General features: G+C 42.6%; 114 protein-coding genes. 79 read left to right on the top strand and 35 right to left on the bottom strand.

Features of this window, described 5'->3' with window-relative positions:
• The first annotated feature begins 194 nt into the window (after positions 1–194).
• Positions 195–1,259, top strand: a complete 1,065-nt coding sequence (gene hemE, locus VRK28_RS10815; RefSeq protein WP_130050295.1) for a uroporphyrinogen decarboxylase — start codon at positions 195–197, stop codon at positions 1,257–1,259.
• A gap of 58 nt (positions 1,260–1,317) precedes the next feature.
• Here hemE and sthA read toward each other — a convergent pair whose 3' ends face one another.
• Together sthA and VRK28_RS10805 are read right to left on the bottom strand one after the other, a co-directional pair.
• Positions 1,318–2,748, bottom strand: coding sequence for a Si-specific NAD(P)(+) transhydrogenase (gene sthA / locus VRK28_RS10810; protein ID WP_062564769.1), 1,431 nt, complete (start codon positions 2,746–2,748; stop codon positions 1,318–1,320).
• 13 nt (positions 2,749–2,761) lie between these two features.
• Positions 2,762–3,895, bottom strand: a complete 1,134-nt coding sequence (locus VRK28_RS10805; protein ID WP_058586121.1) for an acyl-CoA desaturase — start codon at positions 3,893–3,895, stop codon at positions 2,762–2,764.
• Positions 3,896–4,011: 116 nt separating this feature from the next.
• Between VRK28_RS10805 and fabR the strand changes: the two genes are divergently transcribed.
• The 6 genes from fabR (at position 4,012) to VRK28_RS10775 (ending at position 10,395) form a co-directional block, all read left to right on the top strand.
• Positions 4,012–4,641 (top strand): HTH-type transcriptional repressor FabR, encoded by a 630-nt coding sequence (gene fabR, locus VRK28_RS10800; RefSeq protein ID WP_054562898.1) that lies wholly within the window; start codon positions 4,012–4,014, stop codon positions 4,639–4,641.
• 357 nt (positions 4,642–4,998) lie between these two features.
• On the top strand, positions 4,999–6,546 hold the full coding sequence (gene leuA, locus VRK28_RS10795; RefSeq protein WP_332393913.1) for a 2-isopropylmalate synthase: 1,548 nt from the start codon (positions 4,999–5,001) through the stop codon (positions 6,544–6,546).
• Entirely contained in the window at positions 6,543–7,619 is a 1,077-nt protein-coding gene (gene leuB, locus VRK28_RS10790; protein ID WP_054554475.1) for a 3-isopropylmalate dehydrogenase, read from the top strand. Before leuA ends, leuB begins: the two co-directional genes overlap by 4 nt.
• A gap of 58 nt (positions 7,620–7,677) precedes the next feature.
• Positions 7,678–9,078, top strand: a complete 1,401-nt coding sequence (leuC, locus tag VRK28_RS10785) for a 3-isopropylmalate dehydratase large subunit (RefSeq protein ID WP_054554474.1) — start codon at positions 7,678–7,680, stop codon at positions 9,076–9,078.
• Positions 9,078–9,677, top strand: a complete 600-nt coding sequence (leuD, locus tag VRK28_RS10780; protein ID WP_054562894.1) for a 3-isopropylmalate dehydratase small subunit — start codon at positions 9,078–9,080, stop codon at positions 9,675–9,677. Before leuC ends, leuD begins: the two co-directional genes overlap by 1 nt.
• A 124-nt stretch (positions 9,678–9,801) precedes the next feature.
• Complete coding sequence (locus VRK28_RS10775; RefSeq protein ID WP_332393911.1) at positions 9,802–10,395, top strand: hypothetical protein; 594 nt, start codon at positions 9,802–9,804, stop codon at positions 10,393–10,395.
• Positions 10,396–10,397: 2 nt separating this feature from the next.
• Here VRK28_RS10775 and VRK28_RS10770 read toward each other — a convergent pair whose 3' ends face one another.
• Positions 10,398–10,763, bottom strand: coding sequence for a hypothetical protein (locus tag VRK28_RS10770; protein ID WP_055198597.1), 366 nt, complete (start codon positions 10,761–10,763; stop codon positions 10,398–10,400).
• Positions 10,764–10,890: 127 nt separating this feature from the next.
• Between VRK28_RS10770 and VRK28_RS10765 the strand changes: the two genes are divergently transcribed.
• Positions 10,891–11,337 carry a tellurite resistance TerB family protein gene (locus tag VRK28_RS10765; protein ID WP_058586124.1) on the top strand — a complete coding sequence of 149 codons (447 nt, stop codon included), beginning with the start codon at positions 10,891–10,893 and terminating at the stop codon, positions 11,335–11,337.
• Positions 11,338–11,353: 16 nt separating this feature from the next.
• Here VRK28_RS10765 and VRK28_RS10760 read toward each other — a convergent pair whose 3' ends face one another.
• Entirely contained in the window at positions 11,354–11,923 is a 570-nt protein-coding gene (locus tag VRK28_RS10760) for an NADPH-dependent FMN reductase (RefSeq protein WP_054562889.1), read from the bottom strand.
• A gap of 115 nt (positions 11,924–12,038) precedes the next feature.
• Between VRK28_RS10760 and VRK28_RS10755 the strand changes: the two genes are divergently transcribed.
• Complete coding sequence (locus VRK28_RS10755) at positions 12,039–12,932, top strand: LysR family transcriptional regulator (RefSeq protein WP_054562888.1); 894 nt, start codon at positions 12,039–12,041, stop codon at positions 12,930–12,932.
• On the opposite strand, the gene norR is transcribed toward VRK28_RS10755, so the two are convergent.
• Positions 12,929–14,491 carry a nitric oxide reductase transcriptional regulator NorR gene (norR, locus tag VRK28_RS10750; RefSeq protein ID WP_269407802.1) on the bottom strand — a complete coding sequence of 521 codons (1,563 nt, stop codon included), beginning with the start codon at positions 14,489–14,491 and terminating at the stop codon, positions 12,929–12,931. The genes VRK28_RS10755 and norR overlap by 4 nt on opposite strands.
• Before the next feature lie 156 nt (positions 14,492–14,647).
• Between norR and VRK28_RS10745 the strand changes: the two genes are divergently transcribed.
• Together VRK28_RS10745 and hmpA are read left to right on the top strand one after the other, a co-directional pair.
• Positions 14,648–15,880: an NnrS family protein gene (locus VRK28_RS10745; RefSeq protein ID WP_332393910.1), complete on the top strand. Its 1,233-nt coding sequence runs from the start codon at positions 14,648–14,650 to the stop codon at positions 15,878–15,880.
• 20 nt (positions 15,881–15,900) lie between these two features.
• Positions 15,901–17,064: an NO-inducible flavohemoprotein gene (gene hmpA / locus VRK28_RS10740; protein ID WP_332393909.1), complete on the top strand. Its 1,164-nt coding sequence runs from the start codon at positions 15,901–15,903 to the stop codon at positions 17,062–17,064.
• Between the two features lie 32 nt (positions 17,065–17,096).
• On the opposite strand, the gene VRK28_RS10735 is transcribed toward hmpA, so the two are convergent.
• The 3 genes from VRK28_RS10735 to VRK28_RS10725 all read right to left on the bottom strand — a co-directional run bounded on the left by VRK28_RS10735 (position 17,097) and on the right by VRK28_RS10725 (position 19,839).
• Complete coding sequence (locus tag VRK28_RS10735; RefSeq protein ID WP_062564780.1) at positions 17,097–17,471, bottom strand: hypothetical protein; 375 nt, start codon at positions 17,469–17,471, stop codon at positions 17,097–17,099.
• A complete protein-coding gene (locus tag VRK28_RS10730) occupies positions 17,464–19,086 on the bottom strand; it encodes a S41 family peptidase (RefSeq protein WP_332393908.1) in 1,623 nt (540 codons plus the stop codon). Before VRK28_RS10730 ends, VRK28_RS10735 begins: the two co-directional genes overlap by 8 nt.
• A gap of 99 nt (positions 19,087–19,185) precedes the next feature.
• A complete protein-coding gene (locus VRK28_RS10725; protein WP_332393907.1) occupies positions 19,186–19,839 on the bottom strand; it encodes an endonuclease in 654 nt (217 codons plus the stop codon).
• Between the two features lie 116 nt (positions 19,840–19,955).
• Between VRK28_RS10725 and VRK28_RS10720 the strand changes: the two genes are divergently transcribed.
• Positions 19,956–20,309, top strand: a complete 354-nt coding sequence (locus VRK28_RS10720) for a VOC family protein (protein ID WP_054562881.1) — start codon at positions 19,956–19,958, stop codon at positions 20,307–20,309.
• Here VRK28_RS10720 and VRK28_RS10715 read toward each other — a convergent pair.
• The gene (locus VRK28_RS10715) at positions 20,284–21,009 is read right to left on the bottom strand and encodes a hypothetical protein (RefSeq protein ID WP_062564783.1); all 726 of its coding nucleotides are present in this window, start codon (positions 21,007–21,009) and stop codon (positions 20,284–20,286) included. The genes VRK28_RS10720 and VRK28_RS10715 overlap by 26 nt on opposite strands.
• 158 nt (positions 21,010–21,167) lie before the next feature.
• Here VRK28_RS10715 and VRK28_RS10710 point away from each other — a divergent pair, with 158 nt between their 5' ends.
• Positions 21,168–21,548, top strand: coding sequence for a hypothetical protein (locus VRK28_RS10710; protein WP_054554459.1), 381 nt, complete (start codon positions 21,168–21,170; stop codon positions 21,546–21,548).
• A gap of 7 nt (positions 21,549–21,555) precedes the next feature.
• Here the strand turns inward: VRK28_RS10710 and VRK28_RS10705 are convergent, their stop codons facing one another.
• Positions 21,556–21,993 carry a PaaI family thioesterase gene (locus tag VRK28_RS10705; protein WP_332393906.1) on the bottom strand — a complete coding sequence of 146 codons (438 nt, stop codon included), beginning with the start codon at positions 21,991–21,993 and terminating at the stop codon, positions 21,556–21,558.
• A gap of 161 nt (positions 21,994–22,154) precedes the next feature.
• Between VRK28_RS10705 and lexA the strand changes: the two genes are divergently transcribed.
• The 5 genes from lexA to VRK28_RS10680 all read left to right on the top strand — a co-directional run bounded on the left by lexA (position 22,155) and on the right by VRK28_RS10680 (position 27,390).
• Positions 22,155–22,772, top strand: coding sequence for a transcriptional repressor LexA (lexA, locus tag VRK28_RS10700; RefSeq protein ID WP_054554457.1), 618 nt, complete (start codon positions 22,155–22,157; stop codon positions 22,770–22,772).
• A gap of 437 nt (positions 22,773–23,209) precedes the next feature.
• Positions 23,210–24,352 carry a cytochrome c oxidase subunit II gene (gene coxB / locus VRK28_RS10695; protein ID WP_054562878.1) on the top strand — a complete coding sequence of 381 codons (1,143 nt, stop codon included), beginning with the start codon at positions 23,210–23,212 and terminating at the stop codon, positions 24,350–24,352.
• Positions 24,352–25,947 (top strand): cytochrome c oxidase subunit I, encoded by a 1,596-nt coding sequence (gene ctaD, locus VRK28_RS10690; RefSeq protein ID WP_054554455.1) that lies wholly within the window; start codon positions 24,352–24,354, stop codon positions 25,945–25,947. The genes coxB and ctaD overlap by 1 nt, the downstream gene beginning before the upstream one ends.
• Positions 25,947–26,477: a cytochrome c oxidase assembly protein gene (locus VRK28_RS10685; protein ID WP_054554454.1), complete on the top strand. Its 531-nt coding sequence runs from the start codon at positions 25,947–25,949 to the stop codon at positions 26,475–26,477. Before ctaD ends, VRK28_RS10685 begins: the two co-directional genes overlap by 1 nt.
• 37 nt (positions 26,478–26,514) lie before the next feature.
• On the top strand, positions 26,515–27,390 hold the full coding sequence (locus VRK28_RS10680; protein WP_054562877.1) for a cytochrome c oxidase subunit 3: 876 nt from the start codon (positions 26,515–26,517) through the stop codon (positions 27,388–27,390).
• Here the strand turns inward: VRK28_RS10680 and VRK28_RS10675 are convergent.
• The gene (locus tag VRK28_RS10675; protein ID WP_082710866.1) at positions 27,290–27,601 is read right to left on the bottom strand and encodes a DUF2909 domain-containing protein; all 312 of its coding nucleotides are present in this window, start codon (positions 27,599–27,601) and stop codon (positions 27,290–27,292) included. The two genes, VRK28_RS10680 and VRK28_RS10675, sit on opposite strands and share 101 nt — an antisense overlap.
• Positions 27,602–27,615: 14 nt before the next feature.
• Here VRK28_RS10675 and VRK28_RS10670 point away from each other — a divergent pair, with 14 nt between their 5' ends.
• The 13 genes from VRK28_RS10670 (at position 27,616) to VRK28_RS10610 (ending at position 39,673) form a co-directional block, all read left to right on the top strand.
• Complete coding sequence (locus tag VRK28_RS10670; protein ID WP_332393905.1) at positions 27,616–28,365, top strand: SURF1 family protein; 750 nt, start codon at positions 27,616–27,618, stop codon at positions 28,363–28,365.
• Complete coding sequence (locus VRK28_RS10665; RefSeq protein WP_054562875.1) at positions 28,346–28,840, top strand: hypothetical protein; 495 nt, start codon at positions 28,346–28,348, stop codon at positions 28,838–28,840. The genes VRK28_RS10670 and VRK28_RS10665 overlap by 20 nt, the downstream gene beginning before the upstream one ends.
• A 20-nt stretch (positions 28,841–28,860) precedes the next feature.
• The gene (locus tag VRK28_RS10660) at positions 28,861–29,850 is read left to right on the top strand and encodes a COX15/CtaA family protein (protein ID WP_054562874.1); all 990 of its coding nucleotides are present in this window, start codon (positions 28,861–28,863) and stop codon (positions 29,848–29,850) included.
• A 9-nt stretch (positions 29,851–29,859) separates the two neighbouring features.
• Positions 29,860–30,768, top strand: coding sequence for a heme o synthase (gene cyoE, locus VRK28_RS10655; protein ID WP_054562873.1), 909 nt, complete (start codon positions 29,860–29,862; stop codon positions 30,766–30,768).
• Positions 30,765–31,382 carry an SCO family protein gene (locus tag VRK28_RS10650; RefSeq protein WP_062564785.1) on the top strand — a complete coding sequence of 206 codons (618 nt, stop codon included), beginning with the start codon at positions 30,765–30,767 and terminating at the stop codon, positions 31,380–31,382. Before cyoE ends, VRK28_RS10650 begins: the two co-directional genes overlap by 4 nt.
• Positions 31,383–31,551: 169 nt before the next feature.
• Positions 31,552–31,824 (top strand): STAS domain-containing protein, encoded by a 273-nt coding sequence (locus VRK28_RS10645; protein ID WP_054562871.1) that lies wholly within the window; start codon positions 31,552–31,554, stop codon positions 31,822–31,824.
• Between the two features lie 9 nt (positions 31,825–31,833).
• Positions 31,834–32,196: a response regulator gene (locus VRK28_RS10640; RefSeq protein ID WP_054562870.1), complete on the top strand. Its 363-nt coding sequence runs from the start codon at positions 31,834–31,836 to the stop codon at positions 32,194–32,196.
• 15 nt (positions 32,197–32,211) lie between these two features.
• Entirely contained in the window at positions 32,212–34,293 is a 2,082-nt protein-coding gene (locus VRK28_RS10635; protein WP_332393904.1) for a chemotaxis protein CheA, read from the top strand.
• Entirely contained in the window at positions 34,290–34,775 is a 486-nt protein-coding gene (locus tag VRK28_RS10630; protein WP_054562868.1) for a chemotaxis protein CheW, read from the top strand. The genes VRK28_RS10635 and VRK28_RS10630 overlap by 4 nt, the downstream gene beginning before the upstream one ends.
• Positions 34,776–34,804: 29 nt before the next feature.
• Positions 34,805–37,132 carry a methyl-accepting chemotaxis protein gene (locus VRK28_RS10625; protein WP_062564788.1) on the top strand — a complete coding sequence of 776 codons (2,328 nt, stop codon included), beginning with the start codon at positions 34,805–34,807 and terminating at the stop codon, positions 37,130–37,132.
• Positions 37,133–37,197: 65 nt separating this feature from the next.
• Positions 37,198–38,016 carry a CheR family methyltransferase gene (locus VRK28_RS10620; protein ID WP_062564789.1) on the top strand — a complete coding sequence of 273 codons (819 nt, stop codon included), beginning with the start codon at positions 37,198–37,200 and terminating at the stop codon, positions 38,014–38,016.
• Entirely contained in the window at positions 38,013–38,630 is a 618-nt protein-coding gene (cheD, locus tag VRK28_RS10615; RefSeq protein ID WP_054562865.1) for a chemoreceptor glutamine deamidase CheD, read from the top strand. Before VRK28_RS10620 ends, cheD begins: the two co-directional genes overlap by 4 nt.
• Before the next feature lie 8 nt (positions 38,631–38,638).
• Positions 38,639–39,673: a protein-glutamate methylesterase/protein-glutamine glutaminase gene (locus VRK28_RS10610; RefSeq protein WP_130167397.1), complete on the top strand. Its 1,035-nt coding sequence runs from the start codon at positions 38,639–38,641 to the stop codon at positions 39,671–39,673.
• On the opposite strand, the gene VRK28_RS10605 is transcribed toward VRK28_RS10610, so the two are convergent.
• Positions 39,660–40,691: a polysaccharide deacetylase family protein gene (locus VRK28_RS10605; protein ID WP_062564790.1), complete on the bottom strand. Its 1,032-nt coding sequence runs from the start codon at positions 40,689–40,691 to the stop codon at positions 39,660–39,662. The genes VRK28_RS10610 and VRK28_RS10605 overlap by 14 nt on opposite strands.
• On the opposite strand from VRK28_RS10605, the gene dinF reads away from it, so the two are divergent.
• Positions 40,668–42,002, top strand: coding sequence for an MATE family efflux transporter DinF (gene dinF / locus VRK28_RS10600; RefSeq protein WP_332393903.1), 1,335 nt, complete (start codon positions 40,668–40,670; stop codon positions 42,000–42,002). The two genes, VRK28_RS10605 and dinF, sit on opposite strands and share 24 nt — an antisense overlap.
• A 1-nt stretch (position 42,003) precedes the next feature.
• On the opposite strand, the gene VRK28_RS10595 is transcribed toward dinF, so the two are convergent.
• A complete protein-coding gene (locus VRK28_RS10595) occupies positions 42,004–42,273 on the bottom strand; it encodes a hypothetical protein (RefSeq protein WP_054562862.1) in 270 nt (89 codons plus the stop codon).
• 14 nt (positions 42,274–42,287) lie between these two features.
• Positions 42,288–42,863, bottom strand: coding sequence for a Fe-S biogenesis protein NfuA (gene nfuA / locus VRK28_RS10590; protein ID WP_054554437.1), 576 nt, complete (start codon positions 42,861–42,863; stop codon positions 42,288–42,290).
• Between the two features lie 144 nt (positions 42,864–43,007).
• On the opposite strand from nfuA, the gene VRK28_RS10585 reads away from it, so the two are divergent.
• Entirely contained in the window at positions 43,008–45,560 is a 2,553-nt protein-coding gene (locus tag VRK28_RS10585) for a M14 metallopeptidase family protein (RefSeq protein WP_332393902.1), read from the top strand.
• Positions 45,561–45,566: 6 nt separating this feature from the next.
• Here the strand turns inward: VRK28_RS10585 and VRK28_RS10580 are convergent, their stop codons facing one another.
• Positions 45,567–46,283, bottom strand: a complete 717-nt coding sequence (locus VRK28_RS10580; protein ID WP_063528313.1) for a ComF family protein — start codon at positions 46,281–46,283, stop codon at positions 45,567–45,569.
• Between the two features lie 58 nt (positions 46,284–46,341).
• Between VRK28_RS10580 and bioH the strand changes: the two genes are divergently transcribed.
• From bioH to VRK28_RS10555, 5 genes are all read left to right on the top strand, one after another.
• Positions 46,342–47,079, top strand: coding sequence for a pimeloyl-ACP methyl ester esterase BioH (gene bioH, locus VRK28_RS10575; RefSeq protein WP_332393901.1), 738 nt, complete (start codon positions 46,342–46,344; stop codon positions 47,077–47,079).
• 101 nt (positions 47,080–47,180) lie between these two features.
• Positions 47,181–47,489 (top strand): hypothetical protein, encoded by a 309-nt coding sequence (locus VRK28_RS10570; RefSeq protein ID WP_054554434.1) that lies wholly within the window; start codon positions 47,181–47,183, stop codon positions 47,487–47,489.
• Between the two features lie 5 nt (positions 47,490–47,494).
• Positions 47,495–48,361 (top strand): putative metalloprotease CJM1_0395 family protein, encoded by an 867-nt coding sequence (locus VRK28_RS10565; protein WP_332393900.1) that lies wholly within the window; start codon positions 47,495–47,497, stop codon positions 48,359–48,361.
• 208 nt (positions 48,362–48,569) lie between these two features.
• The gene (locus VRK28_RS10560; protein WP_332393899.1) at positions 48,570–49,301 is read left to right on the top strand and encodes an outer membrane beta-barrel protein; all 732 of its coding nucleotides are present in this window, start codon (positions 48,570–48,572) and stop codon (positions 49,299–49,301) included.
• A gap of 279 nt (positions 49,302–49,580) precedes the next feature.
• A complete protein-coding gene (locus tag VRK28_RS10555) occupies positions 49,581–54,611 on the top strand; it encodes a S8 family serine peptidase (RefSeq protein ID WP_332393898.1) in 5,031 nt (1,676 codons plus the stop codon).
• Positions 54,612–54,733: 122 nt separating this feature from the next.
• Here the strand turns inward: VRK28_RS10555 and VRK28_RS10550 are convergent, their stop codons facing one another.
• From VRK28_RS10550 to greB, 4 genes are all read right to left on the bottom strand, one after another.
• Positions 54,734–57,049, bottom strand: a complete 2,316-nt coding sequence (locus VRK28_RS10550; protein ID WP_304636975.1) for a Tex family protein — start codon at positions 57,047–57,049, stop codon at positions 54,734–54,736.
• Between the two features lie 135 nt (positions 57,050–57,184).
• A complete protein-coding gene (locus VRK28_RS10545) occupies positions 57,185–57,766 on the bottom strand; it encodes a CBS domain-containing protein (RefSeq protein ID WP_058586152.1) in 582 nt (193 codons plus the stop codon).
• Positions 57,767–57,815: 49 nt separating this feature from the next.
• Entirely contained in the window at positions 57,816–58,121 is a 306-nt protein-coding gene (locus VRK28_RS10540; RefSeq protein ID WP_332393897.1) for a hypothetical protein, read from the bottom strand.
• A gap of 114 nt (positions 58,122–58,235) precedes the next feature.
• Entirely contained in the window at positions 58,236–58,718 is a 483-nt protein-coding gene (gene greB, locus VRK28_RS10535; protein WP_332393896.1) for a transcription elongation factor GreB, read from the bottom strand.
• 166 nt (positions 58,719–58,884) lie between these two features.
• On the opposite strand from greB, the gene ompR reads away from it, so the two are divergent.
• Together ompR and envZ are read left to right on the top strand one after the other, a co-directional pair.
• A complete protein-coding gene (ompR, locus tag VRK28_RS10530) occupies positions 58,885–59,604 on the top strand; it encodes an osmolarity response regulator transcription factor OmpR (protein ID WP_054554428.1) in 720 nt (239 codons plus the stop codon).
• A 5-nt stretch (positions 59,605–59,609) separates the two neighbouring features.
• On the top strand, positions 59,610–60,905 hold the full coding sequence (envZ, locus tag VRK28_RS10525; RefSeq protein WP_054562852.1) for a two-component system sensor histidine kinase EnvZ: 1,296 nt from the start codon (positions 59,610–59,612) through the stop codon (positions 60,903–60,905).
• Positions 60,906–61,050: 145 nt separating this feature from the next.
• Here envZ and VRK28_RS10520 read toward each other — a convergent pair whose 3' ends face one another.
• Entirely contained in the window at positions 61,051–63,093 is a 2,043-nt protein-coding gene (locus VRK28_RS10520; RefSeq protein ID WP_332393895.1) for a glycoside hydrolase family 97 protein, read from the bottom strand.
• Between the two features lie 160 nt (positions 63,094–63,253).
• Here VRK28_RS10520 and VRK28_RS10515 point away from each other — a divergent pair, with 160 nt between their 5' ends.
• The 3 genes from VRK28_RS10515 to VRK28_RS10505 all read left to right on the top strand — a co-directional run bounded on the left by VRK28_RS10515 (position 63,254) and on the right by VRK28_RS10505 (position 66,763).
• A complete protein-coding gene (locus VRK28_RS10515; RefSeq protein WP_332393894.1) occupies positions 63,254–63,871 on the top strand; it encodes a methylamine utilization protein in 618 nt (205 codons plus the stop codon).
• Positions 63,858–65,087, top strand: coding sequence for a hypothetical protein (locus VRK28_RS10510; protein ID WP_332393893.1), 1,230 nt, complete (start codon positions 63,858–63,860; stop codon positions 65,085–65,087). The genes VRK28_RS10515 and VRK28_RS10510 overlap by 14 nt, the downstream gene beginning before the upstream one ends.
• Positions 65,088–65,161: 74 nt before the next feature.
• On the top strand, positions 65,162–66,763 hold the full coding sequence (locus tag VRK28_RS10505; protein WP_063527417.1) for a methyl-accepting chemotaxis protein: 1,602 nt from the start codon (positions 65,162–65,164) through the stop codon (positions 66,761–66,763).
• A gap of 56 nt (positions 66,764–66,819) precedes the next feature.
• On the opposite strand, the gene speE is transcribed toward VRK28_RS10505, so the two are convergent.
• Complete coding sequence (gene speE / locus VRK28_RS10500; RefSeq protein ID WP_062564803.1) at positions 66,820–67,683, bottom strand: polyamine aminopropyltransferase; 864 nt, start codon at positions 67,681–67,683, stop codon at positions 66,820–66,822.
• A 198-nt stretch (positions 67,684–67,881) separates the two neighbouring features.
• Between speE and speA the strand changes: the two genes are divergently transcribed.
• The 4 genes from speA to VRK28_RS10480 are packed head-to-tail and all read left to right on the top strand — an operon-like array spanning position 67,882 to position 72,861.
• The gene (gene speA / locus VRK28_RS10495; RefSeq protein WP_332393892.1) at positions 67,882–69,762 is read left to right on the top strand and encodes a biosynthetic arginine decarboxylase; all 1,881 of its coding nucleotides are present in this window, start codon (positions 67,882–67,884) and stop codon (positions 69,760–69,762) included.
• 21 nt (positions 69,763–69,783) lie between these two features.
• Positions 69,784–70,662 carry an acyltransferase gene (locus VRK28_RS10490; RefSeq protein WP_332393891.1) on the top strand — a complete coding sequence of 293 codons (879 nt, stop codon included), beginning with the start codon at positions 69,784–69,786 and terminating at the stop codon, positions 70,660–70,662.
• A gap of 28 nt (positions 70,663–70,690) precedes the next feature.
• A complete protein-coding gene (locus VRK28_RS10485; protein WP_332393890.1) occupies positions 70,691–71,614 on the top strand; it encodes an acetyltransferase in 924 nt (307 codons plus the stop codon).
• The gene (locus VRK28_RS10480; protein WP_058586162.1) at positions 71,611–72,861 is read left to right on the top strand and encodes a mechanosensitive ion channel family protein; all 1,251 of its coding nucleotides are present in this window, start codon (positions 71,611–71,613) and stop codon (positions 72,859–72,861) included. Before VRK28_RS10485 ends, VRK28_RS10480 begins: the two co-directional genes overlap by 4 nt.
• Here VRK28_RS10480 and chrA read toward each other — a convergent pair.
• Positions 72,858–73,994 (bottom strand): chromate efflux transporter, encoded by a 1,137-nt coding sequence (chrA, locus tag VRK28_RS10475; protein WP_332393889.1) that lies wholly within the window; start codon positions 73,992–73,994, stop codon positions 72,858–72,860. The genes VRK28_RS10480 and chrA overlap by 4 nt on opposite strands.
• Before the next feature lie 123 nt (positions 73,995–74,117).
• On the opposite strand from chrA, the gene VRK28_RS10470 reads away from it, so the two are divergent.
• The gene (locus VRK28_RS10470; protein ID WP_332393888.1) at positions 74,118–74,897 is read left to right on the top strand and encodes a substrate-binding periplasmic protein; all 780 of its coding nucleotides are present in this window, start codon (positions 74,118–74,120) and stop codon (positions 74,895–74,897) included.
• Positions 74,898–74,977: 80 nt separating this feature from the next.
• Positions 74,978–75,610, top strand: coding sequence for an OmpA family protein (locus VRK28_RS10465; protein ID WP_054562840.1), 633 nt, complete (start codon positions 74,978–74,980; stop codon positions 75,608–75,610).
• A 61-nt stretch (positions 75,611–75,671) separates the two neighbouring features.
• Here the strand turns inward: VRK28_RS10465 and VRK28_RS10460 are convergent, their stop codons facing one another.
• On the bottom strand, positions 75,672–77,444 hold the full coding sequence (locus VRK28_RS10460; protein WP_332393887.1) for an ABC transporter transmembrane domain-containing protein: 1,773 nt from the start codon (positions 77,442–77,444) through the stop codon (positions 75,672–75,674).
• A 77-nt stretch (positions 77,445–77,521) separates the two neighbouring features.
• Between VRK28_RS10460 and VRK28_RS10455 the strand changes: the two genes are divergently transcribed.
• From VRK28_RS10455 to VRK28_RS10430, 6 genes are all read left to right on the top strand, one after another.
• Positions 77,522–77,926 carry a DUF3224 domain-containing protein gene (locus VRK28_RS10455; RefSeq protein ID WP_332393886.1) on the top strand — a complete coding sequence of 135 codons (405 nt, stop codon included), beginning with the start codon at positions 77,522–77,524 and terminating at the stop codon, positions 77,924–77,926.
• 1 nt (position 77,927) lies between these two features.
• Complete coding sequence (locus VRK28_RS10450) at positions 77,928–78,107, top strand: DUF4177 domain-containing protein (protein WP_054554414.1); 180 nt, start codon at positions 77,928–77,930, stop codon at positions 78,105–78,107.
• Complete coding sequence (locus VRK28_RS10445; RefSeq protein WP_062564810.1) at positions 78,107–78,724, top strand: LysE family translocator; 618 nt, start codon at positions 78,107–78,109, stop codon at positions 78,722–78,724. Before VRK28_RS10450 ends, VRK28_RS10445 begins: the two co-directional genes overlap by 1 nt.
• A 187-nt stretch (positions 78,725–78,911) precedes the next feature.
• On the top strand, positions 78,912–81,806 hold the full coding sequence (locus tag VRK28_RS10440) for a TonB-dependent receptor (protein ID WP_062564811.1): 2,895 nt from the start codon (positions 78,912–78,914) through the stop codon (positions 81,804–81,806).
• Between the two features lie 22 nt (positions 81,807–81,828).
• Positions 81,829–86,145: an alpha-1,6-glucosidase domain-containing protein gene (locus VRK28_RS10435; protein ID WP_332393885.1), complete on the top strand. Its 4,317-nt coding sequence runs from the start codon at positions 81,829–81,831 to the stop codon at positions 86,143–86,145.
• 99 nt (positions 86,146–86,244) lie between these two features.
• Positions 86,245–86,787: a PH domain-containing protein gene (locus VRK28_RS10430; RefSeq protein ID WP_062564813.1), complete on the top strand. Its 543-nt coding sequence runs from the start codon at positions 86,245–86,247 to the stop codon at positions 86,785–86,787.
• On the opposite strand, the gene VRK28_RS10425 is transcribed toward VRK28_RS10430, so the two are convergent.
• The 3 genes from VRK28_RS10425 to VRK28_RS10415 all read right to left on the bottom strand — a co-directional run bounded on the left by VRK28_RS10425 (position 86,784) and on the right by VRK28_RS10415 (position 89,171).
• A complete protein-coding gene (locus VRK28_RS10425; protein WP_062564814.1) occupies positions 86,784–88,574 on the bottom strand; it encodes an alkaline phosphatase D family protein in 1,791 nt (596 codons plus the stop codon). The two genes, VRK28_RS10430 and VRK28_RS10425, sit on opposite strands and share 4 nt — an antisense overlap.
• A 62-nt stretch (positions 88,575–88,636) precedes the next feature.
• Entirely contained in the window at positions 88,637–88,981 is a 345-nt protein-coding gene (locus VRK28_RS10420) for a rhodanese-like domain-containing protein (protein WP_054562833.1), read from the bottom strand.
• Between the two features lies 1 nt (position 88,982).
• Entirely contained in the window at positions 88,983–89,171 is a 189-nt protein-coding gene (locus tag VRK28_RS10415) for a YgaP family membrane protein (RefSeq protein ID WP_054562832.1), read from the bottom strand.
• A gap of 133 nt (positions 89,172–89,304) precedes the next feature.
• On the opposite strand from VRK28_RS10415, the gene VRK28_RS10410 reads away from it, so the two are divergent.
• The 3 genes from VRK28_RS10410 to VRK28_RS10400 are packed head-to-tail and all read left to right on the top strand — an operon-like array spanning position 89,305 to position 93,953.
• Positions 89,305–89,607, top strand: a complete 303-nt coding sequence (locus tag VRK28_RS10410) for an ArsR/SmtB family transcription factor (protein ID WP_062564815.1) — start codon at positions 89,305–89,307, stop codon at positions 89,605–89,607.
• Between the two features lie 7 nt (positions 89,608–89,614).
• Positions 89,615–92,902 carry an efflux RND transporter permease subunit gene (locus tag VRK28_RS10405; protein WP_332393884.1) on the top strand — a complete coding sequence of 1,096 codons (3,288 nt, stop codon included), beginning with the start codon at positions 89,615–89,617 and terminating at the stop codon, positions 92,900–92,902.
• A complete protein-coding gene (locus VRK28_RS10400) occupies positions 92,892–93,953 on the top strand; it encodes an efflux RND transporter periplasmic adaptor subunit (protein ID WP_130167414.1) in 1,062 nt (353 codons plus the stop codon). The genes VRK28_RS10405 and VRK28_RS10400 overlap by 11 nt, the downstream gene beginning before the upstream one ends.
• Here VRK28_RS10400 and VRK28_RS10395 read toward each other — a convergent pair.
• Genes VRK28_RS10395 through VRK28_RS10385 form a run of 3 tightly spaced genes read right to left on the bottom strand, consistent with a single transcriptional unit; the run spans position 93,946 to position 95,878 of the window.
• Positions 93,946–94,623 (bottom strand): nitroreductase family protein, encoded by a 678-nt coding sequence (locus tag VRK28_RS10395; RefSeq protein ID WP_055198623.1) that lies wholly within the window; start codon positions 94,621–94,623, stop codon positions 93,946–93,948. The genes VRK28_RS10400 and VRK28_RS10395 overlap by 8 nt on opposite strands.
• Before the next feature lie 29 nt (positions 94,624–94,652).
• The gene (locus tag VRK28_RS10390) at positions 94,653–95,015 is read right to left on the bottom strand and encodes a DUF5329 domain-containing protein (RefSeq protein WP_240701518.1); all 363 of its coding nucleotides are present in this window, start codon (positions 95,013–95,015) and stop codon (positions 94,653–94,655) included.
• Positions 95,016–95,023: 8 nt separating this feature from the next.
• Positions 95,024–95,878 (bottom strand): endonuclease/exonuclease/phosphatase family protein, encoded by an 855-nt coding sequence (locus VRK28_RS10385; RefSeq protein ID WP_063530015.1) that lies wholly within the window; start codon positions 95,876–95,878, stop codon positions 95,024–95,026.
• 175 nt (positions 95,879–96,053) lie between these two features.
• Here VRK28_RS10385 and VRK28_RS10380 point away from each other — a divergent pair, with 175 nt between their 5' ends.
• Positions 96,054–96,368: a Bor family protein gene (locus tag VRK28_RS10380; protein WP_054554401.1), complete on the top strand. Its 315-nt coding sequence runs from the start codon at positions 96,054–96,056 to the stop codon at positions 96,366–96,368.
• Positions 96,365–96,688 (top strand): Bor/Iss family lipoprotein, encoded by a 324-nt coding sequence (locus tag VRK28_RS10375; protein ID WP_063530016.1) that lies wholly within the window; start codon positions 96,365–96,367, stop codon positions 96,686–96,688. The genes VRK28_RS10380 and VRK28_RS10375 overlap by 4 nt, the downstream gene beginning before the upstream one ends.
• Here the strand turns inward: VRK28_RS10375 and VRK28_RS10370 are convergent, their stop codons facing one another.
• Genes VRK28_RS10370 through VRK28_RS10355 form a run of 4 tightly spaced genes read right to left on the bottom strand, consistent with a single transcriptional unit; the run spans position 96,689 to position 100,552 of the window.
• Positions 96,689–97,927 carry an ABC transporter permease gene (locus VRK28_RS10370; RefSeq protein WP_063530017.1) on the bottom strand — a complete coding sequence of 413 codons (1,239 nt, stop codon included), beginning with the start codon at positions 97,925–97,927 and terminating at the stop codon, positions 96,689–96,691. It abuts the gene before it with no gap.
• Complete coding sequence (locus VRK28_RS10365) at positions 97,920–98,627, bottom strand: ABC transporter ATP-binding protein (protein WP_054562823.1); 708 nt, start codon at positions 98,625–98,627, stop codon at positions 97,920–97,922. Before VRK28_RS10365 ends, VRK28_RS10370 begins: the two co-directional genes overlap by 8 nt.
• Complete coding sequence (locus tag VRK28_RS10360) at positions 98,627–99,793, bottom strand: efflux RND transporter periplasmic adaptor subunit (protein WP_251604009.1); 1,167 nt, start codon at positions 99,791–99,793, stop codon at positions 98,627–98,629. Before VRK28_RS10360 ends, VRK28_RS10365 begins: the two co-directional genes overlap by 1 nt.
• Before the next feature lie 48 nt (positions 99,794–99,841).
• Positions 99,842–100,552 (bottom strand): YIP1 family protein, encoded by a 711-nt coding sequence (locus VRK28_RS10355; RefSeq protein WP_332393883.1) that lies wholly within the window; start codon positions 100,550–100,552, stop codon positions 99,842–99,844.
• 170 nt (positions 100,553–100,722) lie between these two features.
• On the opposite strand from VRK28_RS10355, the gene VRK28_RS10350 reads away from it, so the two are divergent.
• Positions 100,723–101,616, top strand: coding sequence for an aldo/keto reductase (locus VRK28_RS10350; protein WP_442961232.1), 894 nt, complete (start codon positions 100,723–100,725; stop codon positions 101,614–101,616).
• Between the two features lie 64 nt (positions 101,617–101,680).
• Here the strand turns inward: VRK28_RS10350 and VRK28_RS10345 are convergent, their stop codons facing one another.
• Entirely contained in the window at positions 101,681–102,358 is a 678-nt protein-coding gene (locus tag VRK28_RS10345) for a TorF family putative porin (RefSeq protein ID WP_130049946.1), read from the bottom strand.
• A gap of 288 nt (positions 102,359–102,646) precedes the next feature.
• Positions 102,647–103,813 carry a hypothetical protein gene (locus VRK28_RS10340; RefSeq protein ID WP_054563031.1) on the bottom strand — a complete coding sequence of 389 codons (1,167 nt, stop codon included), beginning with the start codon at positions 103,811–103,813 and terminating at the stop codon, positions 102,647–102,649.
• A 405-nt stretch (positions 103,814–104,218) separates the two neighbouring features.
• Between VRK28_RS10340 and VRK28_RS10330 the strand changes: the two genes are divergently transcribed.
• The 18 genes from VRK28_RS10330 to rplQ all read left to right on the top strand — a co-directional run bounded on the left by VRK28_RS10330 (position 104,219) and on the right by rplQ (position 114,919).
• Positions 104,219–106,162, top strand: a complete 1,944-nt coding sequence (locus tag VRK28_RS10330) for an AsmA family protein (protein ID WP_062564823.1) — start codon at positions 104,219–104,221, stop codon at positions 106,160–106,162.
• Between the two features lie 275 nt (positions 106,163–106,437).
• A complete protein-coding gene (gene rplN, locus VRK28_RS10325) occupies positions 106,438–106,806 on the top strand; it encodes a 50S ribosomal protein L14 (protein WP_010378257.1) in 369 nt (122 codons plus the stop codon).
• 10 nt (positions 106,807–106,816) lie between these two features.
• Positions 106,817–107,131: a 50S ribosomal protein L24 gene (gene rplX, locus VRK28_RS10320; RefSeq protein WP_054554391.1), complete on the top strand. Its 315-nt coding sequence runs from the start codon at positions 106,817–106,819 to the stop codon at positions 107,129–107,131.
• Positions 107,132–107,147: 16 nt separating this feature from the next.
• The gene (gene rplE / locus VRK28_RS10315; protein WP_054554390.1) at positions 107,148–107,687 is read left to right on the top strand and encodes a 50S ribosomal protein L5; all 540 of its coding nucleotides are present in this window, start codon (positions 107,148–107,150) and stop codon (positions 107,685–107,687) included.
• Positions 107,688–107,697: 10 nt separating this feature from the next.
• On the top strand, positions 107,698–108,003 hold the full coding sequence (rpsN, locus tag VRK28_RS10310; protein ID WP_054554389.1) for a 30S ribosomal protein S14: 306 nt from the start codon (positions 107,698–107,700) through the stop codon (positions 108,001–108,003).
• 21 nt (positions 108,004–108,024) lie between these two features.
• Positions 108,025–108,417, top strand: coding sequence for a 30S ribosomal protein S8 (gene rpsH, locus VRK28_RS10305; RefSeq protein WP_054554388.1), 393 nt, complete (start codon positions 108,025–108,027; stop codon positions 108,415–108,417).
• 13 nt (positions 108,418–108,430) lie between these two features.
• Positions 108,431–108,964 (top strand): 50S ribosomal protein L6, encoded by a 534-nt coding sequence (gene rplF / locus VRK28_RS10300; protein ID WP_054554387.1) that lies wholly within the window; start codon positions 108,431–108,433, stop codon positions 108,962–108,964.
• Between the two features lie 9 nt (positions 108,965–108,973).
• The gene (gene rplR / locus VRK28_RS10295; RefSeq protein WP_036974021.1) at positions 108,974–109,324 is read left to right on the top strand and encodes a 50S ribosomal protein L18; all 351 of its coding nucleotides are present in this window, start codon (positions 108,974–108,976) and stop codon (positions 109,322–109,324) included.
• Between the two features lie 9 nt (positions 109,325–109,333).
• On the top strand, positions 109,334–109,840 hold the full coding sequence (gene rpsE / locus VRK28_RS10290) for a 30S ribosomal protein S5 (protein ID WP_036974018.1): 507 nt from the start codon (positions 109,334–109,336) through the stop codon (positions 109,838–109,840).
• A 3-nt stretch (positions 109,841–109,843) separates the two neighbouring features.
• Positions 109,844–110,026, top strand: a complete 183-nt coding sequence (gene rpmD, locus VRK28_RS10285; protein ID WP_016710201.1) for a 50S ribosomal protein L30 — start codon at positions 109,844–109,846, stop codon at positions 110,024–110,026.
• Between the two features lie 4 nt (positions 110,027–110,030).
• Positions 110,031–110,465, top strand: coding sequence for a 50S ribosomal protein L15 (gene rplO / locus VRK28_RS10280; protein WP_054554386.1), 435 nt, complete (start codon positions 110,031–110,033; stop codon positions 110,463–110,465).
• Positions 110,466–110,475: 10 nt separating this feature from the next.
• A complete protein-coding gene (secY, locus tag VRK28_RS10275) occupies positions 110,476–111,804 on the top strand; it encodes a preprotein translocase subunit SecY (RefSeq protein WP_036974013.1) in 1,329 nt (442 codons plus the stop codon).
• Positions 111,805–111,826: 22 nt separating this feature from the next.
• Positions 111,827–111,940, top strand: a complete 114-nt coding sequence (gene rpmJ, locus VRK28_RS10270; RefSeq protein ID WP_002959476.1) for a 50S ribosomal protein L36 — start codon at positions 111,827–111,829, stop codon at positions 111,938–111,940.
• A gap of 128 nt (positions 111,941–112,068) precedes the next feature.
• Positions 112,069–112,425 (top strand): 30S ribosomal protein S13, encoded by a 357-nt coding sequence (gene rpsM / locus VRK28_RS10265; protein ID WP_054562818.1) that lies wholly within the window; start codon positions 112,069–112,071, stop codon positions 112,423–112,425.
• A gap of 13 nt (positions 112,426–112,438) precedes the next feature.
• A complete protein-coding gene (gene rpsK, locus VRK28_RS10260) occupies positions 112,439–112,825 on the top strand; it encodes a 30S ribosomal protein S11 (RefSeq protein WP_036974009.1) in 387 nt (128 codons plus the stop codon).
• 21 nt (positions 112,826–112,846) lie between these two features.
• A complete protein-coding gene (gene rpsD, locus VRK28_RS10255; RefSeq protein WP_036974007.1) occupies positions 112,847–113,467 on the top strand; it encodes a 30S ribosomal protein S4 in 621 nt (206 codons plus the stop codon).
• A 24-nt stretch (positions 113,468–113,491) separates the two neighbouring features.
• Positions 113,492–114,478 carry a DNA-directed RNA polymerase subunit alpha gene (locus tag VRK28_RS10250; protein WP_004589198.1) on the top strand — a complete coding sequence of 329 codons (987 nt, stop codon included), beginning with the start codon at positions 113,492–113,494 and terminating at the stop codon, positions 114,476–114,478.
• A 39-nt stretch (positions 114,479–114,517) separates the two neighbouring features.
• Positions 114,518–114,919: a 50S ribosomal protein L17 gene (gene rplQ / locus VRK28_RS10245; RefSeq protein WP_004589197.1), complete on the top strand. Its 402-nt coding sequence runs from the start codon at positions 114,518–114,520 to the stop codon at positions 114,917–114,919.
• Positions 114,920–115,343: the final 424 nt, after the last annotated feature.

The raw sequence follows: 115,343 nt of genomic DNA, 5'->3' as shown, positions 1-115,343 counted from the left end.
GCTTTTTTGTATGTTGCAAATTTATTAATAGAAAGTTTTAAATTTATTTTGTTTTCGCTCAAAAAACGCACATTAGGCTTAGGTTGGCTGAAAAAACATGATCTATATCTAGCCTTGATTATCTATCCATAGTGAGACGCGCAATATGGTGATACAATCTGCTCAATTTCATTCAGTTCTAGGATTCTATACGCATGAGCGAATTAAAAAACGATCGTTATTTACGTGCACTACAAAAGCAACCTGTTGATGTCACACCGGTATGGATGATGCGCCAAGCTGGCCGCTATTTACCTGAATACCGTGCTACACGTGCCCAAGCAGGCGACTTTATGAGTTTATGTAAAAACGCTGAACTTGCTTGTGAAGTAACGTTACAGCCATTACGTCGTTATCCGCTTGATGCTGCAATTCTATTCAGTGATATTTTAACTATTCCTGATGCTATGGGCTTAGGTCTTTACTTTGAAACAGGTGAAGGTCCAAAATTTGAACGTCCGATTTCTTCATTAGCAGATGTTAAAAAAATCCCAAATATCGATCCAACTGATGAGCTTGGTTATGTGATGAATGCGGTAAGTACGATTCGTCGCGAATTAAAAGGTGAAGTACCGCTAATTGGTTTCTCTGGTTCACCTTGGACACTTGCCACTTACATGGTTGAAGGTGGTAGCAGCAAAACATTCGGTAAAATCAAGAAAATGGCCTTTGCAGAGCCACAAACACTGCACCTATTACTTGATAAATTAGCTGACTCAGTAATCGACTATTTAAACGCGCAAGTTAAAGCGGGCGCGCAATCGTTAATGGTATTTGACTCATGGGGCGGTGTATTAAGCCCACGTGATTACAATGAGTTTTCATTACAATACATGCACAAGATTGTTGATGGCTTAATTCGCGAATACGATGGCCGTAAAGTGCCTGTGACGTTATTTACTAAAAATGGTGGTCAGTGGATTGAAGCAATTGCAGCAACAGGCTGTGATGCAGTAGGTCTAGACTGGACTATTAACATCGGTGATGCAAAGCGTCGTGTTGGCGATAAAGTCGCGCTGCAAGGCAACATGGACCCAGCAATGCTGCATGGCACGCCTGAGCGTATTCGCCAAGAAGTTGCTACTATCCTAGAAGACTTTGGTACAGGCTCTGGCCATGTATTCAACCTAGGTCACGGTATTACACCAGATGTAGACCCAGAAAATGCAGGTGTATTTATCAACGCCGTTCATGAATTCAGTGGTAAATACCACAAGTAAGCAAAAGCTAGTCAAAAAAAGCCCGCATTTAGCGGGCTTTTTGTTGTAATTCACTTCGTTATTTAAACAAACGATTTAAACCATTTAATGCAGCTACGCGATAGGCTTCAGCCATAGTCGGGTAGTTGAACGTGGTATTTACAAAGTAATCAATGTTATTACCGCCGTTCTTTTGTTCCATAATCGCTTGACCGATGTGAACGATTTCAGAGGCACGCTCACCGAAGCAGTGCACACCCAGTACTTCTTTGGTATCAACATGGAATAAAATCTTTAAGCTACCCACCTCAGTGCCTGCAATTTGCGCACGCGCTAAATGCTTAAATTGAGCACGGCCTACCTCGTAAGGGACTTTTGCAGCAGTTAACTCTTGCTCGGTTTTACCCACTGAGCTCATTTCAGGGATCGTATAAATACCTGCTGGAATATCAATGATCAGCTTTTCATCACAGTTACCACATGCAATCGCATCGGCTGCAATACGGCCTTGGTCAAATGCCGCACTGGCAAGGCTTGGGTAACCTATTACATCGCCCACAGCATAAATGTTATCGACTTCTGTTTGGTATGTTTCATTCACTCTAAGCTGGCCACGACCATCCGCTTTTAGGCCAACAGCTTCAAGGTTTAATGTGTCTGTGTTACCCGTACGACCATTGGCAAATAAAATACAGTCAGCTTTTACGCGCTTGCCTGATTTTAAGTGCATTACCACACAGTCATCGCGAGTTTCTACGCGATCAAACTCTTCATTATGACGGATAACAATACCGCTATTCCAAAAGTGATAGCTTAGAGCATCTGAAATTTCTGCATCCATAAAGGCAAGTAGGCGGTCACGGGTATTCACTAGGTCAACCTTGGCGCCTAAGCCTTTAAAAATAGAGGCGTATTCACAACCAATTACACCAGCACCATAAATCAGCACACGATGAGGGTCATCTTCAAGGCCTAAAATGGTATCGCTGTCGTATATACGTGGGTGTTTAAAGTCTACACCTGGTGGACGGTAAGGGCGCGAGCCAGTAGCAATAACGATTGTTTGTGCAGTAAGCGTTTCAAACGAACCGTCTAGGTGCGTCACTTTGATAGTGTGTTTATCAATAAATTCAGCATCACCTTGATACATATGAATGCGGTTACGTTCATAAAAGCTGCTGCGTAAATTAGATTGCTTTGAAATGACGTTACTTGCGTGGCGCAAAATATCTGGGAAAGTTAAGCGGTTAGGGCGTTCACTAATATTAAATAGCGGGTTTGCTTTATATTCAATATAACGACTTACAGAGTGACGTAATGCTTTTGACGGGATAGTACCCCAGTGCACACAACCGCCACCTACTGCTTCTTGACGCTCAATAACAGCGACTTTTTTGTTACTTTTAGATAGGTTCATGGCGGTACCTTCACCGCCAGGACCTGTACCTATGATGATCGCATCATATTGATAAGATGGAGTATCTTTTTGCTTTACTTGTTGTTTGGCCACAGCCGCTCCTATGTTAACTAAAAGAGGCTTTTAACAACCTCGCATTTAGTGCAAGCCAAGCCTGCTTTTGGTTTTCCCAAGCGGCTTCAAGCTCGTGATATTGTGTCATTAATGCTGATTTTTCACACTGTTTCATCATTTTATTACGTTTGATTTCTAACACGCGTTTTTGCAAGGCACAGAAGTGTTGCAGTTTTTTCAGCAGTAAATCGTACTCAGATTGTAATAATGTAAGCTTATCTTGCGCTAAAGGCAATTTTGCAAGGCGACCTTGAGTCTTATTCATCAAGGTTTCTGCTTTGGCTTTTTCGATTCGCTCAATCGGTGTGCGCTTTAATTTTGAAGCAAGACCGATTGCCGCTAAAGAGCGGATCATCCACTTAGTTGGATCATAGTGATACCACTTAATGCCATTGCGATAGTCGCTAGCAAAAATGTGATGGAAGTTATGATAGCCTTCACCATATGTGAATAGCGCTAAAAAGCCATTATCACGGGCGGTGTTTTTTTCTGTGTACGGACGTGAGCCCCAGATATGTGCCAGCGAGTTGATAAAAAAGGTAAAGTGTTGGCTCAATACTAAGCGCAGTAAACCAACCAGTAATAACATGCCCCATACATCGCCAAGCATTAAACCAAGTAGTAAAGGAATACCAAAATTAGTCGCGACGACTAACTTCATATAGTGACGGTGTTGCCACATAACGACTTTGTTTTTTTGTAAGTCTCGGCAGTTACTGTAGTTACCGTATTGTTCGCCTTGGTAATCGCGCAGCATCCAACCGATGTGGCTATACCAAAAGCCATTAGTAGCGGCGTAAGGGTCTTTGATTGGATCATCAACTTGACCATGGTGAATACGGTGATCGCTACTCCAGTGCAAGGCACTATTTTGTAATGCAAAAGCACCGCCTAAGGCAAAAATCACTTCAATAACAGGATGCACATCATAGGCTTTGTGTGCCCATAAACGATGATAACCTGCAGTAATAGAAAGTCCGGCGTAGAACATACAGCCAACAAAGGCTATCCACTGTGTACTGGTGTATCCGTAGCTAAAGCCATACCAAGGAACAAGGGTGATCGCGGCCAAAAATGTAAGGCTAAAAAATAGCACATTGGTCCAAATAATCGGTGGTTTTTTCATCTGAATAAATCTCGGCGTACAGTTGTACGCTAAAATAGTGTTTCATTCTCTCCGCGTCAAGTATTAGACTGTCTCATTAACCGAAAAATCATTAAAAGTTCACGCTGGGAGTTTCCATGTCGGGTGTTAGAGCGCAACAGAAACAAAAAACACGACAAGCACTAATCGAGGCTGCATTCAATCAATTGAGTGCCGATCATAGTTTTTCTAATTTAAGCTTGCGTGAAGTTGCCCGTGAAGCAGGGATTGCACCTACCTCTTTTTACCGCCATTTTAAAGACATGAATGAGCTTGGTTTGACCATGGTTGATGAAGCTGGTTTAACACTTCGCCAGCTTATGCGCCAAGCGCGTCGCCGTATTGAGAGTGGTGGTAGTGTGATCACGACATCAATCGTTACCTTTATGGAGTTTATCGATAACTCGAGCAACCAATTTAGATTGTTATTGCGTGAGCGCTCAGGAACTTCAAAAGCATTTCGTGCCGCGGTTGCTCGTGAAATTAAACATTTCATTTTAGAGCTTGCGCATTACCTTGAAAGCGAAACACCATGCGATCCAACTCATGCATACATTCAAGCCGAAGCCATGGTGACTTTAGTATTTAATGCCGGTGCCGAAGCCCTCGATATTGAAGGGACACAACGCGAAGAGCTGGTTGAGCGTTTAATCTGGCAATTACGTTATATTGCTCGCGGTGCCACTTTATACGTGCGTGATAGTAACCAATCGCAAAAGTTAATCTAAGCAATAGAGGCTTTACCTTCCGAAACTTTAAACGTTCAATACACTCAATGAGGGTTGATTAACCTTAAAAATGCATTTTTGTGGATTTTTAATTCCGGTAAGGCGATTTAAAAATCGGTTTTGTGGAAAAATTATGCTTGCAAGCAGGTTTTTTGAATGTTAAAAATACAGCCACTGAACACACATTTAGTAAATTAAGATGCAAATTACACATTCAATTACATTAAAACTAAACCTCTTACTGCTTAAATCAGTGAGCGGGGCTTAGTGTATTTGCATTTGTAGAACATTAAAAAACCCCGCAACCGCGGGGTTTTTTTTATCTCGCTAATGGGTCATTGGGAACGAGGACAGTTTATGAAAGATAAGGTTTGGATTTTTGACACAACGTTACGTGATGGTGAGCAAGCATTAAAAGCAAGCCTAACCGAAGACGACAAAATTCAACTTGCGCATACCATTAGCCGCTTAAATGTGGATGTAATGGAAGTGGGTTTTCCGGTATCTAGCCCGGCAGATTTTCGCTCTGTACAGCGCATTGCGACTGAAGTAAAAGGGCCGATTATTTGTGGCTTAGCACGTGCTGTTGCAAAAGATATTGAAGCATGTGGTGAAGCACTTCGCCCGGCAGAGCAGGGCCGTATTCATACATTTATTGCAACCAGTCCATTACACCTTGAACACAAATTACGTATGAGCTTAGACGATGCAACGGCAATGGCTGTTAAGTCGATTAAACTTGCGCGTAACTACACCGATGACGTTGAGTTTTCGTGTGAAGATGCAGGTCGGACACCGCATTGGGATTTATGCCGTATCGTTGAAAGCGCTATTGATGCCGGTGCATCAACTATCAACTTACCTGACACCGTAGGCTATGTAACGCCAGACGAATACGTTGCGATGATCCACCACTTAATGAACAATGTACCAAATATTGACAAGGCGCGTTTAAGCGTGCATTGCCATAACGATTTAGGTTTAGCGGTTGCTAACTCAATCGCTGCAGTACAAGCCGGTGCTCGCCAAATCGAATGTACAATAAATGGCATTGGTGAGCGTGCAGGTAACTGCTCGCTTGAAGAAGTGGCGATGATCATGAAGATGCGTGAAGACCACTTAAAAGTTCATACCGATATTCGCAGTGAAGAGATTTACCGTGCTTCGCGCCAAGTCGCGAAGATTTGTAATATGCCAGTACAACCAAACAAAGCAATTGTTGGTGAAAATGCCTTTGCACACAGCTCAGGGATCCACCAAGACGGCGTATTAAAAGCCCAAAACACTTACGAAATTATGTCGCCAGAAAGTGTCGGTGTACCTAATAATCAATTAAACATGACTTCGCGTTCAGGTCGTCATGTTATTGAGCATCGTTTAGAAGAGTTAGGCTATCAAAAATCTGATTACGATATGGATAGCTTATACAGCAGCTTCTTAGCATTAGCAGACCAAAAAGGTACTGTGTATGACTACGACTTAGAAGCGATGATTTACTTTAACCAAATCAAAGATAAAGACGAGAAGTACCAACTTGAGTTTGTTAACTCTACGTCTAACTCACAATCGGTGGCGAGCTCAACAATCGGCATGACAATTGATGGCGAGTCTAAGCAAGAGGCAGCAACAGGTAACGGCCCTGTTGAAGCATCATTCTTAGCAATTGAGCGCTTAACGGGTATGTCGGTCGAAATGATTGAATACAACCTAGAAGCAACAGGCCAAGGTGCCAGCTCACTAGGACAAGTGAATATTATCGCTAAATACGATGGTCGCCCATATCACGGCGCGGGCATTGCAGCGGATGTGGTTGAAGCGTCGGTACGCGCCATGATCCGCGTTTATAACTTAATTTATCGTGCACAAAAAGTGTCTGATTTAAAACAACAGAGGAAAGCAGGATGAGTCAATCGAATTACAGTATCGCAGTATTAGCAGGCGACGGGATTGGTCCAGAAGTTATGGCAGCAGCAGAAACCGTCTTGGATGCTGTAAGCGAAAAGTTTGGTTTTACTTTGACTCGTCATCACCACGCGATTGGTGGTGCTGCCATTGATGAGTTTGGTCAGGCACTGCCGCAAAGCACTCTTAGTGCTTGTGAAAATGCCGATGCGATTTTATTTGGCTCGGTAGGTGGCCCTAAGTGGGAAAACTTACCACCGAATGAGCAACCAGAGCGAGCTTCACTGTTGCCACTGCGTAAGCATTTTGGTTTGTTCTGTAATTTACGCCCAGCACAATTACTACCAGCACTAAGTGCTGCGTCACCACTTCGTGCAGATATCAGCGCACAAGGCTTTGATATCTTATGTGTTCGCGAGCTAACAGGCGGTATTTATTTCGGTGAAAAAGGCCGCAGTGGTGAAGGTGAGCAAGAAGCCGCTTTCGATACCCAAACATATTCACGTAAAGAAATTGAGCGCATCGCACGCTTTGCATTTGAAGCCGCTAAGCTGCGTAGTAATCATGTTACCTCGGTTGATAAAGCGAATGTGTTAGCGACCAGCGTACTTTGGCGTGAAGTGGTCTCTGAAGTAAGCAAAGATTACCCAGAAGTAAGCCTTGACTACATTTATGTTGATAACGCGGCAATGCAGTTAGTAAAACAGCCAAGTCAGTTTGATGTATTACTTTGCGATAACTTGTTTGGCGACATTTTGTCTGATGAGTGCGCGATGATCACAGGCTCTATGGGCTTATTACCATCAGCGAGTTTAAATCAGTCTGGCTTTGGTTTGTATGAGCCAGCTGGTGGCTCAGCACCTGATATTGCTGGTAAAGGGGTTGCAAACCCAATCGCACAAATTTTAAGTGCTGCGCTTATGTTGCGTTACTCACTAGGGCAAGATGAAGCGGCTCGTACGATTGAAAAAGCGGTGGCAGAAGCGGTTGAAGCAGGTGTTGGTACGCCCGATATCTACCCAAATGCAGGGTACACCACCAGTGATGTTGCTGCGGCAATTGTGGCACGTATTTAATTAAAAATTGTTTGCGCTGAGCTCGTCACTCAGCGTAACTAAAATGAGGGAATAGCAAGTGGCCCAAACCTTATACGATAAAATTTGGCAAGCTCATGTAGTCGCCAGTATTAATGATCAAACTGATTTACTTTATATCGACCGTCACCTAGTTCATGAAGTTACTTCGCCGCAAGCCTTTGCTGGCTTACGTGAGAAAAACCGCAAAGTACGTTGCCCAGAAAAAACTTTTGCGACTATGGACCATAACGTTTCAACAAAAAGTCGCTCATTAGATGCTGCGAGTGAAGTGTCGAAAAATCAATTAATGGCACTGGATGCAAACTGTAAAGAGTTTGGTATTCAACTTTATGATTTAAATTCGATTAATCAAGGTATTGTGCATGTTATGGGGCCTGAGCAGGGCATTACCTTACCGGGCACAACCATAGTGTGTGGTGACAGCCATACCTCCACCCATGGTGCATTTGGTGCACTAGCGCACGGTATTGGTACTTCAGAAGTTGAGCATGTACTAGCCACTCAAACGCTACAGCAGAAAAAAGCCAAGTCGTTAAAAATTCAAATTAATGGTCGCCTGCGCCCAACCGTTACTGCCAAAGATTTAATCATGGCGGTGATTGGTAAATTAGGCACTGCGGGTGGTACTGGCTATGTTGCTGAGTTTTGTGGCGAAGGGATTGAAGCGCTGTCTATGGAAGCGCGTATGACGCTTTGTAATATGAGTATTGAAATGGGCGCAAAAGCGGGTTTAATCGCACCAGATCAAACAACTTATGATTATTTAAAAGGTCGCCCATTTGCACCACAAGGTGCTGACTTTGATAGTGCCGTTGCCTACTGGCAAACACTAAAAACTGATGAAGGCGCAGAGTTTGATCATGTTGTTGAATTAGAGGCCGCTGATATTCAACCGCAAATTACGTGGGGTACCAGCCCTGAGCAAGTGATTGGCGTAGATGAATTCATTCCTGATCCTGAGCAAGAACCAGATCTAATCAAAGCTGATGCGATTCGTAGTGCACTAAAATATATGGGTTTAAAAGCCGGTGATAAATTGTCTTCTGCGACTGTTGATACCGTATTTATTGGCTCATGTACAAACAGCCGAATTGAAGATTTACGTGCTGCCGCGCAAATTGTTGAAGGTAAGCAGGTTGCAGCGGGTGTTGAAGCACTGATTGTTCCTGGTTCTGGCCTTGTTAAAAAACAAGCCGAAGACGAAGGCCTTGCAGATATCTTCAAAGCAGCTGGCTTTGAATGGCGTGAGCCAGGTTGTTCAATGTGCTTAGCAATGAATGACGACAGATTAGAAGCCGGCAAACGCTGTGCGTCGACCTCTAATCGTAACTTTGAAGGACGCCAAGGTCGCGGTGGACGCACTCACTTAGTGAGCCCAGCAATGGCTGCGGCAGCGGCAATTCATGGTCGTTTTGTTGATATCAGAGGAGAAGCCTAATGAGTGTATTTTTTAGTGGCTTAATGGCCCCGTTAGATAAAAACAATGTTGATACTGACCAAATAATTCCAAAGCAATTTTTAACGTCGACCAGCCGTGATGGCTTTGATGCGGCGCTTTTTTACGATTGGCGTTATTTAGATAACGGCGAGCCAAACCCTGAGTTTATTTTGAACCGCCCTTGTTACCAAGGTGCGCAAATTCTTTTAACTCGCGACAATTTTGGTTGTGGTTCATCGCGTGAGCATGCGCCATGGGCATTAAAGCAATATGGTTTTGAAGTTATCTTAGCGGAAAGCTTTGCCGATATTTTCTTTAATAACTGCGGCAATAACCAAATGCTTGCTATCGCATTGCCTGCAGAAACACTTGAGCAATTATTTGTGCTGAGTGAACAGCATGACGATATTCATATCGAAGTTGATTTAGAAAACCAACAACTTCGTAGCGATAAGTTTGACACTATTCACTTTGATATTCGCCATGACATTAAAGAGCGTTTGTTAAGTGGCTTAGACTTTATCGGTGTGACTGAAACACTTAACAGCCAAATTGATGCTTTTGAGCAGCAACTTGCAGCAGAACGCCCTTGGCAATAACCTGTTTTTTCCATGTGAACCTAAACGCGGCCAAGGCCGCGTTTTTTTGTTTTTTATCGTAATTGTTTTCTTTATGGTCTTTAAACCATTAGCCTAGACTGAAATTTTATTTAGGGAACACACCATGAAATACTTAGTAGCATCGATGCTCGTGGCAGCATCATCAGTAGCGGCTGCGCGACCTGCACCGTTAGTGTCAATTCCAAGCCATGATGGCTTTTTTGATAATATTGCCGCCCATTGCGGTAAAGCTTACGAAGGTAAAGTGAGCGTTGATAACGCTGCTGGCCCGAGCTCATTTGCGGGCAAAAAGTTAGTAATGCATGTACGTCGTTGTAACGAGCGTGAGTTACAAGTGCCATTTCATGTTGGTGATGATGCATCTCGTACTTGGATCATCACAAAAACGGGCAGTGGTTTGAGTTTAAAGCATGACCATCGTCATAAAGATGGCAGCGATGATAAATCAACCATGTATGGTGGCCATACCCTTGATGCGGGTTTTGCTAACGCGCAGTCGTTCCCGGCTGATCAGTATTCAAAAGAGTTGTTTGTGAGCCAAGGTATTCCCCAATCAATGGGTAACACGTGGCAAATGTATATTTATCCTAAGCAATTTTCGTATCGCTTAGTGCGTGAAGGGCGTGAATTTCGTGTTGATTTTGACTTAACTAAACCTATCACGCCGCCAAACGCGCCGTGGGGATATGAAGACTAGTGCTATTTAGCTTCGTCTTCACACTGTAAAACAACCGTTAAAGGTGGCTGATAGGCGCGTGGTTTAGTTGGAAAACGTTCATACTCCTGCACCCCATCAGTCACTCTTAGCATAAAAGGTTTGTCTCTACATAAGCGACTTGCATGGCGCAGTAAGAATACGCTTTGATTGCGAAAGTGCTTGTAGTCGTCAGACTGAATTTCGAGGTGGTAGCGGCCGTCGGCCAACTTAGTTTGGTAGTAGTGGACTTTTTCGTCGAAGTCATAGAGCTTTTCGGTTTCGCCTTTTGCTGCCTGCGCATTACTGCACCCCGCTAACATTAAAACGGCGCTGATTAATAGTGCTTGTGTACTTCTCACTTCACTCATAAACACTTAACTCCATGTGATTAATACCTTGTTTCATCGTGATGTTGAACCTGAGTTAGCATCCATAGTCAAACTAAGGTAACGTTACGTCTTACATGTAGTCTAACACCCAAAAAGGGAAAATGTGATGCTCAATAAAATAAAACAGCTGTTTTCAGCGCTGAATGATACCCAATCTAGCATTGCTGAGCATGACCTAAAAACCGCCGTTGCTGCGTTATTAATTGAGGTTATGCGTGCAGATAATGAGTTACAAGATGATGAGCAACAGACCCTGAATGAGACCTTAAAGAAGTATTTCTCGCTCAACGAAGAAGAGGTTCAAGAGTTAGTTGCAAGTGCATCGCAAAGCTTAGATGATGCAATAGATTACTTTCAGTTTTCAAAACAAGTTAATGCCCAGTGCAGTGCCGAGCAGCGTATTGAAATCATCGAGCTGTTGTGGCGTTTAGCCTACGCAGATGGCAATTTAGATAAGCATGAAGAAATGGTTATTCGCCGCGTCGCAAGCTTGCTGTATGTAACTCATGAAGACTTTATCGCTGCTAAGCTAGCAGCGACAAAACTAAGCTAGGGCTATTAAATCAGGCTTACTTATTTAATTTGCTCGCTACGCTCACAAGTTGCTGGGCAAGGCTGGCAACTTGCTCGGCTGTATCAGCATCGCTGATGCGGCCTTGCTCATCTAATTTAGTGTGGATAGCAGGTACTGCGAGTTGATCTGCAAGTACTAAACTACCAATACCTGATAAAATATCACGAACGTGATTTAAACCACGTAAGCCACCTAAACCACCCGGTGAAGATGCATAAAGTGCAGTCACTTTATTACGAAATGCAGGCACTGCGCCTTGCTCTGTACGAGAAGCCCAATCGATTGCGTTTTTAAGTGGCGCTGTAATTGAGCCATTATATTCTGGGCTTGCTAATAAAATGCCATCAGCAGCGCGAAGCTTATCTTTTAATAATTGTGCGCCAGCAGGTGTACCTTGCGCTTCAATATCTTCATCAAATAATGGTAAGTCTAAATCACTTAATTTAATCACTTCTACTTCAGCACCACTTTCGAGGGCGAAGCGTGCAGCTTCATTAATCAGTTTTTGATTAAAGCTGTCTTTACGTAGGCTGCCTGCTAGGGCAATAATTTTTGGTGCTGTCATGATGGCTTCCTTTTTTAAGCTTCACTGTTGATATACTCACTGTAGCAAAAAACAGCTTGCAGAAAAGCCAAATAAACGCAAAACTTATGTGCGTATATGCACATAAGGAGCCGTTATGGCGATTCAATTTGATGATTGGCAAGATGTAAAAGTCGCTTATGAGGTGGCAAGGCTCGGCACGTTAACCGCTGCTGCCGAATCGTTAGGTGTTCACCACAGCACAGTGCTTAGAAGAATCAATAATTTAGAAGATAACCTTGATGCGCGGTTATTCCACCGCCATGCCCGTGGCTATACAGTGACAGAAATAGGCGCTAAGTTGTTTGCGACTGCAAAATCGATTAACGCTGAACTTGAAAAACTTCACAACGATATTATTGCCGCTGATAGCCAACTGCGAGGCAGTTTATTATTAACTACGGTTAGTGGTTTTATTGATGTGCTTAGTGATGTCTGTGAGCAGTTTCAAAGTCTGCACCCGCAAGTGCAACTCGAAGTTATTCTTGATCAAAACCGTTTACGCCTTGATCACGGTCAGGCGCACATTGCTGTGCGAGCGGGTCCTCGGCCTGATGAAGGCGACTATATTGCCCAGCATTTAGCTGAACTTTCGTCAGGGTTTTATGCCTCTAAAAGTTATATTGAAAAGTATGGCATGCCAAAGAATATTGAGCAGTTGCAACAGCATAGTTTTGTTTCTGGGGTGGCTGGCTATAACGGTAAAGTGCCTTATTTTGCATGGGTTGATCAACATATTGAACCTTCGCAAATTAAGTTACGGGTGTCTGAAACATCAGAAGCTACAAGGGCGATTGTGAGAGGCTTAGGAATTGGTGGTTTACAGCATGAAGTGGCAAGCCAATACCCTGATCTGCTGCCAGTGCTTCCTAAAGAGCTAAACTGGCCAACGGATCTTTGGCTGGTAACGCATCACTTGGTGCATCGCACAGCCAAAGTCCAAGCATTTAGTCAGCTTTTAAAAGCCTATTTTAAAGATTTAAAAGCTTAAACAGACTTTTTAACGCTAATGCCTAGCCGTTTGGCTAGGCGCACAAGGTTGGCTCTATCAACACTTAAGCTACGTGCTGTGGCAGCCCAGTTTAGGTTATGTAGTTCAAGTTGTTGCATAATCAATTGATAACTAAAAGCGTCGGTTGCCTCTTTCAGCGATAAGCGAGTGGCTTTTTGTTCGTTAACTGCAACAGGGCTTGGTGCAGCAACGGCCATTTTAGCGATATCACAATGGTCAGGCTCGATTGTGACAATGCTTTGTTGCCATTGCTGCTGCTTGGCTTTGAGTGCTGCTCGACTGATCACATGTTCAAGCTCTCTCACATTGCCTGGCCAATCATATTGACGCAGTAGTAACTGTGTATCGCTACTAAGCTTAAGTTGCTTAATTGCCAATTTTTTAGATGTTTGCTCAATAAAAAAACCTGCCAATAAAATAACATCGTTATCGCGCTCTTTTAGTGGTGCAACATACAATGGGTAAACGCTTAAGCGGTGATAAAGGTCTGCACGAAAGCGCCCCGCAGCGACTTCTTGTTTTAAATCGCGGTTGGTAGCTGCAATCACTCTGACATCAACATAACGGCTCTGATCTTCCCCCACCGTTTGTACTTCACCACTTTGTAATACGCGCAATAGCTTACTTTGCATAGCAAGCGGAAGCTCGCCAATTTCATCTAAAAACAGGGTACCACCATCGGCGAGTTGAAACTTACCCTGGCGAGCAGTATGTGCCCCAGTAAATGCGCCTTTACTGTGACCAAAAAATTCACTTTCTGCTAAGTTCTCTGGTAACGATGCGCAGTTTAAGTGGATCAACGGCATGTCGCGGCGTTTTGAGTTTAAATGGATATTGCGCGCAACGAGTTCTTTACCGACGCCTGTGTCGCCTTGTATCAATACGCTAAATTCTGAGGCAGCCACCAGCTGAATATCATTTTTAAGGGTCTGCATTGCTTGGCTATTACCAATAATTTCGACACCTTCTCGTGTTAGTGCCTCAAGGTTAAGCTGCTGCGCAACTTGATGGTTGTGCTGTGCGTGCTGCATAAAATGCTGCAAGGTTAGGGCATGCTCAACATAGCCTGCAGCTAGCTGTTTTAGTTGATTGAGCTCGTTCATTGCTAAAGCGTCAAAGGCATGTTCATCTAAACTATCAAAGGTCAAAACACCCAATAGTTCGTTGTTATCTTTGCTACTCAGCAGCGGCACGCCCATGCAGGCATGAACAGGAAAGTCTCCATGCTGGCTTTGTAATAAACCATCGTAGGGGTCGGGTAGGCCACAATCTTTGGCAAATTTTAGCGGTTCACTGCCACGGCATATTTCAAATAAGCGCGGATGCTCCGCTATTTTAAAGCGTCTTCCTAACGTATCGTCCGACAACCCATGAAGGGCTACGGGCTTTAACACATCGCCTTGTTTCAATAATAAGGCAACTGCATCACATTCAAGCCAATCATTAATGCAACTCAACAGATAACTGAAATTATGATCAACACTGCTTGCTTTGGTAAGTGCAAGTGCAACATCAAGAAGGGATTTTTTGAGCATCATGTCAATTTGACCTGAATGTGTTTTATTGATGTTTTTAATTGTGTGTCATTTTGACTTATTTATCAAGTGTTCAAATTTAATGCATTGATATTTAATGGTTTCTATTTTTGGCTTGAACTGTGCAATAGCTGGGGAAATTAAACGCTGAGAGCACGAATGAAAGTCATTAATTTAACTGAACCTATGCCAACTAAGATCAAATTTTATCAACTCAGCCAGTGGCCGTTATGGGCATTAGCATTTCGGCCTTTTTTCTTGGCGGCAGGTGCCTTAGCTGTATTTGCTATGAGTTACTGGTTTTTAATCTTGACGGGCTATGCACAGTGGCACCTAACAATGCCCGCAACGCTTTGGCATGCTCACGAAATGCTGTTTGGCTTTGCAGGCGTGGTTGCCATGGGCTTTTTGCTAACCGCCGCACAAACATGGACAGGTGTGCCGAGTGTAAGTGGTATTAAGCTTTGTTTGCTTAGCATGATTTGGCTTGTTGCAAGGCTTAGTTTTTTTATTGAGATTGCGGGGTTCGAGCAGCTGAACCTTTATCTTGTTAGTGCGCTACAACTCGTTTGGTGGCTAGCTGGAATTATTATCTTAGCTGACATGCTGATACAGGCGAAAAGCAGCCATAACTACTTATTTGTTGTCATCGCATCTTTGCTCTGTGCGCTCAATGTGATTTTTTTAAGTTTAGTTGTACTTAATAAAATGTCGCTGGCACTGGGGGTTGTTGATACCGCTGTACTTATCATGACACTGCTAGTTGGTGTTGTGGCTGGGCGAGTTGTGCCATTTTTTACCGCGCGCGGCCTTAACCTAAGTGAACAAGTTAGAACCCCCAAGCTCGATAAATTAGTCGTATTTAGCTCATTTTTCGCCATTGCTTGGTTCTTTATGAGTCAGCTATTTTTTAGCGCAATGAGTACCGGCTGGATCTTTGTTTGGCTTGCTTGTTTACATGGGGCTCGGTGTGTTTTGTGGTGGCATAAAGGCATTCTAAAAGTACCTTTGCTATGGTCATTACACGTGGCTTATTGGGCTTTATCTGTGGGTTTAATACTCATCGCGATGAGTTATTTCAGCTCTATTATCTTATTCAAAGACGCGCTTCATCTGATCACTGTTGGCACCATAGGTGTGATGATCATCGCCATGATGGTTCGTGTCTCTCACGGTCATACAGGGCTCGCATTACAAGCCCCTGCGTACATTAGTTTGGCATTTGTACTCATTGTGATAGCTGCCATTGTACGCTCGTTACTTCCCATTTATTTAGGTCATCACCTTGCATGGCAGCTAAGTGCGTTGCTGTGGGTTGCTGGCTTTAGCTTATTTTTATTTCATTGTGCGCCCATCTTAGTGAATCGTCGTGTTGATGGTCGCCGCGGTTAATCTCTCCAATAGGAAAAACTATGTTATCTGAAAAAACGATCCAGATTGTTAAAAGTACTTTGCCGTTGCTTGCACAAGCAGGCCCTCAAGTGACTGAGTATTTTTATGATCGTATGTTTAGCTACAACCCTGAGCTTAAAAATATTTTTAATATGACACATCAGCAATCGGGCTCTCAGCAATTTGCGCTGTTTAATGCCTTAGCTGCCTACGCGGCAAATATTGATAACTTGGCAGTGTTAAAAGATGCGCTTGCGCGCATTAATCATAAACACACCAGTTACCATATTTTGCCAGAGCATTATCCTATTGTTGGTGGACATTTGATTGCGACTTTAAAAGAGTTATTGCCAGAACAATTTACCCCTGAGGTTGAGTATGCATGGCGTGAAGCCTATTCGTTATTAGCTGATGTATGTATTAATGAGGAGATGTCGCTATATCAAAAAACCAAAAAGGCGCCGGGAGGATGGTTTGGTACCCGTGCTTTCACTATTACAGAAAAACGTATGGAGTCATCGCAAATTTGTAGTTTCACATTAACGCCTGCCGATGCAAAGCCTGTTGTGGCGTATTTACCAGGCCAATATTTAGGGATTAAAGTAACGCCTGCAAACAGTGATTTAACGCAAGTGAGGCAATACTCTTTATCGCAGCAAAGTAATGGCCGTAATTACCGAATTAGCGTGAAAAAAGAAGGCTTGGTATCTAACTACCTACATAGCTTAACTGAGGGGGATGAGGTAAAAATTTACCCACCTGCAGGCGACTTTGTGCTTCGCGAAATTGACTCGCCTGTTGTATTGATTTCAGCGGGAGTTGGTCAAACCCCGATGATGGCGATGCTCGAAACACTATTAAGTAATCAACCTAATCAGCCAATTCATTACCTTCATGCTTGCGACAGTGAGACGCAGTTTGCCTTTAAAGAGTACTTATTTAAGCAACAGCAAGCGCACGCTTCATTACATTGTGTTACCTGGTTTAAAGATGGCAAGGGGAGCGATTTTGCGGGCTTAATGGATGTAAACCACATCGCTGAAAGCTTACCAATAAGCAAAGGTGACTTTTACCTGTGTGGCCCAATCGCCTTTATGGCAATGATAAAAGAGCAACTACTAGGTATTGGGGTTGCAAGTGAACGCATTCATTATGAGGTGTTTGGCCCTCACCAAAGCCTATGATGTAAAAGGCGCAGCCTAAGCTGCGCCTTTTGTTAGTTAACTTCGCACTCTACATTGGGAAGTGGAATACGGAGTTCTTTTTTGGGGTAGTAAAGCAGGCATTGCTCACCTGCTTTTTGCAACACAAACTTCTCAGAAGGAATTGAATGGGCACCCATAATTGGCAGGCCATCAGGCCCTTTGTTGGTGCCGTGGTCAATCAGTAACTCTGCGCTTTTAGTAAATACATCATCGGCTAAGGTGACCAGTGCACCGCCTTTAGCAGACTGAATAGCCTGCTGTATATCAGTAATCACTCCCGGGTTTACCCGAACAAGCGTTGCATCTTGCGGTTGCTCTGCTTGAGTACTTTTACAGCCTGCTATGCTTGCCAGTAAGGTGCAGGTTAAGAACAGTGCTTTATTCATTATCACCTTCCTTAGCTGGTAGCGGACGGGTTAAATCCATATTATTTTTGTAAAGTGTAGTATTAGCTTTTAGCGCAATACCAGCTTCATCAGCAGCATAAGATGAGGTTGTCGCTTGCTTAGCTGTGACACTTTGCGTTACCACTGGGCAACTATCATTCTCAATATGATAAAGCGCTGCACTCAGAAGTGTTTCATCACTATCACCTAACTGGTGGTTAAAGTCGTCATCGAGTTCACAGCCTTTTACATCTGCATCGAATTGCGGTGAAGGAGTTGGTACTAAGCCGTCAGAGTATTCGCCAAAGCCCTTGTAATTCACACCCGTTAGCTGAATGGTGTAGTAAGTGGTTGCACAGTTATGCGTTGGGGTAAAACCATATGGTTTACCGCAGGTTTTACCACCTATTAAAATAACTTCAGTATCTATGCCTTTTAAGCCATTGATAAGTGCTTCTGATGCTGAACACGTATTATCAGTGCTGAGTACATAGACTTTCGATAAATTTAAGTCAGGGAGAGTGTTACCTGTTCCCTCGAAAGTAGAATAATCGACTTCAATATCAATAAACGGGTATGGGTCGCTCTCGGGCTGCTTGTCATTTTCAATGACTTGATAGTAAAAATAGTCACTCGTATTAGCTGGACCTGCAATCATATAGGCAAGTTGCGAAGAAAGCGCTAATAAACCACCGCCATTGTATCTAAGGTCGATCACAAGCTCGTCGATATTGTCGGTTTTGAACTTATTCACAGCACTTATCAGCTCAGGCTGAGCAATACTTATATGGCTGTTAAACTGCATGTAGCCAACTTTAGTGCCATCTCCTGTGGTAATAGTATCGACATTTTGTACAGGTGTTTGGGTTATATTACCTGCGACTAGAGTAAACGATTTTTCGGTGCCATCATTACTGCGTACAACAAAATTGTGCGAGTCGCCAGCTGTCGGCCCAAATAGCGCTTCATTTAGAATATCTACGCCTTGTTGGGTATTAGTGTCAATGCTGACGTCGTCGACCATTAAAATAGTATCACCGCGTTGTAAGCCTGCATTTGCAGCTGGTGAGCCACTCTCTAAATAGGCAACACGTAACTCTCGTGGCGGAACATTACTTATAAATGCCCAATTGATACCATAGCCAGAAACCACACCTGATTGCGACTCTTGAAAATACTCTTCTGTTGGCCTGCTGAAATGGAATTGATCTTTATAAGCACCAGAGTCTGTTTTTTCGAAGGTTTTTAATTGCTCAAAATAAGCGGCGACAGAGCTGAAGTTATCTGGGTCATTGTCTTCTATTTCATCGTACCAAAGATAGGTTTCGTCACTCCATGAACGTAGCCACATCTTCTCAGTAAACTCAGAGCCTGCTGTATCTGGGTAAGGTTGATTATCGTTATATGGATCATTGCCTGTTCGCGGTACAGCGCATTGATCTTTAAATTCGCTTGATGGCTCAAAGACACCAGCCGTCCAAGTGGGTTCAGAAGTTGTTGGTGGTGGATTCGTGGTATCGGTATTGCTCGATGAGCCACCACCGCCGCAGCCAGATAAAGACATGCCTGAAGCCGCTAAGAAGACAGCTAAAGCGAGTTTGTTATTTTTAAACATGGTGCTTCCTTTCTTATATAAATTGTTTAAAAACTAACAATTACTTAATCTGAAAGCAATAAATTATAGTGTCTAAAATGTAAACGAATGTGCTGCTAGTTATAAAGATTTGCGATTGCTAATTTCAGCTATTTCAAGCTTTTGCCACGATTCAAATAATTTACGTTGTTTATCAGATATTTTTAAACCATAGGTTTTTTGCATATAAAAATAGGTATCGGCTATTTGCTTTCTTGCATAAATGGGCGGCTCAAATACGCGTTGCTTAAAATCGATTTTTACGGGACATGCTCCGTAACTTGCACTTGATGTTGAGACCATGCCGTAGCGAAAGTTTGAACGGTCTGCATTTATCTCACCAATTGCGGGGGCAAGGTTATTAATGTCAGCTTCCATTTGACGAAACTTTTCACTGACCTTTTTACAGTTTTTGCGACCGCCATCCTGCCAGCATTGTAATTGATGACCGAACTCCCAGGCAGGCACAATGTGCTCCCACTCTATTCTTTTTGCGCGAGCATTCTCTTTTCCTGAACGGGTGACAGAGTTTCTAGGAATATAACCACACGCATCAGGGTCTGGCACAAGTTTTTTACCTTGGCGCTTGATATCGCAACCACAATATAAGCTTTTACTATTGCTTGGTAGGTTCTTAATTAAATGCTTTTTGGCACTGTAAAAGCTCGAAAATTCTTTAGCGGATATAGGAAAAGTGAAAATAAAACAAAGGGCTAAGTATAGAAATAAACGCATATCCATCACATCAGTGAACTACAGGAACAGCTATTCTAGAGCGACTATTCTAAAAAGGAAAAGTTTTTCAACTCAGCTATAGTTGTTAGGCCGTTTTTATTAAAGGAATTACAACCATGTTATTAGGTGCTTTTTCTGTAAGTCTAAATGTAAAAGATATTCGTGCTTCAAAGCAGTTTTATGAAAAGCTAGGTTTCAAAGAGTTTGCTGGGGAGATAGAACAGCATTGGCTAATAATGAAAAACGGTGAACATTTGATAGGTTTGTTTCAAGGTATGTTTGATAAAACCATGCTGACCTTTAACCCTGGGTGGGATCAAAATGCTGAAGCTTTGGATGAATTTGCAACCTTTGAGCAATTAGCTGCACAATTTCAGCAACAAGGATTAGAAATACAAAAGGCCGGTGACGCGAGTTTTATTATCACCGACCCAGATGGCAATCCTATTTTGATTGACCAACACGTGTAGCTGGCTTTTTACGTTTAATTCGAACGTTTTGTAGTAACAAGAGAACTCCTGTAATACAAAATAGTACGCTGGTGGCTGAGAAGCTGATGAGTAGTGGATTGTTAAAGTTCTCACGCTCATCATAATCCATAATGTGTAGCATCCAGAAAAAGTCGAAAATGCGCCACAGGGTGCTGCGCACAGTTATAACTTTACCGGTTTGGCTATCTAAATATAAGGTTGTTGTTAACCAATCATCGAAGCTAATTTGCCAAACATTGGCTTTGTGACCGACTTCTCTAGGCCCTTTTGTTAATAACTGCGCTTGCGTTATTTTTGCGTCAATAAGCAGGTGAGCTTGGGCATTTTCAATGATTTGCGCTTTACTCGGTGCAGGCATTTTAGCACCTGTTCTGCCATCAAAAATAAACGTACCGCTAAAGGATGTAACTTCTATAATCGGGGTATTTAAAAAATGGCTATATTTAATACCCTCGATTTGCTCGAATTGCGCTGTTATTTTATCAATTGAAGCAGGGTAGTCCGACAATAAAAATGGGCTACTTAAACTGCGATTAGCCAGATGCTTACCATGCACTTTTTCAAGTGGTAATGAGCTCATTACCAGCCCACCTAAGAGCCAAAAAAAGATCTGCAAAGCAAGTAAGTAGCCAAGCCATTTATGCCCTTTACGAGCATACTTAAACAGGCGTTTATTCATTATTACCCCGTTATTATTGTTATGTGGGCGCTATTTTAGGTTGTTTAGCTAGATTGCCAATGCGGCATAATGTCGCATTAACTGTATTCTAGATTTGGTATATATACAAAACTGAGTTAAAGTTTCAGTCGATATAAATAGAGGGTAAAAACGAGAGTATGTCGGAAATTCAATTTTTAAATGTAGATCTGGAGCTTGAGTCAAAGCACGATATAAGTGCGCTTGTTGCTGATTTGAAGAAAAACGCCATGGTTTTACATTATGACCAAGATGAATACCGCCAACTAGCACGTATTGAAGCAACCGCAGATATCAGCTCTCCAGATAAAGCAATTAACCAGCTTTGCGAGCTTATTGAGTCTTGCTCGCGCAATGCATTAAAACAGTGGTTATCGTGCTCAAAGCGTACATTTGATATAGGCTTTGAATCAGGTAATTCGCCTAAATGCTTTAACCAACCCCTGCATGCCGATACCTTGTTACGTATCTCTGCAATTGGCGCAGGGATTGAAATTACTATTTATCCTGTCGAAAAATAGCCAGAATTTATCGCTCTACAACAGCTGCGGTCATTCTTGATACGCAGCAAAGCTCTCCTGCGGCATTGGTAATTTTAATATCCCAAACAGAAGTTCGCTTACCTAAATGCAGCGGCCTCGCAGTTGCTGTTAACGTTCCTTTGCGTGACGCTTTCATGTGGTTGGCATTAATTTCTTGGCCAACAGCATAAAACTTATTGAAATCAACCACGAAATTGGCTGCATAGCTTGCCACTGTCTCTGCTAATACAATGTTTGCTCCGCCATGGACCATGCCCATAGGGTTATGATGCTCAGGAATAGCAGGCATGGTTGCCATTAAATAATCATCGCCAATTTCAGTTACCTCAATGCCCATAGTTTTCATTAAAGTGCCTTGACCGGTAATCCCTTGTTCCAGCTCTTTGCAAAGCTCTAACGTGATTGGTTGGTGCCAAATACTCATTGTGTTTCCTTAGCCTGCTAATTAAAGATAATACCTTATGGCATCTTTCGGTGTGGTTCAATGTTAGTTTTGTAGCAATATGATGGAGTTAATTTAAATTTGCGATTTTCAAATAACTGTATATACTCACAGTTAAATGTACTGTATGGAAAACCAGTTGTATGCGCCCATTAACTAAACGCCAATCGCAAATTTTAGAACTAATTAAAGTCTTTATTAAAGATACAGGCATGCCACCTACGCGTGCTGAAATAGCTCAAACATTGGGTTTTAAAAGTGCCAACGCTGCTGAAGAACACCTAAAAGCACTGGCAAAAAAAGGCATGATCAAAATGAAGCCAGGGGCGAGTCGCGGTATTCAGTTAATTGAAGAAGATGAGCCAGAGCAACTAGGCTTACCTTTAATTGGCCGTGTTGCAGCTGGTGAACCTATTTTGGCGCAAGAGCATGTTGAAAGTCACTGCCAAGTTGATCCTTCATTATTTAAACCTGCTGCCGATTTCTTACTGCGTGTAAATGGTATGAGTATGAAAGACATTGGTATTATGGATGGCGATTTGCTTGCAGTACACAGAACACAAGTTGCTGAAAACGGGCAAGTAGTTGTAGCTCGAGTCGATGAAGATGTAACAGTTAAGCGTCTAGAAAAAGCGGGTCGCAAAGTACTTTTACACGCTGAGAACGAAGAGTTTTCGCCTATTGAGGTTGACCTTGAGCATGAGTCGTTCAACATCGAGGGGTTAGCGGTAGGTGTTATTCGTAACGCTGACTGGATGTAAACGTTCCCAATTTGGTGCATTAAATTGACTCAATTTGGTGCGCCACTGAAATTTTACTACTTAATTAGGATTTGTGAATCCTTACTCTTCATTTAAAGCCTTATATAGCGCAGTTTTCCTCTCTTTTTACATTTCGTTCTTACTCCTAAACATTAAATAAAGCGCTGATTATAGTTGTTATTTCTGCACCAAAATAAACATTTATTATCATTAAAACTTGCTTATTGGTCATTTTTTAACTAATTGGTTAATACACTGTATTAACACCTAATTAATAAAAAGACACAAAAATGTGCGAGGTGTTAGTCATGGGGTCGGTATCATAAGTGGGTCAAAATGATACGTAGTCGCTCTGAACAATAAGAAAAACGAATGGGCACCTTGTTGTATCGCCTTTTCGCTTTGCGTCTTGCAATAGCATCTAAAGGAGCCGTCACATGGGTAAACTGCGTTACGCCTTGTGGCTTATATTGTTTGCACTTCCTGAGCTTGCATTGGCAAATAGCCAATACAATATGCGTAAAGGGGTGACCGATATAAGTAATAATGTTTATGAGTTACACATGACGATATTTATTATCTGCTGTGTAATCGGCATCATCGTATTTGCGGTGATGTTTTGGGCTTTAATACACCACCGTAAATCCAAAGGGGCCAAGCCTGCCCAATTTCATGAAAGTACAAAAGTTGAAATACTTTGGACTGCTATTCCATTTGTCATCTTAATCGCCATGGCTGTGCCTGCCACAAAAACCTTAATTGCCATGGAAGATGCCTCTAAAGCCGATATCACCATTAAAGTGACTGGCTCACAATGGAAGTGGCATTACGAGTACATGGGTGAAGACATTGCTTATTACTCGATTCTATCTACTCCTAAAGATCAAATAGACAACCAAGCAGAGAAAACTGAGCATTATTTGCTTGAAGTAGATAAACCGCTAGTACTTCCTATCAATAAGAAAGTGCGCTTTTTAATGACCTCAGACGATGTAATTCATTCATGGTGGGTGCCTGATTTTGCGGTTAAAAAGGACGCAAATCCTGGGTTTATCAATGAAGCGTGGACACGTATTAACGAGCCAGGTGTTTACCGTGGCCAATGTGCTGAGTTATGCGGTAAAGATCATGGCTTTATGCCTGTTGTGGTGAAAGCCTTACCTGAAGATGAGTTTGCTAATTGGCTTGCAGATGCCAAGCAAGAAAAAGCCAATGCGGCTGCAGCAGATGCTGCTTTGCTTGATCAAACATTACCTAAAGAAGAGCTTATGGTCTTAGGTGAGCAAGTGTATATGGCAAGCTGTGCTGCATGTCACCAACCTACTGGTATGGGCTTACCGGGCGTTTTTCCAGCGCTTAAAGGCAGCCCGATTGTATTAGGTGATGTAAAAGATCACATAGATATCGTGTTACACGGTAAGCCTGGCACAGCAATGCAAGCGTTTGATAAACAGCTTTCAATTAAGCAACTTGCTGCGGTTATTACTTATAAGCGAAACGCGTGGGGTAATGATACCGGCGATGTTATCCAACCGAGTCAAATTCAAGCCGCGATTGATGCAGCAGCGGAGGCGAACTAATGAGTAATGTTATTAACGAGCAAGCAACAGGGCATGCGCATCACGACCATCATCATCCAGCTAAAGGTTTTAAGCGCTGGCTATACACTACCAACCATAAAGACATTGGTAGTTTATACCTGATTTTTTCACTCACCATGTTTTTAATTGGTGGAGCGATGGCAATGGTGATCCGCGCTGAACTGTTTCAGCCTGGATTACAGTTAGTCGACCCGCACTTTTTCAACCAAATGACTACCGTACATGGTTTGATCATGGTGTTTGGTGCTGTTATGCCTGCATTTACTGGGCTTGCAAACTGGATGGTACCTATGATGATAGGCGCACCAGATATGGCCTTACCACGTATGAATAACTGGAGCTTTTGGATTTTGCCATTTGCATTTTTAATCCTATTGGCTTCGTTACTTATGCCTGGTGGTGGTCCTGCGTTTGGTTGGACTTTCTACGCACCACTATCAACAACTTACAGCAACGATAACACTGCACTTTTTGTGTTTGCCGTACATATCATGGGTATCAGCTCAATTATGGGGGCGATTAACGTTATCGTGACTATCGTCAACCTAAGAGCGCCAGGTATGACGTGGATGAAGCTGCCGCTATTTGTTTGGACATGGTTAATCACTGCATTCTTGTTAATTGCTGTTATGCCAGTTCTAGCAGGGGCGGTCACTATGGTGTTGACCGATAAATACTTTGCAACCAGCTTTTTTGATGCAGCCGGTGGGGGCGACCCTGTGATGTTCCAGCACATTTTCTGGTTCTTCGGTCACCCTGAAGTGTACATCATGATTTTGCCGGCCTTTGGCATTATATCGACTATCGTACCTACCTTCTCGCGCAAAAAGCTATTTGGCTATGCGTCTATGGTGTATGCAACTTCATCGATTGCGCTGCTAAGTTTTATCGTTTGGGCACATCATATGTTTACCACTGGGATGCCTGTGGCTGGCGAGTTGTTCTTCATGTACGCCACCATGCTGATCTCAGTGCCAACGGGCGTTAAAGTGTTTAATTGGGTGGCCACCATGTGGCGAGGTTCGATTAGCTTCGAAATTCCGATGATGTTTGCCATCGCCTTTATTGTGTTATTCACCTTAGGTGGTTTCTCTGGCTTGATGCTTGCGATTACACCAGCAGATTTTCAGTATCACGATACCTATTTTGTGGTGGCTCACTTCCATTATGTGCTTGTGACGGGGGCTGTGTTCTCAATTATGGCGGGAGCCTATTATTGGCTACCGAAATGGACTGGCAACATGTACAACGAAACGCTGGCGAAATGGCATTTTTGGTTATCGCTAATCAGTGTCAACGTGTTGTTCTTCCCTATGCACTTTGTTGGCCTTGCTGGTATGCCGCGTCGTATTCCTGATTATGCTCTGCAATTCGCTGACTTTAACGCCATTATCAGTATTGGTGGTTTTGCATTTGGCTTATCGCAACTGTTGTTTGTATTGGTGGTATTTAAATGTGCTCGAGGTGGCGAAAAGGCACCTGCCAAAGTATGGGATGGAGCTGAAGGTTTAGAGTGGGAAGTCGATTCTCCAGCGCCTTATCACACCTTTGAAACACCGCCGGAGATTAAGTAATGAACCATGCACCTTTGCTAAAAAAACTGCTGATTACATGCTTGCTCATGTTCGCATTTGCTTTTGCAATGGTGCCGCTTTACGACGTGTTTTGCGACGTTACAGGGTTGAATGGTAAGCCATCATTAGAAAAAGCGAGCGCGAGTGAATCAATAAATACACAGCGCCAAGTTGATGTCAGCTTTACCACTCACGCCCAAAGCGGCGCGCCATTTAAGGTGCAGTCTGAGCAATACAGCGTGGCGGTACAACCAGGTGCCATGCGTGAAGTTAAATTCTCAGCAAAGAACACCAGTAATGAAGACAAAGTCATGCAAGCAATTCCATCAGTATCACCGGGTAAAGCGGCAAAGTACTTACATAAAATAGCCTGTTTTTGCTTTGATCAGCAGCCAATGAAAGCCGGTGAAGAAATGGAATTTACCTTGTTGTTTTATGTTGATACTGAGTTACCCGACGACGTTGAGGAACTGACGTTGTCGTATACCGTGTTTGATATTAGCGGGCATGTTGTGGCTAAAAACGATTAAAAGCCGCCAAGCTAATTGCTAATTGGGAGCAAACAAAATGAATCAAAATTATGAAAAATACTATGTTCCAGCCGAGAGTCCTTGGCCAATAGTTGGTGCCATCGCGATGTTTTTAATTGCTGTCGGTGCTGGTTTAACTGTGATGCAAGTAAGTGGTGAGGGCAGTAGTGGCCAGTATGTCTTGTATCTAGGCATTGCCATATTAATTTATATGGTTTTTAGTTGGTTTAGAAACGTTATTGAAGAGTCTCATAAAGGGCTTTACTCAGCACAAATGGACCGCTCATTCAGACAAGGTATGAGCTGGTTCATATTCTCTGAGGTTATGTTCTTTATGGCATTTTTTGGCGCTCTTTTTTACGCACGTATGATTTCGGTGCCTTGGCTTGGTGGTGCTGGTAATAATGCCATGACCAACGAAGTGCTCTGGCCAACCTTTGAAGCCGTATGGCCGTTATTAACTACGCCAGCGGGCGAGACCACACAGGCTATGGGTTGGCAAGGTCTACCTCTGATCAACACGCTTATTCTGCTTACCTCATCGGTCACAATTCACTTTGCTCATGTTGCGATAGAAAACAATAAGCGCGGCGCCCTAAAGGTATTTTTATCTTTAACCGTGCTGTTAGGTGTGATTTTCCTTGGCTTACAAGTTTACGAGTATATGCATGCTTACCAAGATTTAGGTTTGACCTTAGATGCGGGCGTTTATGGGAATACCTTTTTCTTGTTAACTGGCTTTCACGGTATGCACGTGACACTAGGCACCATTATTTTATTTGTGGTGCTGCTCAGAATTTTTAAAGGCCACTTCACGAGTGAAAAGCATTTTGCCTTTCAAGCGGCTGCTTGGTATTGGCACTTTGTTGATGTGGTGTGGTTGTGTTTATTTGTGTTTGTGTACGTGCTGTAGCTTTGTGAAGCGGCGACGGGTTGGTGTGAATAAAGCCCAATTTCATTGCGGCAATGATGAGCACCAGCACAATACCTGAAAACAGCACTCGACGACCTAAGTAATGCGACATGGGTTTCGAGTGCTCTTTTGCTGACATCATCACAAACAGTGCTCTAAATAGGTTGAACAGAATATAAAGTAATAACAAAACAATAATGATTTTAATCATATTAGGTATTCCAAATGCAGTTAATTTTATGGCGTAAACAAAAGCTTAGCTCAATTATCGCAATTTGCGTTGTGATACTTGCAGTGCTTATTTGTTTGCGACTAAGCGTTTGGCAATACCAGCGAGGCGAGCAAAAACAGCAGCAACTAAGCCAGTTAGCCGTTTCGAAAGAGCAAGGCGTTTTGAGCTGGCAAGAACTGCAAAATTTACCTAGTGAGCTGAACAAAACGGGCTTGCAAGTCAAAGTCTCTGGCGAGGTAAATAAACAACATTACTGGCTGCTTGATAATCAAATTTATCAGGGGCAAGTGGGCTATGACTTACTAGTAGCGATGACAATTGCAGGTGAAACCGCGCCTTTAATCGTTAACTTTGGTTGGCTAAAAGCTCCAACAAACCGTAGCCAGTTGCCAACCGTTGTGTGGCCAGAATCAACAAGCTTTACGGCTACTGTGCAATTAAAACAAGGCAACTTACAAGGCTTCACACTTGCCGATGAGATTGGTGCAGAACAAGGTTGGCCTAAGCGTATTCAAGGCATCGACTTAGCAATTTTTAGTGCTCAATTAGCAAAGCCCTTACAAGACTTTATTGGTTATCGCAATGAAGCAGATGGTATTGCAACCCCGCATTACCAGAGTGTCGTGATGGGGCCAGAAAAACATTACGCCTATGCCGTGCAGTGGTTATTAATCGGCTTAGCGTGTGTTGTTATTGCTTATTTTGCGATGAGAAGGAGAGGTTATGAAAATAAACCCGCTTAGTTTATTCGTTTTATGCTGTTTTGTGCCGCTGGCACTTGCTTATGCAGCATTAAAGCTTGAGTGGTTACCGAGTGGTTCGAGTAATCATGGTGAGCTTTTAAGCGAAGAAGTTAAATTAGCTGATTGGCAACAAGGCGATCCTAAACAATGGACAATTGCGCTTAATTACCCAAAAGAGTGCAGTGAAGTTTGTGCAAACCAATTAGCCAGTCTAGATAACCTATATGTCGCTTTAGGTAAAAATCAGCAAAAAGTGGATGTGGCGGTACTGACAAATCAACAGCAGGTATCGGCAAATTGGCGTCAATTAGCAGTAAGTCCTGCGCTCAAAGCGGGAGACTTATACTTGGTTGATCACATGGGCTTAGTGGTTTTGCATTACCCCTACACGGCTGAGCCAGAACAAAACAGACTGATTCAAAAAGGCTTACTTAAAGACTTAAAGAAACTACTTAACTATGCGCGTTCAAGTTAAACCTCATTAAGGGGATAAAGATGTATAAAAATTATAAATATTTAGTCTTAATTACGGTTTTCTTCTCTATCTTAGTTGTTGGGCTTGGTGCCTATACACGGCTGAGTGATGCTGGGCTTGGTTGCCCTGACTGGCCTGGTTGCTATGGATTTTTAACTGTGCCAAAACATGAAACTGCTTTGTTACATGTTGAACAAAACTACCCTGATATGATGTTTGAAGCAGCAAAAGCATGGAAAGAAATGATCCATCGCTATTTTGCCGGTGCCCTTGGTTTACTTATTTTAGCCTTGTTTGTTTTTGCCTGGTTAAAACGCCAATATCCAAATACGCCGGTTAAACTGCCATTAGCACTATTATTATTGGTGGTATTCCAAGCCGTATTGGGCATGTGGACTGTCACTATGAACCTACAGCCTTTGGTTGTTATGGGGCATTTGCTCGGCGGTTTTAGTATCTTGTCGTTGCTGTTTTTATTGTATCTACGTTTAAAGACCGACCCTGTTGCTAGCAGTGATAGCGGCGCAAAGCCATATTATCAGTTAGCGCTGGTGGGCTTGGTGGTGCTAATACTGCAAATTGCGTTGGGTGGCTGGCTTGCAGCAAATTACGCCGCTCCGCATTGTAATGGCTTACCGCTGTGTAGCTACGGACAACCGTTTTCTTTGAAGAGTGTGTTTCAGCTACCGCTTGAGCACAGCACCTATGAATATGGCGTTTTATCGCAGCAGGCGCGTATGTCTATTCATCTGCTACACCGTATTTGGGCGCTGGTTACTTGTGTGGTGTTAGCGCTGATCATGTGGCGCATATATTCACGCTGTTACTCTCGAAAAATTAAGCACTGCACAGTCACTGTATTAATCGCTTTGTTGTGCCAAATCTGTTTAGGTCTAGCTGTTGTGCACTGGCACTTCCCATTAAGTGTAGCGCTTGCGCACAACCTAATGGCCGCATTGTTACTGCTTAGCATGGTAAGACTATGCTTCCACTTAAAAATAAGAACCTAGGAGGCTGTGATGGCATTATTACTAAGCTCAGAAAAATCATTATTTATTCAAAGCTCAGAGTTACTTAAAGATTACTTAGCTATCAGTAAATTTAAAGTAGTTGCCATGCTTGTACTAACTGCTTGGGTTGGTTTGGCATTGGCTCCCGATGTTGGGCGAGGGGTATTTGTGCAGCTTGCAAGTTTGCTAGGTATTGGCTTGCTGTCGGCTGCTGCTGCCGTGATCAATCATGTTGTTGATAGTGAAATCGACAGCAAAATGGCACGTACACGTCATCGTCCTGTGGCAAAAGGTCGGCTCAGTAAACAACATGCTTTGAGCTTTGCTGCAACTATAGGAATACTAGGCTTTGTTATGCTTATGGTATGGGCGAATACGCTCACCGCCATTCTTACTTTGTTTGCGCTTGTCGGCTATGCCTTTATTTACACCTCATTTTTAAAGCGTGCCACACCGCAAAATATTGTTATTGGTGGTTTGGCAGGTGCTATGCCGCCGTTGCTAGGGTGGGTGTCTGAAACAGGCCATATGGCTGCGGCTCCTTGGCTGTTAGTGATGATTATATTTACTTGGACCCCACCACATTTTTGGGCATTAGCGATTGCACGTAAAAGCGATTATGAGCGGGCAAAGATTCCTATGTTGCCTGTTACTCACGGTATCGAATTTTGTAAAACCTGCGTTGTTGGCTACAGCATTTTGCTTGCTTTGGTATGTGTGTTGCCTTATTTAATTGGCATGTCAGGGCTAATTTACTTACTAGGAGCAAGCGTTTTAAACGCGATATTCATTTATAAAGCGTTAAAACTAAAAATTGCCCCAAAAGATGATACAGCAATGGACTTATTTCGTTTTTCAATCGTGCATTTAATGCTACTCTTTATCGCCTTATTCATTGATAAATGGTTAGTTTTATGACGCGAATCGTCGCTTTTTTATGTTTCAGTGCGGTATTGTTTGTAACCGGTTGTGGTAAAAACAACACCGCTCCTGAAGTCGAAGCACTGGTTTATGAGCAAGCAAAGCTGATTAGTCCGTTTTTATTAACCGATCAACATGGTGCGCCCGCTGATAACAGTCAGTTTATGGGGCATTGGAATTTGGTCTTTTTAGGCTACACCAGTTGCCCTGATATATGTCCAATGACATTGGCGAAACTAACGGCAGTACAAAAGCAGTTAAGCCAAGATTACAAAGTGCAGGTATGGTTTGTTGCCGTTGACCCAAAGCGTGATACAACCGAAAAACGCAAAGCCTACATTGATTACTTTAATCCTGATTTTCTTGCAGTATCAGGCCCACACAAACAGCTTTTTCCATTTGTCAGAGAGCTTGGCTTAATTTACGCAATTAACGATAGTGATGAGCAAGAGTATGCAGTTGATCATAGCGCGTCGGTAGTGATGGTTGATGGCGATGGCTCGGTACGTGCGATTTTTAAGCCTGAATTTAAACAAGGCAGCGTGCCATTAATAAACGCCACAACTTTGACTGAAGAGTTCAAAAAAATAGCAGATTATTACGCAAAGTAAACTTTCTTGGTTAAGGGAGTCATTTTCCGCAAAAGAAAAGCTTCCTTTTTTGATATAAATGTCTAAGCTACTAAAAAATTTTACTATTTTTTGATTCAAATTATGGCATTTTTATTTAGTCAGTCTAAGCTTTTGTTATGAATTGTTTAAAGCAGGGAAGGTATAAGTAATGTTAAAGCTCCCTACAGAATTAGCTATTAGTCAGGTCGAAACACTCCATCAAGATTTGCTACAAGAGTTGTCAGCAAATGATGATATCTGTTTGGATATCAGTGAAGTGACCCGTGCTGACACAGCATCAATTCAGCTTTTATGTGCATTACAGAAGCATTTACTTTCGGTGCAACACAAAATTATTTGGGTTGGCGAGAGTAAGCCGTTGCAACAGGCAATTAATAGTTTGGGCTTAAGCCATTATCTTGTGCTTGAGAATGCCAATTAAGAGGTTTTTATGAAAAGAATTTTAGCAGTAGACGATTCTGCATCTATGCGCCAAATGGTTGGTTTTACGCTTAAAAAAGCTGGCTTTGATGTGACAGAAGCGAAAGACGGCAGCGAAGCTTTAAATATCGCAAAACAACAAGGCTTTGATGCTGTTATTTCTGATGTGAATATGCCGGTAATGGATGGTATTACCCTTATTCGTGAATTACGTAGCTTACCTAATTACAAGTTCACACCTTTACTGATGCTGACTACAGAGTCGGGTCTTGATAAAAAGTCTGAAGGTAAAGCTGCTGGTGCAACTGGTTGGATTGTTAAGCCATTTAATCCTGAGCAATTGTTAGCGGTATTGAAAAAAGTGATTCGCTAATAATAGGAGCGGGGCATGAGTATAGATCTAAGCCAATTTTTTGAAGTATTCTTCGAAGAAAGCTTCGAAGGACTCGACGCTATGGAGGCTGAGTTATTAAACTTAGTGCCTGGCGAAGAAGACTTAGAGACCATAAATACAATTTTTCGCGCTGCGCATTCAATAAAAGGAGGTAGCGGTACCTTTGGCTTTAGTGCTGTTGCAGACTTTACTCATGTTCTCGAAACCCTTTTAGATCAAATTCGTGAAGGTTCACGAGATCTTACTGCTGAGCATGTAAATTTACTTTTAAAATCAGTTGACTGTTTACGGGCTTTACTCAGAACTTTACAAGCTGAGCAGCAGCCAGATCTAACTGAAGCTGATGAATTGCGTATTAAATTTGAAGAAATTCTTGGTATGCGTGCTGCAAGTAAAGCACCAGAGCCAACGCAAGAAGCTGTTAGCGAAAGCAGCTTTAACACCTATCAAATCGATTTCAAACCACACCATCATTTATTTAAAACCGGTAATGAACCACTGTACATGATCAGTGAATTAGCGGAATTGGGAGAACTTGAAACACAAGCCTTTCAAGATGATGTGCCCGATATTACTAACCTTGCCCCTGAAGATTGTTTTTTGTCGTGGCGCTTTTTCTTAACCACAGACAAAGAGCAAAGCTGCATCGAAGAAATTTTCGAGTGGGTTGAAGATGATGCTGATATCACCATCACCCTATGTGGTGGTTTGTTTGGTGATGAAGAGGTTGCCGCTGTTGAAACTGTTGCTGAAGAGGCTGCGCCAGCGCAAGAGGCTGAACCTGCAGCAGTTAAACCAATCACTGATACGAAAAAGCCAGCGCCAGTTAAAGCAACCACAGCCAATGCAGAATCAACCTCAATCAGGGTTGGTATCGACAAAGTTGATTCATTGATCAACATGGTGGGTGAATTAGTGATTACCCAAGCGATGTTAAGTCAATTGGGTGAGCAAGAGATCACTGAAGCAACTATAGCCTCATTAAAAGAGGGCTTAGCACAACTGGCACATAATACCCGTGACTTACAAGAAAATGTCATGCGTATTCGCATGTTGCCTATCAGCTTTGTGTTTAGTCGCTTTCCTCGCTTAGTACGCGATATCTCGCAAAAGCTTGATAAACAAGTTGAGCTTAAATTACTTGGTGAACAAACCGAACTAGATAAAACCGTGATGGAGAAACTTTCTGACCCCATGGTGCATCTAGTGAGAAATTCCTTAGATCATGGTTTAGAAACCGTTGATAAACGCGTTGCAGCGGGAAAAGACCCTGTTGGTACTGTAACGCTCAATGCGTTTCATCAAGGTGGCAATATCGTTATCGAAATTATGGACGATGGTCAGGGCCTGAATACCACTAAAATTCGTGAAAAGGCAATTAAAAACGGCCTAATTTCAGAAACCGATGAGTTGTCTGATAACGAAATCAACGAGCTTATTTTCTTACCAGGATTTTCTACAGCCGATCAAGTCAGCGACTTATCAGGTCGTGGCGTTGGTATGGATGTAGTAAGGCGCAATATCGAAGCACTTAGCGGCTCTGTTGAAGTGGCTTCTGCACCAGGCGTGGGGTCGACATTTACAATTCGTCTACCGCTAACGTTGGCTATTTTAGATGGGCAGTTAGTCCGAATTGCTGAGCACACTTACATCATCCCGCTGATTTCGATAATTGAGTCATTGCAAATCGATATTAGTAAAGTGAGTCGAGTAGGCAAAGACTTAGATGTGCTGCGTTTACGTGACGAATATATTCCAATCTTAAGGCTTTATAATATTTTCAATCATAAAGGGGCGATTGAAACGCTTGATAAAACCTTGTTGGTTGTCGTAGAGAGTGACAACCAAAAAGTAGGTTTATTGGTTGATGACTTATTGTCGCAACAGCAAGTGGTAATCAAAAGCTTAGAGGCCAATTATCAAAAAGTTGATGGTGTCTCAGGGGCGACAATTCTAGGGGATGGTCGTGTTTCTTTGATTGTTGATATTAGTGGCTTGATTAAATTATCTGGGCTTAGAAAGCCTGGGAGCCAAGAATTGATTATTGAATCAAAAGCGAATTTGGAGGCGTCATGATTGCACAGCACGACGACCTGCATAACAAACTAAACCTTGAACAAGATCAAGATGTAAAACAGTTTTTAACCTTCTTCATGGCTGAAGAAGAGTATGGTGTTGATATTTTAACGGTGCAAGAAATTCGCAGTTGGGAAGAAATTACGGTGATCCCTAATTCACCGGATTTCGTCAAAGGGGTTATCAACCTGCGCGGCACCATAGTGCCGATTATTGATTTAAGGCTACGTTTTGGTATTTCAGCCATTGAATACGGACCGTTAACCGTTGTAATTGTTCTAAAAGTACAGCTTGAAAATACATGTAAAATTATGGGCATCGCCGTTGATGCCGTCTCGGATGTCTATAGCATTGCTGAGCATGAAGCGAAGGCAGTGCCACATTTGTCTGACTCAGACAACGCGCAATTTGTTGCGGGTTTAGTCAATGTGGGTGAGAAAATGGTCGCATTACTTGACCTACAAAAAACAATGGACATTTAACTGGGTAGATTAACAAGAAGGTGAAGGGTATGGGATGGTTTAGCAGTCCTAAAAATGTTGAGTCGGAAAATGATTTAGTTATTGCGGCACTTAGAAAGTCGCAAGCGATGATTGAGTTTCAACCGTCGGGGCAGATCATAACTGCCAATGCTAATTTCTTAAACACCATGGGTTACCGACTCGAAGAAATCCAAGGGCAACACCACTCTATGTTTGTTGCTGAAAAAGAGTCGCAAAGCCCTGAGTATCAACAGTTTTGGCAGCGATTACGCAGCGGTGAGTTCTTCACTGATGAATTTAAGCGTGTCGGTAAAAATGGCAAACAAGTTTGGATCCAAGGTACCTATAACCCAATTATTGATAGCAATGGTAATGTCACTAAAGTTATCAAATTTGCTACAGACATCACACCGCAAAAAGAGCTTGAACGTCAGTCAAAACGTGATGCTGATTTATCAAATGCGCTGCGTGTATGCCAAGCTAATGTGATGATTGCCGATAACGATTTAAAAATTATCTTTGTTAATGAGCAAGTAAAGCAAATGCTGCAAGCTCGCGAATCAACTTTACAAACAGTGCTACCTAGCTTCTCTGTGGCGAATTTAGTGGGTACGTGTGTTGATGATTTTCATAAACAACCATCACATCAACGTGAATTACTAAAAACATTATCTGAACCATACAAAACCACATTGCGTTTGGCGGGGCTTATTTTTAGCTTGATTGCGACTCCTTGGGTGAGCGCTTCGGGTAAGCGTTTAGGTACTATTGTTGAGTGGCAAGATATAACTGATAGCGTAAATAAAGCGGATGCTGAAAAGCGTGCAGCAGAAGAAAACTTGCGAGTACGCCGAGCACTTGATCGCGTGGCAACTAACACCATGATTGCTGATTCTGGCAACAACATTATTTACATGAACGAAGCCGTTCTGAACATGATGAAAATTGCTGAAAGTGATTTACGTAAAGATTTACCTAACTTCAACAGTAATAATTTAATTGGTCAAAATATTGATGTGTTCCATAAGAATCCAGCACATCAACGTAACATGCTTGCTAAGTTAAGTGATACGTACAGTACTGAAATTCAAGTCGGCGGCCGTACTTTTGGTTTGGTTGCAAACCCTATTTTCACCCCAGACAACGAGCGTATTGGTACGGTTGTGGAGTGGGAAGATAGAACAGCTGAAGTCGCGATTGAAAAAGAAATTGCCGGCCTTGTTGCTGCAGCGGGTAGTGGTGACTTAGAAGCCCGTGTAGAAGAAGCGGGTAAACAAGGTTTCTTCTTACGTCTAGCGCAGGGCTTAAATAGCCTAGTTAGTATTGTTGATGATGCAGTAAAAGACACAGGCAATATGCTGGATGCTATGGCAAACGGTGATTTATCAAAACGTATTGAGCAAGACTATCAAGGTTCATTCGATAAATTAAAACGTGATGCAAATGCCACGGCTGATAAGCTTACTGAAGTGATTAATCGCATTAATACCTCAGCAACGCTGGTTGCCAGTGGTGCAGAAGAAATCTCGCAAGGTAATGCTGATTTAAGTCAACGTACTGAAGAGCAGGCTTCATCACTTGAAGAAACAGCATCAAGCATGGAAGAGATGACCAGTACGGTTCGCCAAAATGCTGATAATGCAAAAGAAGTGAATGAACTTGCTGAAGAAACACGTACTAAAGCGCAAAAAGGTGGCGAAGTTGTAAATCGCGCTGTAACCAGTATGTCAGCAATTAATGAATCAAGTAAGAAGATTGCAGACATCATTAGTGTCATTGATGAAATAGCCTTCCAAACAAATCTACTTGCGCTTAATGCCGCTGTCGAAGCAGCACGTGCAGGTGAACAAGGTCGTGGTTTCGCAGTTGTTGCAGGTGAGGTTCGTAACTTAGCGCAACGTTCAGCAGCTGCAGCAAAAGAAATCAAAGAATTGATCCGAGACAGTGTTGGAAAAGTTGAAGATGGTACATTACTCGTCAATGAATCGGGTTCAACATTACAAGAAATTGTTACTGCAGTACAAAGAGTTACTGCAATGATTTCTGATATTGCCCAAGCTTCTGAAGAGCAAAGCTCTGGTATTGAGCAGGTCAATAAAGCCATTGCCCAAATGGATGAAATGACCCAGCAAAATGCAGCATTAGTTGAAGAAGCCTCTGCCGCGGGTGAATCAATGGCAGAGCAAGCGAATGATATGCGCCGCTTGTTAAACTTCTTCTCGTTATCGAATAACGAGATGGATATTACAAGCCGTGCAAGTTCAGCGCCTGCAGCTAAACAGCCAAGCTCACCAGTGCGTTCGGCACCTAAAGGTAATAACTTTGTTGACCCTAGTGATGAGTGGGAAGAGTTTTAAAACTCTTCCCAATTAAATTCTAACTAGTTAATTGCATCTAATGTTACAGCTGCAGGGTCAAGCACATGAAAGAGTTTTTACTAACGGATAGTGACTTTAAAGCTATTTCGTCACAAGTGTACGATGCTTGCGGCATTGTTTTAGCTGAGCATAAGCGCGAGATGGTTTACTCGCGCTTAGCAAGGCGTATTCGCCAACATAAGCTTAAGAACTTTAAAGAATATTTAGACTTTCTTGAAGAGAATAAAGAACAAGAGTTTAGTGAGTTTATTAATGCCATAACCACTAATCTGACTTCTTTCTTTCGTGAGCCACATCACTTTAGTTATCTAAAAAATACCATAGTCCCCAAACTGCTGATTAGTAATGCTAAACAAAAGCGTGTAAGGGTGTGGTCTGCTGGCTGCTCTACCGGCGAAGAGCCTTATACCATTGCTATGACCTTAAGCGGTTTATTCCCATCTGATTGGGATGTGAAAATTCTAGCTACTGACTTAGACTCAAATGTGCTCGCTAAAGCACAGGCTGGCACCTATACCGCTGCCAATGTGAATGGTTTAGACAAAAGCCAACTTAAGCGCTGGTTTCTAAAAAGCCATGACGGTCAGTTATATAAAGTAAAACCCGAACTACAAAAGAATATTTTCTTTAAACGTCTAAACTTATTACAAAGCTGGCCTATGAAAGGGCCGTTTGATGTTATTTTTTGTCGCAATGTAGTTATCTACTTCGATAAGCCGACGAAAGATACTCTATTTAAACGTTATTACGATTTGTTGACCGATTCAGGTCATTTATTCTTGGGGCATTCCGAAACACTGGGTAAGGACCACAAAGAGTTTAAGAATTTAGGCCAAACTATCTATCAAAAAGGTGGTCTATGAGTAGTCATTTTAAACCTGTATTGTCTGGTTTTGAGCACGTTAAACGGTTTTGGGATGGCAAGCGCCATAAAGTGGTTGCTAAAGTATTACCAGGCGAATTTTATGTGTCTAAGTCTGATGAATTGATCACAACTGTGTTAGGGTCGTGTATTGCTGCATGTATTTACGATGAAGGCTTAGGTATTGGTGGTATGAATCATTTTATGCTGCCGGCTGAAAAAGGCGTTGATCCGAGCAACGCACATAGCCTTAATTGCCGTTATGGTAACTGGGCAATGGAATACTTGATCAATGAAATCCTAAAAAATGGTGCTTCTAGACGCAACCTCAAAGTAAAGCTGTTTGGCGGCGGGAAAATAATCCGCTCAATGACAGATATTGGTGTTGGCAACATTCGTTTTGCAAATGCCTATGTACTTGAAGAGGGTTTGGATTTAGTATCCCATGATGTTGGCGGGCCTTGGCCACGTAAGGTGATGTTTGATCCACAAACAGGCAAGGCGCAGGTTAAGAAAATGCGTGAATTGCATTCTGATAAGCTTGAAAAACGTGAAATTAAATACTTACACGATATTGAGCAGCAAGATGCAGAAACGGATATTGAATTATTTTAGGAGAGCAAATGATCAAAGTACTCATAGTTGATGATTCTGCTTTGATCCGTGGTTTACTCAAGGAAGTGCTCGAGCAAGCGCAAGACATTCAGGTCGTTGGCGCGGCAGAAGACCCTTATCAAGCCCGAGATTTAATTAAGCGCCTTAATCCCGATGTCTTAACGCTTGATATCGAAATGCCGAAAATGGATGGGTTAAGTTTTTTAAAAAACTTGATGCGCCTTCGTCCTATGCCAGTTGTGATGATTTCTACACTGACTCAAAAAGGCTCACCAATCACACTGGAAGCCCTCGAAATTGGTGCTGTTGATTTTATTGCTAAGCCAACTATCAATGTCACTGAAAATCTTCAGCGTTATGCCCATTTATTACATCAAAAAGTGCGTACTGCAGCTGGCGCTAGAGTGCGAGCTTTTAAAGAAACAAAAGTTGAAGACGACAGTGCCCTAGCAACATTACAATTTAAGGGCAATAGCGTACTTGCCATAGGGGCTTCAACAGGTGGCACCGAGGCGATTAAAGAAGTACTCGTGCGCATGCCAGAAAATTGCCCACCGATTGTGATTACTCAGCATATTCCGCCGGTCTTTAGTACTTCGTTTGCGATGCGCATGGATAGAACGTGCAAAATAAACGTTAAAGAAGCTGAACATGGCGATAAACTACAACCTGGCTGGGCGTATATTGCACCGGGCGATCAGCATTTGAGTGTGGTGAAAAAAGCCGGAGGTCTGTTTTGTCAGCTTGATTCGAGTGAGCTGGTTAATCGCCATCGCCCAGCAGTCGATGTGCTATTTAACTCCCTCGTTATTGCTTGCCCTAAAGCGACAGTAGCAGCGTTATTGACCGGTATGGGTAGTGATGGCGCGCAAGGCTTATTAGCATTAAATCAAGCAGGAGCTTACACCATAGCGCAAGATGAATTATCGTCAGTGGTATGGGGCATGCCAAAAGCCGCAGTCGAACTCAATGCGGCTAATGAAGTGGTTCGCCTAGATAAAGTCACAGCGCAAATGCTAAAACAAGCAGTTAAGGTACAATAACCCAAGGTTGAGAGAACCAATAATAGCTGCCTTTCTTCGCGATAGAAGGGGCCGTGCAGTTAAAGCGAGAGCGGCCTTTTTTCAGTTTTTCAGGTGAGGTGATCTTCACCGTATCTTTACTAAGCCAGGTTAAATCAGCTTGACCAATACCTGATACATAACAAGCAAACTGGCTTTTATGAAAGTCCTGCATATCAAATTGAATGCTTAAACTTGGCGGGTTTTCGTCCGTCACGCTATCTGAATAGGTGAGCTGTTTGATAGTGAATGCTTGAGAGTCGAGTTTAGTGGCAAGCGTATCAAGCTTTGAATAAAAGCCCGATGCCGGAAAGCGTGGTAACCGGGTAAAGTCAGAATGGATACCTACAGCCCCTGAATGCTGACCTATACCAACAAATCCTAGCGATTTTACTAGTTGTTGCAGTGAATTATTAAACTCGCCATAAGGGTAAGCAAGGTATTTGTAATCATGGCCAATTTCTTCTTTAATGCGCTGCTGGGCAGATAAAATGTCTTCTTTAGTACGTGCAAGCCATGCTTCTTCAGTCTCGCCTGGTTGTTTGCGGTGTAAGTAATTATGAATTTGCGTATGGTTGCTAATTAAGGCGCCTTTTTTCGATAGCTCCTTTAACTGCTGCCACGTCATTACATAGCTTTTGCCTTCATCAATTAGCTCGGGATTTACGAAAATAGTGTACGGATAGTCAAATTTTTCTAAGATGGGCGCAGCTTCTTCATAGTTATTTTTGTAGCCATCATCGAAGGTTATTGCGACGGTTTTATCTGTTAGCGGTTGGCCAGCTTGTAACGAGGTAATGAGTTCATCTAGTGGAATAACGTTGAAGTTATTATCTTTTAAATATTGCATATGTTCAGTGAATGTTTCGTTACTGACGCTGGTTACCGCAGGAAGGCTTTCACTGACGTGGTGATACTGTAGAATGACTGCGCCATGGGCACGCAAAGATAAACCTAACAGGACTGCAAATACTAAATGAAACATTTTCTTAAACGTCATAAGGCACACCATAAAAGTTTACTGTTATTAGCCGGTCCGATGATTTTATCAAATATTACCGTGCCAATGTTAGGTTTAGTTGATACTGCTGTAATCGGCCACTTAGGAAGCGCTCACTATTTAGCTGGTATAGCGCTCGGCTCAGCAGTTATCTCGTTATTATTTTGGCTAGCAGGCTTTTTGCGCATGAGCACCACAGGCTTGGTTGCCCAAGCTTATGGTAAAAGCGATCACACCTTACTCGCTGAGCTATTAAAGCGCAGCTTGTTACTAGCAACAGCGGTTGCGCTGTTATTAATAGCGCTGAGTATACCTATTCAATCCTTAATGGCATATTTATCAAATGCGAATGAAGCTGTTTTAGAACAAGCAAATAGCTATTTTTCGATTCGTATTTTTAGTGCACCCGCTGCTTTGTGTAATTTGGTTTTACTTGGCTGGATGCTAGGTGTTCATTATGGCCGCGGGCCATTCTATTTATTACTTATCACCAATATAACCAATATTGTGCTTGATATTTATTTTGTGGTGTTTCTTGATTGGGGTGTGGCTGGAGCTGCGTGGGCATCTTTAATCGCTGATTATATCGCCCTTGCTTTTGCACTGATGTTAGTTGAACAGCTCGCTAAAAAGCAAGGTGTTAACCTTGCCGTGAAAGCCTGGTTAAGTGTTACTAAGTTACTTGATTTAGTAAGCTTAAATCGCGATATTTTTATTCGCTCATTAGCACTCCAGCTATGTTTTAGCTTTATGACTTTTTATGGCGCACGTATCGGCGAAACAACCTTAGCGGCTAATGCCGTATTGCTAAACTTTTTAATGTTGGTGAGCTTTGCGCTTGATGGTATTGCTTATGCAAGTGAGGCAAAGGTCGGTAAAGCGAAAGGTGAGCACAGCGCTAAGCAGATTAAGTTATGGGTTAATTTGAGCTTGTTTTGGGGTGGGTTATTTGCACTGTTTTATAGCCTTATATTTTTATTATTTGGCGAGGCAATTATTCGCTTACTTACCGATGTGCCCGAAGTTATCAGCCTTGCAACGGTTTATCTTCCTTGGGTGATTATATTGCCTATCGCGGCGATGGGTTGCTTCTTATTTGATGGTGTATTTGTCGGCTTAACCCGTGCTAAAGACATGCGTAATACTATGTTATTTAGTGCTCTAGTGGGCTTTTTTGGACTGTTTTGGGTAGTGAGTAGCTGGCAAAATCATGGTTTATGGTTTGCGATGACCAGCTTTATGCTAATGCGCGGGTTAACGCTGTGGTTTCGCTATCGTAAAATTGTCAATAATCAGCAATTATTAGATTAAATTACTTCCACAAATCAGGGTCGTGATTTTTGGGAGACGAGCGCTCTAAAACTTGCGCAAAACGATTGGCAAAAATACCTAAGTAGCCCCAACCAGCAAAGAATAAAGCCACTGCTAGTATGGCTAGGCCAATTAATTGAAATAGTGCGGGTCCATAGTAACCTATGGCAATAAAAATCACGGCTAGCACAAACAGTGCTAGGCCGCGAAGAAAGCGTTTTAAGCTTAATTTGGGGTCGCTGCCTAAGCGAAATACCCATTTTTTAAGCATGCTTAATATACCGGTTAGTAGTAAGAGTGCTCACCAGATTGGTGATCAGTAATGTCTCTTACACCGTTGATTTCGTCAAACTTGGCGATCATTTCTTTCTCGATGCCTTCTTTTAGTGTGACGTCAATCATTGAACAACCGTTACAGCCACCGCCAAATTGCAGTACCGCGATACCGTCAGCAGTAATTTCTACTAGGCTAACTTGGCCGCCGTGGTTAGCGAGCTGTGGATTCACTTCGGTTTCAAGCATATGTTGAACACGTTCTTGCAGTGATGCATCGTCGCTAAGTTTACGTGCTTTTGCATTCGGCGCTTTAAGCGTTAACTGAGTACCCATTTTGTCAGTTACAAAATCGATTTCAGCTTCTTCTAAGAAAGGGGCGCTTTCTGCATCAACAACGGCATCAAAACCATTGAATGGTAGACGAATATCAGTCGCTTCAACGGCGTCTTCTGGGCAGTAAGAAACACCACACTCAGCCTGCGAAGTACCTGGGTTTACTACAAACACACGAATGTTTGTTTGTTCAGCTTGGTCTGCTAAAAGTTTAGCAAAATGAGATTGTGCAGATTCAGAAATAGAGATCATAAAACGGACTATACTTGACTAAATTACTCGGATACTGTGTATCATACTCCGCTCATCGTGTTGTCGCCAGTGTTGAGCGTAAAAAGTTGCATCTATTTTATCGAATGGTAGCGTTAAAACATCAAATAATTACGGGTGCTATCTATGCGTTTCATAATAACAATATTAACCATGCTAGTGAGCGTCAGCGCATTAGCAAAACCTCTTTCTTATTACTTTGAACAAGATGTGAAATTTGACCCAAGTATTCCGACTCCTGAGCAGGTGTTAGGCTACGAAGTGGGTGAGTGGCATGTACGTCACGATCAACTTGTGCAATATATGCAAATTCTTGCTGAAAAAAGTGACCGAATGAATTTTAAAGTAATCGGTCGCACTCATGAGCAGCGTCCACTGGTGATGCTAACGGTTACAGCGTCCGACAAACTTGGCCAAGTTGAGCAAATCCGCAAGGCTCACTTAGCTCGCCTAAATGGTGAAGCGAGTGACTCAAGCAAACAGCCTGCGGTTGTTTGGATGGGTTACAGTGTTCACGGTAATGAATCATCAGGCAGCAATGCATCGCTTCTCGTTGCGTATTACCTTGCTGCAGCACAGGGGCCAGAAATTGACGCCTTACTTAACAACACGGTTATTTTACTAGACCCATCATTAAACCCAGATGGCTTAGCGCGTTTTGCAAATTGGGCAAACAGCAACCGCGGCATGAAGTTATCATCAGATCCACAAACTCGCGAGCATATCGAAAGTTGGCCAAGTAGCCGTACTAACCATTACTTGTTTGATTTAAACCGTGACTGGTTGTTACTGCAGCACCCAGAATCGCGTGCGCGTATTGCACAGTTTCACCAATGGAAACCGAATATTCTAACTGACTTTCATGAGATGGGCCCAAACAGTACTTACTTTTTCCAACCAGGGATCCCAACTCGTAAGCACCCAATTACGCCTGAAGAAAATGTCACGCTGACAAAAGCCATTGCAAACTATCATGCAAAAACACTTGATGAGCACAATGCACTTTACTTCACAGAAGAAAGCTTTGATGACTTTTACTATGGTAAAGGCTCAACTTACCCAGACGTAAATGGCGGTGTAGGCATCTTATTTGAACAAGCGAGCTCGCGTGGTCACTTACAAGAAACTATTAACGGCCCGTTAAGCTTCCCGTTTACGATTAAAAATCAGTTATTAACAAGCTTATCGACGTTCCAAGCGGCGATTGATAACCGTACAGACTTACTTGATTATCAAGCAAAATTTTACAACAAAGCAGTTGATCTTGCTGGTGATGAAGACTTTAAAGGGTATGTTGTCAAAGGCGGCGCTGATCAAAGCCGCATGCAATACTTCCTTGATTTACTTAGACAACATCAAATCAATGCGTACATGTTAGAAGAGCCGCTAAAAGTAAACGGTCAAAGCTTTTCTGAGCAGAGCTATTATGTGCCATTAGCACAGCCACAATTTCGTTTAATTAAAGCGATTTTCAGTGAGCAACAGCGTTTTGTTGATAATACCTTTTATGATGTATCTGGCTGGACACTTGCTCATGCCTTCAACCTAGAATTTGCAAAGGTAAGCAGCAACTGGGGCTTAAATGTGGCTAAAATGCCTTGGCAACAAAGTGTTAAGTCAAGCTTTGCAGCATTACCGCAAAGCTATGCCTATGCATTTAAATGGGATGATTACCTAGCGCCAAAAATGCTTAATAGCTTGCTTGAACAAGGTGTGAAAGCACGCGTGGCATTAAGCCCACTTACAGCAAAAACGCCATCAGGTGAAATAGCTTTTGAACCAGGTAGTATTCTTGTTCCTGCTGGTCTGCAAACTGATAGCAACTGGGTTAGTTATTTAAACCAAGCACAGAATGAGTTTGGCATTGAAATTACGCCAATTAGTTCGGGCTTAACGGTTAAAGGTGCTGATTTAGGTTCTCGTGCAATGGCGGTTGTGAAAGCGCCTAAAGTATTACTCGTGGGTGGTCAAGGAACTAGCCAGTATGAGCTTGGTGAAGTGTGGTATTACTTAGATCGTTTTGTAGGCACCGCGCCAAGCATTATCGAAATGGAGCGCTTAGGTAACATCGACCTTGAAAACTACAGCCATATTATTTTAGCGCACGGAAATTTCAATCGCCTTGATGATGCGACTAAAGTTGCTATTAAGTCGTGGGTTCGTAAAGGCGGTGTTATTTGGGGTCATAAAGGTGGTGCTAAGTTCTTAGCTGATCAGCAGCTACTAAAAGCAAACTACTTATCTCGTCGCGATGTAGCCAGTGCCTTTGATACAACAGGACTTACTTATGCTGATAAAGATGACTTAGCTGGTCGTCAGCGTATTGCCGGTGCAATTTTTAATACCTCAGTGGATTTATCTCATCCACTTACGTATTCGCTTAACCGTAATACATTACCTGTATTTAAGAATAGCACTTGGCTACTTGAGAAGTCAGATGCCCCATTTGTTAATGTGCTTACTTACACAGATAAACCGCTTCTAGCTGGCTTTACTGATGACGTAAATGTAGAGCAAGTCGCGGGCGCGGCAGGCCTCATTGCGCATTCATATGGCAAAGGCAGTGTGATAGGCATGACAGATAACCCTGTATTCCGTGGTTACTGGTACGGCACGAGTCGATTACTAAGCAATGCCTTATTTTTTGGTAATGCCTTTCATGCCTCTGGTGATAAGTAATCACAATTAATCATAATGCAGGTTGCCTAACCCCGTTAGGCAAGTGAGCATAGCCCATACTTGCTTTGCCCCTGCATGTTTTATGGCTTCTGTCGCAGCATTTATGGTTGCGCCAGAGGTCATCACATCATCAATAATCGCCACGGTTTTTCCTGTTAAATCTTGCTGACAAACAAAGGCATTTTGTAGATTTTTAACTCTCTTCGCTTTACTTAACTGTGATTGCGCTTTGGTTGCTTTTTGCTTGTAAAGAGCTGAGCTAACAGTACATTGCTGGTTTTTCAAAACAGGCAGCCAAGTTTGGCTTACCTGATTAAAGCCGCGCGCTAAAAAGCGTTGATTATGCAGTGGTAGCACAATAAAAAGATCGGGCCAACTTGAATTAACTTGATGAGCTAATTGCAGCTGCCTCTGTATTACTTGTTGTAGTGCCACACGAAAATATTGCTGGTCATTAAACTTCAATTGCTTGAGCCAAAGTTTAAAAGGCGCTTGATACCAAGCACAGGCAATTAAATGATCAAAATTACTATCAGGAAATGCATCACAGATATCTGGTCGGTGTAACAAATTTGGATGGTGTGTAAGGTCAAATAAATTGAGGTCATCTAAACAATACTGACACAAAGCTTGATCAGCCTGTATGTGATTCTGGCAGCTAATGCAAAAGTTGGGGAATAGTGCGTCTAGCCCTAGTTTTAAGGCATGAGGTAAGTGAGACATTGCATTCATTCCTTTAAACGCTATTATGAGCGCTAAGTGTGGTTGGGAAATACAAAATATGCAAAATGATATGGTGCTATTACATGGCTGGGGAATGAACCAAGGGGTTTGGCAAGTGATCAAACCTGAGCTTGAGTTTTTTCATGATGGTGAAGTCCGTTGCCTCGATTTACCTGGCTTTGGTAACGCGCAGTTAATCCCTACACCTTACACTTTGCATGCTGCAGCTGAACAACTAAGTACACAGCTAAATGAAAAGTCTATTCTTGTTGGCTGGTCGTTGGGCGGGCTTTTTGCCTTGTATATTGCAGCATATTGGCCTGACAAAGTAGCAAAGGTTGTGTTGGTTGCCTCAACGCCTTTTTTTGCGCAAACCGACGAATGGCCAGGTATTAAACCTGACGTATTGAACGCATTTAAAGATCAGCTAGTTAGTCACAGAGAAAAAACCATAGAACGGTTTTTGGCGATACAAGCAATGGGCAGTGAATCAGCTCGAGATGACATTAAGCAACTTAAAGCACTTTTAAACCAATACCCTGCGCCTCAAGAGCAAGCTTTAAGTGCGGGCTTAGACATTTTACAGCAGGATGATTTACGGGAACTATTCGCTAACCTTAGCGTACCAGTGCGTGGTATTTTCGGTCGCTTAGATTCATTAGTACCTTATCGCGCGATTGAAAAAATGCATGCCTTACAACCTCAATTTGAATATGAAGTTTTAGATAAGGCCTCACACGCGCCTTTTATTTCACATAAAGCGGCATTTATATCAGCACTGAAATCAATGTGTTAAGCAAAACTCGCTGAGAGGCCAGAAAAATAGCGGGATTTAGCTTTATTTTGCTCGTTTTATGAGCGATACTTAACGGGTAGATCTCACTGTTGGAGGGTGTTATGCCAATCAGTTCTGTTTTTAATAATGCGGTAGAAGGTTATAACCGTGCAAGCCAAGGTATCGAAAAGGCGAGCGCTGAGATTAGCCGTGCCTCAATTGATCAGCAAGATGATGCCCAATTAGCTCAACAACGCCAATTACAAGCTGCAACTCCAAATGAAGCTGTAACTCCGCCAGTTTCACAACCTGCCCCAATTGATGAGTCGCTTGTTAATTTAAAAGTTGAAGAGTTTAATGCAAAAGCCAATATCAACACGATTCAGACTGCTGATGAAGTGCTCGGTACATTAATAGATATTAAAGTTTAGTACTTATGAATATCGTCACTCCGTTTCCTTCGATTAATATCAACACAGCGAATGTGCACACTGAAAGTGCTCGCCGTGATAATCAGTTACGTGAAGTGATCCCACCTCCTGCTGCTACCAAGCCGAGTAACGCAGAAAATAAAACCCTGAATGATGGCGACAAAACCAAGCAGCCAGGTTCTGAGGCTGGTACCTATGATGCTAAAGGTCGTCTTGCTGAAGAAAAAGTGATTGAAGAGCGCCAACAAGGTAGCGAACAAGGCGAGCCTGAACAATCAGAGCAAGAACAGCAAGAAGCTAAACAAGAGCAGCAAAAAGAGCAAAAGGTTGCTGAGCAAGAGCAACAAGACGCTGAGCAAATTAAAGAGCTAAAAGCCCGCGATACCGAAGTGCGTATTCATGAACAAGCGCATGCAACCGTAGGGGGGCAATATGCTGGCTCACCAAGTTATGAGTATCAACGCGGCCCTGATGGTACAAACTATGCCGTGGGCGGCGAGGTGCAAATTGACGTTGCTGAAATCAAAGGCGACCCAAAAGCTACAATCGAAAAAATGCAGACGGTGCGTGCAGCTGCGCTTGCACCTCAAGAGCCTTCAAGTGCTGATCGTTCAATTGCTGCCGATGCAACACAAAAGCTTATGGCAGCGCAAGCTGAGCTTGCCAGTCAATCAGCTGATGGCGATGCTGACTCAGGCAAATCGACTTTCAAAATAAACAGTGAGTATGCCGAAGATAGCGCTACTCAAACCAGCGAAACTAAAACAGCCAAGCGTGATGTTGAAGTAGACGAGCGTGCAGCGCGTATTGCTAATTTTTATCAAGCGGCAACTTCGCCCACTAACCAAAACCAGTTCTCTGCCTTTATTTAACTAATATCAATTAACAGTATTAGTTAATCACTTTGTGGTTAAAACTTGTCGCTAACGAAGTTTAAATACTACATAACTACTCACTTAATTTATTAATTACTCTAACAGTTTCTTACATTTAGACTACAAAAACGAATATTGTTTCCATTGCGGGTCCTTACTCGCTTTGGTAGATTGTCCACGATTTATAATTAGGATGATTTAACAAATGAAATACACTCTTCTTGCTTGCGCATTATCACTTGCTTCTACCGCTGTCATGGCAGAAAACACCTCGCCTCTAAGCTATGACTTTGTTGAAGCCGGGTATAAAAAGACAGAAATTGATGGCTTAGATGAGCGATCTCTTAAAGGTTATGGCTTTAATTTCAGTAAGCAGTTTGCTGAGAATTGGTATGTTACAGGTCATTATTCAATTTTAAATGATGATGTGACTGCAACGAATGAATTCAATGGCTCAGGTGTTTACGATAGCAATGATAATTATTTAGGTGATACTGTCATAGCTTATACTTTCGATTATGATATTGATATGACGCGTTACGAAATTGGTTTAGGTTATATTTATTCGCTATCCGATCGCACTAAAGTTGATTTTTCAGCAAAGATTGGCCAGTTAAAGAGAGAAATTGACCTTAATGTTAAAGAAGTTGTCTCATACCAAGATCAAGTTTTTAATAGCTTTTCAGAGAATCACTCAAATTCAGAAACCGCAGATATTTTGTCTGCTAACGCGCAAATCAGACATCTATTAACTGATTCATTTGAGATCAACGCTGGCGTTGGCTACGAGCGTTTGCACGACGAAGAGAGCGAAAATAATGCTGCATTTCATTTAGGGGCAAACTATGCCTTTACACCAGCTTGGCTGATAAGCGCAAGCTATCGTGATGCAAATGATTACTCAGACCTTGCACTTTCGGTTCGTTATAACTTCTAATTTTTTAGCAGCTAGGGATGCCTTTCCCTAGCTGTTTTCACTACTCACTTTGTTTCTGTAATCGTATTTTGTACAAAACGCTACATTTTGTATAAATATCCTGCAATGCGTTTGTTTTTACCGCTCTGGTGTTTATTTAATGTTAATTTTGTGTCTCAAGTGTGTACAGGTCGGTTTGACCATGTAACCCCCCCTCTGTATATGTTTGCCTGCTAAATAATTTAGTGTGTCAGCTCAAGCAATTTATGAGCTGTTTAGAATTAAATCAGTGGGAATCATATGCAACCTTGCAATAAGAAAATCGCACACTTGAAGAAAAGTTCAGTAGCCGTACTTACAGCCTTGTATGTCGGCGCTACAGGCTATGCTGCGGCAGAGCCTGGCTTTAACAAAGTGTCAGATAAAGGCTTTTATCAGCCAACATTTACAGCTGAAGATATCGCGAATTATCAACAAGAAAAACAAATCGAAGATCATCCAAGCTTACTCAAAGGAAGTGCTCAACGCTTAAACCAGCACTATCAAAGTCAGCAGCCGGAACATGTTTTTCAACCTCAAGATGGGGTGACAGGCATTCAAACATACATTGTGCAAATGCATGATGAACCTGTAGCAAGTTATCAAGGTAATATTCAAGGTTTCAGCGCTACAGCTATTACTGAATCTCGCTCTTTAATGGTTAAAGAGCGTATTGATACAGCGTCGCAAAGTGTGCGCGCGTATCAAGGTTTTTTAAAGCAACGTCAAACAGCAGTATTAAGTAAGGCGCGTGCAAGAGGTGCCAATATTGCGATTAAAAAGCAATTTACTCTTGCAAATAACGCGGTAGTGGTCGAAATGACACAAGCTGATGCAGAGCTACTTGCGACACAATCAGGCGTAAAGCGTATTACTCCTAACCGTATTTTTGAATTACGCACAGACCGTGGTCCTGAGTTTATTGGTGCTGATCAATTATGGCAGGGTGCAACACCGGCTTCATCGGTAGGTGTTAAAGGTGAAGGTATGGTTGTAGGTATTATTGATACAGGTATCAATACAGACCATCCTGCATTTGCAAGCGACGAAGAGTACAGTGAGAAAAATCCACTAGGTGCAGGTAACTTCGTAGGTGACTGTGAGGAAGAACCTGAGCTATGTAATGACAAGCTAATTGGTGTTCGCTCGTATCCAGAAGTCACAGCAATGAATGCTGATTATCAATTTGCACGTGCAGATCGCCGCCCTGAAAATGGTGAAGACTATAATGGTCATGGCTCTCACACAGCAAGCACTACGGCGGGTAATTACATCGAAAACACGCCGCTTCAAGCTGCAACCGGTGAAAAAGTAAGTGATGGTGAAAACTTACCATTTACGTTTGAAAGTACCAGTGGTGTGGCACCTCGTGCGCATATCATTTCGTACCAAGTTTGTTATGCAGGCCGTTCTGGCGATCTTTACTCAGGCTGTCCTGAATCAGCAATTTTATCTGCATTTGAAGATGCGATTGAAGATGGTGTCGATGCAATCAACTTCTCAATTGGTGGTAGCGAAAGCTTCCCATGGGAAGATCCAATGGAAATGGCTTTCTTAAGTGCACGCGAAGCAGGTATTTCAGTGGCAGCTGCAGCGGGTAACTCGGGTCCTTATTATATTTCAGCGGATCATACATCACCGTGGGTAACCACTGTTGGTGCATCAACTCATGACCGCGTGATGGATTTAGGTGTTAAAACCATAAATAACTTCCAAGGTACTCGCACGCCTTATGCTGGTGAGTATACAGGTAAGAGTTTCTCTGGCGGTATTACTGGCGAAGTTGTTCTTGCTGAAAAATACGACGATCCTAATGAAAGTGATGGTTACGATGCAGCAAGCTGTAACGCACCTTTCCCTGCTGGCACGTTTACAGCTGACCAAATTGTAATATGTTTACGTGGTGACATTGCGCGTGTTGATAAAGCAAAGAACGTGGCAGCTGGTGGAGCGGGCGGCTTTATTCTACAAAACATTAGTTCTGCAGAGAGCCTTGTTGCTGATAACTATGTGATCCCAGGTATTCACTTACCAGCAAATGCACGCTATACAATTCGTAATTGGGTTAATGCTAACCCTGATGGCGCAGCTATTGCGACAATTGGCGAGCCAGAAAATAACTATTCATTTGATGAAGAGGCAGGTAATCAACTTGCTATCTTTAGTTCTATGGGGCCAAGTTATTACATCAATAACCTTGTGCCAGACGTGACTGCACCAGGTGTTGATATATATGCTGCGAATGCTGATGACCAACCATTTACAGCTTATCCAAGTGCTTCTGATTGGACTTTCATGAGCGGTACCTCAATGGCTACGCCACATGTTACGGGTGCAATGACGCTAATGATGCAAATGCACCCAGATTGGACGCCAGCAGAAATTCAATCAGCGCTAATGATGACGGCAAATAAAGTACGTATTTCTAACGGCGTTACTTTAATTGACCCATACTACAACTTCATGGCTGGTGGCGGTGCGATTGACGTAGCACAAGCTGCAAATGCGGGTCTTATCATGGATGAGACTATTGAAAATTATCATAATGCGAACCCGCGCAATGGTGGTTTAGTTGAGTGGTTGAACCTACCTTCTTTAGTTAACAATGACTGTGAGCTTGAATGTACGTGGATGCGAACAGTTAAAGCAACAAAAGATGGTACTTGGGATGCAACTGCTTATGGTTGGGCTGTTGAAGGTGAAGAAGAAAGCTTTGGTGTAGAAGTTAGCGTAACACCAAGTAATTTCACACTTCAAGCTGGTGAAACACAAGATGTGATGGTTACTATGAAGTTGCCAAATATCATCGAATCTAAGCTTGATCCTGTTGAAGAAGGTGCGCCTTGGGACAATATCTTAAATAAAGATGCTTGGTTCAACGGTAAAGTGTTATTCAAGAACACTGATGGCGACTCGCCTGATGCTCATTTCACATTAGTTGCGAAAAACGTCATTGATGAGCTACCAACCATGGTTGATATCGATATGGCACGTGCAAATGCATCAGAATCAATCGTTGTTAATACCGATAGCTACAGTGAATTTACGCCGACTTATTATGGTCTAGTAAAACCAACTGAGGTTACCGCAAATATCTTAGGTGTTGCACCTTATGTGACAAAAGACCGCGTTGAAAAAGCGTGGGATATCCAGGCATTTGAAGTACCAGAAGGTACAAAACGCTTAATGGTTAAAGTTGCATCTACCGAGCAAACGACTGATTTAGAAGATCTTGCTGAGCCTCGCTGGCAAATGAAAAAAGCACACTTGGTTGTGGGTTATGATGCTAATGAAAGCGGCTCATTCATGGTGTCTGATGAAGAGATTGCGGAAGATTCTACTGCACTGATCAAAGCGCTAAATGAAGAGATGATTTGTTATTCTTCAAGTAGTGTTGAAGATAACTACTGTAACATTATTGACCCTAAGCCTGGTAAATACTGGTTTGCGACTGCAGCTCTAGCAGGTTTACGTGATGTTGGTTACCAAACAGTGACGCATTACGCCATTGTTAAAGAGCAAAATACCGGTGAATTCAGTGTATCAGCGCCACAGCAGCACAGCGGCAATGGTAACTATGAAATTGCTGTAAATTGGGATTTACCAGATGCGCAACCGAATGATGTTTATTATGGCGGCTTTGCATTAGGTAATGCTGCGGGAGCTGAAGGCACCCTTGGTTTCACATCGGTTAATTTAAAGCGTGATGCCCAAGCACTTACTTTAAATGTTGACCAAGACACAGCTCGCGCTATGGACTTAGTTAACGTTAATGTAAAACTTAAAGCCAACTATGAATCTAAAGCGCGTGACTATTCATTGTCTTTGACGATTCCTGATGGCATGCAAGTTTGGCCTGAAACGCTAACTTCAAACAATGAAGAAGTTGCAGCTTCGTTAGTTGTAGAAGGCAACACGTTAACTATTCAAGGTACACAAGACGCAACGCGTAACGTACAACGTGATTATGTGGTAACTAACAACATCACTAATGAGATGTGTAAAACGCCAATGATTGATGAATTCTCGACAGGAGGATATATCGATTTATGGGGTGATTTCCGCATTCAACCTGAAGCTGCTTGGTATGAAGGTGGCTCAAATGTGTACTTTGATGTGCCAATTGATTGGTTATTCTATAAAGAAGGTGCGAAGTTTGAAATTTACAACCAAGTAAATAATAACGAAGTACGTTTACACCCAACAGGTGCAATGCAGTTCACACCTATTTGGTGGATGATGAGTGCACACCGCGGTCCTGGTTTCTTAGTTGAAGCGCTTGCACCATTCTGGCGTGGCTCGTTTGAAATTGAAAACCTTCGCCATCCAACGGATCCAACAGGTCTAACAATTGCTTCTCAGTATAAAGAAGAGCGTCCTGACTTAGGTGATCTCGTATTCATGGAATTCGATAATGTGACTGATAAATACACAGGCGACACGTTTGACTATGAAGTGATTTTACGTAGTGGTATCGATGACCATGAAGGTATGTTCGAAGCTATTTTTGCTTACGATAACCTAGGCGCAGGTGTTGATGAAGGGACTATCTTTATTGAAGGTGGTGATAGTGTTTACTCTACAACTGCCGGCTTTAAAGACGGTGCATTAAGCAATGTGGTTGGTTATGACGACCTTGGCAAGATCTTACAAGATGACTTAGTGATCTGTTTTGATTATGTTGGCCCAGAGCAAAGTGAAGTTGAGTTTAACTTTACTGCTACGGTTATGCCTGATGCGAAAGGTTCTGTGCAAGATATCACCCTTGATTACCAACTAGGTAGCCAAGAAGGTGGCTCGTTAATGCACTCAATCGGCGTACAAAGCAACCTGAAAATGAGCGACATCGCTGATATGACGGTAGCAGAAAATGGCCGTATCGATGGTGTTGATGTGATGGTTGTTGATGCAGACCAGTCGCCAAATGAATTAGTGGTAACCGGTGAGAATGTTACGGCTGAAGTTGACGGAATGTCGTTTAACTTAATCCCTGATGCACATTTCCATGGTGAAACAATGGTGACTGTTACAGTACAAGACAAAGCAAACCCAGCAGACAAAGTAAGCAAAGAATTCTTGCTTATGGTTGAGTCTGATGGTGTAGAGCTCGGCTGTACTGATGCTGCTGCAACTAACTATGATGCGACTGCGAATGAAGATGATGGTAGCTGTGAATTCGCTTCACAAGTAACACCAGAAACTGAAGCTGAAACAAAGAGCTCTTCAAGCGGCTCATTAGGTCACTTCATTGTGTTACTCCTGCCATTACTTGCACTTCGTCGTCGTAAGTAATAGCGATAAAGGCTCAGTTTATTGAGCCTTTCATAGCAACGAGACTGATTAAATTGCTATACAAATAAAAAACCGCGTAAGTTTACACTTACGCGGTTTTTTCGACTTATGCCTACAGCCTATTATTTTTTCACTTTTGCATTGGCAAATGCATCTGCAAAGGCATTACCCATGGCAACATTGCCAAATTCGCGTTTTTGCTTAGGTGCGCTTTTCGCTTTCGCAGCTGGCTTAGGTTTGCTAGCGGGTGCAGCTTTATTGCTAGTATCAACATCATCGTCTAAACGCATGGTAAAGCTAATACGTTTACGCGCAGCATCTACTTCAACTACTTTTACTTTTACAATATCGCCAGCTTTAACCACTTCACGTGGGTCAGAAATAAACTTGTTAGTAATAGCAGAAATATGCACTAAACCATCTTGGTGTACGCCCACATCAACGAAGGCACCAAAGTTAGCAACGTTAGACACTACACCTTCTAAAATCATACCTGGTTTTAGGTCGTTAATGGTTTCAACACCGGCTTTAAATTCAGCTGTTTTAAACTCAGGACGCGGGTCACGACCCGGTTTATCAAGTTCTTTGATAATGTCGGTAACCGTTGGTAAACCAAATTTTTCGTCTGTGTAGTCGTTTGCAACGAGCTTATTTAGGATGTCAGAGTTACCAATTAGGCTGTTTACATCTAAGCTGTTCTTCTCGCAGATACGCTTAACAACCGGGTAGGCTTCAGGGTGAACTGACGAGTTATCAAGAGGATCTGAGCCTGTGCTGATACGTAAGAAACCGGCAGCTTGTTCAAAGGCTTTAGGCCCTAAACGTTCAACTTTTTTAAGTTCAGAGCGTTTGCTAAATGAGCCATTCGCATCACGGTAGCTAACAATGTTTTGTGCTAACGTTTTGTTTAAGCCAGATACGCGAGTAAGTAGTGGCACTGACGCCATATTTAGGTCTACACCTACTGAGTTTACACAGTCTTCAACCACTGATGTTAGCGTTTGACCAAGTTGGCTTTGCGATACATCGTGCTGATATTGACCTACACCGATTGATTTAGGCTCAATTTTTACCAGCTCAGCAAGTGGATCTTGTAAGCGGCGTGCAATAGACACAGCACCACGTAGTGAAACATCAAGGTTAGGGAATTCATTAGCGGCAAACTCAGATGCTGAATAAACAGAAGCGCCTGCTTCACTAACCATCACTTTATTAAGTTTAAGCTCAGTGTTGGCTTTAATCAGTTCTGCTACTAATTTGTCAGATTCACGTGAAGCGGTACCATTACCAATAGCGATTAGCTCAACTTTATGCTGGCGGCATAATTGCTCAAGAGTACGAAGCGATTTATCCCAATGATTTTGTGGTGCGTGCGGGAAAATCGTTTGTGTTGTTAACAGCTTGCCTGTGCTATCTACGACAGCAATTTTACAACCAGTACGTAAACCAGGATCCAGACCTAACGTGGTGCGTGGACCTGCAGGTGCGGCCATTAATAAATCTTTTAAGTTCTTAGCAAAAACGTCAATTGCGCCGGTTTCTGCTTTTTCGCGCATTGCACCTAAAAATTCATTCTCAAGGTGAAGGCTTAACTTAATTTTCCATGCCCATTGCACTACGCCCATTAACCAACTGCTTGCAGCAGAATTGCTAACATCTAAGCGATAATGATCGGCAATCATTTGTGCACACACTTGCGCCGGGTTTTCTGCGCTTGGCTCAGGGTTGATACTAAGTTGTAATACGCCTTCATTACGAGCACGCAGCATAGCAAGTGCACGGTGTGATGGTACTTTTTTAAGCGGTTCTTGATGCTCAAAGTAGTCGCGGTACTTTACGCCTTCATTTTCTTGGCCAGCAATTACAGTACTTTCAATCTGACCATGTTGTGCGATATGACTACGGAATTTAGCTAGCAATTTTGCGTCTTCAGCAAAGCGTTCCATTAAGATAAATTTAGCGCCATCTAGCACCGTTTTATTATCTGCAAAGCCTGCATCAGCATTAATGTAGTCACCTGCTTGTTGTTCTGGGTCGAGGCTTGGGTTGTTAAATAGCGCATCGGCAAGCGGCTCAATACCCGCTTCAATGGCAATTTGCCCTTTTGTACGACGCTTAGGTTTGAAAGGCAGATATAAATCTTCAAGCTCAGTTTTACTGTCAGCGTTATTAATATCAGCACTTAGCTCGGCTGTTAGTTTGCCTTGCTCTTCAATAGTATTAAGGATAAAGCTACGGCGCTCTTCTAATTCACGTAAATACGATAAGCGCTGTTCAAGTAAACGTAGTTGCGTGTCATCTAAGCCACCAGTTACTTCTTTACGATAACGGGCGATAAAAGGAACTGTGGCACCTTCATCAAGTAATTTGATTGCAGCAACAACCTGTGGTTGCTGGGCACTTAGCTCTGTTGCTAAGCGTGCAGAGATATTGCTCATGCATAAACCTTTTTAAAAATAGAAAATCAGTAAAACTGAAGATTAATTGCCTGAATAATATCACAATAAGAAGGCCTTAAAAGCACTGCTTTTAAGGCCTGCAAAAATAGTCTTACACAACGCAGATTTTAACGCTTAGTGCGGGTGATCAACCTGCTGTAATACTTCGCTAAAGCCATTAGCAATTGGGTTGATATTAACAGGGATATGTAATTTTTTAGCGATCTCTCGAGCTGAAATCAAACCACATATTTCTTGTTTAGCACTGGTTACTAATAAGAACATCATACCTTGGTGTTCCATGGTTTGCAGTGCATCGCCAATACTTGCGTAGCTGATGCTTTGTAGGCTCACACCAGCTAAGCTGCTAAGTGGCGTCATTACATCGTGTAAAGTAATTTCGTCACGGTGTAAGTTCAAGCGCTGTGCAAGGATCATAATTTTTGAGCTTTGCAGATCAGCACTAGAGGTGATGCCGAGTAGTTTATCTTCGCTATCAACCACTAAAATAAAATCTGAGCAACAGCTATTTGTTTGCTTTAAAGCATCAACAATAGTGGTGCCGTAATGTGCACGTAAAGGGTCTTTTTTAGTAAAGCTATTAAGTACTTTTAAAGCTGAAGAAGTGAGATCTAGTGTTGGCTCAACTTCATTCACTGCATTAGATAATGCGCCATTAGAGATATCTTGAAGACGTAATTCTTTGAAATTATTCATTTTGGTCACCATACATTTTAATAAAACTGAAATAGAAAATTTGAGTTAATTAAAAAGCAGGTGGCCCTCGCTGGTGCGCGCTATAAACAGACACCTTATTACAAGGGTGAACATACGAAACCACACGTACATCTGGCAGTGGTTGGGCTACATTAGCAATGAACGCAGGAGTATGTTTATCGAGGTCGGTATCTAAGTTGGCAGGGTCTGCACTATCACACGCAATAAAGTGAGCGGTTGGCGTAACACTGTCTGAATGGCTTTCTATATCACTGGCGTAAGATATCAAACTCACACTAATTAATAGTGCGAATACAATGGCATTACTCATTATGCGTTGTATTGCGTTTGACATACTTACTACCTTCTAAAACTCAAGTAATGATTTATCTTGAGTACCTTTAGTTATAGATCACATTTTTAGACTAAACAATCACTAATTAACGCTTTCTGAATTTTCTGGCAAAAATTATTTCGCATCCGGATAAGTTATCTCGTTGATATACCATTCTTTTGCGCCTTCAGGCGTGTTCACCGAAAAATCATCATCAACCTGTTTGCCAAGTAGCGCTCGAGCCATAGGTGCATCAATCGAAATGTAATCTTTGCGCTCGTAAATTTCGTCGGGGCCGACAATACGAAAGCGCTTTTTTTCGCCCTGTTCATTCTCAATTTCGACCCAAGCACCAAAAAACACTTTTCCCGCTTGCTGTGGGTTGTAGTCAACAATTTTAAGATCTGGCATGCGTTTACGAAGATAGCGTACACGGCGATCTATCTGTCGTAAAACACGTTTATTAAATTGATAATCGGCGTTTTCAGAACGGTCGCCTAAGCTTGCTGCCCAAGTAACAATTTTGGTAATTTCAGGGCGCTTTTCATGCCATAAGTAGTCATGTTCTTGTTGTAATTGCTGATACCCTTCTCGGGTTATTAAATTTGTCTTTGCCATTTTATTCAGCCTAAAAAGAAAACCAGCCGCAAGGTATAAAAGTCTTTTACCTTTGTCGAGTCGGATTTTGAAATGTTCAGTAACAATCTAAGCGCGTAATTCGTTTTTTATTCTTAACTTTTTCATTTATATTAATAAGTAACATATTACAAAAAGAATGAAAGTTATGGGACACGAAACGACAAAAGTATTGGTTGTTGATGACGATATGCGCTTACGTAGCTTGCTAGAGCGTTACCTTGTAGAACAAGGCTTTATTGTTCGCTCAGCAGCAAATTCAGAGCAGATGGATCGCTTATTAGAGCGTGAAAACTTCCATTTGATAGTATTAGATTTAATGTTGCCAGGTGAAGATGGATTATCAATTTGCCGTCGTTTACGTCAAAAAGAAAATGACATTCCAATTGTAATGCTTACAGCCAAAGGCGATGAGGTTGACCGTATAATCGGTTTAGAGCTTGGTGCTGATGATTACATTCCTAAACCATTCAACCCACGTGAATTGTTAGCGCGTATTAAAGCAATTTTACGTCGTCGTGCTAAAGAAGTGCCAGGTGCGCCTGCTGCCGAAGAAAACGAAATTAGCTTTGGCGACTTCACGCTAAACCTTGCGACCCGCGAAATGAGCCATGGTGATAAAACAATGTCGTTAACCAGTGGTGAGTTTGCGGTATTAAAAGCGTTAGTGACTCATCCACGTGAACCGCTTAGTCGCGATAAACTGATGAACTTAGCGCGTGGCCGAGATTACAGTGCGCTTGAGCGCAGTATCGATGTTCAGGTTTCACGCTTACGCCGTATGATTGAAGTGGATGCTGCTAATCCTCGTTATATACAAACAGTATGGGGCTTAGGCTACGTATTTGTGCCAGACGGTGAAAAATAACAGTAATGGGCATGTTTCCACGTAGTGCGTTTGGACAAACGGTATTTTTGGTTGCAGCCCTGCTGTTAATCAATCAAATTGTCTCTTATATCACGGTTAGTTTTTATGTTGTTAAACCAACTATAGAACAAGTAAACCTGATCCTATCTAAACAGGTGAAAACCGTGTTTATTGAATGGGAAGAGGGCGTTGAGGTAAGCAAAGAAGCCTCTGACAAGTTTTTTGAGATCACCGGTATCGAAGTGATGACCCAGCGCCAAGCGATGAGTGAGGGGTTAGCTGAAACTCGTGAGTACTCAATGCTATCGCGGAGCATGTCGAAAGAGCTTAATGGCTCTGCTCGGGTACGAATAAGCCAAACCGATCCACTGGTTTATTGGGTTGAAGCACCGCAAGCACCGGGTTATTGGGTGCGTGTGCCGCTCACAGGCCTACAAGAAAACAACTTAAAGTTTTTAACTTTTTATTTATCGAGTATTGGCTTTTTAAGTGTACTCGGTGGGTGGTTGTTTGCCCGCCATCTAAATAGACCTTTAAAAGCATTGCAACAAGCTGCTGTGAAAGTAGGCGTGGGTGACTTTTCTACCAAATTAGAAGAGCAGGGCTCTACAGAAGTCATTGAAGTAACCCGTGCGTTTAACCAAATGTCGCGTGGTATTGCAGCTCTTGAGAACGACCGTCGGTTATTAATGGCAGGTGTTTCCCATGACTTGCGTACACCGCTTACACGTATTCGCCTTGCCACCGAAATGATGTCGGACGATGAAGATTACCTGCGTGAAGGGATCATTCATGATATTGAAGACATGAATGCCATTATCGACCAATTCATTGAATACTTACGTCATCACAAACGTGAAGAACTTGAGCTAGAAGATTTAAACGCGATTGTTTCAGAAGTTGTCGAAGCTGAACAAAAACATCACCGCACTATTACCTTTAAAGAGAATCCGAGCTTAAGCGAAGTGCCAGTGAGTATGGTAGCAATAAAGCGTGTTGTTACTAATATGATTGAAAACGCAATTCGCTATTCAGATGGAGATATAGAGGTCGAAACCCGCGTGAGTAGTAATAAAAAGTTTGCCATGGTCGTGGTTAACGATCATGGCCCAGGGATCCCTGAAAGCGAACTTGAAACTGTATTTGAACCGTTTAAACAAGGTGATGCTGCTCGCGGTAGCGAAGGCAGTGGCTTAGGCCTTGCGATAATTAAACGTATTGTCGATATGCACGGCGGCCGAGTACAACTACTTAATCGCCCAGAAGGTGGCCTCAGCGCGCAAATCTATTTGCCTTTTTAAAAGTATTTAGCTTTAAGCCTTAAGCTATAAGTTTCAAGCAGCCCGAGTGGGCTGCTTTTTTATGGCAATAAAAAAACGCGACATCAAATGCCGCGCTTTTCATAATTTTTTAGCAACTAGCAACTAGCAACTAGCAACTAGCAGCTTACATCGCTTTAAATCGAATCGCTGTGCCGCCGCTGGTGGCAAGCTTTAACGTTAGCTTATCATCAGCAGTCACTATGCGTTTTTCTACTTTTAAGTCGTAAGGGTTATTTACCCATTCAGCTTTGTCACCGTCACGGTAGATTTGCGCTTCAAACTTTTTACCTTTATCTAAGAAGTCTAACTTCACTTCTAAAGTGCGAGCTTTTTCGTCTGTAACAGCACCTAGATACCAGTCGTTACCTGAGTATTGATCACGCTTGCGTTCTTTACGCGCAAATACAACGAAATCGCCAACTTCACCTTGTAGTGCAATACTTTGTTGCCAATCAGTTGGTACATCCTGAATAAACTGGAATGCATCTGGCTTCGCTAAGTAGTTACGTGGTAAATCTGCCGCCATTTGAATTGGGCTGTACATTACAACATATAGCGCTAATTGCTTCGCTAGGGTCGTTTGTGGGCGATTGGTATCAGCACCTAAACCGTTAAAGCCCATATCAAAAATACCTGGCGTAAAGTCCATTGGGCCTGCAAGCATACGGGTGAAAGCAAGCATTGGAATGTGCTCTGGTGGGTTCGGCGGTGTACCCCATGCGTTAAACTCTTGACCACGGGCACCTTCACGAGCAATCCAGTTCGGGTATGTACGACGTAGGCCGGTATCTTTCACAGGCTCATGCGTGTTGATACTAATTTTATGTTTTGCAGCAAGTTTTACGTTGTGTAGGTATTCATTAACCATGAACTGACCATCGTGCCACTCTTTGCGTACAATGCCGTTTTCATCGATACGCTTGATGTTACCACCGTCGGCGACATAACCTGTTTTAACTTGGCTTACATTTGATTTTTCGTATAACGCAAATGCATCTTCCATTTGGTTACGGTAGTTGGTCACATTGCCCGAAGTTTCGTGGTGACCAATTAATTGTACGCCTTTTTCTTTGCCGTATCGTGTCAGCTCTTCAATATCAAAGTCGTCGTAAGGTTGTGTGAAACTAAACACGTCACCGTTATAAAACCAGTCGCCATCCCAGCCAATATTCCAACCTTCGACTAACACACCATCGAAGCCATATTTAGCAGCGAAGTCCATGTAATATTTAGTGTTTGCCGTGGTTGCACCATGGATTTTACCGCTACCCCAAGAATTTTCTTTGATGTGCATACCCCACCAAATACCTACGTATTTACCTGGTTTAACCCAAGATACATCACCCAGTTTATTTGGTTCGTTTAGGTTTAAGATGATATCTGAGTTGATTAAATCAACGGCTTCATCACCAATTTGAATTGTACGCCAAGGAGTATTAAATGCGCCTTGTTTTTTGACCGCTACACCGTCTGACCAAGGTGTTAAATCGGCTTGGAAAGTACCATCACGACGTTGATTTAAAACCATGCCTGCATAATCAACAAGGGCGGCTTCGTGAATACTGATATGCACACCCTCTTTATTTTTTATAGTAAATGGTGTGTGCACAAGTGCCGCTTTATGAAGTGGGGTGGTGTTATAAACATATTCATAACGGTTCCAACCACGAGCGGGGATCCACCAAGCCGTTGCATCTGATGAGTCTGTAATAGCAAACTCTGTAAGCTCTTTAGTGATTTCTACATCATCATAGCCAGCTTGTTTTGGTAATTCGTATCGAAAGCCGACACCATCATTAAAAGCACGAAAACGTACCGTAAACGTGCCACCTTGTGGTTGTGGCTTTTTAAAGGTAACAGCGACTTCGTTATGGTTATCAACTACCGTTTGGCGTTCACCCCAAGGTTGCTCCCAGCTGCTTTTTACCGAATCAGTGGTTTGGCTGCTAATTTTATAACCTTCACTCATTGCTGGTTGTTGTTTAAAAGCAAGCCCTAACGAAGAGTTAGCAATGACTTGTTTACCGGCAAAGCTGATTTCGTAGCTAGGTGTGTGTTGCTCATCTGAGATAGTTACTTTGATCTGCCCATCAGGTGAACTGACGGTTGTGGTTTGTGCTAGGCAAGTACCTGAAAAGGCTGCTAACATTAAGGCAGTTAATCGCATTGTTGTTCCTTGGCGGCTTATGGTTATGGATTGTTGTCATGTATTCACTTATATCCTTAAAGCATAAAGTGACTTGCTGGTTAATACGAGAGATCTGCATACGTATTCAACAAAGTGAACGCGGCGAAATCCAGCCCAGCACCTAAAAAGGTTTAGCAAAATGACAAGAATAACCCTGTTGCTACTACTATTATTTAGTCAATGTTTATTGGCACAGCAAATACAGATAGTTGATAAGCAGAATCAACCTGTCAAAAATGCCGTGGTTTGGCTTAAAGGCTCAAAACAACTTACATCTCTTGATAGTCATTACACTATGAGCCAAAAAAAGCGTGCCTTTGTGCCTCATGTGTTGGCAGTGCCACAAGGGGCTAATGTTGAGTTTCCTAACCTTGATTCAATCATGCACCACGTTTATTCATTTTCTAAAACAAAGCAATTTGAGTTAAAGCTTTACCACGATAAACCAGAAAAACCGATTAACTTTGCACAATCGGGGGTTGTTGAGCTTGGCTGTAACATTCATGACTGGATGCTGGGTTACATTGTGGTTGTCGATGGTGGGATTTATGGGCAAACAGATGAGCAAGGTATGGTTGAGTTACGCTTACCAGAAGGTAAGTTTACTTTGGCTGTTTGGCATGACCGCTTTAATGATATCAGCACACCTGAAACCATCGATATGACTAACAATGCAAAGCTATTGAGCTACCAGCTAAAACAAGCCTTATTACCAAAACTAGAATTAAGCAGTGACGAGTTTGATGATTATGAATAAATGGCAAGCTTTAGCATTGGCTAGTGTTTTTGGGTTGCCCGCAGTAGCATTTGCTGAGCATGATGGGCTGGTAACTGTTTCGGCTGTGCGTGGCGACCAACTAGCGAGCTATCAGCGCAAAGGAATTGGCTTATACCGTTATGACCAAGAGCATGATGGTGTTGTGATATCCCAAGCTATGCTGAGTAGTCGTTTTGAGTTAACGAGTGATTGGTCTGCGCATACAGTGCTTAACGCCCATCCTGATCCTGAATTAACAATCGGTTTTACTCAGGCTTATTTACAATATCAACCGCTCACTGCAAGTCGTTACAAATGGGCTGTTAAAGCGGGTGGCTTTTATCCAAAAATGTCACTTGAAAACCCACAAAGTGGTTGGATGTCACCTTATAACTACACTAATTCTGCGATTAATAGCTGGATTGGCGAGGAGGTGCGAGCCTTTGGTTTAGAGGCAAACATCAAGCGCCCAGGTAGAAAATTTAGAAGTAACCATAGTTTTGAAGGCTTTGCTGCGGTTTTTAAAGGTAACGATCCTGCTGGAACACTCCTGTCATGGCGAGGATTCGCTATGCATGACAGGCAAACCACGTTCAATGAACAAATCGACTTTGCTATTCCACATTCTTTTGAGTGGACGCAGTTAGATAAGCAAGCTGAGTATGTGGAGCCTTTCGAAGAAGTCGATGGGCGCTTTGGTTATTACGTCGGTGTACATTGGGATTACCAAAAAAAATCGCAATTACGTGTTTATTATTATGACAACAATGGCGATCCAGGTGCGTTGAATACCCGTACTGGTCAATATGCGTGGGATACACGTTTTTTAAGTGCGGCATGGTTGTATAAGTTTAATAAGCAAACCCGCATTATTGTACAGATCCTTGATGGTAAAACAGCGATGGGTACAAATCGTGGGGTAGACAATGATTTTTATAGTCATTTTGTTCTATTAAGTCACAAGTTGGACCAGCATCGTCTCACAATTAGGTATGATTATTTCAAGGTTAGCGATCATGATGATTGGCAATTTGATCCTAACCAAAGTCGTGGAGAAGCTTTAACCGCAAGTTGGCGTTATCAACTGTCGACCAAGTGGCAAGTAGGTGCTGAATATTCAGTGCTGAGCAGTGACGCTCAAAATAGACCCGGTATGGGATTTAATGAGCATAACTCGCAGCAGCAATTGCAACTTTCAGCGAGTTGGCACTTTTAATTTCATACACTTTTTCAGTTTTTCTACTAACATTCTAATGAACGTGCTGATTAGAATTTAAATTAGGATAATGTATGAAGTTACAAAGCATTCGCGTCAAAAGTTCTTTGCCTATTGTGCTACTCGGCATTGCTATCGTCATTTTAATTGCTGGCTATACCTATCTAATTAACCTTCAAAAAGAAGCGATTGATGCACAGTCAGAACGCTTCTTAAATGCTGTCTCTGTGGTTGTTAATGCTGACCGAGACCTATACCAAGCTAAAGTCGCAGAGCTGCAACTCGTTACCCTAATGAAAGGGGATAAAGGCCAACTTAATGATCATCAAGAAAATGCCGAACAGGTTAAAGACCGTTTCAAGCAATATTTATCTTATATGTCGCCATACTCTGAGGTGACCGGTCAGTTTCGTAACTTTGATAGCGCATTTGACGCTTGGTATGCAGCATCAACAGCTCATATTAATAACCCAGCAAATGCTGCGCAACAACAAGCGTCTGAGCAAAGCTTTTCAGCACTACGTGATATTTTAGATAAAGCCGGAGAAGCTGCAGACAAAACCTCTCAAGCAGAAACAGAAAAGCTGATGGATAAAGTAATAGGCTTTAAAGTGATGCTTATGGTGATGATTGCAGTGGTTTTAGCTGTTGCTGGTTGGTTTAGTTATTTTGTGCCGCGTCAGCTTACAAAACAAATTAACTTTGTCACAGAGCGGATTAACGAGATAGCCTCTGGAGATGGTGATTTAACAGGTCGTATCAATATTAAAACGCAAGATGAATTTGCCGAGTTAGCAACCGCATTTAATCGTTTTTTAGATAATCTGCAGCAGTTAATCAAAGACATTTTAGAGCAAGCGAAAGAGCTACATAATCTAGGTAACGACTTAGATAACTTTGCTAATCAAAACCATCAAGTTAACCAAAAGCTTAGCCAAGCTTCTGAGTCGATAGTCAGTGCTGTACATGAAATGAGTGTAGCAAGTCGCGAAGTAGCTAATGTGGCGCAAAACTCATCTCATGAAGCTGATAATTCGCAGCAGCTAGCTAAACAAGGTTTAGCTGCGGTTGATAATTCAAGCCGTAAAATTATTGCGCTATCAGACAACATGGATCATGCCAGCCAGCGTTCAACTGAGTTACAACAAAGCTCAGACAACATTGCTAAAGTGCTTGAAGTTATTCGTGCTATTGCTGAGCAAACTAACCTACTTGCACTGAATGCAGCTATTGAAGCTGCCCGCGCCGGAGAACAAGGGCGAGGTTTTGCGGTAGTAGCTGACGAGGTTCGTACCCTTGCAACTCGCACGCAAGAGAGTACTAATGACATTCAAACTATGGTGGAGCAGTTTGCAACCAGCGTTGAGCAGTCACTGCAAGCTATTAACAGTGGTAAGCGCTATGCCGATGAAGCGGTTGAGTCATTCACACAAACCAATGATGTGCTTAACTCAATGCAAGAGTCATCAGTTAAGGTAAATGATATGGCGATGCAGACAGCGCAAGCGACTGAAGAGCAAACTGCTGTGGCAGATGAAATTAGTCAAAATTTATCAGACCTAAATGACCAAACCCAACAAGGGGGCGGCTTAGCAAGTTCAACACAAGAAGTGGCTAATCGTATGAACCAACTCACTGATGAGCTCAACCATTTAGTGAATCGATTTAAAGTCTAATCATAAGCCAACAAAAAAGGGCTCAATGAGCCCTTTTTTACATCTAACTAAAACGCTTACTTTTTCTCAAAAGCACGTTTCATATAATTTGGTGTCGCTAATGCGCCGTGGTGAATACCTGCATTATAGTACTCTGTGCTTTGCGCCAGTGTATTTGCATCATCTTCACGAAAACCAGAGAACGCTTCTGACTTACGAGCAAGGGTTACTGACCATAAACCGCTTGGGTAAATTGGCTGTGGGAAAGGCAGCGTTTGTAGGTCAACAAAACCTACTTCTGTCATTGCATCACGCATTTCTACTAATAGTGGCATATGCATTAGTGGTGATTCACTTTGCTGAATTAAGATGCCACCCGGGCGAAGTGCAGTTAAACAGCTAGTATAGAAAGCGTGGTTGAATAAACCTTCGCCTGGACCAACTGGATCTGTACCATCAACAATTACTACATCGATTGATTCTGGCGCTGCTTCACGCATGTACTTGATGCCGTCGTCAAACATCACTGTTGCGCGAGGATCTTGGTTTGATTCACACAGCTCAGGGAAGTATTTAAGTGACATTTGTGTCACGACTTCGTCGATATCAATTTGCGTTACGCTCTCAACACCTGGGTGTTTTAAAACTTCGCGTAAAGTACCGCAGTCACCACCACCAATGATCACAACATTTTTTGGATTTGGGTGTGCAAGCAATGCCGGATGGCTGATCATCTCGTGATAAAAAAAGTTTTCACGGCTACTTACCATAGTACAACCGTCAATAATCATCAGATTACCGAAGTCAGTTGTTTCGTACATTTCTACTTTTTGAAATGGCGATTGCTGTTCATCAAGCTTTTTAGTAATGCGTAATGAAAAGGCACTACCATCACGGTCACTAATTTCAGTGAACCAGTTGTTTTGATCTAAATTAGCCATCTTGCTTATACACTTTTGGTTAATGGTAAAAAAGGGGGGCAATTTTGCCAGTGCTTGACCAATTGCTCAATCAAATTTTAATCAGTATAGCGAATATTTTTTATCACTTTGGCATATAGCGCAATTTTTGTTAGCGTGGTCAGCCCTAGCGTATTAAAATGTGCGTTTATATTTAATGAAATTACAGAAGACATTGCCATGACTTGGGGTTTAGACAAAGCACGCGATACATACAATGTTGCTCATTGGAGTGACGGTTACTTTGACATTAACGCACAAGGTGAGCTGGTGGCTTACCCTGATGGCGATCAAACAAAAGCTGCGGTGTCTTTATCTGAACTAACCGAGCAATTCAAAAAGCAAGGCCTTACTTTACCTGTACTAGTACGCTTTACCGACATTTTACAAAATCGTGTTGATACCCTAACGAGTGCTTTTACCAAAGCCTGTAATGCCCGTGAATACCAAGGTAGTTATACCTGTGTTTACCCAATCAAGGTTAATCAGCAGCGTTCTGTGGTTAGTAAACTACTTGCTCATCCAAGTGGTTTAGTCGGCCTTGAAGCCGGCTCAAAGCCTGAACTTATGGCGATTTTAGGTGTAGCACAAGAGCCAATTACCATTGTTTGTAATGGCTACAAAGACAGTGAGTTTTTACGTTTAGCCTGTATCGGTCAAGGCATGGGCCATAAGGTTCATATTGTTGTAGAAAAACTGTCTGAACTAACCACCTTATTGGCTGAAATTGATGACTTAGGTATTGAGCCATCAATCGGTATTCGCATTCGCTTAAACTCGGTTGGTAAGGGCAAATGGCAAAATACCGGTGGCGAAAAAGGCAAGTTTGGTTTAACTGCAGGCCAAGTGCTTTCTGCTGTTGAGCTACTTAAGTCACGTAATAAACTCCATTTAATGCAATTGGTGCATTTTCATATCGGCTCTCAAATTGCCAATATCCGTGATATTCATCGAGCACTGCGTGAATGTGCCCGCCATTTTGCAGAGTTAACGCAGTTAGGCGTGCCACTTAATACAGTTGATGTTGGTGGCGGTTTAGGTGTTGACTATGAAGGGTCTGGTTCACGTAGTTCGTGTTCAATGAACTACAGTGTTGATGAATATGCACGTAATGTAGTGAATGCATTTGCTGAAGTATGCCAACAACATAATCTTAAGCATCCAGCCATTATTACTGAATCTGGCCGTGCGTTAACTGCGCACCACGCAGTATTAATTACAGATGTTATTGATGTTGAGCGTGCACCTAACCATGCGAATCCAACGGCGCCTGAGGCTGACAGCGTATTAGTGTTAGATGAAATGTGGCAGTGCTTACAGCGTTTAACACCACGTATGGCACTAGAAATTTATCATGATGCAATGCATCTATTTAGTGAAGCCCATGACCAATATGTGCATGGCCTACTCACTATGCTTGAATGGGCGAAGCTTGAGCAGCTGTATTTCACCATTTTACACCGCGTTCGTGCATCCCTCAGCGAAAATGCCCGTGCCCACCGTGAAGTGTTAGATGATTTAAACGAAAAGCTGGCCGATAAGCTATTCGTTAATTTCTCATTATTCCAATCACTGCCTGATGTCTGGGGGATTCAGCAACTTTTCCCTGTGATGCCAGTAGAAAACCTTCATCAGCCATTAACGCAACGCGCTATTATTCAAGACATTACCTGTGACTCTGATGGTCAAATTCGTAACTATGTTGAAGGTACAGGTATTGAGAGCAGCTTACCTATTCCTGAGTACAAGCAAGGTCAGCAATACCACATTGCCATGTTCTTAGTGGGCGCGTATCAAGAAATTTTAGGTGATTTACATAACCTGTTCGGCGACACAGATTCAGTGCATGTTGAGCTTACTGAAGCGGGTTATCAGCTGACTAACGCAATTAAAGGTGACAGCGTTAAGGACGTATTAAAGTTTGTTGATTATGATAGCGACATTCTTGCTGAAAACTTTGCAAAACGGGTTAACTCACTGGCAATTGATGAGCAATCTAAGGCACAATATTTGTCAGAACTAAATGCAGGCCTTGCTGGCTATACGTATTTTGAAGATTAAGCATTAAAGGAATAAGTAGTAATGTCCATGATCCGTTGTGTGTTCAGTTTTATATTTTACACCCTCAATACACTTTTTTGGTTTGTGCCCATCTTTATTTGTGGCGTAATTAAACTGATCCCAATTAAACCTCTACAAAAAGCAATGAGTTGGATAGCTAAGCAATGCGCCACTATGTGGGTGAGTTGTAACAGCATCAATCAAAACATATTTGCTTCATATAAGCTAAACGTGACAGGTCTTGAGCAACTAAAAGCGAAAGACTGGTACTTGGTGATCGCAAATCATCAAAGCTGGGTAGATATCGTTGTAATGCAACGCGTGTTTAATCGCCGCATACCGTTTTTAAACTTTTTCTTGAAAAAAGAGCTAATCTACGTTCCTTTTTTAGGTCTTGCTTGGTGGGCATTGGATTTCCCATTTATGACTCGCACGAGTAAAGCCCAGTTAAAGAAAAACCCTAAATTACGTGGTAAAGACTTAGAAACAACGCGCAAAGCTTGTGAAAAATTCAAAGAAATGCCAGTAAGTATCGTTAACTTTGTTGAAGGTACGCGTTTTACACCGCAAAAGCACTCGCGTCAAAATAGTCCTTTTGAGCACTTATTAAAGCCAAAAGCGGGTGGTGTTGCGTTTGTTATGCAAGCAATGGGTGAGCAAATTTCCAAAGTGGTCAATGTCACTATTCATTACCCTGGTGGTATTCCTAGCTTTGTAGACTTTGCCAGTGGCCGTGTAAAAGAAGTCGAAGTGCGAGTAGAAGTGATGGAAGTAAGCCCTAATTTAATCGGTGATTATACCGGTGATGCTGAGTTTAGAGTTAACTTTCAAGCTGAACTAAACCGCATTTGGAATGAAAAAAACCAGCAGCTAGCCAAGTTAGAAGCAAAAACGCAGTAGTATTGCTAACGCAGTCGAGAGCACACTTATGTTAAAGAAATTTTTACCAAATTGGTTAACAGGCGTTCTAGTTAGCATTGTCTTGTTTGCTAATGTAATCATTTGGGGCACGATTGTGCTGCTGTTTGGTGTGCTTAAACTAATACTGCCATTTAAAGTGGTTAGCGACATTCTTCATGCGGCTTATCGCGGTTGGTGCAAAGGTAACCGTTTAGCTTTGTGGTTAGGTTGCCCAACAATCGATATTGATATTAAAGGCAAAGTCAGTACAGATGGTTGGTACTTACTTATCTCTAATCATATGAGTTGGCTAGACATTGTGGTGTTAAGTGCGATTGATGTTTTACCTGCGCCAAAATTCTTCTTAAAAGATGAGCTGAAGTATGTGCCATTCATTGGCACCGGCGCGTGGGCCATGGGCATGCCTTTTATGAAACGTGTTAGCAAAGCACAGCTGGCAAAAAATCCTAAGCTGAAAGGTCTGGATGTTGAGCGTACCAAGCGCAGTTGCCGCGACTTTCGTAATCATCCAACAACCATTATCAACTTTGTTGAAGGCACGCGCTTTACGTGCCAAAAACACAAAAAACAAAATAGTCCGTTTACTTATCTTTTAAAACCTAAAGCGGGCGGTATTGCATTTGCCCTTGAAGTGTTAGGCGAACAGTTTGATGCATTATTAAATACCTCGATTATTTACCAAGGCGAGGGCGATCATATTTGCCGTAACCTGATGCGTGGCCGCCTTAATGTGATCAAAGTTGAAATGCACGTACAAGCAATTAACGCAGAGATGATTGGTGATTATCAGCATGACCGTGCATTTAGAACGGCTTTTCAACAACATATTAATGAGTTATGGTTGCAAAAAGACGCTCAGCTACTAACTTATCATCAAGCCCAACAAGCTGAGTACCTTGCCAACATCAATAAAGAGGTTGAAGCACCATGAAGCAAACTCACCTGCAAGAGCTGGTGATGCCTTGGTTTGAATCAATGCCAGACGCGGCGCTGTTAAGTGCATTAACGGCTACAGCGATTGGCGTTGGCTCATTACTATTAATTTATATGTTTACCCGTCGACTGCTGCTGCCGGGTATTCAAAAGGTTGTTACACGCCTGTCTCCAGAGCGCATCGGTGCGCTTACTCCAATGCTCAATAAACTGAATCGTCGTTTTGCGGGTATATTGTGCTGTGTACTGTATTTGGCAACCTTTGATTATGTTTACCCAGTTCATGATGTTGCTGCGTTGGTTTTGAAAACCGTAGGCCAAGTGGCATTGATTATTTATGGTGGCTTCATTTTAAGTAGTGTGGTGAGCATTGCTGGTGGCATTTATAACCAACTTGATTTTGCCCGCGATATTCCGATTCAGGGTTTGATCCAAGTTGTAAAACTTATCACTTTTATGGTTTGCGCCATTCTCATTGTGAGTATTTTGCTAGAAAAGTCGCCAACTTATATTTTGTCTGGCTTCGGTGCGATAGCGGCGGTGACCTTACTCGTATTTAAAGATACCATTTTGGGATTTGTCGCCAGTATTCAAATTGCAGCTAACCGATTAGTGACTTATGGTGATTGGATCCAAGTGGATAGCTATGGCGCGGATGGCGAGGTTATCGACCTTGGCTTAAATACGGTAAAAGTACGTAACTGGGATAACACTATCACAACCATTCCGACCTATATGCTGGTTGCTGGGTCATTTAAAAACTGGCGTGGAATGCAAGAGTCAGGTGGTCGTCGTATCAAGCGTGCTTTAAACATTGATATGAACAGTATTCGTTTGGTTGATGATGCGTTTCGAGAGCAAATTGATGCTGCTATTCCACTTAACGACTATATTCGTGTTTCAAGTTTGCCCGACCCGGTGACAAACCTTGGTTTGTTCCGTCGTTATGCTGAAGGTTACTTAAAACAACACGAAAAAATTAATCGTGATTTGACCTTAATGGTGCGTGAGCTACAACCGATGAATCACGGCTTACCTATTGAGTTTTACTGCTTTAGTGAAGATAAGCGCTGGATTTCATATGAGCACTTGCAAGCAGAGATCATGGATCACCTGCTTGCTGTGTTGCCAATCTTTGGACTCAGACCATATCAAAGTGTTACTGGGCAATTAAGTACAAGCGAAGCTCAAACAGGGCTAAAACCAAGTATCAAGGTCGCTAACCCTGTGCGCGAAAAAACTTAAAACTGACTAACTAGCACGCTCAGTGCAATAAAGCCTAACAATAGCCACCAAATAGGTGGCTTTGCCACTCTAAGCCACGTAAATGCCGCAATGACTAAAGCTACTTGCCACAAATTTTGTACCGCCGATTGCCAAATAGGTGAATAAAGAGCGGCAGCTAAAAAACCCACAACAGCCGCATTTAGCGCTGCAATACTACCCGCAAAGCGAGGCTTATCAGCTAGTTGTAGCCAGCTTTTCATAAAGGCTAACATCAATAAAAAGCCCGGTAAGAAAATCATGATGGTCGCGACAATGGCACCTAAAAGTGGTGTATTTGGCGACACTTGTGCGCCTAAGTATGTGGCGATAGTGAACATCGGTCCAGGTATGGCCTGAGCACTGGCATAAGCTGATAAAAACTGCTCGGTTTCAAGGCTCGGCACGCCAGCTTGTAAAATCGGTAACACAACGTGGCCGCCACCAAAGACCATAGCGCCAGTTTGGTAAAATGGGGCAAACAAAGAAAACCCTTCGCCTAAAGGCAAAAAGCTAATCAGTAACAAGACGGTAAATAAACAAAGCGGTAACCAAGCAATTTTCACAGGTTTATGTTCTTGGTTCTCAGGCAGTTTAAGCTGAGGATAAAACCAACCTATGGCCGCAGCTGCAATCAGCACTAAAATTTGACTCGATAACTGTGAGAAAACAATCAGTGCAATCGTGCTCAATACCGCGATTAGCTTATGTAAGTGGTTTTTGCAAAAGCTCATTGCCATACTGTAGGTCGCATCGGCAACAATCACCACAGCAAAGAGCTTAAGCCCGGCAATCACTGCAAAGTAAATATCACCAAATTGGTGAGCACTGAGAGCTAGAAAAAACATAATCAAAAATGAGGGTAGGGTAAAGCCAACAAATGCACACAGGCCGCCTAATATGCCCCCTTTTTCAACCCCCATCGCAAAACTAACTTGGCTCGAACCAGGCCCTGGTAATGCTTGGCTTAGGCTAATCAATTGCGCATAGCGCTCAGCAGTGAGCCATTTTAAATTATCAACAAAGTGGCGCTTAAAATAACCAAGGTGTGCCGCAGGACCGCCAAAGCTCATACAGCCTAATAAAAAGAATTGTTTAAAGATGATAAATAACATTACTGTTGCCGTTACAGGATGATTGTTTCTATTATGACAAAATTGTATGACATTTTTGTGGTTTTTATGACACAAGGCCGTCTACAATATAGAGAACGAGTGAACGTAGTTATGAGTATCACTATGAAACGCTATATTACCAGTTTATTGTTATTACTTTGCAGCAGCTTTGCATTTGCAACCTCTTTTGAGAAAGTTGTGGTGGCTGTTGATCATGCGCCTCCTTATGGCATGGTCTCTGAAGATGGTAGAGTCAGTGGCGCAATAGTGGATATTATGCGTGAAATGCAGCGTACCTTACCAATCAAGCTTGAATATGTCGCTTGCCCGTTTTCTCGTTGTTTAAAAATGCTCGAGCAAAATGAGCTAGATGTGATGGGCGGGCTTATTCGCACAGAAGCGCGCGAGCAAAAAATGCAGTTTCTTACTCCACCATACATGATGCTGTCATCTTCTTTTGTGTTTTATGCCAGAGCGGATAGCGAGCTTAAAACAAACAATTATCAAGACCTAGTCGGTAAGCGTATTGCGGTAATGCGAGGCGCTGCGCACTTTCCTCGTTTCGATAATGATAAAACACTCACTAAAATTGAAGCGTTAAGCGAACATAATGCTTTTGATATGTTATTAAAGGGCCGCGTTGAGCTGGTAATTGCTGTTGAAACCACTGCTGACCATGCCTCAGTATTTTTGCAGCGACCTTCGAAAGAAATTGTAAAAATGCCTTATCGCTATAAAGATGTTATTTATGGTCACATTGCCCTAAGTAAACAGTTTGCAAGCTCGGGTTTAGCCGAAAAAATTCAAGACCGCCTCAATACGTTAGTCCTCAATGGCCGTTTAACAGAATTGGTCAAAAGTTATAACTTACCTCCGGTTACTGCTGTAGCAATCGATAAGTAACCCATTCTTCATAGTTTGTTCATAGACGTTCATTCATAATTGTTAACAATTCAATTTGAATAATTGCCATGGAGAGACACATGACTTTTACAAAATCAGTTTTAACAGTGGGCGTATTAGCCGTTCTATTAACAGGTTGTGAGACAACGAATACAGGTAAAGGCGCTGCGATTGGTGCTGCTACAGGTGCAGTACTAGGTAAAGCAACTGGCGACCATGATGATAAACGTATCTTTATTGGTGCGGCTATTGGTGCATTAGCAGGTGCAGCCGTTGGCGATTATATGGATAAGCAAGAAGAAGCATTTCGCGATGAACTAGCAGGTTCAGGTGTTGAAGTGGTTCGTGAAGGCGACAATATTCGTTTAGTGATGCCATCAAATATTACCTTTGCAACTGACCAATCTTATATTTCGTCTGGCTTTCATAGCACCCTAGATGCGATTGCTAAGGTAATGAACAAATACGAAAAAACCTACTTAAGCGTTGAAGGTCATACCGACAGCACAGGTAAAGATAGCTACAACATGACGTTATCTCAACAACGTGCGCAAAGCGTAAAAGATTACTTAGTTAATCATCAGATTATGTCTGCGCGTATCAGCACGCGAGGCTATGGTGAAACACGTCCTGTGGCGAGCAATGACTCAGCAAATGGTCGAGCTTTAAACCGCCGCGTAGAAATTCAGATCGTACCGAATACACAAGGTTAGATTTTATATCTAGATTTGTGGTCAGGTTTGATATGCCCTTTCAAACCTGACATTTCCCTTCTTAATCTCGATTAAACTGTAGTTCGCACAATTGTTTATACAATGGGTTAGTTTCAAACAATTGCTGATGCGTACCCGTTGCAATAATTTCTCCTTTATCCATCACAACAATCACATCGGCGTGTTTAACTGTTGCTAAACGATGGGCAATAATCAGTGTTGTTCTGTCTTTCATTAAATGCTCAAGGGCAGCTTGTACATGAAACTCACTTTGTGCGTCGAGTGCACTGGTTGCTTCATCAAGCAATAAAATGGCAGGGTCTTTTAATATTGCACGCGCTAGCACTATGCGTTGTTTTTGCCCACCTGAAAGCCTAACACCTTGCTCCCCTAAAAAGCTGTGATAACCATCAGGGAGTTGCTTAATAAACTCATCGGCATGGGCATATTTAGCCGCAGCATATACTTGCTCGTCGCTGGCGCTTGGGTTGCCATAACGTATGTTATGCATTACATCTGAGCTAAATAAAATTGGGTTTTGTGCCACCATCCCCATTTGCTGGCGTAAGCAATCAAGAGAAAGTGCTTTAATGTTTATTCCTGCCAGCGAAATACTCCCAGAGCTTGGGTCGTAAAAGCGTTGAAGTAATTCAAATAGTGTTGTTTTACCAGCGCCTGATGGGCCAACGATGGCAACAGTTTGCCCTTGTTTTACTTGTAAATTAAGCTCATTTAAAGCGGCTTTATCTGGCCTTGAAGGGTAATGAAAAGACACATCATTAAACTGAATAGCAGGGTGATTAAGCTTGTTTGCCTCAAGTTGCGCATTATGATTTGTATCTGGACTTTTGATCATGCTTTCAACGGCGAGTAGCTCTAATAATCGTGCTGCTGCACCTGCTGCTCTTTGCAACTCACCGTACACTTCGGCAACGGTTGCTACAGACATCGCCACCATAATCGCATAAAACACAAAAGCACCTAGCTCACCACCTGTCATGGTGCCAGCTAATACGTCGCTGCCACCGACCCACAGCATCACGCTAATGGCACTAAAGGTCAAAAATATAACCGCTGCAATCAAAAACGAGCGCTGTTTGATTCGGCTCTTCGCTACTTGAAATGCTTTGTTGGTTTCTTCGCTAAATGCTGCTTTTTCACGCTCTTCATGACTATAACTTTGCACGACTTTGATATTTTGAATGATCTCACCGGCATAGGTGCTGATATCGGCAATGGCATCTTGGCTTGAGCTTGCCAGTTTTCTTACTTTTCGGCCAAAAATCATCATCGGCAGTAATACCACAGGCACGCAGGCAACAACCACAAGGGTTAGCTTTAGGTTGGTGATAAGTAGCATAGCCAAGCCACCAATCAGCATTAAGCTACTGCGTAATGCCATCGAAAAAGAGGAGCCAATGATAGATTGCAACAAGGTGGTGTCGGTAGTCAGGCGCGACATCAGTTCGCCGCTGCGGTTTTCTTCAAAGTAGCTTGGGTGTAATGTAACGATGCGATCAAACACGGCTTTACGGATATCGTTACTGACTCGCTCACCAATCCACGACATTAAATAAAAGCGACAAAAAGTACCTACAGCCAATAAGCTTATTAAACCAATCAACACCATCACCGCTTGTTGAAGCTGAGCTTGCGAGCCTGCAATAAAGCCATGGTCGATAACAAATTTAACGCCTTGTCCGAGTGATAAGTTAACACCGGCCGTAAGCAACAAGGCGCCAAGGGCTGCAAACACCACCCATTTGTAGGGTTTTATAAAAGCTAAAATCGGTAACAGGCTACTAAATGCGGCCTTTTCTTTATTGTTAGACATGCTAGATTCTTGTTGGTGAATAGGGTATAGATATGGTTATCAATGCTCTAAAAATCAACAGTTATTAAGGGATTAGTATGGAATCTACAACGATCAGTGGTCAATTCACCGTAAAGTTAAACCCAATTGGCGGCTATGCCACAGGGCAAGATGGCGTAAATTTGGGACGCATGTCGATTGATAAACAGTTTTCAGGTCCATTAGAGGCAACAAGCCAAGGCGAAATGCTCAGTGCCATGACTGCAACTCAGGGCAGTGCAGGTTATGTAGCGATTGAACAGGTTGTTGGTAGCTTAGAAGGTAAGCAAGGCAGTTTTGTACTACAACATTTTGGCACTATGGATAAGGGGACTGATCGATTGATTTTAGAAGTAGTGCCTGACTCTGGCGCAGGAGAGCTTGAAGGTCTTTCTGGTAAAATGGCAATTCGAATTGAATCGGGTATTCATCATTATGACTTTGAATACCAACTGATGGCCTAACATGCAAAAAGTAGTTGAGTTTAAAAAGAAGCGCTTTTTCGGCGGCATCGATATTGATGCATTAAATCAACGGGTGTTCGAATTAGGCCAAGCTGGCTGGCAAGTGAAAACCATCACCACTGCCACTGGGGTTTATGGTCAGATAACATCCGTTTTATTACTAATTGAGAATAACGAATAATGACACTAACTGAGTGGTTGAGTTTAGTTTTAATTTGCGTGATGGGGGCAATGTCGCCGGGGCCGAGTTTAGCTGTGGTTTTAAAACACAGTTTACATGGTGGTATGAAGAACGGCATGTTAGCGGCGTTGAGCCACGGTATTGGGGTTGGCTTTTATGCGTGTGCCTCGTTACTAGGTTTAGGTGCGCTGATGACTCAGTTACCAACGCTTTATCAAGTGCTGGTCTATGGCGGTGCAGCCTATCTCGCATATTTGGGTATTCGTATTCTGTTAGCTAAACCCAGCTCGCAAACACTGAATGTTGAGCAGACTAAGCCGAGCCCTCGCAGCGCGCTGCAAGATGGCTTTGCTATTGCCTTTTTAAACCCAAAACTTGCGGTGTTCTTTTTAGCGTTGTTTTCGCAATTTATTGACCCTGAGAACCTGACTTTGCAAGTTGGTTTAATCATGTGTTTAACGGTATTTGTGCTTGATACAGGCTGGTATCTACTTGTTGCACTGTTAACCGAAATATCAAAAAAGCGTTTTGGTTTCACCAAGACAAATCCATGGCTCGAAAAATTGCTAGGGGTGATCTTTATTGCCTTAGCTGTTCGTGTCGTTATTACTCTATAAATCCCTCTATATTGCGATTACATCACTAATAAAAAAGGGTTGTGATCGCTGCTCTCCCCAGCAACCTCCTATTGCATACGTATTCATCACACAATATTTACCTTTTGGTTACACTTTATTGGTTGTTTTTTGACAACAACAATAACCACAAATACAACACCTCCAACGACAACAGGGTGGAAATCCAATGGGGAAATTCAAGCTAAGTGCGCTTATGCTGGCTTTAGTGGCAGCAAATAGTGCAATAGCGGCGACGGAAGAAGAACGCACATCAGCAAAGGAAATTGATCCTGAGCTAGAAGTAATCGAAGTGCGCGGCTTTAGTCGCAGCTTAATTCAATCATTAAATCAAAAACGCTTTAGCGACACTGTCTCTGAGCAACTATCAGCTGATGACTTAGGGGCATTACCTGATGTGTCTATGGCAGATGCATTAACACGTCTACCGGGGATCTCGGCGGTACGTACCGGTGGCCAAGCTGCCGAAATCAACATTCGCGGTTTATCTGGTGGATTTGTTTTTTCGACATTAAATGGTCGAGAGCAAGTATCTACTAGTGGTAGTCGCAGTATTGAGTTTGACCAATACCCGTCTGAGTTAATCAGTTCCGCGGCGGTCTACAAGTCGCCAAAAGCATCACTTATTGAAGGGGGCGTCGCGGGTACAGTCGAGCTACAAACCGCCAGCCCATTGGATAACGACCAGCAACACAAATTTACTGCGAATGTGCGTGGTATGTATAACGACCGTGCTTCAGAGGTATTTGATGCCACGGAGTATGGCGACCGTATAAGCTTTTCTTACCAAGGTAAGTTTCTTGACGATACGCTAGGTGTCGCACTAGGTTACGCGCGCTTATTCCAACCAAGTGTGGCGACTCAGTTTATCGGTTTAGCATATAACGGTAATAAAGACGTTGATGGGCTAGCAAATGATACCGATGGCCCTGCTGATAATCCTGCTAATGAATACATCAGTGAAGGGTTTGAGCTTCAGCACTTAGGTGGTGAAGAAACCCGTAATGGTTATTTAACCTCAATTGAATGGGTGCCAACCGATAACTTTAAACTAAAAGGTGATGCGTTTTTATCGCGTTTTGATAGCGAATCATTTGCCCGTGGTTTTCGGGTTAAGTTTGGTGGTCCGTCTGCGGTGTATGCTAACCCAGTGCTTGACGGTAATGCGGTGATTGGTGGTGCAATTAACCGCACATCAAATAGCTTTACCCGTGTTGAAATCGTTAATGATGATAACCAAGACTTTGATGAAGTAGACAGCTATGGCATTAATGCCGATTGGCAAGTTACTGAGCGTTTAAACGTCAATGCTGACGTGTCGCTTTCACGTGCTAAGAGTAATTTTCGTAATGGTTTACTTTGGGCATTGGTAGCAGAAGATGCCACTGTTGAGAACCCTGTGTTCGATACCAATGTATCGCTTAACTATCAATTGAACGGCTTAAACTTGCCTGATGTAGGTTTTAACCAAGCCGACGCATTTAGCGATATTGACCGAGTTATGGTCAGTAAATACGGTATTTACCCGTATGAAAATGAAGATGAAGTAAAAGCATTTCGACTCGATTTTAAGTATGAGTTAGAGAATAACTGGTTTAGCTCCATTGAATTTGGCGCGCGTTATTCAGACCGTGAGTACAGCAATAATCGCTCTGTATTTGAATACGGTAACGATGGTGCATTTTCTTCGACTCAACCACCGCTTCGTCTTACCGATGACATGACTACAGTAGTCGATTGGCAAGGCGAGTTTAGTTATTTCCCATCATACCTAGCGATCGATTTAGATAAAGCACTCAACGCGTGGTTCCCAAGTGGTATTCCGCAGCCAGTACAGACCTGGGGTAACGCCGATGGTGTTGTGGATTTAGATGGTGATGGTGAGCCAGATGCGCAAGGCTATACCACTAACTACTCATGGACCATGTTACAAAGTGGCTCAGTGTATGAAGAAGTAGTGTCAGCCTATCTTATGCTTAACATTGATACTGAAATTGGCACTCTACCCGTTACAGGTAATATTGGTATTCGCCGAGTAGATACCGATCAGTCAGCGACGGTACTCGAAAACGTCGGTGGCGATCCGCAGCTCGGAGCGCAGTATATTGTCGATGACAATGGCATTGTTAACGACCTATATGCACCAAGCGTGTTAGGCATTAAATACACTGACTACCTGCCTTCATTAAACCTCAACTTTAAAGTGAGTGATGCAACACAAATTCGTTTTGCTGCGGCAAAAGTGATGGCGCGCGCTCCGATTAACCGTTTAGCGGGTGATGCCAGTGCATCGGTTAACAATGACGGCGAAATTAACGGTTCAAGTACTAATAACCCATTCTTAAAACCTTTCTATGCTGATCAATACGATATCTCGTACGAGCAATACTTTGAAGACACCGATGGTGCACTGGTTGTTGCTGCGTTTTATAAGAATATCGACTCATTCATAGATACGGTAGCCATAGAGAACTTTGACTTTAAGGGTAATGGTTTTAACGTACCAGAATACATTGTTGACCCTGTCAGTGGTGAGCAAATCGAAACTACAAATGGGGTGTACACCACTGCGGTTAATAATGCTAAAGGCGGTTATATTCGTGGTATTGAACTTGCCTATACGCAAGTTTTCTCTTTCTTACCCTCGCCGTTTGAAGGTTTAGGCATTAACGCCAGTTACTCGTATACCGAGAGTGAGGTGCAATCTATTACCGATTTAGGTGGTGATTCTGTGTCGCAAGACTTGCCTGGCCTTTCAAACAATGTCTTTAACGGCACACTTTTTTACAGCTATGAAAACTTTGAAACACGTTTGAATGTGCGTTATCGCGATGATTTCGTTTCAGAGCAAGTTGCTGTCAATGAGCAAGTGGTGAATTTTGATGCGGAAACGGTTGTCGATTTCCAAACGTCGTATCAGTTCACAGATTCATTCGGCATGTTATTACAAGTGAATAACTTAACCGATGAACCAACACAAAGCTACTTTGGAACAACCAGTAAAACAGGCACCACGCAATTTTTTGGTCGTCAGTTTTATCTAGGTTTTACCTATAACCATTGATCAGTAAGCTGGAGATAATAATATGAAAATAATAGCTAATTTTAGCCGCTTACTGATTGCATGTAGCATTGTAATGCTAACTGCATGTGGTGGTGGCGCTAGTAACGATATAGATTCTGGGCAAGTTTTATTGACCTGTAGTGTCCCGCAAATCCCTAATGAAGCGGGGACTGAGTGTGTTGATCCGCCACCGATTAGTTGTCCGGCACCAACGGTACCCGATGAGAATAATGAAAGCTGCGTAGTAGGCGCTGATCCCACTTTGCCTGATCCTGTGGTTTTCCCTGCAGATGACGAAGCCATCTTATTCTATAACCGCACCAGTGATGATGCCTACGAAGGCTATCGATTACACTCATGGAATAATGATGACTGCGATGCGTACGCAGCGCCGTTTGATGCCACTGATTGGGCCAATGGGCATGAATACGATGGTATTGATCCTAACTATGGCGCGTACTGGATTGTAAAATTAAAAGAAGGTTACAACGAGTGTGCTAACTTCATTGTGCATATTGGTACCGAAGGGTCTGGCAAAGCGTTTGGTGATGTTGATTTAAAAATGCCATTGATGCAGGACGATGAAAAGTTCCAACGTATGAACTTTACCATTCATGGTGAACCATCAGTATTTGAATATCCAATTGTTAGCTTAGGTGAGCGCCCGGTGAGTATTTCTGGTGCTTCAGCGCATTGGATAGATTTATCAACTGTGATTTACCAGCCAAGTAATGAGCTGACAAGCATCATTAAATTACACTCATCAAACAGTGCAGATTTAGCTGTCGATGAAGATACTGGTGAGTTAAATGGTCAAGTGGTTGAGCTTACATCGACATCTTTGAGCGATGAACAAATCGCTAAAGTACCGCACCTTGCTGGATGGAATGCATACCAAGGTAACTGGGATGCAGCCGCTGCAAAAGAGCTTATTAAACAACAACTGGTTGTGGCAGGCTATGATGCTGATGGCAAGCTAACAGAAGCCACTTATGTGCAAACAGCTAAAGCCCTCGATGACTTATACACCAGTGGCGAAAGTGATGCTAATGAAGCACAACTAGGTGTGCATTACGCCAATAATGGCATTGATGTGTCGGTATGGGCTCCAACGGCAAGCAATATGAAATTAGCGCTGTATGATGCTGATAAAACAGAGCTTGAACAACTTGCTATGACCTTTGATAGCACAACGGGTATTTGGTCTAGCAATGTCGATATCAGTCACGATCGCCATTACTACCGCTTTATGTTTGATGTTTATCATCCTACGACTAAGCAAATTGAAAGCTTATGGAGCACAGATCCTTATTCATTAAACGTTTCAACCAATGGTCTATATAGCCAACTGATCAACCTTGATGATGAAGATACTAAACCAACCGGCTGGGATGAGCGTATGGTGCCAACGGTTGATTACCCTGAGCAAGCGGTCATTTACGAAGGTCATGTGCGTGATTTTAGTGTACGTGATGAAACCGTCAGTGAAGCAAACCGTGGTAAGTATCTTGCGTTTACTGAGCTTGATAGCGCACCAATGCAACATCTCAAAAAGCTGGCAGATAATGGCTTAACACATTTCCATTTACTACCACTGACAGATATTGGCACCATTGATGAAGATGCCAGTCAGCGTGTTGATATTACTGCAACCTTAGGTGATTTATGTAGCCGCATTGACGATGATGCCGATGCATGTAAAACCGAAGATAAGAGCGCTTTAATTGTTGATTTAATGGCGTCTTACCTACCTGGCTCTGATGATGCTCAAGCACTTGCTAATGCAATGCGTGGTGTTGATAGCTTTAACTGGGGTTATGATCCGCATCATTTTATTGCGCCTGAAGGCTCTTACGCTTCATCGCCTGAAGGTATTGCACGAGTCAAAGAAACGCGTGCGATGATCCAGTCTTTACAAGAAATTGGTTTACGTGTCGTGCTTGATGTTGTTTACAACCACACGACCTCATCAGGTGTTTGGGATAAATCAGTCTTCGATAAACTGGTACCAGGTTATTACCACAGATATAACGAAACATCAGGCGATATTGAGCGCTCAACCTGTTGTGAAAATACAGCAACAGAACATGTCATGATGGATAAGTTTGTTGCTGATTCTATGGTAATTCTAGCCCGTGACTTTGGTTACGATAGCTTCCGCTTTGATGTGATGGGGCATATGCCAAAAGCGTCAATTATGACCGCGCTTAGTGCAGTGCAAGCGGTTGACCCAGATACTTACTTCTACGGTGAAGGGTGGAACTTTGGTGAAGTCGCAGATAACCGTTTATTTGTGCAAGCTAAACAAATGGATATGGCTGGCACTGAAGTAGGCACCTTTAATGACCGTATACGTGAGGCAATTCGCGGTGGTGCATTCTTTAGCAATAATGCCACAGATGGCAATTTATCTGAGCAAGATACGTTGCGTTTATCACTGGCAGGTAACTTACAAAACTACATTCTTAAAGACTTTAAAGGTAATTCAGCAAAAGGCAGTAGCTTTAGTTGGAGTGGTCAGCCTGCGGCTTATGCACTCGATCCGGCTGACAGCATTAACTATGTCTCTAAGCATGATAACGAAACATTGTGGGATCAGCTGCAATATAAACATGGCACTAACTTAAGTATTGAAGAGCGTGTGCGTGTTCACAATATGGCTTTAGCTATGCCGCTGATGAGCCAAGGTATTCCATTTATGCAAATGGGTGCTGATCTGCTGCGTTCTAAATCAATGGATCGTAACAGCTATGATTCTGGTGATTGGTTTAACTTTGTTGATTTCAGTAAAGAAACCAACAACTGGAATGTAGGTTTACCGCCTGCGCAAGATAACCAAGCGAAGTGGGGCGAAATTGCACCTATTTCGGCAAATACGAATGCGCAAGCGATGGCTAGCGACATTGAATACGCAAGTAATGTATTTACTGAGTTCTTAGCAATTCGTAGTGCCAGCCCATTATTTAGTTTAACCACAGAGCAAGACATCTTAGACCGCGTTGGCTTCCACAATATTGGTAAGCGTCAACAGCAAGGCTTAGTCGTGATGAGTATCGATGATGGTGTTGGTTTGACTGATCTAGATAGCCAATACGATGCCATTGTCGTGGTGATGAACGGCACTGAGCAAAGCTTATCGCATACGGTATCAACGGCTGCGGGTTTTGAGCTTCACCCTGTTTTAAAAGCGAGTGTTGACTCAAGTATGTCCGCAGCAAGCTTTATGGCTGGTGAAGGCGAAGGTACCTTTAATGTTCCGCCATATACTGTTGCTGTGTTTGTGAAACCACAAGGTGATGCACAAGGTGAAGGCTTAAGTGCCGATGCGACTGTGGGTGCGCCAGATATTGTGCCATTTGGTAGCACAACAGTTTATGTTCGTGGCTCGTTAAATGACTGGGGTACGACAAATAGCTTTGAATATGTAGGTAATGGCGAGTACAAAATTGCCATTCCTCTAACAGCAGGTAGCTATGAATTTAAAGTGGCTTCTGAAGATTGGTCTACCGTTGATTTTGGTGCGCTTTCTGCCGATGTTGCTGAAGTGCTCGAAGGTGAAGATGAGCCGCTAACACGCAGTGGCGCCAATATGACCTTTACGGCGGCAATGGATGCTGTTTATGTGTTCTCATTCGATGCCACAGACACCGATAACCCAGTACTTAAGGTTTATAATGAAGAGCCATTTGTTGGTACGCCAATTTATGTACGCGGTAGCTTAAACGATTGGGGTACCAGTGACGAGTTAATGTATCAAGGTAAAGGTGTTTATACCTTCACTAAACAGTTAACTGCGGGTAGCTATGAGTTCAAAGTGGCCTCTGAAGATTGGAACACGGTGGATTATGGCTCAGGTGAAAGTAGTGCAGCGGTTACAGTGGGTACTGAAAAACTACTTGCGGTAAAAGGCGCAAACATGACAATGGATATTGCAAGCGATGGTCAATATCAGTTTGTGTTTGATGCCAGTAACCTTGAAGAGCCACTTATGACTGTATTCAATGCAGAAATGTTTGGCGCAACTCAGGTTTACTTACGCGGTAGCGTTAATGGCTGGGGCACAGATAACCCACTGATTTATGCTGGTGATGCGATGTACAGTACCACCATGACATTAGAAGCAAATGACTATGAGTTCAAAGTCGCTTCTGAAGATTGGAGTACCGTAGATTATGGCGGCAGTGGTGATGCCCCTGTTGCAGTGCTTGGCGAAGCCGCTTTACTAGAAGCCGTTGGTGCCAATATCGCCCTGAGTATTGCAGCTGCTGGCGATTATCGTTTTACAGTGCAAGGACCTGATCTGAGTAAACTAACAGTGACGGTTGAAGCAGTGGAGTAGCTTTCCCTGCAGTACCCTTAAGCCGGGCTTTTGCTCGGCTTTTTTTGTATTTAATGAAAAGTTTGTATATTGTCATAACTACTTATCAAGGAGCCTATGATGACAGAAACCAGTTTATTGAGTGCCAGCTTTGATCAAAAAGTAAAACAGTATTGGTTATTACTGGGTATTTTTACCTGTGTGATTAGTATGGTAGGTATCCCTTTTATTCCCATTGTTGCGTTAATAATCTGGCTGGTGGCAGGGCGTATTTTAGCGGCGATGTCAGCCACGTTGCTAACGCGTAAGTTAGTGGTAAAACGCGGTGTATTCTTTAAAGAAGAAAAATCGGTCCCACTTGAAAAAATAACCGATGTGGCACTTAGCCAAGGTCCTTTAATGCGTCAATTTGGCCTTTATCGACTGAGTTTTGAAACGGCAGGTCAATCAGGACAAGGTGCATTGGTATCATTGCTCGGAGTGGTTGATGCTGAGAAGTTTCGTGAAGCAATCTTAAAACAAAAAGATCAAATGACTCAAAGCAGCAATACTAAAGCTGAGCATCAACCCGAAGATACTCAGTTAGAACTGCTGCGCTCACTTACTTATAGCGTAAAAAACATTGAGCAAATGTTAGTTACGCTATTAGATGAAAAGCGTTAAGCCATTTGTAAAGTAGAGCTATCAGCTTGTACGCTGAGCGCTTTTTGACGCTCGTTAAGCAGTGTGTAATCGGCTGTTTTAACGCTACTTACATAATGCCACTGGGCAAGCGCTTGCTGTTGAGTAAAGGTGACCGTTAAGTAACCGCGTTCAACTAAGTTGTTGTAGGCTAAGTCGTTAACCAGTAATGCAATAACTTGCTCAATTTGTGCGACAGCCTCACTCGATTGCGTATTTAACGCTAAGTAGTTCTCAAGACCTGGAGAAGAAACCGAAGATGTTGCAAACTCAACACCAGCTGCAGCGTTAGCAGAAACAGGGTTACTTGCATCAGTGACTAATTGTCCTGCCCAGCTGTTATGCGTGTCACCCGCTAAAACCACCAAGTTCTTTTGTGCAGCAATTGCAGTCCCAAGTATTACCTCTCGTTCATAAGCATAGCCATCCCATGCATCAAGATTATAAGGCGCTGTTGTTTCTACGCGTGCTCGCTGCTCACTAGTAACTGTTGGATCGCCAGCTAATACGCGCCCTTTAATTTGCGCAAGCTCACTAAATAAGGTATTTGCTTGAGCAAGTAATGCAGATGGATCAGCACCGTTTGCTTGAGTCACTTGAATATTCATTAGTAACTGTAAAATCTCGAATGGCAAATGCATTTTGGTCATCAGCACTTGTTGCCCAAGTACTTGCCATTGTGTTGTTGCTGTCGTTAAACCATCAGTCAGCCATGTAAGTTGCTCGTTACCTAATAGAGCACGAGTAGGTGAGCTAATTGCTGCAACAAAGTCAGTTTGTCCTTGGCTGCTGGTCAAGTCGAAATCCGCATAATTAACTTGCTCGTCGCGAGCTAAAACACGGGTATCGAGCATGTGTAATGAAACTAAATTACCAAACTCAAAGCGTCGATAAATACGTTCTTTATCGGCAACATTGCGGATAGGCATCCATTCAAAGTAGGCTTGTAACGCATGCATTTTGCGCTCGCTAAATTCACCTTCGCCGTCGTTGTGATTTTCAGCGCCACTGTGCCATGTATCATTAGTTATTTCATGGTCGTCCCAAACAGTAATAAATGCACAATGACTATGGGCAGCTTGCAAGTTATCGTCTTTACGATAATGGGCGTAACGTTTGCGATAATCCGCTAAAGAAATGATTTCATCGCTATTGTCATCAGGTAATAAACGGCCAAGTTCGGCGGCATCTTCAGTGGCATAACCTGTATTACCATATTCATAGATGTAGTCACCTAAGTGCAGTACTGCATCTAAATCGGTTTGTTTTGCGATTTCACCATACACATGGAAGTAGCCTGCAGGATAGTTCGCGCAAGAGACAACGGCAAATTTTACTTGTTCTATGTTGTCGGTTGGAAGCGTTTTACCTGCTCCAGTAGGTGAGGTTTTACCATTACTTATGAAGCGGTAGTAATAGGTGGTGTTGGCATCGAGACCTTGCAGATCAACTTTTAAGGTGAAGTCAGTTGCATCGCTTACCTGTGTTTCGCCATCATGGCTAATGGTTGTAAAGTTAGCATCTGTTGAGGCTTGCCAAACTACGTTAACACTCGTGACGTTTTCAAGAGGTGTTATGCGAGTCCAAATAATTAGACTATCAGCGAGCGGGTCGCCACTGGCAACACCGTGATCAAAGCTGACAGGGATTTGCTTTGTGGTTTCGTCATCATCGTCATTAAGACTACAGCCCGTTAAACCAAAAGATAAAACGGCGGCTCCAAAACCAGCCGCCGATGCCTTTAAAAAGCGTCTGCGCGTAAAAGTCATTGCTCTGTACCTATAAGTAGAAAAGTACGAGCTTATCCGACCAGTGTTACTGTTCTATGAAGTTAAAAAACCTGACAGATTTGTTCGGCATTACAGGTGATTACAGTGACATTTTCGTAGCCAACACGAGTCAGTGCTTCGGCACTTAGTGTGGCGCGGGCACTACTTGCACAGTGTAAGTAAATGGGTCTTGCAGGATCTTTTTCGATTTCCATTAATTTCATTTCAAGTACACCGCGTGGGATATTAATTGCACCTGTCGCTGCTTTAGTTGCGTGCTCAGCAGGTTCGCGTACGTCTATTAATAAACCATGGTTTTCGCTTAACTCTTGTTTTGCTTGGTCAGCGCTAATGCGGCGCTGGTTTGGGGCAATAATTTTCATTAAGTCAGGAATTGGTGTCAGCATACTAATCCTCCATGCCAAGTTTGCGTAAAATGGTGATCATTGGGCACCACTTAGTGAATGCCGATTGAATTAAGTTTAGAGCAATAAATACCGTAAACCAAATCCACAGTGGACTGTGAAACTGTTGTAGCAACAATGAAATACAGATCATTACACCAGCAATTAAGCGAAGCGCGTCATTTAGTTTCATAATAAGACCTCGATAACAGAGTGATGTATTTAATATATTAGATAATGCTACATTAGTAAATTCTAATATTAGACTTTTCTAATATATCAATCTATACTTTAGCGGTATTTTAAGAATATAGAGTAGTGTGATTATGAACATCGATTTTGCGGCTATGGCCGACAATGTGGAGCAAGCAGAGCAAATGCTAAAGATATTGGCGAATAAAAATCGTTTGATGATCTTATGTTCGCTGCAAGATGGTGAAATGAGCGTGAGCGAATTAAACGAAGCTGTGCCATTGGCGCAGTCAGCATTATCGCAACACTTAGCGGCGCTGAGAAAAGTTCAGATAGTTGCGACTCGACGTGAAAGCCAAACTATCTATTATCGCGTGGTCGATAAAAGTGTTATGGCAATCCTTGAAACCCTTCATGGTTTATTTTGCAAAAGGTAGTTAAGCAATGAATGCTATCGATAATGCAGTAAAAAACAGCTTGAGCGGCCGCCTCCCTGTCATTATTTTTATTATGTCGGTGCTGCTTGGTTTAATGGCATTAAAGCAAACCCCTCGTGAAGAAGAGCCGCAAATTGTGGTTCCTATGCTTGATATATATGTGGCAGCACCAAACGTTGAAGCGCCAGAAGTAGCAAGGCTGGTAACTGAACCTTTGGAGAAGTTATTAGCGCAGTTAACGGGCGTTGAGCATATTTACTCGACTACACAAAGTAATGCTGCTGTTGTTACTCTTCGCTTTGAAGTTGGTCACGACCGTGAGCAAGCCATTCTCGACACTTACGCTAAACTCTATAGCTATCAACACACTATGGCGTCAGTGATCAGCTCATGGCAAATACGTCCGGTTGAAGTGAACGACGTGCCAATAGTAATGCTGGGCTTATTTAGTAAAGATCCAAAACTTTACGATGATTATCAACTAACCCGCTTTGCTAACGAAATCGCTAACAGTTTACAGCGCATCGAAAATACCAGCGAAGTGAAAGTGATTGCAGGTAGAACTCGTCAATTAACGATTAACCTTGATGCAAGTGCCCTTGCTGCACACCAAACAACATTAACCGATGTGTATTATGCGCTTAGCGTATCTAACCAATTAGTGAATGTGGGCAGCGTTGTTGAGGGTAAGCAGCAAATTGCCTTACAAGTGGGTGATGTTTTACGCTCTCAATCTGCGATTGAACGGCTTGTTGTCAATGTGGTTAATGGTAAGAGTGTTTACCTAAGTGATGTGGCCCAGGTGAGTGATGGGCCAAGCGAAGCACAAAGTTATCAATGGTTGGCTCATTCAGATAATCAGCAACAACTTCCTTTAGTCACAATTAGTGTCGCTAAACAAGCAGGTACCAATGCGGTAGCTGTAGCCAATGAAGTGCACAGCATGATGGATAGCTTATCGGCTAATCTACTACCAGATGAACTGGGCTACACCGTACTGCGTGACTATGGCCAAACCGCGAATGAAAAAGTAAATAACCTTACATCGAGCTTAATGTTTGCAGTATTTACCGTGGTTATTTTTGTTGGCGTATTTTTAGGTTGGCGACCAGCGATTGTGGTGGGGCTAGCGGTACCTATTTGCTACGGCATCACCCTGACACTTGATTTTGCCTTTGGCTATACGATTAACCGAGTCACGCTGTTTGCATTAATACTTTCTTTAGGTTTATTGGTTGATGATCCCATTACTGGGATAGACAACATAAGTCGCTTTTTAACAAAAAAAGGCGATAAAAAACAACGCATAGTTGATGCCATGAGCGAAATTCGTGTGGCGCTGTTTATGTCTACATTGACCATTATGGTGGCATTTATCCCACTTGCATTTATCACCGGCATGATGGGGCCGTATATGGCACCGATGGCATTCAATGTACCGGTCAGTGTGATGGTTTCAACCATAGTGGCATTTTTTGTCACGCCATGGTTAGCCATGAAATTACTTAAAGCGCCAGTCGATGACAGCATGCAACTAGAAGCTAATCCCCATAGCTTATACGAGCGCATATTGTCACCATTACTTGAGTCTAAAGGCCGCGCCAAACTCGTTCTATGGACCACATTAGCCTTGTTTGTCGCCAGTGCCATGCTACCCGTAATGCGTGCAGTACCTCTAAAGCTATTACCGTTTGATAATAAAAACGAGTTGCAAGTTTTAATTGATATGCCAGAAGGCACAAGCCTTGAGCAAACCGCCGCTTTTACTCGACAAGTACAAACCATCACTTGGCAATTAAATGAAGTAAGCGAGGCGGCAGCCTACGTTGGTCAGCCATCAAGCATGGACTTTAATGGTATGGTGCGTGGTTATTATCGACGTGAAGCTGCTAATTTAGCTGAGCTCAGAGTATTACTGCTTGATAAAACTGAGCGTGATCATCAATCTCATGGCGTGGTCATGCGCTTGCGTGCCGCATTAGCGCCACTGGCAACCGATGGCATTGTAATTAAAGTGGTTGAAGTACCACCTGGTCCGCCGGTTTTAAGTACCTTAGTGGCCGAAGTTTACAGTGAGCCATTTGTTGATACAGACACTCACTATCAAGCAGCCCTTGCCGTTGCAGCAAGATTAAAGCAAGAGCCGCATGTGGTTGAGGTTGATACCAGTATTGCTGCCAATGCGCCGTTACAACGTTTTGTTACTGATAAAAGTAAAGCGTCATTGTCGGCGGTCTCTACGCAAGATATTGCCCAGACCTTAGCCATTGCCTCGCATGGGCAAAATGCTGGGGTGTTATATGTTAGCGGCGAAACAGATCCTGTCGATATAAAACTGCAACTGCCATATCAAGACCGTAACCAATTTGCTCAATTGCTGGCATTACAAGTTCGTGGTGATAGGGAGCTTGCAAAAACCAGTGACGAATTTGGGCTGCAAAGTGCACCGCGTCCGCTGGTGGCGCTATCTGAGTTAGGTGAATTTCAGCATCAAGAGGTTGCTAAGCCAATTATGCGTAAAGATCAGCGTAATGTTGTGTATGTTATGGCTGAGCTAAATGGCCGTACACCCGCTGAAATTATTGCTGACGTCAATGCCGACTTAGGCATCAGCGCTGACGAATTTAGCCAAACAGATTGGCAAAGTAGGCACTTTTTCAACAATGGTGGTAGCCAAGCTTGGCAATTACCTGCTGGCACTGAAGTGACCTTTAGTGGTGAAGGTGAATGGCGAATTACCATTGATGTATTCAGAGATATGGGTATTGCCTTTGCGTTTGCGCTCACTGCAATTTTCATCATCTTACGCATTCAAACAAACTCTGCGAGTTTGTCACTGATAATCATGTCGGCTATTCCATTAACCGTAATAGGGATCATGCCGGGCTTTTGGCTATTAAATCAATTTGGAGAGCGCAGCATTGCTGGTGCTCATGAGCCGGTGTTATTCACTGCAACAGCCATGATTGGCATGATTGCACTTGCCGGTATTGTGGTTCGTAACTCACTTATTTTAGTTGAGTTTATTAATCAAGCTCGCGGCCAAGGTATGGCAATTAAACAGGCTTTAATCGCCGCAGGCACCGTGCGTATGCGCCCTGTGTTACTGACTGCGGGAACTACTTTATTAGGTAACCTGGTGATCACCCTAGACCCAGTATTTAGCGGTCTAGCGATTGCAATTATTTTTGGTATTGTGGCATCAACATTGTTCTCATTATTTGTTGTGCCGCTGGTTTATTATTTAGTGTTTGCAAAGGATGCAGCCAAAGAGGAACAAGCTCATGCAGGGTAAATCGAAACTTATTGGTTCAATCATCGCGTTATCTGTGATCATTGTGGCGGTACTTTACATGGCGGGCAGTTTCTCTGATAAGCAAGCTGCAGGCATGAAAAACCCATCAGCAAATGATTACACTGGTCAGTTAGTGACTGTGACACTGGCAGATATTGCGCGTGATGAAGTTGTACCGGGCACCGTGATTGCAAAACAAAATACGCAAATTTCATCACGGGTTATGGCACAAGTTGAGCGTTTAAATGTACGCGCTGGCGATACTGTAAAACAAGGTGACGTGCTAATTACCTTACAGCAAGATGACTTTAAAGCAGGACTTGCTCAAAGCGAAGCACAAATAAATGCAATTAATGCCTCGCTGACTCAAGCGGAGAAACAACTAAAGCGTATTAACGACTTATACAAGCAAGGATTGGTATCTGTTAGCGAATACGACGATGCAAAAGCAAGGTTCGATAATTTAACGGCGAACCTAGCAATTGCTAAGCAGCAGCAAACACAAGCGCAAGTTGCATTGAGTTTTACGCAAATTAAAGCGCCGATTTCAGGTGTCGTGGTTGAACGTTTTGCAGAGCCTGGCGATACTGCAACTCCTGGCACGCCATTACTCGCACTGTATAACCCACAGCAATTGCAATTAGCATTTAATGTCAGAGAACAACAAGCAATTAAGTTGAATGTTGGTCAAACTCTAACTGTTAAACTACCTGCTTTATCTACGTCAATGCCTGCCACAGTGACAGAAATTGTGCCGGTTGCTGATAGTGCTGCGCGTAGTATGGAAATCCGTTTAGAAACAGATGCGCAAACTGGATTAATGCCTGGGCTTTATGCGCAATTACAATTACCGCTCGCCACTGAAAAAGGGGTGTTGATTGACTCAAGCTGGGTACATCAATATGGCCAATTGAGTATGGTCTATTTACTTGAAAATAATCAGATAGTGCGCCGCTATGTGCGCCTTGGCGAAATGCTCGATGGACAGCAGCACATCGTTTCAGGTTTAAACCCGGGTGATGTGCTGGCTGTTGATTTTAAAGCTAAATAAAGGTCGCTATTTCATCTAGTGATTTTTTCACTAAGGCATGCTCAGGGATGGTTGCATCTGTGCCTGGGTAGCCTGCAATTAGCAGCATGTAAGGGCGCTCATTATCTTTATCGCGGCCGCAAATTTCGGTTAAAAAGCTCATTGGCTTTGGTGTATGCGTAAGGGTTGCAAGGCCAGCTCTGTGTAGTGCTTGAATTAAAAAGCCGGTTGCTAGGCCAACAGATTCATGAACATAGTAATTGGTATTTTTGTCATCGGCAGAAATACCGCCTTTCTTTTGACTAAACACGGCAATTAGCCAAGGCGCATGCTCAAGGTAGGGCTTACTGGCATCTGTGCCAAGTGGTTTTAAGGCATCTAACCATTCTTCACCTGCGCGACCTTCATAAAATGAGCGCTCTAGTTTTTCAGCGGCTTCTCGAATTTGTTTTTTCACATCGCTGCTGTGTATTGCTACAAAGTGCCAAGGTTGATGATTGGCACCGCTCGGTGCAGTGCCAGCCGCTCTAATACAGGTTTCGATTATTTCTTTTGGCACTGGGCGGTCGCTAAAGCTGCGAATACTGTGGCGACGCTGACTCACGGCTAAAAACTCTTCGGCGCGTTTTAGCATCTCGTCATGAGGGTACTCAATAAAGTCGTTGAGTGGCTGATTTTTGTGTTCTTGCATGGCTTTTCGCTTCTTGTGTGTTGATGATTTTAATTATGAATATGTTGGTTTCGGCGGTACTCTTTTAATTCATTGCTCAACCAATCTTTTGCATTGAGTAACGACCCATTGCTGAGTCTTACTTTATAGGGCTTACCGCTCCATGAGCTTTTACTCGCTAGGTTTTCGATAAATTTTTCTGCAGTTTTTGCATAGCGGGTCGCTTTTCGATACTTCATAGCAAGGTGTTCGGCAGCATCTTGGCTTGAGTGCTCTGTGCCGTTGCGAATAAATACGGCATCGCTTTTAGCAACAAAATCAATGAGGTGATTTATCTCTTGTTCGGGGGTGGCTGCATCACTGAATTGGCTAATGCTCAATAATATTAACGCGATAAACCAATATCCTCTCATACATAATCTCATAGCGTTTGATGCTCTATCGTCAGGGTTGCAATAATTGGGTTATGATCTGAGCTTGCAAGCTCAGGCACAACGGTTGTTTCTATTTTGACACCACGCACCCACACTTGGTCAAGTGCTAATCCAAATGCTTTGGTGCGCTTATCATCTAAATAGATAGCTTCGTGCAAACCTAGTTGGGTTAATGTTTGCTGTAATAAGGCTTGACGCTCATCACTCCAGGTATTGAGATCACCGGCAAATACGATTGGGCCCTTATGCGTTCGCATAATAGCGGCTGCATCGTCGAGCTGTTGCTTAAAGTCACTTACGCCAATCGTAAAGTTAATGGCATGAAGGTTAATACTCAGTAATAACTGTTGATCTGGCAGCGCATACTCCACAATATTGGTGGCTTTTGGGCTACGTAGCCAAGGCTCTTTATGGGTGAGTGTACAATGCACAGTAGCTGGCCAGCGGCTGAGTGTCATAACCCCTGATTGCACGCCGCCACTCTTATACCCTTTAGCAAAGCGCCAATAGGGTTTGAGCTTTGTAAGTGCAGGTTCTTCGATAGCTTCTTGTAGTAACACAATATCAGCATCGGCATTTAGCTTTTGCAAATCTGTGAGTAAGCCATCTATTTGTGCTTTGTAGATATTCCAACTCAATAACTTGAACTGATAGGGCAAAATATAATGTTCAGCATAAGTTTGCATGCGGCTTTGCGCTAATTGCTGTTGGCAATTTGCAAGGTTCACAGCGGTTTTGGTTATACCTTGTTGCTCATCAGAGCTAGGATCGCTTGAAAAGCTATACCAAGACAGCACACTCAAACACACAAGTAATAAAAATATACGCAGATATGCCGTCATAATGACCTTTAGTTACTTTTCTCAAGAGTTAGTCGTCGATAGCCCCAGTTTAGTTCAAAGGCTAAATGTTAGAAACTGTAGTATTTCCTACAATTTCTATACGCTTTCTTACCCAAAATGAGTACTCATATTCTTATACTTACTGAGCTTAACAACTCAGACAAAGGAACTACTCATGAAACAAATGGCCTGTATGCTGCTTGCCTTATCGGTGACAGCGTGTTCATCAGTCACCATAGTGCCAGAAAAAACAACCAATAAATTAGCCACTAAAGCTGATTACCAAGATAGCCGCCCATTCTTTTTGTGGGGCCTCGTTGGTGAAGAACGCGTTGATGTAAAGGCTATTTGCCAAGATAAAAAAGTTGCCCAAATGCAATCGCAACAAACATTCGCTGATGGCGCATTAGGACTCGTTACACTCGGAATTTATGCTCCTCACACAGTAAAAGTATGGTGTGAGCAACAAGCACAGGAGCAACAACTATGAAAAGCCTACTAGTAACAACAGTGTTAGTAGCAACCTTAAGTGGTTGCACAAATATCTACTTTGATAATGGCAGTGCTGCACAAGCCAATAAAGCGCCTGCAACAGAGCAATGGCATCATAACTTTGCCGCAGCGCTTTACGAAGGTTCAAAGCCTGTCGACCTATCTGAGGAGTGCCCTGATTCCGAATGGCAAACTGTTCACACTTATAAGTCGTTCACCAATGGTCTAGCTGAAGCTGCAGTAAACCAAGTTGGGCCTATTTGGTACCCGAAAACAGTTGAAATAAGCTGCGCTCAAGTACCTTATAAGCCAGACTAGTTATTCATAACGCAGTGCATCAATTGGGTTTAAGCGTGCCGCTTTAATAGCGGGCGCTAAGCCAAACACAATACCAATCAATGAAGTAAAGCCAAATGACAGCATAATCGCCCAACCCGGTATGTAGGCATCTGGCATGCTCGGCACTAACACTGATATTAGTGCCGCAGCACCATACCCTATCGCTAAACCAATTAAGCCTCCAAAAAGTGATAGCACCACCGCTTCAACTAAAAATTGCAGCATAATAAAGCCTGGTGTTGCTCCCAATGCTTTTAAAGTGCCGATAACACGTGTGCGTTCTGTTACCGAAACCAGCATGATATTCATCACTCCGATACCACCAACTACCAGGCTGATACCCACTATCCCCGCGGTAATTGCGGTAGCACTACCAGTAAACTTATCGATATTAGCACGGGCTTTTTCGGCTGTTTCAAACTCAAAGTCGTCATCTTCGCCGTCTTTCAGTTTATGTAATTGACGTAAGATACGGCGAATTTTAGCCAGTACTTGCGCTTCGTTAGCATCGTCTTTCAAACGAAACATCATTTGTACATTAGTATCAACACTGCCGCCTTCTAGCGCACTCATGGTACTTATTGGAATATTAATGTAATCGTCTTGGTCAAAACCTAATAAACTACCTTGTTTTTCAGCAACACCAATGATGCGAAACCACTCACCACCGAGTTTAATATATTCGCCTACAGGGTTTTCAGGCAGGTTAAGCTTTTCGATAATTGAAGGTCCAATAAACGCTACTCGACGACGTTTTTCATCATCTTCTGCGCGAATAAACCGCCCGAGTTCTGGGTAGGTGCGATAAGCTTTTTGGTAGTCTTGCTCGGTGCCCATTACCCGTGAAGCATGACTTTTATTGCCATACTCTGCTGCACCAGAAAAGCGCCAAGTAAACATTAGCGCAGTAAAGGTTTCGGCTTCTTTTACGCGTGCTTTTAGAGTTAAAAAGTCGCTGTAGGTTAACTTTGCTTGTTGACCTACCATTTCTTTTTCTACGCTAGTGTAAGGTTTTATATTGGTGACATCGGGAGACATATCAGCAAGCTGATCATTAATTTGCTTGGTAAACCCTTGCATCACTGCCACCACGGTAACAACCGCTGCAACACCAATAATAATGCCTAAGCAGGTAAGGGCACTGCGCATCGCATTGGCTTTAATTGCCATCAGTGCGGCTTTTGTACCTTCCATTACAGCGATAGCAGATTTAAACATGTTGTCTTGTTCCTTCGCCTTTACGGGTATCACTAACAACCTTGCCATCAACTAAGCGAATAACACGTTGGCAGTGATCAGCAATATCTTGTTCATGAGTAACCAAAATGATGGTGTGCCCTTCGTTATGAAGCTCATCAAACAGCGCCATGATTTCAGTGGTGGTTTTACTATCTAGGTTACCGGTAGGCTCATCACCAAGTAGAATATGGGGCTTAGTAACGAGTGCGCGAGCTATAGCGACACGTTGCCGTTGGCCACCAGAAAGCTGGCTTGAAAGGTGGTTTACCTTATCGCCAAGACCAACCCGTTGTAATGATTCGAGCGCTTGTTGCTTTCGCTCTTTGGCAGAAATAAATCGATACACCAAAGGCTGCATAACATTTTCAAGAGCGGATGCTCGTGGTAATAAATTGAAACTTTGAAAAATAAAGCCAACACTTTCATTACGCTGATGAGCAAGCTCCGTTTCGGTCATGCGCTTTACTAACTTATCTTTTAAATAGTAATCACCACTGGTGGGAGTATCTAAACAGCCAAGCAAGTTCATCAGGGTTGATTTACCTGAGCCTGAAGGGCCAATGATGGCAACATACTCATTTTGCGCAATTTCAATATTAATATCATCAAGGGCTTTGAAAACTTGTTCGCCCATTTTGTATTGTTTATTGATATTACTGAGTTTGATCACCGCAGACATTAGTTAGCACCTTTTTCAGGGCTGTTTTTAACGGCTACCGTATCACCCTCTTTTAGTGAGCTAAGTGGTCTAGCTGGGCCAATAACAATACGATCTCCTTTAACAACACCGCTGGTTAGTGCTTGCTCTATATCTGAAGAAATACCAACCGTTACTGCTGTTTTAGTTACTGTATTATCTGCGTTAAGCTTCCAGACAAAGTAGCTATCATCCTCTTTTTGAATAGCTTCAATAGGCAGTTTTAAGCCATTTTCGGCAATGCTTGTGGCGATTTCTGCGCGGCAGCTCATTCCGGCATAAAGCTGGCGGTCAGTGGCATCAAGCAGTACTTTGACTTTAAATGATAAGCCCTGAGAACCGGCTTGATTTTTTGCTGATGTGCCAATGTTTATTACTTTGCCAGTGAAAGGTTGATTTGGGTAAGCGGCGGCATAGATATCTGCATGTTGGTCTAGTTTGATACCGGCAATATCGGTCTCATCAACTCGAAGCTCAGCTAATATTGCGCTGGGGTCTGCTACTAACATCAGGTCTGAGCCAATAATGTTAGTTGTTCCCGCAATAACAGTTTCACCTTCTTTAATATTGACCGAAGCAAGTAGGCCACTCATTGGAGCGCGAAACACGCTTTTATTTAAACGGTCTTCAGCAATCAATAATGATGCTTGGGCTTGGTTGTAAGCTTCACGTTTTGCTTCAATATCTATTTTTGCTAAATCGCGGGCATTTTGTAGGTTTTCATACACTTCTTGGCCAGCAAGGCCAACTTCATAAAGCTCTTTTTGGCGGCTTAATTGACGCTCTATATTTTTTAATCGGGTTTCGCTATGCTTAATGTCGATTTCGGTCGCGCGAAGCACGGCTTTGTTGCGGGCAACTTCAGATTCAAACGCGGTCGTATCTAGGCGCATTAAAATATCGCCCTCAGTGACACTTTCACCTTCCTCTACAAACACTTTCGCTACACGGCCTGTCACTTCTGAGCGCAGTTGCACTTGGGTGTTAAAGACTAGGTTGCCAGAGGCTAAAATTGAATCGGCAATATTGCCTTGTTCAACTTCTGCAATATGCATTTCTGGTGCATCTTTATTGCCTGTGACTTGTTTTGAAATCAGTAAAGCGACAAATGCCGTAACAGCGAGGCCAATAATAATGGCTTTTTTCATGTTACTTCCTTGGTAGTTAAGAGCGGCATATTGCCGCTCAAAGCAGAATTAAACGAGAGCGATTACAGTCCAAATACCGTAAATAACAATACTTGGTAGAGCTGCAAACAGTAGCGCTTTATTGAAAGTGAAATTAGTCCAGCTCTTTAAACCGATAGCTGCGATGAAAATACCCCAAATAGAAAAGATATTGAGACTTTCAAGTAAGGTGTAAAATGGGTGGCCAATTTCTAAACCAATTAAAAGTTGGTTAATCGAAGCATAGTTAAATAACGTCTGTGAGATTTGGTCGGTACTCGCAGTTAATACTAAGATGAGTAAACCAAGACTTGAGATAATCATTGGCATCATGGTCCACACACCAAAGCCATACCACGCACCATAACCGTAGTTAGCTTCTGGATCTTGCTTAGATACAAATAGGTAGTAGCCTGCCATTAGAGCATTAATAACAGCCAAACCAATGATGCCACCAAATATAGCAAACCATACTTGCATATCTATGGTTTGCTCCATGCTTTGGCGAATCATTTTTTGTTCTGCAATTGTGGCATCAACACTGGCTGCAGCCACTTGTTGATCGATTAAAAACTGCGGGTCAGCTTTATTGTAAAAAGCAAACATGCTGGCAGCGAGGATGCCTGCAAGTAAAATAAAGGCAACAAAAGACCAACCTTTTGCTTCTTTTAAACCGTTAAAGGCTTTATTCGGGCTGATAAAAATATCAACCAAAGCAGTCATGACATTTGATGATTTCATTTTTTATTCCTTGTTTTATAACATTTGTTTTTAGGTACTAAAATATCCTGTTTAGTAACAAATTAGCAATTTGTTTTGTAACTGTATGTTAACAGCTGTGATTAGTAAATCTGTGATATGGTTAAAAGATTAATTTGAGTCGAATTTATTAGGAATAGTAGGTCGTTATGGTGAATAGCAATGGTCGTTGTATTGATGAGTTGGTATTAGGGTTCTGGCGCTTGCTAGATTGGCAAATAACGCCACAGCAATGCTTAAGTTTTTTAGAAAATGCAATCGATATGGGAGTTTCACATACTGATCATGCTGACATCTACGGTGAATACGGTTGTGAAGCCGAATTTGGTAAAGCACTTAAACTAAAACCAAGTATTCGTGATGAAATCAAAATAATCACTAAATGTGGTATTAAGCCTGCGTTTGCAAGCCTAGGATTACAAGGCAAAGCAAACCATTATGATTCAAGTGCCGCGCATATAATTGCCTCAGCACAGCAGTCACTTAAAAACTTCAACACTGATCGTTTAGATGTATTACTTATCCATCGCCCTGATTACTTAATGAACGCCGATGAAATGGCACAAGCATTTAATACCCTAAAAGCAAATGGTGACGTGATTGATTTTGGTGTATCTAATTTTACCCCATCGCAACTTAGCTTGTTGCAGTCGCGTTTAGACTTTGAGCTTGTGACTAATCAAATTGAGTTTTCACCTTACGAAATGAAAGCCCTTGATGATGGAAGCTTAGACCAATGCCAATTGCTCGATATCAAACCTATGCTTTGGTCACCATTAGCTGGGGGTCGTATATTCTCAAGTGATGATGAAAAAGCGGTGCGTTTACGTGCAGTGTTGGAGCAGGTTGGTGCTGAAATTGGCGCCACAGCCATTGATCAAGTTGTTTATGCTTGGCTGTTAATGCACCCAAGTGCACCGTCTGTGGTACTTGGTACGGGTAATATTGAGCGTGTTAAATCAGCTGTTGAAGCTAAGCAGCTTACTATGAACCGTGAACAATGGTATCGCATTTGGCAAGGCTCAACCGGGCATAGTGTGCCTTAATATATAGCCCAAAACGAGAAAAGGGCCTTAACGGCCCTTCGTGTTGCAGCAAGTAACACATTCTTTATAAAGTGAAGTCAACCGCGTAAGCGACATACACTTTTACATCTGAACCATCAATGTCGTTGTCTGAAAGACCGAAAGTAAAGCCGTCTTTCGACACTGAAACACCGTAGTCGATGATGTCATCATCACCAATGAAATCCCCTGAGTAATGACCTAAGTGAAGGGCCATTTCTGCACCGGTACTGCCAACTGGGAAACTGTAGTCAGCATTTAAATATAGAGAGTCACCAAAATCTGTACCGTCACCGCTTGCTGCTGATGTTGCTAGGACTGCTGCACCAAAGGTGAAGCTACCCATGCTAATGCTACCGTAGATTTCTGAGAAGTCTGCATCTGTGTAAGACGCTGCATCTGGGTATGCATAATAAATGTAGCCAACATCGTAGCTAAAGGTTTCATTGATTTCACCGCCAAAACCAGCATAAAGGTCTAGCTCGTAAGTCATGTCGTCAGCCCAGCTAGCATTCGATACCCAAGTACCCGCATAAAAGCCAGATTCACTTGCGTAGTCGATACCACCTTGGATTGCAGCATCACCGCCGGTTTGTTCTTGACCACGCCATAAGTAGTTTGAAGTTGCCGCAGCGTTTGCTGTGACTTCTGCATAGCTATATGTTGAGCTCAAAGTTAATAGCGCAAGGGCGCTTGCTGCGACCGTTTTTTTTAGTTTTAGCATGTTTCTGTATCCTGTTGTTATGTTGATTTTGTCCCATTTTCAGATTGCAGTCTGGTTATTATTTGAGGACATTTTCTATGTGTTGTCTGGATACGATATTGCACTGGTTGTGCCAAGTTAATTTCGAACGGGATATTTTATGCTTAAAGGCTTTAAAAACAGGCTTTTAAACTTGTTTAATTGTGAAAAGGATGGTTATTTGAATTGTTCATGCGCACATGTGTGGTGCAAAAAATAACCCGGTTGCACAATTGCGAAGCAACCGGGTTTTGCTTATTTGAGAGTAACTTAGCCGAAAATTGCACGCATTAGAGTAATGGTTTCTTCAACACTGCGGCCTTTTTCAACTTCACTGATGATTGAATCGCGCTTAGCTTTGATATGTTCAGGGATATCATCACTTGCTAATGCTCGGTCCACCAGTATCTCTGCTGATTCTTTGCCACGGCGTACGGTCTTTTTACCTGCTGAGCTTGTGGTACTCTTAGGTTTGTTTAACAACTTAATATAGTTAGAGTTATCAGCGGTACTTTTATCTGCATAATAAAAGAAGCTAGGCAATAGGGCTTTGATTTCAACCAGAGATTGTTCAAGCTCATTTGCTGCACTGGCCATTTTGAACCAAGGCATACTATGAATGGCTTCAACAACATCTTGCCAGTAGCGCTCAAAATCGCGGTTATTTAGCTTAGTAATGCCTAATGCCGCACAAAGGGCATCAAGTTTACTATTTACGATTGGTGTAAACACGTCAGGTCGGCGCATCGCAAGTAAGCGAGTAGCAGGAGCAAGCGTTGGCTTTTCATCGCTGCCATTAAATGCCATGAAGTAAGCAACCATAAAATGCTGATAATGTTCTTGCGTTACTTCACCCTCAAGTGGAATGTGTACAAGCGCCTCATCGAACGCACCTGGTAAATCACTCAACATTTGGTGGAAACCTTTTGCGTTCTTAGTAGAAGCAAACCATTCAACGTCGAAGTTATAGCTGCTTGGATCAAGCGAGGCACTGTGTTTACCTGAAAACGCTAAACGGTCTTCTGGGATCATCTCTTTTAGGGATTGCGATTTAATTGCAGCAATGTAATTAGCTAAACGTAATTGCTCATCAAGGGCTACAAGCTCTTTATGCTGCTCGATAAAGCCTGCGATTACAGGCCATGGCGCAACCCTTAATGTTTTTAACTGCAAAAAGCTGATTGCAGAAATTAATAAATCATGAAGTTTTTTAAGTGTCGGTAATTGCTTATCTTCTAACAGATCGTAGTTAATGCGATCGCGGCTTGCACTTAATAGCTCATAGCACCAACCTAAAAAGTCTTCAGGATGGTTTTCTACTTTAACTGCCATAAGGTTTAAGCTGATATCAGAGGCTTGCTTGAGGATATTTTGATAAATTTGACTTTCTTGCTCGCCAAGCGCCATTTTTGACGGTGAAATAAGCAGTTTCTTCATGCTTAATCGATACTCCAGTTTTGACCAAATTGGGTTGTTTAATTTTAGTACACAGGGTGCAAAAACAACAGGGTCGTGCATCATACCGAAGTAATGAAATGATGCAATCTTACTGATAATTTATAAGTAAGATTGCGACTGATGTGGTTTATTAATCATTGTCATCGAGTGTAAATAATTGCTCAACACTGAGTTCAAAGTGAGCAGCAATTTTTAACGAGATAATCACTGAGGGTATAAAGCGGCCAAGGGATTTTTGTAACCTATAGGTATCAAAAAGTTTCAGCGCTGATTCATATTCTTGTACCTAAGCTTGTTTACAAACCTTTTTATGTGTTGGGCAATGCAATTGCGCCTAACTCCCGCTATGATATGAACATTGTTTGCCCATTTTTAAGGATGATTATGAAAACCTTACTGAAAATCGTTGGTGTCATCTTCGTATTACTGATTGCATTGGTAGTCGCAGCACCATTCCTAATACCTACAGACGCGATATTTAATAAAGTATCGGAGCAAGTAGAACAAACCACAGGTCGTAGTCTGACTATTAATGGCGATAAAAAGCTGTCGGTATTTCCATCATTAAAACTCGAATTGAATGATGTGCACTTTGCCAATATGCAAACTGGCTCGCAAAAAGATATGGCAAGCATGCAGCAACTTGCTATCCGTATCCCGTGGATGTCGTTATTTGGCGGTGAGTTTAAACTTGATAAATTCGTTATTAACGAACCAACAATTTTGTTAGAAACCGATAAAAATGGTAAAGCAAACTGGCAATTATTTGATGCGGTTGCTGAGCAACCACAGACAGAGCAGCAAAAGAGTTCTGGCGCTGTTAACTTACCAGATAACTTTGATATCGAACTTGGTGAAGTAGCAATCTACGGTGGTACTTTCACTTATCTAGATGGCAAAACCGGAGCAAAGCAACAGATAAGCGATTTAGAATTAGCAATCTTATTACCTTCTCTTCGTAAGACCTTAGAATTAAAAGGCGGTATTACCTATATGGGTGAGCGCTTTGATTTAGATGTCACGCTAGATACACCTGTTAAAGCGATTGAAGGCGAAACCTTTAATGTAAGCACTGAGGTTGATTCACGCTTAGTCGATTTAAATTTTAAAGGTGCAATTGCAGAAATGGGTAATGACGTGCAAGGGCTTCTTTCTGTAAGTGGTGACTCAGTAAAAAATATTGCGAGTTGGCAAGGTGTTGAGCTTAATGCAAAAGAAAATGCGTTTAATGCCTTTAATGTAAAGGGTTCAATGCACCTAAAAGGACAGCAGTTTAAGCTTACTGAGCTACTTGCCACCCTAGATGAGCTGCAAATTAAAGGTAAAAGCGATATTAAGCTTGGTGACCGCTTAGCTGTGAATGCCGATATTGATTTAGGCATGCTTGATTTAAACCCTTACCTACCAGAGGGCGTAGCTAAAGAAGAACAAGCAGAGCCTGCAGCAGATGCGCCAGCACAACCAATTGTTTGGGATGATACTGCAATTGATATGAGCGGCTTAAATGCACTTGATGCAAATGTAGTCGTGCGTTCAAGTGGCTTACAAGCAAATGATATTACCCTTGGTGAAAACCAGTTAACGGTGAACCTAAAAAATGCAGTGGCTAAAATCAGTCTAGATAAGTTTGTTGCTTATGAGGGCAATGGTAAAGGTGTGATAACCGTTAACGCCAAGCAAACACCTTATAAAATTAGTACTAACTTTTCTTTAGATAAAATTGATGCACAGCCATTACTAACTGATGCGGCTGGTTTCGATAAGTTAATGGGTAAAGGTTCTCTAAACTGGGATCTAACGACCACAGGTCAAAGCCAAAAGAGCTTTATCAATGCTTTAAATGGTAAGTTAGGCTTTGAGTTTGCTGATGGTGCGGTAAAAGGTGCCAATATTGCAGAGATGGTTCGTAAAGCAAAAGAGCTTATCAAAGGTAACTTAAGCGCAGTATCAGAAGGTTTAGATACTGGCTTTGATAACTCACAGCAAACAGACTTCTCAGCATTGCAGGGCAGTTTTGTATTCACTAACGGTGTTGGTGAAAATAAAGACTTGTCACTACTTAGCCCGCTTATTCGCATTACAGGCTCAGGTAAAGTTGATTTACCTATGACGAATGTAGACTATCGCTTGGTAACGGGGATTGTTGATTCAATCGAAGGGCAAGGCACGACCGATGATAGTACAGGCTTTAAAATTCCACTGCGTATCAAAGGCCCATTCCATGATGTTGGTTATAGCTTAGATGTCAGTGATGCGGCTAAAGAAGAAGTCAAAGAAAAAGCTAAAGATAAAATCAAAGACAAATTAAAAGGTCTATTTGGTAATTAATAAAAATTTAATTAAAGTCAAAAACAGGGCGCATTTGCGCCCTGTTTGTTTTATAATCAATAACAAACCAGCAAGCTGCTGTAATTCCTCAATGCAGGCATTACGATTAATTCCAAATTAATTAAAAAATAACCTACCACTTCCTTGCCATTGCTGCTACAATTGCCCGCCCTTAAGAGACAACTTGCTTGTTTTTTGAGTGGAATTTAACCGAAATGTCTTGATTTTAAACAAAATTAAGGCGTGTTGTAATTTCTACACCGGAGGTCATTAACATGATCCAAATGCAAACTCAGCTGGACGTTGCTGATAACAGCGGCGCTCGCAAAGTGCAGTGTATTAAAGTCCTTGGCGGTTCGCACCGTCGCTATGCAGCGGTTGGCGATATCATCAAAGTTTCTGTAAAAGAAGCTATTCCTCGCGGTAAAGTGAAGAAAGGTGATGTTAAAAACGCGGTAGTTGTGCGTACTAAAAAAGGCGTTCGTCGTCCGGACGGTTCTTTGATCCGTTTCGATAGCAATGCGGCTGTTATCTTAAACGATAACTTACAGCCAATTGGTACTCGTATCTTCGGCCCTGTGACTCGTGAACTTCGTACTGAAAAGTTCATGAAAATCGTTTCACTAGCACCAGAAGTACTATAAGGAGTCTATCATGGCAGCAAAAATCCGTCGTGATGACGAAGTAATCGTACTAGCAGGCAAAGACAAAGGTAAGCGCGGTAAAGTGCTTTCAGTTGTTGCTGAATCTGGTCGAGTATTTGTCGAAGGCATCAACTTAATCAAGAAGCACCAAAAGCCTGTTCCTCAGTTGAACCAAGCTGGCGGTATTGTTGAGAAAGAAGCGTCTATCGACGTATCAAACGTTGCGATCTACAACTCGGAAACGGGTAAAGCAGATCGTGTAGGTTTCAAGATTGAAGATGGTAAGAAATTACGTATCTTTAAATCTACTGGTAAAACTATCTAATAGTTGGAGTAGAATGATGGCGAAACTGCATGAAGTATATAAAGACAAAGTAGTTGCTGAGCTTCAAGAGAAGTTTGGTTTCAGCTCTGTCATGCAAGTCCCTCAGATCGAAAAGATCACATTAAACATGGGTGTGGGCGAAGCTCTAGCTGACAAGAAGATCCTAGATAACGCTGTTGCGGATCTAGAAGCAATCTCTGGTCAGAAACCTCTAATCACTAAAGCACGCAAATCAGTTGCTGGCTTCAAAGTGCGTGAAGGTTACCCAATTGGTTGTAAAGTAACCCTACGTGGCGAGCGTATGTGGGACTTTTTTGAGCGTTTGGTTTCAATCGCTATCCCGCGTATCCGTGACTTCCGTGGTGTAAGTGCTAAGTCTTTTGATGGACGTGGTAACTACAGCATGGGCGTACGTGAGCAAATCATCTTCCCAGAAATCGATTATGATAAAGTAGACCGTGTTCGCGGTATGGATATCACAATCACTACTTCTGCGAAAACAGATGATGAAGGCCGTGCGTTGTTAGAAGCGTTTAACTTCCCATTCAAGAAATAAGGGTAGGGTTATGGCAAAGAATTCTATGAAAGCGCGCGAAGCAAAGCGTGCGAAATTAGTTGCTCAGTTCGCTGAAAAGCGTGCGGCACTAAAAGCTATCATCAGTGATGTTAATACATCTGACGATGATCGTTGGGACGCGGTATTAAAGCTACAAGCTTTACCACGTGATTCTAGCTCTTCACGTCAACGTAATCGTTGTAACGTTACGGGCCGCCCACATGGTTACCTTCGCAAATTCGGCATGAGCCGTATCAAAGTTCGCGAAGCAGCTATGCGCGGTGAAATTCCTGGCCTTAAAAAGGCTAGCTGGTAATAGTATCACGGGAGTAAGACTATGAGCTTGCAAGATCCTATTGCGGATTTGTTTACACGTATCCGTAACGGTCAGTCAGCGAAGAAAGTATCAGTAACGATGCCAACTTCAAAACTGAAAGTAGCAGTAGCTAAAGTATTAAAAGATGAAGGTTATATCGCAGATTACGCTGTAAGCGGTGAAGCGAAGCCTGAGCTTTCTATCGATTTAAAATATTTCGAAGGCAAAGCTGTTATTGAAAATATCCAGCGTGTTAGCCGCCCTGGTCTACGTATCTATAAGAAACGTGACGAATTACCAAAGGTAATGGGTGGTCTTGGTATCGCTATCGTATCAACTTCTAAAGGCCTAATGACAGACCGCGCAGCACGTAGTGCCGGCGTTGGTGGTGAGATCATTGGCTTTGTAGCTTAATCGGAGGGGAACTATGTCTCGCATAGCAAAGGCACCAATCAATGTTCCTGCCGGTGTAGAAGTTACATTAAAAGGCCAGGACATCACAGTTAAAGGCAAAAACGGTGAATTAACTCGTACTATCAACGACGCTGTTGAAGTACAAGTTAACGACAACGTTATTACAACTTTACCTCGTGAAGGCGTAGCTAATGCATGGGCACAAGCAGGTACTGCTCGCGCTCTAATCAACAACATGGTTGTTGGTACGCATGAAGGTTACGAGAAGAAACTTCAGTTAGTAGGTGTTGGTTACCGTGCAGCAGCTAAGGGCAAAGTATTAGACTTAACTCTTGGTTTCTCACACCCAGTGAATTTCGAAGTACCAGAAGGTATTACGATTGAAACACCAAGCCAAACAGAAGTTCTAGTTAAGGGCGTAGACAAGCAGTTAGTTGGTCAAACAGCTGCTAACATCCGTGCATACCGTAAACCTGAGCCTTATAAAGGTAAAGGTGTTCGTTACGCGGACGAGAATGTACGCCGTAAAGAGGCTAAGAAGAAGTAAGGTAAGACGATGGATAAAAAAACAGCTCGTCTACGTCGTGCTAAGCGCACTCGTAGAAATTATATTGAACAAGGCACAACGCGTCTTGTTATCCACCGCACGCCACGTCACATTTACGCTCAAGTAGTTACTGCTGAGGGTACTGTACTGGCTGCTGCTTCTACTGTTGAAAAAGCAATTAGCGAAACAGTTAAAGGCACAGGTAACGTTGCAGCTGCTCAAGCAGTTGGTAAAGCGGTTGCTGAACGTGCAGCTGACAAAGGCATCGAAAAGATTGCTTTTGATCGCAGTGGCTTTAAATATCACGGCCGTGTGAAGGCGCTTGCTGATGCAGCGCGTGAAGCCGGTCTGCAATTCTAGGAGTAGACAATGGCTAACGTAGAAGCAAAGCAACAACAGCCTGATTTGGCTGAAAAGCTAATCGCGGTAAACCGTGTGTCTAAAGTGGTTAAAGGTGGTCGTATCTTTAGCTTCACTGCACTAACAGTAGTTGGTGACGGCGCAGGTAAAGTAGGTTTTGGTTATGGTAAAGCACGTGAAGTTCCAGCTGCTATTCAAAAAGCAATGGAAAAAGCACGTCGCAACATGATCAGTGTAGACCTTAACGGTAACACGCTACAGCACCCAATCAAGGGTCGCCACGCGGGTTCTAAAGTATACATGCAGCCTGCTTCTGAAGGTACAGGTATCATCGCCGGTGGTGCGATGCGTGCAGTACTAGAAGTAACTGGTGTACAGAACGTATTGTCAAAAGCATACGGTTCAACTAACCCGATCAACATCGTTCGTGCAACGATTGCTGCTCTAGAGAACATGAACTCTCCAGAGTCAATCGCTGCTAAACGTGGTCTTAGCGTTGACGAAATCACGGGGTAAACCATGGCTAATAAAACTGTAAAAGTAACACAAGTAAAGAGCTCTATCGGTCGTTTACCGAAGCATAAAGCTACATTACGCGGTCTTGGTCTACGTCGTATCAATCACACTGTTGAGTTAGAAGACACAGCATGTGTGCGTGGTATGATTAACCAAGTTTCTTACATGGTAAAGGTTGAGGGTTAATTCGATGCATTTGAATACACTTTCACCTGCTGCTGGTGCAAAAACTGAAAAGAAACGTCTAGGTCGTGGTATTGGTTCTGGTCTTGGTAAGACTGGTGGCCGTGGTCATAAAGGCCAAAAATCACGTTCTGGCGGTAAAGTACGCGTTGGTTTCGAAGGCGGTCAAATGCCTATGCAACGTCGTCTACCTAAATTTGGTTTCACTTCACGTAAATCATTAGTATCTACTGAAGTTAACCTTTTTGAAATCGCTAAAGTTGAAGGCGATGTAGTAGACGTAAACGCGTTACAAGCAGCTGGTCTAGTTAAAAAGAACATCCAGTTCGTTAAAGTAGTTAAATCTGGCGAAGTTTCACGCGCAGTTACCGTTAAAGGTCTTAAAGTGACTAAAGGTGCTCGCGAAGCTATCGAAGCTGCCGGAGGCAAGGTAGAAGACTAAGGAAGTACTAATGGCTAAACCAGGTCAAGATATGAAAAGTGCACAAAGTGGGCTTTCGGAATTGAAGCGTCGATTACTATTTGTATTAGGTGCTATCATTATTTACCGTCTAGGTTCATTCGTGCCGATCCCTGGGATTGACGCCGCTGTACTTGCCGATTTCTTCGAGCAACAAAAGGGCACCATTGTTGAAATGTTTAACATGTTCAGCGGTGGTGCGCTTGAGCGAGCTTCAGTGTTAGCACTGGGTATTATGCCGTACATCTCGGCTTCGATTATTACGCAACTATTAACGCATATGTATCCGCCGTTTATAGAGCTTAAGAAAGAAGGTGAGCAAGGGCGTAAGAAAATTAGCCAGTACACACGCTACGGCACGCTTGTGCTTGCTACAATCCAATCAATCGGTATTGCTACTAGCTTACCGGGCATGATGGACGGGTTAGTTGTTAACCCTGGTATCGGTTTCTACTTCACTGCTGTAGTGAGTTTAGTAACTGGTACTATGTTCCTAATGTGGTTGGGCGAACAAATTACAGAACGTGGTATCGGTAACGGTATCTCAGTTCTGATTTTTGTTGGTATCGTAGCTAACCTGCCGTCTGCTATTGGTTCGACAGCCGAAATGGCGCGCCAAGGTGATCTGAATGTACTTGTACTGTTATTGATTGCTGTAATCGTATTCGCTGTTACTTACTTAGTTGTATTCTTTGAACGTGGCCAACGTCGTATCGTTGTTAACTACGCAAAGCGTCAACAAGGTCGTCAGGTATTTGCTGCTCAAAGCACGCACTTACCACTGAAAGTAAACATGGCGGGTGTTATTCCACCAATCTTCGCTAGCAGTATAATTCTGTTCCCTGGTACAATTGCAAGCTGGTTCGGCCAGGGTGAAGGTCCGGTCGCTGATGTGCTACAAGCAATCGCTACAACGTTGACTCCAGGTCAACCTTTATATGCGATGGTTTTAGCTGCGGCTATTATCTTCTTCTGCTTTTTCTACACCGCGTTGGTATTTAACCCGCGTGAAACAGCAGATAACCTGAAAAAATCTGGCGCATTTATCCCAGGTATTCGTCCAGGTGAGCAGACATCTAAATACATTGATAAAGTGATGACACGCCTGACATTGGCAGGTGCTTTGTATATAACCTTTATCTGTCTGGTGCCCGAATTCATGACTATGGCATGGCAAACGCCATTCTATTTCGGCGGTACATCAATTTTGATTATCGTTGTTGTAATCATGGACTTTATGGCACAAGTACAGACGCATCTGATGTCACATCAGTATGATTCTGTGCTGAAAAAAGCAAACCTTAAAGGCTACGGTCGATAAGGTCATTTTACGGAGTTGAGCAATGAAAGTACGTGCTTCCGTTAAGAAAATATGCCGTAACTGTAAAGTTATTAAACGTGCTGGTGTAGTACGCGTAATTTGCAGTGAGCCTAAGCACAAGCAAAGGCAAGGCTAATTAAACAGTCGTGCAGGCTGAGTTATTTACTCGGCCTGTGTTTTTAGTTGTGATTTGGTCTTCGTTTGAGTATCCTTACGGGCTTTTCAAACAGATGATTACCAAATTCAAATATAGGAGATGTGTTAGTGGCCCGTATCGCTGGCATTAACGTCCCTGATCATAAACATGCAGTTATCGGTTTAACTGCTATTTATGGCATAGGTAAGACTCGCTCTAAGGAAATCTTAGCAGCGACTGGTATCGCCGAGACCACAAAAATCGGTGAACTTTCAGACGAAACACTTGACGTATTGCGTGAAGCAGTTGGCAAGTACACTGTAGAAGGTGACCTTCGTCGTGAAGTTACATTAAATATCAAGCGCCTTATGGACCTTGGTTGTTTCCGTGGCCTACGTCACCGTCGTTCGTTACCACTACGTGGTCAACGTACTAAGACTAACGCGCGTACTCGTAAGGGTCCTCGCAAGCCTATCAAGAAATAAGGTGGGGTAGATTATGGCTAAAGCACCAATTCGTCGTAAGAAGGTTAAAAAGCAAGTTGCTGATGGTATGGCTCACGTTCATGCTTCTTTCAACAACACTATTGTAACAATTACCGACCGTCAAGGTAATGCACTATCTTGGGCAACAGCAGGTGGTTCAGGTTTCCGTGGTTCACGTAAATCTACTCCATTCGCGGCTCAGGTTGCTGCAGAGCGTGCAGGTACTGCTGCTCAAGAATACGGTTTAAAAAATCTAGAAGTTTTCATCAAAGGTCCAGGTCCAGGTCGTGAATCTGCTGTACGTGCTTTGAATGCTGCTGGTTACCGTATCACCAACATCACTGACGTGACGCCAATCCCTCATAATGGTTGTCGTCCACCGAAGAAACGTCGCGTTTAACAATAGGTTAGGAGAAATAACATGGCAAGATATTTGGGCCCTAAGCTCAAGCTGAGTCGTCGTGAAGGTACTGACCTGTTCCTTAAGAGCGGCGTAAGAGCTATCGACTCTAAGTGTAAACTTGAGACTGCACCTGGTCAGCACGGCGCTCGTAAAGGTCGCTTATCTGATTACGGTTTACAGCTACGTGAAAAGCAAAAAGTACGTCGTATCTACGGTGTATTAGAAAAGCAATTCCGTAACTACTACAAAGAAGCTGCTCGCCTTAAAGGTAATACAGGTGAAAACTTGTTACAGCTTTTAGAGCAACGTTTAGACAATGTTGTATATCGCATGGGTTTTGCTAGCACACGCGCTGAAGCACGTCAGTTAGTAAGCCACAAAGCGATTTTAGTTAATGGTCGTGTAGTGAACATCCCTTCATACGTAATTACTCCAGAAGATACTGTTGTAATTCGTGAGAAGTCAAAAACACAAGCACGTATCATCGCTGCTCTAGAGTTGGCTGAGCAACGTGAAAAGCCGACTTGGGTTGAAGTTGACGGTAAGAAAATGGAAGGTAGCTTCAAGCGCCTACCTGAGCGTTCAGATCTGTCTGCGGACATTAACGAACAACTAATCGTCGAACTTTACTCTAAGTAAAGTTAAGAGTTAAGAGAGGATAAAATGCAGGGTTCTGTTACCGAATTCCTAAAACCAAGGTTAGTCGATATCGACGCTATCAACCCAACGCGTTCTAAAGTAGTTTTAGAACCATTAGAGCGTGGCTTCGGTCACACTTTGGGTAATGCCTTACGCCGTATACTGTTATCATCTATGCCTGGATGTGCAGTAACTGAAGTAGAAATCGACGGTGTATTGCATGAGTACAGCGCGAAAGAGGGCGTACAAGAAGACATCATTGAAATTCTGTTAAACCTTAAAGGTCTAGCAGTAACTTTAGAAGGCAAAGATGAAGTTTTTCTGACCCTGACTAAATCTGGTGTAGGCCCTGTGACTGCGGCTGATATTCAGCACGATGGTGATGTAACAATTGCCAACCCAGATCACGTTATCTGTCACCTTACGACAGATAGCAGCGAGATCAGCATGCGTATTCGTGTTGAGCGCGGTCGCGGTTATGTGCCGGCATCTAGTCGTTTATCCTCTGATGACGATGAGCGTCCAATTGGTCGTCTGCTGCTTGATGCATCATTCAGCCCAGTTGAACGTATTGCGTACTCGGTTGAATCAGCCCGTGTTGAGCAACGTACAGACTTAGACAAGTTAATCATTGATATGGAAACAAACGGCACTTTAGATCCTGAAGAAGCGATCCGCCGTGCGTCTACTATCTTAGCTGAGCAATTAGATGCATTCGTAGATTTACGTGATGTAACTGAGCCAGAAGAGAAAGAAGAGAAGCCAGAATTCGATCCTATTCTGCTTCGTCCAGTTGATGATCTTGAGCTAACAGTACGTTCAGCAAACTGTTTGAAAGCCGAGCAAATTCAATATATCGGTGATTTAGTTCAGCGCACTGAAGTTGAGCTTCTTAAAACGCCTAACTTAGGTAAGAAGTCTCTAACTGAAATTAAAGACGTGCTAGCTTCACGTGGTCTTTCTCTAGGTATGCGCCTAGAAAATTGGCCGCCTGCAAGCCTAGCTGAATAATCTAAATCACTATATTAGTTTAGTTAGAAGGATAGGGTCATGCGCCATCGTAAGAGTGGTCGTCAATTAAACCGTAACAGCAGCCATCGCAAAGCGATGTTCAGCAACATGGCTGGTTCTTTGGTGAAACATGAAATCATCAAAACAACTTTGCCTAAAGCTAAAGAGTTGCGCCGTGTAATTGAACCTTTAATCACACTGGCTAAGACTGACAGTGTAGCAAACCGCCGTTTAGCGTTTGCTCGCACGCGTGATAATGAAGTAGTTGGTAAATTATTCAGCGAAATCGGTCCACGTAATACAGACCGTCCTGGTGGTTACACTCGTATTCTTAAGTGTGGCTTCCGTGCTGGTGATAATGCACCAATGGCTTATATTGAACTAGTTGGTCGCCCAGCGACAAACGAAGAAGTTCAAGAAGACGCGCAGTCTGCAGAGTAAGTCGTAAAGACACCAAAAAGCCGAGCTTATGCTCGGCTTTTTACTTTCTAAAATTCACTACTAAAAATTCACTACCAATAAAACAGCTCTATCAACCCCAAACATTACCATACAACCTTGAAGCACCTAGCACCTAGCACCTAGCACCTAGCAATTAAGATCACATATAAAGATCAATTCGCGTTCTTTAATAGTTAAATCATCTTCTATACAACTTAAAAACAAGCTCATTTATAAAATACACTGCCTAAATAGCCATAATACGAGTAATTTAGTGCTATTTTCACCCGTTTCGTTCGTATTTTGCACGAACAGTCATTTTTTTCATAAAAACTTCAAAAAACAGTTGATCTCAATTCGGATCTCCCTATAATGCGCATCCACCGACACGGCGGACTGCTTACAAAAAAGCAAAACGACGAGT

Origin of the sequence: Pseudoalteromonas sp. P80D2 (assembly GCF_036680945.1) — a bacterium.
Lineage (GTDB): Bacteria > Pseudomonadota > Gammaproteobacteria > Enterobacterales > Alteromonadaceae > Pseudoalteromonas > Pseudoalteromonas shioyasakiensis.
This window is presented reverse-complemented; position numbering and strand designations above follow the sequence as displayed.

Bases quoted from the DNA above. Each gene is read 5' to 3' on its own strand.
- dinF (WP_332393903.1), top strand. From the start codon at position 40,668: ATGAAACATTTTCTTAAACGTCATAAGGCACACCATAAAAGTTTACTG.
- VRK28_RS10730 (WP_332393908.1), bottom strand. From the start codon at position 19,086: ATGTTTAAAAATAACAAACTCGCTTTAGCTGTCTTCTTAGCGGCTTCA.
- VRK28_RS10595 (WP_054562862.1), bottom strand. From the start codon at position 42,273: ATGCTTAAAAAATGGGTATTTCGCTTAGGCAGCGACCCCAAATTAAGC.
- VRK28_RS10360 (WP_251604009.1), bottom strand. From the start codon at position 99,793: ATGAAAAAAGCCATTATTATTGGCCTCGCTGTTACGGCATTTGTCGCT.
- VRK28_RS10725 (WP_332393907.1), bottom strand. From the start codon at position 19,839: ATGCGTTTATTTCTATACTTAGCCCTTTGTTTTATTTTCACTTTTCCT.
- VRK28_RS10715 (WP_062564783.1), bottom strand. From the start codon at position 21,009: ATGAATAAACGCCTGTTTAAGTATGCTCGTAAAGGGCATAAATGGCTT.
- VRK28_RS10680 (WP_054562877.1), top strand. From the start codon at position 26,515: ATGAATCAAAATTATGAAAAATACTATGTTCCAGCCGAGAGTCCTTGG.
- envZ (WP_054562852.1), top strand. From the start codon at position 59,610: ATGGGCATGTTTCCACGTAGTGCGTTTGGACAAACGGTATTTTTGGTT.
- rplX (WP_054554391.1), top strand. From the start codon at position 106,817: ATGGCAGCAAAAATCCGTCGTGATGACGAAGTAATCGTACTAGCAGGC.
- VRK28_RS10425 (WP_062564814.1), bottom strand. From the start codon at position 88,574: ATGACTTTTACGCGCAGACGCTTTTTAAAGGCATCGGCGGCTGGTTTT.
- rpsN (WP_054554389.1), top strand. From the start codon at position 107,698: ATGGCAAAGAATTCTATGAAAGCGCGCGAAGCAAAGCGTGCGAAATTA.
- fabR (WP_054562898.1), top strand. From the start codon at position 4,012: ATGTCGGGTGTTAGAGCGCAACAGAAACAAAAAACACGACAAGCACTA.
- VRK28_RS10355 (WP_332393883.1), bottom strand. From the start codon at position 100,552: ATGAAATCATCAAATGTCATGACTGCTTTGGTTGATATTTTTATCAGC.
- speE (WP_062564803.1), bottom strand. From the start codon at position 67,683: ATGGCTAATTTAGATCAAAACAACTGGTTCACTGAAATTAGTGACCGT.
- VRK28_RS10510 (WP_332393893.1), top strand. From the start codon at position 63,858: ATGATTATGAATAAATGGCAAGCTTTAGCATTGGCTAGTGTTTTTGGG.
- VRK28_RS10370 (WP_063530017.1), bottom strand. From the start codon at position 97,927: ATGTTTAAATCTGCTATCGCTGTAATGGAAGGTACAAAAGCCGCACTG.
- secY (WP_036974013.1), top strand. From the start codon at position 110,476: ATGGCTAAACCAGGTCAAGATATGAAAAGTGCACAAAGTGGGCTTTCG.
- VRK28_RS10405 (WP_332393884.1), top strand. From the start codon at position 89,615: ATGAATGCTATCGATAATGCAGTAAAAAACAGCTTGAGCGGCCGCCTC.
- rplE (WP_054554390.1), top strand. From the start codon at position 107,148: ATGGCGAAACTGCATGAAGTATATAAAGACAAAGTAGTTGCTGAGCTT.
- VRK28_RS10670 (WP_332393905.1), top strand. From the start codon at position 27,616: ATGCAGTTAATTTTATGGCGTAAACAAAAGCTTAGCTCAATTATCGCA.
- VRK28_RS10420 (WP_054562833.1), bottom strand. From the start codon at position 88,981: ATGCTGACACCAATTCCTGACTTAATGAAAATTATTGCCCCAAACCAG.
- VRK28_RS10555 (WP_332393898.1), top strand. From the start codon at position 49,581: ATGCAACCTTGCAATAAGAAAATCGCACACTTGAAGAAAAGTTCAGTA.
- hemE (WP_130050295.1), top strand. From the start codon at position 195: ATGAGCGAATTAAAAAACGATCGTTATTTACGTGCACTACAAAAGCAA.
- VRK28_RS10385 (WP_063530015.1), bottom strand. From the start codon at position 95,878: ATGACGGCATATCTGCGTATATTTTTATTACTTGTGTGTTTGAGTGTG.
- VRK28_RS10685 (WP_054554454.1), top strand. From the start codon at position 25,947: ATGAACCATGCACCTTTGCTAAAAAAACTGCTGATTACATGCTTGCTC.
- leuD (WP_054562894.1), top strand. From the start codon at position 9,078: ATGAGTGTATTTTTTAGTGGCTTAATGGCCCCGTTAGATAAAAACAAT.
- rplQ (WP_004589197.1), top strand. From the start codon at position 114,518: ATGCGCCATCGTAAGAGTGGTCGTCAATTAAACCGTAACAGCAGCCAT.
- VRK28_RS10580 (WP_063528313.1), bottom strand. From the start codon at position 46,283: ATGTCTCACTTACCTCATGCCTTAAAACTAGGGCTAGACGCACTATTC.
- VRK28_RS10450 (WP_054554414.1), top strand. From the start codon at position 77,928: ATGCAAAAAGTAGTTGAGTTTAAAAAGAAGCGCTTTTTCGGCGGCATC.
- VRK28_RS10770 (WP_055198597.1), bottom strand. From the start codon at position 10,763: ATGAGTGAAGTGAGAAGTACACAAGCACTATTAATCAGCGCCGTTTTA.
- VRK28_RS10620 (WP_062564789.1), top strand. From the start codon at position 37,198: ATGAAAGAGTTTTTACTAACGGATAGTGACTTTAAAGCTATTTCGTCA.
- VRK28_RS10390 (WP_240701518.1), bottom strand. From the start codon at position 95,015: ATGAGAGGATATTGGTTTATCGCGTTAATATTATTGAGCATTAGCCAA.
- VRK28_RS10345 (WP_130049946.1), bottom strand. From the start codon at position 102,358: ATGCTAAAACTAAAAAAAACGGTCGCAGCAAGCGCCCTTGCGCTATTA.
- VRK28_RS10520 (WP_332393895.1), bottom strand. From the start codon at position 63,093: ATGCGATTAACTGCCTTAATGTTAGCAGCCTTTTCAGGTACTTGCCTA.
- rplF (WP_054554387.1), top strand. From the start codon at position 108,431: ATGTCTCGCATAGCAAAGGCACCAATCAATGTTCCTGCCGGTGTAGAA.
- cyoE (WP_054562873.1), top strand. From the start codon at position 29,860: ATGGCATTATTACTAAGCTCAGAAAAATCATTATTTATTCAAAGCTCA.
- VRK28_RS10435 (WP_332393885.1), top strand. From the start codon at position 81,829: ATGAAAATAATAGCTAATTTTAGCCGCTTACTGATTGCATGTAGCATT.
- VRK28_RS10565 (WP_332393900.1), top strand. From the start codon at position 47,495: ATGAATATCGTCACTCCGTTTCCTTCGATTAATATCAACACAGCGAAT.
- VRK28_RS10660 (WP_054562874.1), top strand. From the start codon at position 28,861: ATGTATAAAAATTATAAATATTTAGTCTTAATTACGGTTTTCTTCTCT.
- VRK28_RS10720 (WP_054562881.1), top strand. From the start codon at position 19,956: ATGTTATTAGGTGCTTTTTCTGTAAGTCTAAATGTAAAAGATATTCGT.
- VRK28_RS10545 (WP_058586152.1), bottom strand. From the start codon at position 57,766: ATGAATAATTTCAAAGAATTACGTCTTCAAGATATCTCTAATGGCGCA.
- VRK28_RS10630 (WP_054562868.1), top strand. From the start codon at position 34,290: ATGATTGCACAGCACGACGACCTGCATAACAAACTAAACCTTGAACAA.
- leuA (WP_332393913.1), top strand. From the start codon at position 4,999: ATGAAAGATAAGGTTTGGATTTTTGACACAACGTTACGTGATGGTGAG.
- VRK28_RS10665 (WP_054562875.1), top strand. From the start codon at position 28,346: ATGAAAATAAACCCGCTTAGTTTATTCGTTTTATGCTGTTTTGTGCCG.
- rpsK (WP_036974009.1), top strand. From the start codon at position 112,439: ATGGCTAAAGCACCAATTCGTCGTAAGAAGGTTAAAAAGCAAGTTGCT.
- leuB (WP_054554475.1), top strand. From the start codon at position 6,543: ATGAGTCAATCGAATTACAGTATCGCAGTATTAGCAGGCGACGGGATT.
- VRK28_RS10650 (WP_062564785.1), top strand. From the start codon at position 30,765: ATGACGCGAATCGTCGCTTTTTTATGTTTCAGTGCGGTATTGTTTGTA.
- rpmJ (WP_002959476.1), top strand. From the start codon at position 111,827: ATGAAAGTACGTGCTTCCGTTAAGAAAATATGCCGTAACTGTAAAGTT.
- VRK28_RS10755 (WP_054562888.1), top strand. From the start codon at position 12,039: ATGGCGATTCAATTTGATGATTGGCAAGATGTAAAAGTCGCTTATGAG.
- VRK28_RS10765 (WP_058586124.1), top strand. From the start codon at position 10,891: ATGCTCAATAAAATAAAACAGCTGTTTTCAGCGCTGAATGATACCCAA.
- VRK28_RS10645 (WP_054562871.1), top strand. From the start codon at position 31,552: ATGTTAAAGCTCCCTACAGAATTAGCTATTAGTCAGGTCGAAACACTC.
- VRK28_RS10540 (WP_332393897.1), bottom strand. From the start codon at position 58,121: ATGTCAAACGCAATACAACGCATAATGAGTAATGCCATTGTATTCGCA.
- VRK28_RS10705 (WP_332393906.1), bottom strand. From the start codon at position 21,993: ATGAGTATTTGGCACCAACCAATCACGTTAGAGCTTTGCAAAGAGCTG.
- VRK28_RS10710 (WP_054554459.1), top strand. From the start codon at position 21,168: ATGTCGGAAATTCAATTTTTAAATGTAGATCTGGAGCTTGAGTCAAAG.
- VRK28_RS10460 (WP_332393887.1), bottom strand. From the start codon at position 77,444: ATGTCTAACAATAAAGAAAAGGCCGCATTTAGTAGCCTGTTACCGATT.
- lexA (WP_054554457.1), top strand. From the start codon at position 22,155: ATGCGCCCATTAACTAAACGCCAATCGCAAATTTTAGAACTAATTAAA.
- rpsD (WP_036974007.1), top strand. From the start codon at position 112,847: ATGGCAAGATATTTGGGCCCTAAGCTCAAGCTGAGTCGTCGTGAAGGT.
- VRK28_RS10515 (WP_332393894.1), top strand. From the start codon at position 63,254: ATGACAAGAATAACCCTGTTGCTACTACTATTATTTAGTCAATGTTTA.
- VRK28_RS10400 (WP_130167414.1), top strand. From the start codon at position 92,892: ATGCAGGGTAAATCGAAACTTATTGGTTCAATCATCGCGTTATCTGTG.
- rpmD (WP_016710201.1), top strand. From the start codon at position 109,844: ATGGCTAATAAAACTGTAAAAGTAACACAAGTAAAGAGCTCTATCGGT.
- VRK28_RS10640 (WP_054562870.1), top strand. From the start codon at position 31,834: ATGAAAAGAATTTTAGCAGTAGACGATTCTGCATCTATGCGCCAAATG.
- VRK28_RS10675 (WP_082710866.1), bottom strand. From the start codon at position 27,601: ATGATTAAAATCATTATTGTTTTGTTATTACTTTATATTCTGTTCAAC.
- VRK28_RS10485 (WP_332393890.1), top strand. From the start codon at position 70,691: ATGTTAAAGAAATTTTTACCAAATTGGTTAACAGGCGTTCTAGTTAGC.
- VRK28_RS10470 (WP_332393888.1), top strand. From the start codon at position 74,118: ATGAAACGCTATATTACCAGTTTATTGTTATTACTTTGCAGCAGCTTT.
- VRK28_RS10380 (WP_054554401.1), top strand. From the start codon at position 96,054: ATGAAACAAATGGCCTGTATGCTGCTTGCCTTATCGGTGACAGCGTGT.
- coxB (WP_054562878.1), top strand. From the start codon at position 23,210: ATGGGTAAACTGCGTTACGCCTTGTGGCTTATATTGTTTGCACTTCCT.
- rplO (WP_054554386.1), top strand. From the start codon at position 110,031: ATGCATTTGAATACACTTTCACCTGCTGCTGGTGCAAAAACTGAAAAG.
- VRK28_RS10395 (WP_055198623.1), bottom strand. From the start codon at position 94,623: ATGCAAGAACACAAAAATCAGCCACTCAACGACTTTATTGAGTACCCT.
- rpsE (WP_036974018.1), top strand. From the start codon at position 109,334: ATGGCTAACGTAGAAGCAAAGCAACAACAGCCTGATTTGGCTGAAAAG.
- VRK28_RS10610 (WP_130167397.1), top strand. From the start codon at position 38,639: ATGATCAAAGTACTCATAGTTGATGATTCTGCTTTGATCCGTGGTTTA.
- VRK28_RS10440 (WP_062564811.1), top strand. From the start codon at position 78,912: ATGGGGAAATTCAAGCTAAGTGCGCTTATGCTGGCTTTAGTGGCAGCA.
- VRK28_RS10250 (WP_004589198.1), top strand. From the start codon at position 113,492: ATGCAGGGTTCTGTTACCGAATTCCTAAAACCAAGGTTAGTCGATATC.
- rpsH (WP_054554388.1), top strand. From the start codon at position 108,025: ATGAGCTTGCAAGATCCTATTGCGGATTTGTTTACACGTATCCGTAAC.
- VRK28_RS10745 (WP_332393910.1), top strand. From the start codon at position 14,648: ATGAAAGTCATTAATTTAACTGAACCTATGCCAACTAAGATCAAATTT.
- VRK28_RS10635 (WP_332393904.1), top strand. From the start codon at position 32,212: ATGAGTATAGATCTAAGCCAATTTTTTGAAGTATTCTTCGAAGAAAGC.
- hmpA (WP_332393909.1), top strand. From the start codon at position 15,901: ATGTTATCTGAAAAAACGATCCAGATTGTTAAAAGTACTTTGCCGTTG.
- nfuA (WP_054554437.1), bottom strand. From the start codon at position 42,863: ATGATCTCTATTTCTGAATCTGCACAATCTCATTTTGCTAAACTTTTA.
- VRK28_RS10735 (WP_062564780.1), bottom strand. From the start codon at position 17,471: ATGAATAAAGCACTGTTCTTAACCTGCACCTTACTGGCAAGCATAGCA.
- ctaD (WP_054554455.1), top strand. From the start codon at position 24,352: ATGAGTAATGTTATTAACGAGCAAGCAACAGGGCATGCGCATCACGAC.
- VRK28_RS10330 (WP_062564823.1), top strand. From the start codon at position 104,219: ATGAAAACCTTACTGAAAATCGTTGGTGTCATCTTCGTATTACTGATT.
- VRK28_RS10550 (WP_304636975.1), bottom strand. From the start codon at position 57,049: ATGAGCAATATCTCTGCACGCTTAGCAACAGAGCTAAGTGCCCAGCAA.
- VRK28_RS10605 (WP_062564790.1), bottom strand. From the start codon at position 40,691: ATGACGTTTAAGAAAATGTTTCATTTAGTATTTGCAGTCCTGTTAGGT.
- VRK28_RS10570 (WP_054554434.1), top strand. From the start codon at position 47,181: ATGCCAATCAGTTCTGTTTTTAATAATGCGGTAGAAGGTTATAACCGT.
- VRK28_RS10465 (WP_054562840.1), top strand. From the start codon at position 74,978: ATGACTTTTACAAAATCAGTTTTAACAGTGGGCGTATTAGCCGTTCTA.
- VRK28_RS10775 (WP_332393911.1), top strand. From the start codon at position 9,802: ATGAAATACTTAGTAGCATCGATGCTCGTGGCAGCATCATCAGTAGCG.
- VRK28_RS10505 (WP_063527417.1), top strand. From the start codon at position 65,162: ATGAAGTTACAAAGCATTCGCGTCAAAAGTTCTTTGCCTATTGTGCTA.
- VRK28_RS10760 (WP_054562889.1), bottom strand. From the start codon at position 11,923: ATGACAGCACCAAAAATTATTGCCCTAGCAGGCAGCCTACGTAAAGAC.
- VRK28_RS10625 (WP_062564788.1), top strand. From the start codon at position 34,805: ATGGGATGGTTTAGCAGTCCTAAAAATGTTGAGTCGGAAAATGATTTA.
- VRK28_RS10480 (WP_058586162.1), top strand. From the start codon at position 71,611: ATGAAGCAAACTCACCTGCAAGAGCTGGTGATGCCTTGGTTTGAATCA.
- VRK28_RS10415 (WP_054562832.1), bottom strand. From the start codon at position 89,171: ATGAAACTAAATGACGCGCTTCGCTTAATTGCTGGTGTAATGATCTGT.
- VRK28_RS10430 (WP_062564813.1), top strand. From the start codon at position 86,245: ATGACAGAAACCAGTTTATTGAGTGCCAGCTTTGATCAAAAAGTAAAA.
- VRK28_RS10340 (WP_054563031.1), bottom strand. From the start codon at position 103,813: ATGAAGAAACTGCTTATTTCACCGTCAAAAATGGCGCTTGGCGAGCAA.
- VRK28_RS10585 (WP_332393902.1), top strand. From the start codon at position 43,008: ATGCGTTTCATAATAACAATATTAACCATGCTAGTGAGCGTCAGCGCA.
- norR (WP_269407802.1), bottom strand. From the start codon at position 14,491: ATGATGCTCAAAAAATCCCTTCTTGATGTTGCACTTGCACTTACCAAA.
- rplR (WP_036974021.1), top strand. From the start codon at position 108,974: ATGGATAAAAAAACAGCTCGTCTACGTCGTGCTAAGCGCACTCGTAGA.
- rplN (WP_010378257.1), top strand. From the start codon at position 106,438: ATGATCCAAATGCAAACTCAGCTGGACGTTGCTGATAACAGCGGCGCT.
- VRK28_RS10490 (WP_332393891.1), top strand. From the start codon at position 69,784: ATGTCCATGATCCGTTGTGTGTTCAGTTTTATATTTTACACCCTCAAT.
- chrA (WP_332393889.1), bottom strand. From the start codon at position 73,994: ATGTTATTTATCATCTTTAAACAATTCTTTTTATTAGGCTGTATGAGC.
- greB (WP_332393896.1), bottom strand. From the start codon at position 58,718: ATGGCAAAGACAAATTTAATAACCCGAGAAGGGTATCAGCAATTACAA.
- VRK28_RS10805 (WP_058586121.1), bottom strand. From the start codon at position 3,895: ATGAAAAAACCACCGATTATTTGGACCAATGTGCTATTTTTTAGCCTT.
- cheD (WP_054562865.1), top strand. From the start codon at position 38,013: ATGAGTAGTCATTTTAAACCTGTATTGTCTGGTTTTGAGCACGTTAAA.
- VRK28_RS10365 (WP_054562823.1), bottom strand. From the start codon at position 98,627: ATGTCTGCGGTGATCAAACTCAGTAATATCAATAAACAATACAAAATG.
- speA (WP_332393892.1), top strand. From the start codon at position 67,882: ATGACTTGGGGTTTAGACAAAGCACGCGATACATACAATGTTGCTCAT.
- VRK28_RS10375 (WP_063530016.1), top strand. From the start codon at position 96,365: ATGAAAAGCCTACTAGTAACAACAGTGTTAGTAGCAACCTTAAGTGGT.
- ompR (WP_054554428.1), top strand. From the start codon at position 58,885: ATGGGACACGAAACGACAAAAGTATTGGTTGTTGATGACGATATGCGC.
- VRK28_RS10445 (WP_062564810.1), top strand. From the start codon at position 78,107: ATGACACTAACTGAGTGGTTGAGTTTAGTTTTAATTTGCGTGATGGGG.
- VRK28_RS10410 (WP_062564815.1), top strand. From the start codon at position 89,305: ATGAACATCGATTTTGCGGCTATGGCCGACAATGTGGAGCAAGCAGAG.
- bioH (WP_332393901.1), top strand. From the start codon at position 46,342: ATGCAAAATGATATGGTGCTATTACATGGCTGGGGAATGAACCAAGGG.
- VRK28_RS10560 (WP_332393899.1), top strand. From the start codon at position 48,570: ATGAAATACACTCTTCTTGCTTGCGCATTATCACTTGCTTCTACCGCT.
- VRK28_RS10455 (WP_332393886.1), top strand. From the start codon at position 77,522: ATGGAATCTACAACGATCAGTGGTCAATTCACCGTAAAGTTAAACCCA.